At 39.4% G+C, this 115343-nt stretch carries 94 protein-coding genes, 1 tRNA gene, 3 rRNA genes and 17 pseudogenes (2 of these 115 running past the window's edge); 52 read left to right on the top strand and 63 right to left on the bottom strand.

Annotation, left to right across the window (positions count from 1 at the left end):
• Positions 1-22 carry the 5' portion of a sterol desaturase family protein gene (locus WG932_RS27565; protein ID WP_483086035.1) on the bottom strand. The gene continues 563 nt to the left of window position 1, outside the view, so the window shows 22 of its 585 coding nt (coding positions 1-22); its start codon is at positions 20-22; its stop codon lies off the left edge, out of view.
• 437 nt (positions 23-459) lie between these two features.
• Positions 460-3011, bottom strand: a pseudogene (locus WG932_RS27560) (phosphoenolpyruvate carboxylase).
• A gap of 243 nt (positions 3012-3254) precedes the next feature.
• On the opposite strand from WG932_RS27560, the gene WG932_RS27555 reads away from it, so the two are divergent.
• From WG932_RS27555 to WG932_RS27510, 10 genes and pseudogenes are all read left to right on the top strand, one after another.
• On the top strand, positions 3255-5561 hold the full coding sequence (locus WG932_RS27555; RefSeq protein WP_483086034.1) for a putative monovalent cation/H+ antiporter subunit A: 2307 nt from the start codon (positions 3255-3257) through the stop codon (positions 5559-5561).
• Positions 5562-5563: 2 nt separating this feature from the next.
• Positions 5564-5974, top strand: coding sequence for a Na+/H+ antiporter subunit B (locus tag WG932_RS27550; RefSeq protein ID WP_014020897.1), 411 nt, complete (start codon positions 5564-5566; stop codon positions 5972-5974).
• 1 nt (position 5975) lies between these two features.
• A pseudogene (locus WG932_RS27545) lies at positions 5976-6328 on the top strand (Na+/H+ antiporter subunit C).
• Positions 6325-7833 (top strand): proton-conducting transporter transmembrane domain-containing protein, encoded by a 1509-nt coding sequence (locus tag WG932_RS27540; protein ID WP_014020895.1) that lies wholly within the window; start codon positions 6325-6327, stop codon positions 7831-7833. Before WG932_RS27545 ends, WG932_RS27540 begins: the two are co-directional and overlap by 4 nt.
• 12 nt (positions 7834-7845) lie before the next feature.
• Positions 7846-8325: a Na+/H+ antiporter subunit E gene (locus WG932_RS27535; RefSeq protein ID WP_014020894.1), complete on the top strand. Its 480-nt coding sequence runs from the start codon at positions 7846-7848 to the stop codon at positions 8323-8325.
• Positions 8322-8594, top strand: coding sequence for a cation:proton antiporter (locus WG932_RS27530; RefSeq protein WP_483086033.1), 273 nt, complete (start codon positions 8322-8324; stop codon positions 8592-8594). The genes WG932_RS27535 and WG932_RS27530 overlap by 4 nt, the downstream gene beginning before the upstream one ends.
• On the top strand, positions 8591-8986 hold the full coding sequence (gene mnhG / locus WG932_RS27525; RefSeq protein WP_014020892.1) for a monovalent cation/H(+) antiporter subunit G: 396 nt from the start codon (positions 8591-8593) through the stop codon (positions 8984-8986). The genes WG932_RS27530 and mnhG overlap by 4 nt, the downstream gene beginning before the upstream one ends.
• Positions 8964-10127 carry a lactonase family protein gene (locus WG932_RS27520; RefSeq protein ID WP_483086032.1) on the top strand — a complete coding sequence of 388 codons (1164 nt, stop codon included), beginning with the start codon at positions 8964-8966 and terminating at the stop codon, positions 10125-10127. The genes mnhG and WG932_RS27520 overlap by 23 nt, the downstream gene beginning before the upstream one ends.
• A gap of 103 nt (positions 10128-10230) precedes the next feature.
• The gene (asnA, locus tag WG932_RS27515) at positions 10231-11109 is read left to right on the top strand and encodes an aspartate--ammonia ligase (protein ID WP_483086031.1); all 879 of its coding nucleotides are present in this window, start codon (positions 10231-10233) and stop codon (positions 11107-11109) included.
• A 317-nt stretch (positions 11110-11426) separates the two neighbouring features.
• On the top strand, positions 11427-11624 hold the full coding sequence (locus WG932_RS27510) for a cold-shock protein (protein ID WP_014020889.1): 198 nt from the start codon (positions 11427-11429) through the stop codon (positions 11622-11624).
• A 549-nt stretch (positions 11625-12173) separates the two neighbouring features.
• On the opposite strand, the gene WG932_RS27505 is transcribed toward WG932_RS27510, so the two are convergent.
• The 3 genes and pseudogenes from WG932_RS27505 to WG932_RS27495 all read right to left on the bottom strand — a co-directional run bounded on the left by WG932_RS27505 (position 12174) and on the right by WG932_RS27495 (position 13792).
• Positions 12174-13046, bottom strand: a complete 873-nt coding sequence (locus tag WG932_RS27505) for a DUF4097 family beta strand repeat-containing protein (protein WP_483086030.1) — start codon at positions 13044-13046, stop codon at positions 12174-12176.
• 70 nt (positions 13047-13116) lie between these two features.
• Positions 13117-13514, bottom strand: a pseudogene (locus tag WG932_RS27500) (TM2 domain-containing protein).
• Positions 13499-13792: a DUF2752 domain-containing protein gene (locus tag WG932_RS27495; protein WP_483086029.1), complete on the bottom strand. Its 294-nt coding sequence runs from the start codon at positions 13790-13792 to the stop codon at positions 13499-13501. Before WG932_RS27495 ends, WG932_RS27500 begins: the two are co-directional and overlap by 16 nt.
• A 514-nt stretch (positions 13793-14306) precedes the next feature.
• Between WG932_RS27495 and WG932_RS27490 the strand changes: the two genes are divergently transcribed.
• On the top strand, positions 14307-15008 hold the full coding sequence (locus WG932_RS27490; RefSeq protein WP_483086028.1) for a TolB-like translocation protein: 702 nt from the start codon (positions 14307-14309) through the stop codon (positions 15006-15008).
• Between the two features lie 1182 nt (positions 15009-16190).
• Here WG932_RS27490 and rrf read toward each other — a convergent pair.
• The 11 genes and pseudogenes from rrf to WG932_RS27435 all read right to left on the bottom strand — a co-directional run bounded on the left by rrf (position 16191) and on the right by WG932_RS27435 (position 29756).
• A 5S ribosomal RNA gene (gene rrf, locus WG932_RS27485) occupies positions 16191-16298 on the bottom strand.
• Positions 16299-16403: 105 nt separating this feature from the next.
• Positions 16404-19283: ribosomal RNA gene (locus tag WG932_RS27480) — 23S ribosomal RNA — on the bottom strand.
• 189 nt (positions 19284-19472) lie between these two features.
• Positions 19473-20997 (bottom strand): 16S ribosomal RNA (locus WG932_RS27475).
• The 16S, 23S and 5S rRNA genes sit together here, the layout of an rRNA operon.
• Before the next feature lie 399 nt (positions 20998-21396).
• On the bottom strand, positions 21397-22422 hold the full coding sequence (locus WG932_RS27470) for a PorP/SprF family type IX secretion system membrane protein (RefSeq protein ID WP_014020884.1): 1026 nt from the start codon (positions 22420-22422) through the stop codon (positions 21397-21399).
• Positions 22422-22901, bottom strand: a complete 480-nt coding sequence (locus tag WG932_RS27465) for a PKD domain-containing protein (protein WP_483086027.1) — start codon at positions 22899-22901, stop codon at positions 22422-22424. Before WG932_RS27465 ends, WG932_RS27470 begins: the two co-directional genes overlap by 1 nt.
• Positions 22892-23317 carry a hypothetical protein gene (locus tag WG932_RS27460; RefSeq protein WP_483086026.1) on the bottom strand — a complete coding sequence of 142 codons (426 nt, stop codon included), beginning with the start codon at positions 23315-23317 and terminating at the stop codon, positions 22892-22894. Before WG932_RS27460 ends, WG932_RS27465 begins: the two co-directional genes overlap by 10 nt.
• A 65-nt stretch (positions 23318-23382) precedes the next feature.
• The gene (locus tag WG932_RS27455; RefSeq protein ID WP_483086025.1) at positions 23383-24741 is read right to left on the bottom strand and encodes a hypothetical protein; all 1359 of its coding nucleotides are present in this window, start codon (positions 24739-24741) and stop codon (positions 23383-23385) included.
• Positions 24742-25251: 510 nt separating this feature from the next.
• A pseudogene (locus WG932_RS27450) lies at positions 25252-26522 on the bottom strand (adenylosuccinate synthase).
• Positions 26523-26637: 115 nt separating this feature from the next.
• Positions 26638-26982: an STAS domain-containing protein gene (locus WG932_RS27445; protein ID WP_014020881.1), complete on the bottom strand. Its 345-nt coding sequence runs from the start codon at positions 26980-26982 to the stop codon at positions 26638-26640.
• Between the two features lie 10 nt (positions 26983-26992).
• The gene (locus WG932_RS27440; RefSeq protein ID WP_014020880.1) at positions 26993-27481 is read right to left on the bottom strand and encodes a Fur family transcriptional regulator; all 489 of its coding nucleotides are present in this window, start codon (positions 27479-27481) and stop codon (positions 26993-26995) included.
• A 57-nt stretch (positions 27482-27538) separates the two neighbouring features.
• A pseudogene (locus WG932_RS27435) lies at positions 27539-29756 on the bottom strand (RelA/SpoT family protein).
• A 230-nt stretch (positions 29757-29986) separates the two neighbouring features.
• Here WG932_RS27435 and WG932_RS27430 point away from each other — a divergent pair.
• The 4 genes and pseudogenes from WG932_RS27430 (at position 29987) to clpX (ending at position 33473) form a co-directional block, all read left to right on the top strand.
• Positions 29987-30068, top strand: a tRNA-Leu gene (locus tag WG932_RS27430).
• A 91-nt stretch (positions 30069-30159) separates the two neighbouring features.
• Positions 30160-31488, top strand: a complete 1329-nt coding sequence (tig, locus tag WG932_RS27425; protein ID WP_014020878.1) for a trigger factor — start codon at positions 30160-30162, stop codon at positions 31486-31488.
• Between the two features lie 83 nt (positions 31489-31571).
• Positions 31572-32243, top strand: a complete 672-nt coding sequence (locus WG932_RS27420) for a ClpP family protease (RefSeq protein WP_014020877.1) — start codon at positions 31572-31574, stop codon at positions 32241-32243.
• A 7-nt stretch (positions 32244-32250) separates the two neighbouring features.
• A pseudogene (gene clpX, locus WG932_RS27415) lies at positions 32251-33473 on the top strand (ATP-dependent Clp protease ATP-binding subunit ClpX).
• Here clpX and lpxB read toward each other — a convergent pair.
• Together lpxB and WG932_RS27405 are read right to left on the bottom strand one after the other, a co-directional pair.
• A pseudogene (lpxB, locus tag WG932_RS27410) lies at positions 33470-34509 on the bottom strand (lipid-A-disaccharide synthase). The pseudogenes clpX and lpxB sit on opposite strands and share 4 nt — an antisense overlap.
• A gap of 95 nt (positions 34510-34604) precedes the next feature.
• Positions 34605-35024: a 6-pyruvoyl trahydropterin synthase family protein gene (locus WG932_RS27405; RefSeq protein ID WP_483086024.1), complete on the bottom strand. Its 420-nt coding sequence runs from the start codon at positions 35022-35024 to the stop codon at positions 34605-34607.
• A 719-nt stretch (positions 35025-35743) separates the two neighbouring features.
• Here WG932_RS27405 and WG932_RS27400 point away from each other — a divergent pair.
• The 4 genes from WG932_RS27400 to WG932_RS27385 all read left to right on the top strand — a co-directional run bounded on the left by WG932_RS27400 (position 35744) and on the right by WG932_RS27385 (position 38147).
• Entirely contained in the window at positions 35744-36526 is a 783-nt protein-coding gene (locus tag WG932_RS27400) for an outer membrane beta-barrel protein (RefSeq protein WP_483086023.1), read from the top strand.
• A gap of 210 nt (positions 36527-36736) precedes the next feature.
• Positions 36737-37036 carry a hypothetical protein gene (locus WG932_RS27395; RefSeq protein WP_483086022.1) on the top strand — a complete coding sequence of 100 codons (300 nt, stop codon included), beginning with the start codon at positions 36737-36739 and terminating at the stop codon, positions 37034-37036.
• The gene (locus tag WG932_RS27390) at positions 37033-37494 is read left to right on the top strand and encodes a hypothetical protein (RefSeq protein ID WP_483086021.1); all 462 of its coding nucleotides are present in this window, start codon (positions 37033-37035) and stop codon (positions 37492-37494) included. Before WG932_RS27395 ends, WG932_RS27390 begins: the two co-directional genes overlap by 4 nt.
• Entirely contained in the window at positions 37461-38147 is a 687-nt protein-coding gene (locus WG932_RS27385; protein ID WP_483086020.1) for a hypothetical protein, read from the top strand. Before WG932_RS27390 ends, WG932_RS27385 begins: the two co-directional genes overlap by 34 nt.
• 151 nt (positions 38148-38298) lie before the next feature.
• Here WG932_RS27385 and WG932_RS27380 read toward each other — a convergent pair whose 3' ends face one another.
• The 13 genes from WG932_RS27380 to WG932_RS27320 all read right to left on the bottom strand — a co-directional run bounded on the left by WG932_RS27380 (position 38299) and on the right by WG932_RS27320 (position 53041).
• On the bottom strand, positions 38299-41043 hold the full coding sequence (locus WG932_RS27380) for a S8 family serine peptidase (protein WP_483086019.1): 2745 nt from the start codon (positions 41041-41043) through the stop codon (positions 38299-38301).
• A complete protein-coding gene (locus WG932_RS27375; protein WP_483086018.1) occupies positions 41040-41414 on the bottom strand; it encodes a S8 family serine peptidase in 375 nt (124 codons plus the stop codon). The genes WG932_RS27380 and WG932_RS27375 overlap by 4 nt, the downstream gene beginning before the upstream one ends.
• A complete protein-coding gene (locus WG932_RS27370) occupies positions 41411-41743 on the bottom strand; it encodes a hypothetical protein (RefSeq protein ID WP_483086017.1) in 333 nt (110 codons plus the stop codon). Before WG932_RS27370 ends, WG932_RS27375 begins: the two co-directional genes overlap by 4 nt.
• Before the next feature lie 241 nt (positions 41744-41984).
• The gene (locus tag WG932_RS27365; RefSeq protein WP_014020869.1) at positions 41985-42809 is read right to left on the bottom strand and encodes a DUF4843 domain-containing protein; all 825 of its coding nucleotides are present in this window, start codon (positions 42807-42809) and stop codon (positions 41985-41987) included.
• On the bottom strand, positions 42809-44239 hold the full coding sequence (locus WG932_RS27360) for a RagB/SusD family nutrient uptake outer membrane protein (protein WP_483086016.1): 1431 nt from the start codon (positions 44237-44239) through the stop codon (positions 42809-42811). Before WG932_RS27360 ends, WG932_RS27365 begins: the two co-directional genes overlap by 1 nt.
• 19 nt (positions 44240-44258) lie before the next feature.
• A complete protein-coding gene (locus WG932_RS27355; protein ID WP_483088729.1) occupies positions 44259-46202 on the bottom strand; it encodes a SusC/RagA family TonB-linked outer membrane protein in 1944 nt (647 codons plus the stop codon).
• Positions 46166-47233, bottom strand: coding sequence for a TonB-dependent receptor plug domain-containing protein (locus tag WG932_RS27350; protein WP_483086015.1), 1068 nt, complete (start codon positions 47231-47233; stop codon positions 46166-46168). Before WG932_RS27350 ends, WG932_RS27355 begins: the two co-directional genes overlap by 37 nt.
• 155 nt (positions 47234-47388) lie before the next feature.
• Positions 47389-48966 carry an OmpA family protein gene (locus WG932_RS27345; protein WP_483086014.1) on the bottom strand — a complete coding sequence of 526 codons (1578 nt, stop codon included), beginning with the start codon at positions 48964-48966 and terminating at the stop codon, positions 47389-47391.
• Entirely contained in the window at positions 48891-49253 is a 363-nt protein-coding gene (locus tag WG932_RS27340) for a tetratricopeptide repeat protein (protein ID WP_483086013.1), read from the bottom strand. Before WG932_RS27340 ends, WG932_RS27345 begins: the two co-directional genes overlap by 76 nt.
• A gap of 60 nt (positions 49254-49313) precedes the next feature.
• A complete protein-coding gene (locus tag WG932_RS27335) occupies positions 49314-49943 on the bottom strand; it encodes a 7-carboxy-7-deazaguanine synthase QueE (protein ID WP_149394477.1) in 630 nt (209 codons plus the stop codon).
• Positions 49944-49997: 54 nt separating this feature from the next.
• Positions 49998-50897 carry a bifunctional 5,10-methylenetetrahydrofolate dehydrogenase/5,10-methenyltetrahydrofolate cyclohydrolase gene (locus WG932_RS27330; protein WP_014020864.1) on the bottom strand — a complete coding sequence of 300 codons (900 nt, stop codon included), beginning with the start codon at positions 50895-50897 and terminating at the stop codon, positions 49998-50000.
• 85 nt (positions 50898-50982) lie between these two features.
• Positions 50983-52776 (bottom strand): translation elongation factor 4, encoded by a 1794-nt coding sequence (gene lepA / locus WG932_RS27325; protein ID WP_014020863.1) that lies wholly within the window; start codon positions 52774-52776, stop codon positions 50983-50985.
• 55 nt (positions 52777-52831) lie between these two features.
• A complete protein-coding gene (locus WG932_RS27320) occupies positions 52832-53041 on the bottom strand; it encodes a hypothetical protein (protein WP_483086012.1) in 210 nt (69 codons plus the stop codon).
• Positions 53042-53523: 482 nt separating this feature from the next.
• On the opposite strand from WG932_RS27320, the gene WG932_RS27315 reads away from it, so the two are divergent.
• Positions 53524-54063, top strand: a complete 540-nt coding sequence (locus WG932_RS27315) for a DUF4924 family protein (RefSeq protein WP_014020861.1) — start codon at positions 53524-53526, stop codon at positions 54061-54063.
• Between the two features lie 9 nt (positions 54064-54072).
• On the opposite strand, the gene WG932_RS27310 is transcribed toward WG932_RS27315, so the two are convergent.
• Together WG932_RS27310 and WG932_RS27305 are read right to left on the bottom strand one after the other, a co-directional pair.
• Entirely contained in the window at positions 54073-55602 is a 1530-nt protein-coding gene (locus WG932_RS27310) for an AAA domain-containing protein (protein WP_483086011.1), read from the bottom strand.
• Positions 55602-55997: a hypothetical protein gene (locus WG932_RS27305; RefSeq protein WP_483086010.1), complete on the bottom strand. Its 396-nt coding sequence runs from the start codon at positions 55995-55997 to the stop codon at positions 55602-55604. The genes WG932_RS27310 and WG932_RS27305 overlap by 1 nt, the downstream gene beginning before the upstream one ends.
• 76 nt (positions 55998-56073) lie before the next feature.
• Here WG932_RS27305 and WG932_RS27300 point away from each other — a divergent pair, with 76 nt between their 5' ends.
• Together WG932_RS27300 and WG932_RS27295 are read left to right on the top strand one after the other, a co-directional pair.
• Positions 56074-56622, top strand: a complete 549-nt coding sequence (locus WG932_RS27300; RefSeq protein WP_483086009.1) for an acyl carrier protein phosphodiesterase — start codon at positions 56074-56076, stop codon at positions 56620-56622.
• Between the two features lie 74 nt (positions 56623-56696).
• Entirely contained in the window at positions 56697-57113 is a 417-nt protein-coding gene (locus WG932_RS27295; protein ID WP_014020858.1) for a hypothetical protein, read from the top strand.
• A 167-nt stretch (positions 57114-57280) separates the two neighbouring features.
• Here WG932_RS27295 and WG932_RS27290 read toward each other — a convergent pair.
• From WG932_RS27290 to WG932_RS27275, 4 genes and pseudogenes are all read right to left on the bottom strand, one after another.
• A pseudogene (locus WG932_RS27290) lies at positions 57281-58331 on the bottom strand (M42 family metallopeptidase).
• A gap of 12 nt (positions 58332-58343) precedes the next feature.
• A pseudogene (locus WG932_RS27285) lies at positions 58344-60228 on the bottom strand (amidophosphoribosyltransferase).
• Positions 60229-60372: 144 nt separating this feature from the next.
• Positions 60373-61187, bottom strand: a pseudogene (murI, locus tag WG932_RS27280) (glutamate racemase).
• A gap of 94 nt (positions 61188-61281) precedes the next feature.
• A complete protein-coding gene (locus WG932_RS27275) occupies positions 61282-61488 on the bottom strand; it encodes a hypothetical protein (RefSeq protein ID WP_339678990.1) in 207 nt (68 codons plus the stop codon).
• On the opposite strand from WG932_RS27275, the gene WG932_RS27270 reads away from it, so the two are divergent.
• Positions 61487-61861 carry a hypothetical protein gene (locus tag WG932_RS27270; RefSeq protein ID WP_339678988.1) on the top strand — a complete coding sequence of 125 codons (375 nt, stop codon included), beginning with the start codon at positions 61487-61489 and terminating at the stop codon, positions 61859-61861. The two genes, WG932_RS27275 and WG932_RS27270, sit on opposite strands and share 2 nt — an antisense overlap.
• A gap of 98 nt (positions 61862-61959) precedes the next feature.
• Positions 61960-63327: a sigma-54-dependent transcriptional regulator gene (locus WG932_RS27265; RefSeq protein ID WP_339678986.1), complete on the top strand. Its 1368-nt coding sequence runs from the start codon at positions 61960-61962 to the stop codon at positions 63325-63327.
• On the opposite strand, the gene WG932_RS27260 is transcribed toward WG932_RS27265, so the two are convergent.
• From WG932_RS27260 to WG932_RS27220, 9 genes and pseudogenes are all read right to left on the bottom strand, one after another.
• The gene (locus tag WG932_RS27260; RefSeq protein ID WP_483088728.1) at positions 63324-64565 is read right to left on the bottom strand and encodes an ATP-binding protein; all 1242 of its coding nucleotides are present in this window, start codon (positions 64563-64565) and stop codon (positions 63324-63326) included. The two genes, WG932_RS27265 and WG932_RS27260, sit on opposite strands and share 4 nt — an antisense overlap.
• Positions 64558-65922: a sensor histidine kinase gene (locus WG932_RS27255; protein WP_483086008.1), complete on the bottom strand. Its 1365-nt coding sequence runs from the start codon at positions 65920-65922 to the stop codon at positions 64558-64560. The genes WG932_RS27260 and WG932_RS27255 overlap by 8 nt, the downstream gene beginning before the upstream one ends.
• A 293-nt stretch (positions 65923-66215) precedes the next feature.
• The gene (locus WG932_RS27250) at positions 66216-66596 is read right to left on the bottom strand and encodes a hypothetical protein (RefSeq protein ID WP_483086007.1); all 381 of its coding nucleotides are present in this window, start codon (positions 66594-66596) and stop codon (positions 66216-66218) included.
• A 29-nt stretch (positions 66597-66625) separates the two neighbouring features.
• A complete protein-coding gene (locus WG932_RS27245) occupies positions 66626-66850 on the bottom strand; it encodes a hypothetical protein (protein ID WP_483086006.1) in 225 nt (74 codons plus the stop codon).
• 35 nt (positions 66851-66885) lie between these two features.
• On the bottom strand, positions 66886-68253 hold the full coding sequence (locus WG932_RS27240) for a cystathionine beta-synthase (RefSeq protein ID WP_149394485.1): 1368 nt from the start codon (positions 68251-68253) through the stop codon (positions 66886-66888).
• A gap of 57 nt (positions 68254-68310) precedes the next feature.
• Positions 68311-69232 (bottom strand): annotated as a pseudogene (locus WG932_RS27235) (aspartate carbamoyltransferase catalytic subunit).
• 2 nt (positions 69233-69234) lie between these two features.
• Positions 69235-69786, bottom strand: coding sequence for a bifunctional pyr operon transcriptional regulator/uracil phosphoribosyltransferase PyrR (gene pyrR / locus WG932_RS27230; protein ID WP_041934684.1), 552 nt, complete (start codon positions 69784-69786; stop codon positions 69235-69237).
• Between the two features lie 50 nt (positions 69787-69836).
• On the bottom strand, positions 69837-70457 hold the full coding sequence (locus WG932_RS27225; RefSeq protein WP_483086005.1) for a hypothetical protein: 621 nt from the start codon (positions 70455-70457) through the stop codon (positions 69837-69839).
• Entirely contained in the window at positions 70451-71425 is a 975-nt protein-coding gene (locus WG932_RS27220; protein ID WP_483086004.1) for a hypothetical protein, read from the bottom strand. The genes WG932_RS27225 and WG932_RS27220 overlap by 7 nt, the downstream gene beginning before the upstream one ends.
• A gap of 318 nt (positions 71426-71743) precedes the next feature.
• On the opposite strand from WG932_RS27220, the gene WG932_RS27215 reads away from it, so the two are divergent.
• The 5 genes from WG932_RS27215 (at position 71744) to WG932_RS27195 (ending at position 75346) form a co-directional block, all read left to right on the top strand.
• The gene (locus tag WG932_RS27215; protein WP_483086003.1) at positions 71744-72052 is read left to right on the top strand and encodes a hypothetical protein; all 309 of its coding nucleotides are present in this window, start codon (positions 71744-71746) and stop codon (positions 72050-72052) included.
• Positions 72053-72096: 44 nt separating this feature from the next.
• Complete coding sequence (locus WG932_RS27210; protein ID WP_483086002.1) at positions 72097-73467, top strand: PHP domain-containing protein; 1371 nt, start codon at positions 72097-72099, stop codon at positions 73465-73467.
• On the top strand, positions 73442-73651 hold the full coding sequence (locus WG932_RS27205; RefSeq protein ID WP_483086001.1) for a hypothetical protein: 210 nt from the start codon (positions 73442-73444) through the stop codon (positions 73649-73651). Before WG932_RS27210 ends, WG932_RS27205 begins: the two co-directional genes overlap by 26 nt.
• Positions 73652-74389 carry a YiiX/YebB-like N1pC/P60 family cysteine hydrolase gene (locus WG932_RS27200; protein ID WP_483086000.1) on the top strand — a complete coding sequence of 246 codons (738 nt, stop codon included), beginning with the start codon at positions 73652-73654 and terminating at the stop codon, positions 74387-74389.
• Positions 74390-74467: 78 nt separating this feature from the next.
• Positions 74468-75346 (top strand): TIM barrel protein, encoded by an 879-nt coding sequence (locus WG932_RS27195; RefSeq protein ID WP_483085999.1) that lies wholly within the window; start codon positions 74468-74470, stop codon positions 75344-75346.
• A 71-nt stretch (positions 75347-75417) separates the two neighbouring features.
• On the opposite strand, the gene WG932_RS27190 is transcribed toward WG932_RS27195, so the two are convergent.
• The 4 genes from WG932_RS27190 to WG932_RS27175 all read right to left on the bottom strand — a co-directional run bounded on the left by WG932_RS27190 (position 75418) and on the right by WG932_RS27175 (position 77654).
• Positions 75418-76017, bottom strand: a complete 600-nt coding sequence (locus WG932_RS27190; protein WP_041934682.1) for a DUF4202 domain-containing protein — start codon at positions 76015-76017, stop codon at positions 75418-75420.
• Between the two features lie 288 nt (positions 76018-76305).
• A complete protein-coding gene (locus WG932_RS27185; RefSeq protein ID WP_339678971.1) occupies positions 76306-76470 on the bottom strand; it encodes a hypothetical protein in 165 nt (54 codons plus the stop codon).
• Positions 76471-76538: 68 nt separating this feature from the next.
• Positions 76539-77141 (bottom strand): S8 family serine peptidase, encoded by a 603-nt coding sequence (locus WG932_RS27180; protein WP_483085998.1) that lies wholly within the window; start codon positions 77139-77141, stop codon positions 76539-76541.
• A gap of 69 nt (positions 77142-77210) precedes the next feature.
• Positions 77211-77654: a hypothetical protein gene (locus tag WG932_RS27175; protein WP_149394491.1), complete on the bottom strand. Its 444-nt coding sequence runs from the start codon at positions 77652-77654 to the stop codon at positions 77211-77213.
• A 500-nt stretch (positions 77655-78154) separates the two neighbouring features.
• On the opposite strand from WG932_RS27175, the pseudogene carB reads away from it, so the two are divergent.
• Positions 78155-80973: pseudogene (carB, locus tag WG932_RS27170) on the top strand (carbamoyl-phosphate synthase large subunit).
• Between the two features lie 540 nt (positions 80974-81513).
• On the opposite strand, the gene WG932_RS27165 reads toward carB, so the two are convergent.
• Together WG932_RS27165 and WG932_RS27160 are read right to left on the bottom strand one after the other, a co-directional pair.
• A complete protein-coding gene (locus tag WG932_RS27165) occupies positions 81514-81738 on the bottom strand; it encodes a hypothetical protein (protein ID WP_483085997.1) in 225 nt (74 codons plus the stop codon).
• A 47-nt stretch (positions 81739-81785) separates the two neighbouring features.
• Positions 81786-82307, bottom strand: coding sequence for a hypothetical protein (locus tag WG932_RS27160; RefSeq protein WP_483085996.1), 522 nt, complete (start codon positions 82305-82307; stop codon positions 81786-81788).
• A 437-nt stretch (positions 82308-82744) separates the two neighbouring features.
• Here WG932_RS27160 and WG932_RS27155 point away from each other — a divergent pair, with 437 nt between their 5' ends.
• Complete coding sequence (locus tag WG932_RS27155) at positions 82745-83329, top strand: porin family protein (protein ID WP_014020835.1); 585 nt, start codon at positions 82745-82747, stop codon at positions 83327-83329.
• A gap of 73 nt (positions 83330-83402) precedes the next feature.
• On the opposite strand, the pseudogene WG932_RS27150 reads toward WG932_RS27155, so the two are convergent.
• Positions 83403-85035 (bottom strand): annotated as a pseudogene (locus WG932_RS27150) (carbon starvation CstA family protein).
• A 473-nt stretch (positions 85036-85508) separates the two neighbouring features.
• Between WG932_RS27150 and WG932_RS27145 the strand changes: the two are divergent.
• The 8 genes and pseudogenes from WG932_RS27145 to murQ all read left to right on the top strand — a co-directional run bounded on the left by WG932_RS27145 (position 85509) and on the right by murQ (position 91948).
• Positions 85509-86243: a mechanosensitive ion channel family protein gene (locus WG932_RS27145; RefSeq protein WP_483085995.1), complete on the top strand. Its 735-nt coding sequence runs from the start codon at positions 85509-85511 to the stop codon at positions 86241-86243.
• A gap of 103 nt (positions 86244-86346) precedes the next feature.
• Positions 86347-87188, top strand: a pseudogene (gene accD / locus WG932_RS27140) (acetyl-CoA carboxylase, carboxyltransferase subunit beta).
• Positions 87189-87312: 124 nt separating this feature from the next.
• A pseudogene (gene nqrF, locus WG932_RS27135) lies at positions 87313-88615 on the top strand (NADH:ubiquinone reductase (Na(+)-transporting) subunit F).
• A gap of 248 nt (positions 88616-88863) precedes the next feature.
• On the top strand, positions 88864-90021 hold the full coding sequence (locus tag WG932_RS27130) for a formimidoylglutamase (RefSeq protein WP_014020830.1): 1158 nt from the start codon (positions 88864-88866) through the stop codon (positions 90019-90021).
• Positions 90022-90072: 51 nt separating this feature from the next.
• Positions 90073-90300 (top strand): cytochrome b5 domain-containing protein, encoded by a 228-nt coding sequence (locus WG932_RS27125; protein ID WP_014020829.1) that lies wholly within the window; start codon positions 90073-90075, stop codon positions 90298-90300.
• Positions 90301-90714, top strand: coding sequence for a hypothetical protein (locus WG932_RS27120; protein WP_483085994.1), 414 nt, complete (start codon positions 90301-90303; stop codon positions 90712-90714).
• A gap of 62 nt (positions 90715-90776) precedes the next feature.
• Positions 90777-91142: a hypothetical protein gene (locus tag WG932_RS27115; protein ID WP_483085993.1), complete on the top strand. Its 366-nt coding sequence runs from the start codon at positions 90777-90779 to the stop codon at positions 91140-91142.
• Positions 91139-91948 carry an N-acetylmuramic acid 6-phosphate etherase gene (gene murQ, locus WG932_RS27110; RefSeq protein WP_014020827.1) on the top strand — a complete coding sequence of 270 codons (810 nt, stop codon included), beginning with the start codon at positions 91139-91141 and terminating at the stop codon, positions 91946-91948. Before WG932_RS27115 ends, murQ begins: the two co-directional genes overlap by 4 nt.
• A 10-nt stretch (positions 91949-91958) precedes the next feature.
• Here murQ and WG932_RS27105 read toward each other — a convergent pair whose 3' ends face one another.
• The 3 genes from WG932_RS27105 to WG932_RS27095 are packed head-to-tail and all read right to left on the bottom strand — an operon-like array spanning position 91959 to position 94004.
• On the bottom strand, positions 91959-92486 hold the full coding sequence (locus WG932_RS27105) for a hypothetical protein (RefSeq protein WP_483085992.1): 528 nt from the start codon (positions 92484-92486) through the stop codon (positions 91959-91961).
• 37 nt (positions 92487-92523) lie between these two features.
• Positions 92524-93033 carry a sugar phosphate nucleotidyltransferase gene (locus WG932_RS27100; protein WP_483085991.1) on the bottom strand — a complete coding sequence of 170 codons (510 nt, stop codon included), beginning with the start codon at positions 93031-93033 and terminating at the stop codon, positions 92524-92526.
• A gap of 2 nt (positions 93034-93035) precedes the next feature.
• A complete protein-coding gene (locus tag WG932_RS27095; RefSeq protein ID WP_483085990.1) occupies positions 93036-94004 on the bottom strand; it encodes a KpsF/GutQ family sugar-phosphate isomerase in 969 nt (322 codons plus the stop codon).
• Positions 94005-94102: 98 nt separating this feature from the next.
• Here WG932_RS27095 and recQ point away from each other — a divergent pair, with 98 nt between their 5' ends.
• From recQ to WG932_RS27075, 4 genes are read left to right on the top strand one after another with little or no spacing between them, the layout of a single operon-like run.
• Entirely contained in the window at positions 94103-96280 is a 2178-nt protein-coding gene (recQ, locus tag WG932_RS27090; protein WP_014020824.1) for a DNA helicase RecQ, read from the top strand.
• 16 nt (positions 96281-96296) lie between these two features.
• Positions 96297-97592, top strand: a complete 1296-nt coding sequence (purD, locus tag WG932_RS27085) for a phosphoribosylamine--glycine ligase (RefSeq protein ID WP_149394496.1) — start codon at positions 96297-96299, stop codon at positions 97590-97592.
• Between the two features lie 45 nt (positions 97593-97637).
• Positions 97638-99017 carry a PSP1 domain-containing protein gene (locus WG932_RS27080; protein ID WP_483085989.1) on the top strand — a complete coding sequence of 460 codons (1380 nt, stop codon included), beginning with the start codon at positions 97638-97640 and terminating at the stop codon, positions 99015-99017.
• Positions 99007-99480 carry a gliding motility lipoprotein GldH gene (locus WG932_RS27075; protein WP_483085988.1) on the top strand — a complete coding sequence of 158 codons (474 nt, stop codon included), beginning with the start codon at positions 99007-99009 and terminating at the stop codon, positions 99478-99480. The genes WG932_RS27080 and WG932_RS27075 overlap by 11 nt, the downstream gene beginning before the upstream one ends.
• 95 nt (positions 99481-99575) lie before the next feature.
• On the opposite strand, the gene WG932_RS27070 is transcribed toward WG932_RS27075, so the two are convergent.
• The 6 genes and pseudogenes from WG932_RS27070 to WG932_RS27045 all read right to left on the bottom strand — a co-directional run bounded on the left by WG932_RS27070 (position 99576) and on the right by WG932_RS27045 (position 105407).
• Positions 99576-101099: a DEAD/DEAH box helicase gene (locus WG932_RS27070; RefSeq protein ID WP_483085987.1), complete on the bottom strand. Its 1524-nt coding sequence runs from the start codon at positions 101097-101099 to the stop codon at positions 99576-99578.
• Positions 101100-101101: 2 nt separating this feature from the next.
• On the bottom strand, positions 101102-102502 hold the full coding sequence (locus tag WG932_RS27065) for a hypothetical protein (RefSeq protein ID WP_483085986.1): 1401 nt from the start codon (positions 102500-102502) through the stop codon (positions 101102-101104).
• Between the two features lie 11 nt (positions 102503-102513).
• Positions 102514-102834 (bottom strand): AAA family ATPase, encoded by a 321-nt coding sequence (locus WG932_RS27060; RefSeq protein ID WP_483085985.1) that lies wholly within the window; start codon positions 102832-102834, stop codon positions 102514-102516.
• Positions 102835-102887: 53 nt separating this feature from the next.
• The gene (locus WG932_RS27055; protein WP_483085984.1) at positions 102888-103574 is read right to left on the bottom strand and encodes a DUF4011 domain-containing protein; all 687 of its coding nucleotides are present in this window, start codon (positions 103572-103574) and stop codon (positions 102888-102890) included.
• Positions 103574-104385, bottom strand: a pseudogene (locus WG932_RS27050) (SDR family oxidoreductase). The gene WG932_RS27055 and the pseudogene WG932_RS27050 overlap by 1 nt, the downstream one beginning before the upstream one ends.
• Before the next feature lie 524 nt (positions 104386-104909).
• Positions 104910-105407 carry a TlpA family protein disulfide reductase gene (locus WG932_RS27045; RefSeq protein WP_483085983.1) on the bottom strand — a complete coding sequence of 166 codons (498 nt, stop codon included), beginning with the start codon at positions 105405-105407 and terminating at the stop codon, positions 104910-104912.
• 295 nt (positions 105408-105702) lie between these two features.
• Here WG932_RS27045 and rlmD point away from each other — a divergent pair, with 295 nt between their 5' ends.
• Together rlmD and WG932_RS27035 are read left to right on the top strand one after the other, a co-directional pair.
• Positions 105703-107115 carry a 23S rRNA (uracil(1939)-C(5))-methyltransferase RlmD gene (gene rlmD / locus WG932_RS27040; protein WP_483085982.1) on the top strand — a complete coding sequence of 471 codons (1413 nt, stop codon included), beginning with the start codon at positions 105703-105705 and terminating at the stop codon, positions 107113-107115.
• Positions 107112-107489, top strand: coding sequence for a hypothetical protein (locus tag WG932_RS27035; protein WP_483085981.1), 378 nt, complete (start codon positions 107112-107114; stop codon positions 107487-107489). The genes rlmD and WG932_RS27035 overlap by 4 nt, the downstream gene beginning before the upstream one ends.
• Before the next feature lie 32 nt (positions 107490-107521).
• Here the strand turns inward: WG932_RS27035 and thiL are convergent, their stop codons facing one another.
• On the bottom strand, positions 107522-108553 hold the full coding sequence (gene thiL, locus WG932_RS27030; protein WP_014020813.1) for a thiamine-phosphate kinase: 1032 nt from the start codon (positions 108551-108553) through the stop codon (positions 107522-107524).
• A gap of 303 nt (positions 108554-108856) precedes the next feature.
• Here thiL and WG932_RS27025 point away from each other — a divergent pair, with 303 nt between their 5' ends.
• The 7 genes and pseudogenes from WG932_RS27025 to gcvT form a co-directional block, all read left to right on the top strand.
• On the top strand, positions 108857-109183 hold the full coding sequence (locus WG932_RS27025) for a HesB/IscA family protein (protein WP_014020811.1): 327 nt from the start codon (positions 108857-108859) through the stop codon (positions 109181-109183).
• Between the two features lie 453 nt (positions 109184-109636).
• A complete protein-coding gene (locus WG932_RS27020) occupies positions 109637-109945 on the top strand; it encodes a peptidase associated/transthyretin-like domain-containing protein (RefSeq protein WP_483085980.1) in 309 nt (102 codons plus the stop codon).
• A complete protein-coding gene (locus tag WG932_RS27015) occupies positions 109908-110426 on the top strand; it encodes a TonB-dependent receptor plug domain-containing protein (protein ID WP_483085979.1) in 519 nt (172 codons plus the stop codon). The genes WG932_RS27020 and WG932_RS27015 overlap by 38 nt, the downstream gene beginning before the upstream one ends.
• A 50-nt stretch (positions 110427-110476) precedes the next feature.
• Positions 110477-111556 (top strand): hypothetical protein, encoded by a 1080-nt coding sequence (locus WG932_RS27010; protein WP_483085978.1) that lies wholly within the window; start codon positions 110477-110479, stop codon positions 111554-111556.
• Positions 111505-112704 (top strand): TonB-dependent receptor domain-containing protein, encoded by a 1200-nt coding sequence (locus WG932_RS27005; RefSeq protein WP_483085977.1) that lies wholly within the window; start codon positions 111505-111507, stop codon positions 112702-112704. The genes WG932_RS27010 and WG932_RS27005 overlap by 52 nt, the downstream gene beginning before the upstream one ends.
• 11 nt (positions 112705-112715) lie before the next feature.
• Positions 112716-114089 (top strand): RagB/SusD family nutrient uptake outer membrane protein, encoded by a 1374-nt coding sequence (locus WG932_RS27000; protein ID WP_483085976.1) that lies wholly within the window; start codon positions 112716-112718, stop codon positions 114087-114089.
• 301 nt (positions 114090-114390) lie between these two features.
• A pseudogene (gene gcvT / locus WG932_RS26995) lies at positions 114391-115343 on the top strand (glycine cleavage system aminomethyltransferase GcvT); it runs 137 nt beyond the window's last position.

Below are 115343 nucleotides of genomic sequence, written 5' to 3'. Positions count from 1 at the left end.
TAGAGAAAACTTGAAATGTCACAAAAAATACATTTAGGCCAACAAGAATAACTTGAAATAGTAAATTATGAAATAGGTGATGGATCCGTTTTTTAAAATTAACAGGGGATTGGGATACTTGCTCCAATGAAAAGAAAATTGCAATTAACCCAATCACAATAAAATTTGGGTCAATACCCAGTATCATATCTAAAAACTCCATATCATAAATAAATAAAACGAACGATAACGCCAACTTTATCAACTGCAACCACCGAAAAGTAATGCCTTCCCTTAACCCCTCCAACCTAAAAATAACAATTAAAACACAAATAACATCGTATCAGTTTGAAAAACAGGGTTTTATATTGAACTTTATCAATTCAGCCAAATAAATAATTTTAAACCAAATATTTACACATAAAAAAAGGCCACTGAAACAGTGGCCTTCTATATTTATCAGAAAATCTCTAATGGATGTTATGCAGCATTCCTTGCGGCATTGATAATACCAAACATGGTCCTAAGGATCAGCTTTTGTAAAGCGGTATCTTCTTTCCCTTTGTCCAAAATGGTCTGAATGGCATACTGTTGAATGGTGATCAACGGTAATACTATTCTTTCCCTGATGGCTATGGACTGATTACTTAGCGGACTATCCTCCAGTAAATCAGTCATTCCTGCCACTGCAAGCACCTTTTCATAAGACCTTTGGTACTCGCTGTACATCAAGTCCCAGAAACCTCCAAACTGAGGATCGTCCTTGAGGTATGCGGTAGCCGGATAAAATGATTTGGCCAAGGACTGCATGGAGTTCCCCAATAAAGATCGGAAAAACAAGGAGTCTTTGTACAGTTGCTGTACCTCTCCCAGTCTACCTTGCTTCTCAAGCTCCTCTATGGCTTTACCTACCCCAAAGAAACCCGGAATATTTTGTTTCATTTGCGCCCAGGCACCTACAAATGGTATGGCCCTAAGGTCTTCAAACTTCATGCTTCCTCCCTTGCTCCTTTTCACCGGTCTGGAACCAATATTGGTCATACCGAAGAATTTCAAAGGAGTTACTTTTTCCAGATAAGGAACAAACTGCTTGTGATTTTTCAGCTCTTTATAAGCATTATAGCTGATTTCCGCCATCTCATCGATAAGCGATTTTTGTTTTTCAGTCAGGCTATTTTCACTGGAAGGATACAAGTGACTTTCCATACCGGCACTAAGCAGTTGCTCCAAATTGTAAGAACAGCTTACCGGTTTACCATAGTTGGCACTAATGGTCTGTCCTTGAATGGTGATTTGAATCTCACGGTTTTCCACATTGGGACCGAGAGAAGCGTAGAAGTTATGGGTATTTCCACCACCTCGGGCAGGAGGTCCTCCTCTGCCGTCAAAGAAGATGACATCAATCCCCTCTTCTCTAGCCACTTTTGTAAGTTCCTCTTTGGCCCGCAAAATGGACCAGTTGGCTCGGATATATCCACCATCTTTGGTACCATCTGAAAAGCCCAACATAATGGACTGTTTGTTGCCTCGCTTACGAAGGTGCTCCCTGTATACTTTATTGTTATAAAGCTTGGTCATCACCCCATGGGCATTTGCCAAATCGTCGATGGTTTCAAATAGAGGAACAATATCAAGCGATAGATCACCACCATCCGCCAACAACAATTTATTAAGTTGAAAAACTTCCAGCACATGCAGCACTGATTGGTTGTTGGAAATGATGTATCTGTGACAGCCCATTGGGCCGTTATTTTTCTGGATATAATTGATAGACTTGACGCTTTCCAACATTTCTCTGTGGAAAGGATCCTCAAGAGCACTGATCTCAGGTAATTTGTCTATAGAAAGGATTTTCTCAATTTTTGCTTCCTCGTCACCTTGGTGGTAAGTTTCCAAAGCAGCTTCTCCTTCACTTTTCTCCAATATCTCATCCCAAAGGGCATCGTGTTTCCTGCTGTCTTGCCTAACATCCATGCTGGCAAAATGAAATCCAAACACCCTTACTTTAAGGATAAATTCATCCAATAACTCAAGTGATAGGCCGCCATGTTCTTCTATAATGCCTTTCCTGGCATCATATAAAACAGCAAGAAGGTCATCTTTGGATTTAAAAACATCTCCATCTCCACCAAAAAGGGTATTGTAGATTCCTTTTTCTGCTTTGATCAAGTGGCTCTCCACATTGTGGAAGGTCAAGCGACGTCTAACTTTACGGATATCTCTATAATAACATTTCAGGATGCTGTTCTGAAGTTTGTCGGCAACTTTTTTAGTGATCTCGTGCGTTACAAAAGGATTTCCGTCCCTGTCACCTCCCGGCCAAAAGCCTACTTTCAGCAAATTGGGATTTTCCCAATCATGAAGAGGGATATTTAGCTGGTTGAGAACACGAATCATTATGTCCGAAATACTTGGATAGAACACGTATTCCAAAAACCAAGTAAGGCTTACTGCTTCTTCATAAGGAGAAGGTTTCTCTTTATTGATAAATGCTGTTTTACCTAATTGGCGAAGCAGAAGATCTACATCTCCCAAATCATTTTTCCTTATGGCCTGTTCCAAGTCTGTGATAATGGCCAGAACATTACCGGGATAAAACTGTGTAGGGTGTGCAGTTAAAGTTAGTCGAACGGAAAAGTTTTTAAGCTTTTGTATCAGTTCATCTTTTTTATGGTCGTTTTCTGCTCTCGCAATCAAGGCGGTCATGGTACCTTTGCCTTTGATATCGTTGAATTTTTCAAAGGAAGCATCTTCTATCGAATCAAATAGAACTACTTGTCGTTCGATATATTGTACCATTTTAAAGAGAAGGTCGTGCCTTTCTTCTTCAGATTTATCAGCCATCAATTCTTCAAAGAATTGGCGGATAATTTCCTTTGGCGTTTTTTTTTTTTAAACCCGTTTTGACAAGCTTCAGACAAAATAGGTAGCAAGGTACCTGTCCTGTAAATTTGATCAAAAGGCAGGTCTAAAAACAGACTGTTATAAATCGTAAAACGCTTTGCGACTTCAGTCTCGTAGATGTTTGCCATGGTTGAAAAGGTTAGATTTAATCTTTGCAATATCTCAAAAATGCACATTTTTTTGCTTCAATGCATCAATTTTTTGTTATAATTTCTTATCGATATTACTACTATATTATATTTTGCTTACTATCAGTACATTATTAATTCCATCAACTAACCGTTAATGGAAACGATTCGTTAAGACCTGTCTAATCCTATAATTTTTTGTATTTTAGGCTTTCGTTACACAAACTCATTAAATAATCGCTGATGTTGATTGCCGTAATTTCGGGATTTATTTTTGCTTTAGTAATTCCCATGATCATGGGGAAACTGAAGGGAAAATCCACTATTTGGGTTGCTTTACTGCCGTTTTCTATTTTTGGGTTTTTTCTTTCGAAACTCCCAATTTTGCTGGCAGGAGACACCATTAAAGCCAGTTATCAATGGGTACCATCCATAGGAATTAACTTGGATTTCCACCTTGATGGCCTTTCCTTCCTTTTCGTATTACTGATAAGCGGGATAGGCACCCTGGTTTTTGTTTATACTTCTTCCTACCTAAAAGGACACCAATACCTTGATAGGTTTTATGCCTATCTTTCCATGTTTATGGCTTCCATGCTTGGATTGGTACTTTCCGACAATATTTATGCCCTTTTTATTTTCTGGGAACTAACCAGTATAAGTTCTTTCTTTTTGATTGGGTTTAATAACGATAACCCTGATTCAAGAAAATCAGCCATCACAGCTTTGGCCATCACTGGATTCGGCGGATTGTTTTTAATGGCTGCCATGGTAGGATTAGGACAAATCACCGGTACTTCTCAAATATCTGCTTTAATACCTCTTACCGATTCCATCCAATCTCATGAGCTATATGGATGGGTTTTGGTATTTTTATTTATTGCAGCATTTACCAAATCCGCTCAATTTCCGTTCCACTTTTGGTTGCCCGGAGCAATGAAAGCACCAACACCTGTTTCAACCTACTTGCATTCAGCGACTATGGTAAAAGCAGGAATTTATTTACTCGCTCGTTTTACCCCGGTTTTAGGAAATCATGAATGGTGGAACAGTACCTTGATCATCGTAGGGGCAATTACCATGACCTATGCTGCTATCCATGCTTTGTTTAGGCTAGACCTCAAAGGGATCTTGGCCTACTCCACCATTTCAGCCCTGGGCATACTGGTTTTCCTTATCGGATTGGGCACCAAAGATGCTTTACTGGCTGCTGCGGTATTTATACTGGTACACGCCTTGTATAAAGCCACACTATTCCTGGTAACCGGTATCATCGACCACGAGACAGGCACGCGAGACATCCGACAGCTAGGTGGCTTAAATAAGGTAATGCTTCCTGTGGGAATAGCAGCCATTCTTGCGGCCATCTCCAATGCCGGTATTCCACCTTCCTTCGGTTTTGTGGGAAAAGATCTGATTTATGAGGCCACTTTGGGCATGGGTGACATTGCCTGGCTCCTAACCGGCCTGGCTATTATAACCAATGCAGCTTTGCTATTTGCCGGCTTTTTGGCAGGAATAAAACCATTTGTAGGTAAACTGCCCGAAAAATACCAAAAACTACACCTACCCAGTCCTGCAATGTATGTCCCTCCCATGTTGCTTGGTTTTTTGGGAATTTTATTTGGCCTGGCCCCCGGATTAATCGAAGGAGGCATAATCAAACCTGTAGTACAATCCATCACAGGAAATAGCCCGGATTTTCATTTGAAACTTTGGCATGGCTTCAACCTTATTTTACTTCTAAGTGCCATCACCATTGGATCAGGCATCGCCTTGTATTTCCTATTGAAACCCTCTGAAGGGCTGCTTGCCAAGGTGGCAAAATTTGAAAATATCTCTCCGCATACAATTATCAATAAAATTGCAGATGGTTTTGTAGGCTTAAGCAGGGTATGGACAAAGTTTTTTCAAAATGGGTACCTGAGGTTTTATCTCATCACCATCCTTTCCTTTCTTTGCATTTTATTGGCTTACCGTTTTTTCACGGGTGTAGAGTTGTACCTGGACACCTCCAAACTTTCTGATGTAACCTTCTATGAAGCGGTGGTAGTAGTGATCATGGCCACTGCCATTTTCTTTACCGTATTTTCAAATTCAAGACTTACGGCTGTGGCCTCCTTAGGGGTGGTGGGCTACTCCTTTTGCATGATCTTTTTGTTTTATTCTGCACCCGATTTGGCCATGACCCAGTTTTCTATAGATACCCTTACGGTTATCCTATTCGTCTTGGTCTTGTATAATCTCCCCAGATACTTGGTGTTACCGGATAATAATGACAAAATCCGCGACGGATTACTCGCCTTGGTATTTGGAGGACTTATTAGCGTATTGACCTTGGAAGTAATGAACGAGTCTGTAACCAAGGAAATCAGTGAATACTATGCAAAGAATGCTTACATCTTAGGCAAAGGAAAAAATGTGGTGAATGTAATCCTGGTCGATTTCAGGGGTTTTGATACCATTGTAGAAATCACTGTATTGGCCATAGCGGCCATCGGTGTATTTGGCCTTTTGAAACTTCATCTTAAAAGTACTGAAAAAGAATAATTATGAAAACCATCATATTTAAGACAGCATCGGCCTACCTGCTCCCCTTGCTATTGCTCTTTTCAATTTTCATTCTATTGCGCGGTCATTACTTACCGGGTGGAGGTTTTGTCGGTGGCCTAATGGCTTCTATCGCATTTGTAATTCATTCTTTTGCCAATGGAATCGATAAAACGAAAAACATCATGACCTTTCATCCGGGATTTTTAATGCCTGTAGGTCTACTACTGGCCTTGGTTTCCGGTGCCTTGCCTTTGTTTTTCGGGGACACTTTCATGACAGGATTGTGGATGGAAAATGCGGTGCCTGTCATCGGTAAAGTAGGTTCTGCTTTATTCTTCGACACAGGCGTTTACTTGGTAGTTATTGGTGTTACCCTCACCATTATTTTCACCATATCAGAAGGATTATAATATGGAAATTTTATTGGTAATAATCATAGGGCTCTTGTATGCCGCCGGTATCTATATGATGCTGAGAAGAAGTTTGGTTAAACTGATTATTGGTTTAATCTTACTTGGCAATGGAGCCAATCTATTAATATTTTTATTGGGCAAAATTGTCAAAGGACAGCCCCTATTATTGCATCTTCAGAAAAGATGCTGGGAGAATTGTATGCAGACCCTGTACCCCAAGCATTAATCCTTACAGCCATAGTTATTAGTTTTGGATTACAGGCCTTTGCCATAATATTGGTCAAAAGGGCTTACAAGGTGGTTAAAACAGACGATCTGGACGAAATGAACGCAACCGACGAAGACTTATGAACAACCCATACATTGTTTTACCGGTAATTTTCCAGCTTTTTATAGCCGTATTATTGATGTTCTCCTGGAACAGCAAGAATATTCAAAAGCTTATCTCTGTAACCGGATCTCTAATCGCTCTTGTTATCAGCATATTGCTTTTGGTAAAAGTAAATACCGAAGGCATTCAAATCATGCAGGCCGGAGGTTGGGCTGCCCCTTTTGGAATCACCTTTGTCGCCGACACCTTCAGTTCTCTACTGGTATTGCTTACCGCAATTGCAGGCTTGGCTGTCAGTGTTTATTCCGTTGGTAGCATTAGAAATGCACGTGTCAAATTCGGGTATTTTCCCATTTTCCATTTGCTTATCATGGGACTCAGTGGGGCATTCCTTACAGGAGATATCTTCAATCTGTATGTATGGTTTGAAATCATCATCATTTCCTCCTTTGTATTGCTTACCATTGGCGGAGAAAAAGCTCAAATTGAAGGTGCCATCAAATATGTCACCATGAATTTATTGGCCTCGGTTATCTTCCTAACCGCCATTGCCATACTTTACGGGCTTACCGGCAGTTTGAATATGGCAGATCTCTCCTTGCGGGTTGCAGAAATAGAAAATAGAGGTTTGGTCAACGTAACTGCCATACTCTTTCTTGTCGGGTTTGGAATTAAATCAGCCATTTTCCCACTTTATTTTTGGCTACCTGCCTCCTACCACACGCCTCCCCCGGCCATTTCTGCCATTTTCGGAGGACTGCTTACAAAAGTTGGCGTTTATGCTATGCTCAGGGTATTTACGTTGATATTTATACCGGATGCTTTTCTCTCCACTGTAATCATGGCGCTTGCGATTTTAACTATCTTATCGGGGGGCATAGGGGCTTTGATTCAAAATAATATGAGGAAAGTAATTAGTTACCTAATTATTTGCCACATTGGATTTATGCTTGCGGGCTTAGGGGTTTACAGTAGTTTAGCCATTGCCGGAGCCATATTTTATTTGGTGCATGACATTGTCGTAAAAACTAATCTTTTCATGGTCAGCGGATTAATATTCAAGTTCAAAGGAACTTACTCTATGCGCTTGCTAGGCAGTTTTTATAAGGAACACCCAAAGCTAAGCCTTCTGATGGCCATTCCTCTCTTTTCCTTGGTAGGCATCCCACCTTTGTCAGGCTTTTGGGGCAAGTTGTTGTTACTTCAAGGAGCCTTGGAACAATCAAATATATTGATACTGATTTTCGTAATTCTGGGAAGTTTCCTTACCTTATTGATTATCGCTCGCTTGTGGTCAGAAGTCTTTTGGAAAGACGGCCCCGAGCTACCGGAAAAAAAGCATATAAAATACTTTAATGCACTAAAACCTCTGAAAAGGAGAGCGATGATTGGTTCCATACTCTTCCTGTCATTCATTTCACTAGGTATTGGTTTTGGGGCAGAGTGGGTCATGCGATTGTCAATAAAAATCGCAGACAACCTTATGGACCCCTCACTATATATTCAAGCAGTTTTGGGCAATTAATTCGATAGAAAAATGATAAAAACCAGATTTCTTAGTAACCTACTGCTTTCCTTTATTTGGCTGGCAGTGACAGGTGATTTCTCCTTTATAAATTTCGTATTTGGTTTTACCTTGAGTTTTTTGTTGATGTGGCTTATTTCACAACGCGGAGAGGACAACAGGTATCTCTATCGAGGACCGAAGGTGGTGGCCTTCATATTCTTTTTCTTATACGAACTGGTAAAAGCAAACCTCCAAGTGGCTTATGATGTCATCACTCCCAGTTATTTTATGAAACCGGGCATCATCAAAATCCCTCTTGATGCAAAGACAGATATGGAGATCACATTATTGGCTAACCTTATTACCCTGACTCCCGGAACCTTAAGTCTGGATGTGTCAGACGACAGGAAAGTACTTTATGTACATGCCATGTATGTCAAAAACAAAGACCGCTTTATAGCGGATATTAAAAATGGATTCGAACGTAAACTATTGGAGATTTTGAGATGAGTGTATACGACTTCCTATATTATATAATTCTTCCTGTGTTGGCCATTTCTACCTTGTTAATCTTTATCAGGTTTCTCATTGGCCCCTCCCTCTCTGACAGGGTGGTAGCGCTTGATCTATTGCTTACTACCGGAATAGGCATCATTACCATTTACAGTATTTATACCAATCAACCCGCCTTCCTTGATATCGCCATGATCATGGCCTTAATTGCGTTCTTGGGTACAGTAGCATTTTCTTATTATTTAGATAAAAAGAGAAAAAAATGAGTGATATATTAATCATAATTCTTAGCTCCCTTGGGGGCTTATTCATTCTGCTAGCTGCAGTTGGAGTAATTCGAATGCCGGATCTTTACCTCCGAATTTCTGTCACTACCAAAGCAGCCACACTAGGCATAGGACTATTGCTGATTTCTGCTGCAGTTTATTTCAATGAAATAGGGATTACGTCCAGAGTTCTGGCCATAATTATATTCATATTGCTTACTGCTCCTGTGGGGGCACACATGATAGGGAGGGCCTCCTATTTCTCAGGAGTAAAACTTTGGTCCAAATCCAAAGAGGACGATTTAAAAGGAAAATACCATCCCAAAACTCATGAATTGGCCAGTGGCATGAACAAAACCGATGAAAAAAATGAAAGTAAAAAATCTAATTAACGCCTGTTTACTAATGATCTTTATGGCTTGCGGTACAGCATCAAATGACAATAAGACAGAAAATAAAACGAATGAGGAAGCCTCCTCTTCAGCTCATTTGTTTCTCTTGGGGACCTATACCAACTCTCCGGACCAAGGCATTCACCTAATGGCTTTTCACCCTAATGAAGGCAAGATTCAAACCATTAGTACCGCGGCAGCCGTAGAAAACCCTTCCTTTGTTATTGCTAACAAAGCGCAAGACTTGGTCTATGCAGTGGAAGAAAATGGAGGTAAAGAAGGAGGGAAAATTACTTCTTTCAGTCTTATAAATGGAAAATTACAAAAGCTTAATTCAGTGAAAGCCTCTGCTAAATCCCCTTGCTACATCACTATAGATCCAAGTGAATCTTTTGCTGTAACGGCCAATTATAGTTCCGGGGATTTTTCTGTAATTCCGATCGCAGAAAACGGAGAAGTAAAACCTGTTACCCAAGTCATTGCGCATACAGGAAGTAGTGTGGTCACCAATAGACAGAAAGAACCTCATGTTCACGCGGCTATTTTTCATCCAATTGATGGCAATTTATTCATTGCTGACTTAGGGACTGACGAAGTGGTAGTATATGAATTTGACAACAGCCTTGAAAAACCTGTGAATCCTGAACCAATTTATAGGTTAAAAGTAGCCCCCGGTGCGGGACCTAGACATATGGTCTTTAATAGCAAAGGAGATAAACTTTACCTAATTCATGAAATTTCCGCAGAAATAGGCGTTTATTCATATGATCAAGGCGAATTAAAGCACCAAGCCACCCACTCTTTAATTGCAGAAGGGTTTGAAGGTAAAGTTGGAGCTGCTGAAGTAAGACTTAGTCCTGATGGGAAATTCCTTTATGCTTCAAACCGTGGTGAAGCCAATGAAATTATTGCTTTTAAAATCAAAGAGAATGGGGACTTAACCCATGTGCAAACCGTATCTTCCATGGGTAAAGCCCCAAGAAATTTCAACATCACCAATGATGGGAAATATCTTTTGGCGGGAAACCAAGACTCGAATACTATCCTATCTTTTGAAAGAAACTTAGATTCCGGAGAGTTGAAACCAATGGACACCAAATTTGAGATTCATAAACCAGTTTACATTAATTTCTTGCCTTAATACAGGCAAACAAACAGGATATTTTCCTGAATCAATTCTTTTCCTTAATATTGGGCCGATTTTGAGAAGAACGATAAATCGTGAACATAGTAAATAAAATAACATGGCAGCAACGAGCGAGCTGAAATACAAATCCTTGTTAAATAGGAGAGAGACAGAAAAAGCCATAGACCTCATCAAAACAAAATTCCCAAAGATGATGTCCGAAAAGTTAAACCTTTTCAAGGTGTCATGTCCATTAATCATTATGGATGGAACAGGTATTAACGATGACCTAAGTGGTACAGAACGACCTGTGAAATTTCCAATAAAAAATCAAGGGGATGCTCCCGGAGTTGTGGTGCAATCATTGGCAAAATGGAAACGGTGGCAGTTGGCTGAACTCGAAACCGAAGATGGTGAAGGTATAATAACAGACATGAGGGCCTTGAGACCGGATGAAGACTATTCTCCACAGCATTCATTGTATGTAGACCAATGGGATTGGGAACAAAAAATTAATCTTTCCAAAAGAAATCTAACCTATCTGAAAGAAGTAGTTGAAGGTATTTATGAGATTTATCGAGAAATGGAAAAAAGTGTCGCTTCTATTTTTCCTCAGATCAGCCCTTTATTGCCGGAAAAAATTAAATTTATTCAGGCAGAGGATCTGCTACAAGCATATCCCAATTTAACTCCCAAAGAAAGGGAATATGAAGCTACAAAAGCACATGGTGCTGTATTCTTGATAGGTATTGGGGACAAATTAAGCAATGGCGAAAAGCATGATGACCGAGCACCGGACTATGATGACTGGAGTAGCTATAATTCCGAAGGCCATAAAGGATTGAATGGAGACATATTGGTTTGGAATCCGGTACTAGAAAATTCTTTTGAACTTTCTTCCATGGGTATAAGAGTAGATGCAGAGACACTGGCCCATCAGTTAAAAAATTCCGGTGAAGAAAAAGAGCAGGTTTATTTTTCCACCAAAAACTATTAAATGGAGAATTACCACAAAGTATAGGTGGTGGAATCGGTCAGTCCAGAACCTGCATGTTCTTGCTAAGAAAAAAGCACATTGGAGAGGTGCAATCGGGAATTTGGCCCGAAAAAGAATTTCAAAAATGTAAGGAAGAAGGCATTGATTTAATGAGATAATAATCCAATTAAAGGGTTGAATCTTACTGTTTTTGCCCATTTCTTGGCCAATGCATTTTATGTAATCTTTTAATTCCTGAAAATATTTTTATACAAGAGTTTTTTTTGCCAAAAGATTCATTACCTTTACCTCAATAAATACAATCAATTAATTATATTATGAACACAGGAAAAGTAAAATTTTTTAATGAATCTAAAGGATTCGGTTTTATTATTGATGATGAATCATCAAAAGAGTATTTTGTGCATGTCTCTGGACTAATTGACGAAATCAGAGAAGACGATGATGTATCCTTTGATCTTAAAGAAGGAAGAAAAGGTCTGAATGCAGTGAATGTGAAGGTAGTAAACGCATAACATAACATTGACATCAGTAGTGAAAAGCAATCATCTAAGGTTGCTTTTTTTGTGCCTATATTTCCCAGGGTATTGGTTTAGGATACTTCACGTAGCTCTAACCGATTTCAAATACGTGAGCATTGCATTTCATTAGTGTCCGTCAATTTTAATATCAGCAAAAAATCATGTTGATATTAGTGATTTTTCTCTCGGGAGCAACTCATTTTTCTCATAACCAACTTGAGAAAAATACAATAAACCATTTTTAGCATACTGAGAAGAAGCCTAATTTAATAGGCGTAATATTTATTGTTTTTTAAAACCTTCAATTCCACACCACCTTTACAAACCACCTAGATTATTAAACTCCTTAAAATAAAAAACACCGAGCTTCCACCCGGAGTTTCTTAAGTCAAAGCTTTGCTATATATCGCTTGAATACATAAATTTTTAACCCGAATTATAACTAGGAGGATTTCCCATGATTACGGGAAGCCTTGTAATCGCAAGTCTCCTGCCTGCATATAGATTTCATCACGTAATAGAAATCTATTGTAAATTTCGGGTTTAATCCACAATTACCATTTTTCCCGATTGTATTTTCCCTTTTATGGTCACCTCAGCGGCATTGTCAATTAATAAATCATCACTACTTGATTGATCTCCGATACTTAGCCTCCCACTACCTACCTTGAAATCATAATTATAATCCTTTAGGGAAGATCTGGTATTTACTTTCATATAACCGGATGAAGCAGACAGATTAGTTTCCGGCCCTAGCCCACAATCATTGGCCACTAACATACCGGATGTCAAGCTGATTTCACCTAATTCTGTGATCTCATTTAAATCTGCTTTTCCTGAACTCATGCTTCCGGAAACAAGCCCATCTATATCGGTCAAAACAACCATACCACTTGAGCCTCTAAACTTAACATTACCTTTCATCCCTTCCAATGTTCCCATTCCAGAAGATAATTCTAAATTCAAATCACCTTGGATATTCTCAAGCTCCAGTTTTCCGGAAGAAATTCTCACACTTAAATTCGGAGAGCGAAGATTTTCTGCTTCAATTTTCCCTGAGCTACCCTTGAGCACAATATCTTCATTGTCAACATTAAACACTTCCATGGTCCCAGATGAATTATTTATATTTAACGCCATATCGGAAGGCCCCGTGATACTGATAAAACCCTTTACTTTAAAAGAGGAGAAAAAAGAACCAAAATCATCCCTTGGCCCAAAATCAACAAACAATTCCTCGCCAATTTTCTTCACCGTCACTCCCTCCATTTGCGAATCACTTGCTTCTACAAATGCATTTAGAACCACTTCTTCAGCTTCGTCTCTACCGGTATAACTGATTTCAAGCGCACCCCCATTTACATTGACTTTAGTGATACCATCATAAGTTGATTCTATATCACTTATGGTTTCCATGGAAATTGGGTTACAAGAAATTTGTATACCCGAGAACCCCACAAGAACAAACAAAAACAATAAAGGAAATCTATGCATCGTTATTATTTTTAAAGGCATCATTATTGGTTTTGAAATCATCGCTTACAGCCAATAAAGAAAGTGTTTCATGGGCAATCTTGATGTTATACTCATAAGTCAAGCTTTTGTAGTTGACCAAGTCAACAATGGTTCCTATAAAACATAAGCCCACAGTAAGTAAATAAAGAATCCCTAGGCCAATTTGCCCTAAAATAAAACGATGCAATCCTGCAAAGCCAAAAAGCCTATCAAAGTCAAGATTAATATCATTTGGCTATCCTTCCTTCTGGCACGATATACCTGAGCAAATAAGCTTGCTTGCTCTTCATTCATATCTTTCAAAATTCCTTGGATATAACCCAATTCCATTCCTTCTAATTCCGGAAGGTGTCTCAATACATTTGCCATAATTTTTTATTTAATATTATTAATTCAATTATTCTAAATAGGATTACCATGAAAGCAAAGCCTCCCAGTGGATGATAAGCCCAAGAAATGGTGAAATCTCCATGCATAAAATAATGAATGGACCGACCAATACCACAGCCCGGGCACCAAGTGAACCCTAATGAATCAAGAGGACAAAAACAAAAAGAATGCGGAGCTTCTGCACCGCCAATATACAAACCTAATAGAGCAATTGTCCATAAAATCAATTCCAGAATCCCTGAGTTGATTACTTTCATGTCTTTCAATATACGAATAGAGTGCCAGTTATAAAATAGGCTAATGAAGGAAGTACGGACCCATTTGGCTAAAAGATGTGTTCGATTGAAGTACAAATATTGTTCATATTCGGACAGAAAACATAATAGTAATAGCCAAAACTTAAAGAAGACTTAAGCATTGAAGAAGTTAAGAATTAAAATAATATTAATGTTGAAAACAAATAGCTTTTTGTACATTAGATAATCATAATTGAGATACTAAAATTTTAAAATTTCAAAGATCGAGATAAATGATAAACAAAAGTAAAATTAGCAGCGCCAACTATTTCAGGTGCCTGAAATTTTTCAAGGCACTTTTATTTATTGTTTTTTTATTGAACAGTAGGTTGCTTAAAGCCCAAGAAGATACCGATCTTTTTCTTGTTGAATCCAAAAAGAATTTGTTTGGTTTTACAATATTCCCAGAGACTGCAAAAAAATATCCAAAGGAGAAGGATATGATAACCAACCTTCTTTTATCAATAAAAGTCAATTGGTATTTACTTCTAAAGACCCGACGGGTAATTTTGATGTAATCCTATATAATCTAGATACGGATAAATACACCAATATGACAAGGACTCCGGAACTTGATGAGTTCTCACCTAAGTTAACAAGTTGCGGTCAATATATTTCCACAGTAAGGGTTGAAAAAGACAGCAGTCAGCGCATATGGTTATACCCTATAAATTTCGGGGAACCGGAGCTTTTATACGATGACATCGAACCTGTGGGATATTATGGTTGGCATGGAGAAACAGCTGCCTTATTCTTGGTAGGTTCTCCCAACCGATTGGTCTATCCTTACAGTAGAGAAGAAATATTTGAGATCGCTGAAAACCCGGGTCGTTGCATAAGCCAAAGACCAGGTACAAATGAAATTGTATATGTAGACAAAAACTCAAACATCATTTCTAATGGAAGAGAAGCTTATGAATTGAAAGCTTTTGATGTAAAAAGCAGGCAAACAAAAACGATAGGTATAACTTTAGCAGGGGAAGAGGACTTTGTATGGATTGATAAGAACAATCTTTTAATGGCCCGGGATAAAACCATCTATCTCAAAAATATTAGCAAAGGAACAGGATGGGAAGAAATAGCAACATTAAATACCCTAGAATATCGTAACATCAGCAGAATTGCATTAAGTCCGGACAATAAAAACTTGGTCATAACGATGGAGCCGTCAAAATGATTGGGAGTTTTAATATCGGATGAAGCCTATTAAACCCTGTTTCAATAGGCCTTTTAAATAAAATGCAAAACTGAAAATGATGTAGCCTATCCCAAAAGAATTACAAGCATCTACTGATACTTGAACAAATAAGCACTAGATGTAGATTGTATCTACACCTTTTTATTTAATAGGAGTATTTTTTATGGAATATACCCTTGATTCGAATAAGGATGAATGTTGCCTATATAGAGGGGCCTATAGGGATAAATGGTTTGCTAAGTGATCGCATAAAGTTTATTTCAAAAGCTTGAACCTTACGTTAGCGTAGCGTTCTTAAAAAAGTTAGGGGACATTAAGCAAGTATATTTAAAAAAAGTGCATAAAAAAAGACCCTTAGATAGCTCTAAGGGTCTAAAAGAAGGCGGCGATCCCGATGAGTCGGGACAGGCACTACTCTCCCACACGCCGTGGCCCACCAGTACCATCGGCGCTGCAGGGCTTATCCGCCGCGGCGGATCGGGATGGGAAGAGGCTAATTGAATAATGATTTATTTTAACGGAAAGGATCAAAACCAATCTCATTCCATGAATGCTATCTGTGCGAATCTTAGCAATCTGTGGTGAATACTTCTATCTTTTCGGTGTAATTGGGCATAAAAAAAGACCCTTAGATTGCTCTAAGTGTCTAAAAGAAGGCGGCGATCCCGATGAGTCGGGACAGGCACTACTCTCCCAGGTGTAACCCCAGTACCATCGGCGCTGCAGGGCTTATCCGCCGCGGCGGATCGGGATGGGAAGAGGCTAATTGGATAATGATTTATTTTAACGGAAAGGATCAAAACCAATCTCATTCCATGAATGCTATCTGTGCGAATCTGAGTAATCTGTGGTGAATACTTCTATCTTTTCGGTGTAATTGATAAAAAAAGACCCTTAGATTGCTCTAAGGGTTCAAAAGAAGGCGGCGACCTACTCTCCCAGGTGTAACCCCAGTACCATCGGCGCTGCAGGGCTTATCCGCCGCGCGGATCGGGATGGGAAGAGGCTAATTGAATAATGATTTATTTTAACGGAAAGGATCAAAACCAATCTCATTCCATGAATGCTATTCAGTGAATCTGAGTAATCTGTAGAATACTTCTATCTTTTGGGTGTAATTGGGCATAAAAAAAGACCCTTAGATTGCTCTAAGGGCTCAAAAGAAGGCGGCGACCTACTTCCCAGGTGTAACCCCAGTACCATCGGCGCTGCAGGCTTAACTTCGTTCGGGATGGGAAGAGGTGGGTCCCCTTGCGCCGGGCCGCCTAAATCTTTGTGTTCGCTTTTAACTGCTTACACTTAATTTCTTTACTTTTTATAAATGTTGTTAAGTTATTTTTGACATTGTCTTGTGGAAAATGCAACGTAGCAAAGACGTTCAAGCGCGATTAGTACTGCTCGGCTATGTCATTTCTGACTTTACACCTACAGCCTATCAACGTCATCGTCTCTGACGGCCCTGTTTAGAAGTCTCATCTTGGGGCGAGTTTCGCACTTAGATGCTTGAAGCGCTTATCTTCCCGATCTAGTTACCCGGCGGTGCAGTTGGCACTACAACCGGTACACCAGCGGTCGGTCCATCCCGGTCCTCTCGCAATGCTCAAGGACAGCCCCCCGCAGACTTCTCACGCCCGCAACAGATAGGGACTGAACTGTCTCACGACGCTCTGAACCCAGCTCGCGTGCCACTTTAATGGGCGAACAGCTCCAACTCGGGACCTTCTCCAGCCCCAGGATGTGACGAGAGCCGACATCGAGGTGCCAAACTCCTCCGTCGATATGAGCTCTTGGGGGAGATCAGCCTGTTATCCCCAGAGTACCTTTTTATCCTTTGAGCGACGGCCCTTCCATTCGGTACCGCCGGATCACTATACCCGTGTTTCACCCTGCTCGGCATGTACGCCTTGCAGTCAAGCTCCCTTATGCTATTGCACTCCACGCACGTTACCAAGCGTGCTGAGGGAACCTTTGGAAGCCTCCGTTACTTCTTGGAGGCGACCACCCCAGTCAAACTACCCACCAAACAATGTCTCCCACTTGAGGTGATTAGACAGGCACACAGAGGGCCGTATTTCAACGGTGGCTCCTCAACGCCTAGCGACGCCAATTCACAGCCTCCGGCCTATCCTACACACCGTGTACCTGATGCCAATGTTGTTGCAGTAAAGGTTCATGGGGTCTTTCCGTACCTGTTGCGGGTACGCGGCATCTTCACCGCGACTACAATTTCACCGAGCTCATGGCTGAGACAGCTCAGATCGTTACACCATTCGTGCAGGTCGGAACTTACCCGACAAGGAATTTCGCTACCTTAGGACTGTTATAGTTACGGCTGCCGTTTACTGGGGCTTCAGTTCAACGCTTCTCTTACGATAACGTCCCCCTTAACCTTCCGGCACCGGGCAGGTGTCAGGCCTTATACTTCATCTTACGATTTCGCAAAGCCATGTGTTTTTGATAAACAGTCGCCTGGGCCTTTTTCACTGCGGCCTGCCTAACCGAAGTCAGGCGAGGCGCCCCTTCTCCCGAAGTTACAGGGCCATTTTGCCGAGTTCCTTAGCCATGATTCACTCGAGCACCCCTTGGGATACTCTCCCAACCACCTGTGTCGGTTTGCGGTACGGGCGAACATACGCTTAGCGCCAGAGGTTTTTCTTGGCTCTTAGGACCACTATCCAATTGTCCGAAGACGCTTGGTACTATCAGGTTCGGCTAAGACTTTGCGCATTTTACTACAGTCCAAATACCTACACCCTTTAACCCGGTATTCCGTCACCGGGCGGGTCTTTCAACACTCCGTCACCCCGTCACCTGTATGTTCGGTATGGGAATATTAACTCCATTTGCCATCGGAATCCCCCTTCGGGTTATCCCTAGGTCTACGTCCCCTGACTGACCCTGATCCGATTAGCGTTGATCAGGAATCCTTGGTCTTTCGGTGTGGATGTTGTTCCCATCCATTATCGTTACTTATGCCTACATTTGCTTTTCCAGAAACTCCACCGGACATTACCATCCGGATTCACTGTCGCTGGAATGCTCCCCTACCATCCCGATAAATCGTGATCCTTCGCTTCGGTACCGTGACCGATGCCCGATTATTATCGACGCCCTGCTGCTCGACCAGTGAGCTGTTACGCACTCTTTAAAGGAATAGCTGCTTCCAAGCTAACCTCCTGGCTGTCTCTGCAGCTGGACCGCCTTTGTTCAACTTAGCGCGGATTTTGGGACCTTAGCGGTAGGTCTGGGTTCTTCCCCCTTTCTCGACTTGACCTTAGCACCCAAGCCCTCACTGCCGGTTCTATATGATGGCATTCGGAGTTCGTCAGGATTTGGTAGGATGTAATTCCCCCTAGTCCTATCGGTAGCTCTACCTCCATCATACAATTCCCGACGCTGTTCCTAAAAACATTTCGGGGAGTACGAGCTATTTCTCAGTTTGATTGGCCTTTCACCCCTACTCCACAGCTCATCCGGAAGCTTTTCAACGCTTATCGGTTCGGTCCTCCACTCTGTTTTACCAGAGCTTCAACCCGCCATGGGTAGATCACTAAGTTTTCCGCGTCTACCTCACCGACTATAACGCCCTGTTCGGACTTCGCTTTCGCTGCGGCTCCTCCTGTTTACAGGATTAACCTTGCCGGTGAGGAGTAACTCGTAGCTCATTATGCAAAAGGCACGCCGTCATCCTGACAAAGTCAGGACCTGACCGCTTGTAGGCGCACGGTTTCAGGTTCTTTTCACCCCGTTATTCACGGTACTTTTCACCTTTCCCTCACGGTACTCGTTCACTATCGGTCTAGAGTATTTAGCCTTACCGGATGGTGCCGGCACCAACCGGGATTTCTCCTGTCCCGGCCTACTCAGGATACCCGCCTTCTAAACTAAAATTCCTCTACAGGACTCTCCACCTCTGCGGTTTGACTTCCCAGCCAATTCGAGTCTCCTAATTTAAAATTATGCAGGTCCTACAACCCCATATATGCCGTAACATAAATGGTTTGGGCTATTCCGCGTCCGCTCGCCGCTACTGACGGAATCACTATTGTTTTTCTTCCTGCGGGTACTTAGATGTTTCAGTTCCCCGCGTTTGCCTTCCTTTTCGGAATATCCCGATAAATCGGGATGGGTTGCCCCATTCGGACATCTGTGGATCAATTCGACTGTGCCGATCCCCAGCCAGCTGCAGCTTGGCACGTCCTTCTTCGCCTCCTAGAGCCTAGGCATCCCCCGTACGCCCTTGTTCACTTGAACTCATCTGATGCCCTTTTGCTAGCATCAAATGTTCTTTATTCTAAATATATCAATCACTCTCGCAATCAATACACTTTACATTGCATTTTCCACTCAACATGTCAAAGAACTTTTCGTCATTACTTACTAATGACAAAGGTGAAGGTGTTAGACTTAAAAAAAACAGTAATTCTATAGTGTCTTTCCAGAAAAGGAGGTGTTCCAGCCGCACCTTCCGGTACGGCTACCTTGTTACGACTTAGCCCCAGTTACCGGTTCTACCCTAAACGGCTCCTTGCGGTTACCGTCTTCAGGTCTACCCGACTTCCATGGCTTGACGGGCAGTGTGTACAAGGTCCGGGAACGTATTCACCGCGCCATGCTGATGCGCGATTACTAGCGATTCCAGCTTCACGGGGTCGGGTTGTGACCCCGATCCGAACTGAGACGCACTTTTAGAGGTTGGCTTCACGTTGCCGTGTCGCTACCCGCTGTATGCGCCATTGTAGCACGTGTGTCGCCCCGGGCGTAAGGGCCATGATGACTTGACGTCGTCCCCTCCTTCCTCTCCGCTTGCGCGGGCAGTCTTGTCAGAGTCCCCAACATTACTTGATGGCAACTGACAACAGGGGTTGCGCTCGTTGCGGGACTTAACCCACGCCTCACGGCACGAGCTGACGACAGCCATGCAGCACCTTGTTTCAGGTCATTGCTGACTGACACATCTCTGTATCATTCCTTCACATTCTAGCCCGGGTAAGGTTCCCTGCGTATCATCGAATTAAACCACATGCTCCACCGCTTGTGCGGACCCCTCGTCAATTCCTTTGAGTTTCACCGTTGCCGGCGTACTCCCCAGGTGGGATCACTTAACGCTTTCGCTTGGCCTCAAATTACTGCCGTAATGTAAAGCGAGTGATCATCGTTTACGGCGTGGACTACCAGGGTATCTAATCCTGTTCGCTACCCACGCTTTCGTGTGCCTCAGCGTCAGTTTATGGCCAGTACAATGCCTTCGCTATCGGTGTTCCTTATGGTATCTATGCATTTCACCGCTACACCATAAATTCCATGTACCCCTCCATAACTCAAGCTAACCAGTATCAACGGCAGTCTCTCGGTTGAGCCGAGAACTTTCACCGCTGACTTAATCAGCCGCCTACGCACCCTTTAAACCCAATAAATCCGGACAACGCTTGCACCCTCCGTATTACCGCGGCTGCTGGCACGGAGTTAGCCGGTGCTTATTCTTCTGGTACCGGCAATTTCCCTCGCAAGGGCTTTTTCTTCCCAGATAAAAGAAGCCATAAACGCAGAACGCCGTCTTCCTGCACGCGGCATGGCTGGTTCAGGCTCTCGCCCATTGACCAATATTCCCTACTGCTGCCTCCCGTAGGAGTCCGGCCCGTATCTCAGTGCCAGTGTGGGGACCTTCCTCTCAGAACCCCTAAGGATCGTCGCCTTGGTGAGCCGTTACCTCGCCAACTAGCTAATCCGCGTATGCCCATTCGTTACCACCTGAAGGCTTTAATATAATCACCATGCAACGATTATATACTATGGAATATTAATCCGAGTTTCCCCGGGCTATCTCCCTGTAACAGGTAGGTTGCATACGCGTTACGCACCCGTGCGCCACTCTCATTCATCCCGAAAGATGAAATCCCGTACGACTTGCATGTATTAGGCTCAAGCGCTAGCGTTCATCCTGAGCCAGGATCAAACTCTCCATTGTAAAGTCGGTTGTGACTATCTAATCCCGAAAGATTGATATGTCTATTATTCCGTGACTCTATGAATTATTTAGTCTGTTTCTTTTATTATGTCTAACATCACTTCAAAGAACTTATTTCAAGCGAAAATCTCTTGCGATTCCTCTGTTTTGACCCCGTTTTTGTCAGATCGTTTTCTGACTGTTTCGTTAAGGGAGTGCAAAGATAAAATGAAATTTTTAACTCTGCAAAATGTTTTTGAAAATAATTTTTGAGAACCTTTATTCTCGCTTTTTCTTACTTTCGTTCCCCGCTTTTTACGACAAAGGTGCACTTTCTTTAACTTACAATGGGGAATATTCAAGAAAACTGACAATAAATCATAAGTAACCTGATTATCAGCGGAAAAAATATTTGAACTTTTAATATTTAAATCCGGGGATAACCCTATCCCGCTTTTTACCCAATTTATAATTCCTAAAAGTGTACCTCATGGACAACTCATGGGCCCCTCCACTGTTTCTCCAAGCCAACTTTGATACAGTAAAATCAAAACTATAACCTATCTGCAAGTCGTTGGGTAATGAGAAACCTAAAAGCGCGATGATCGCCTCATTATTTGGCAAACTCCGTTTGGTAGGAAGTCCCCGGTACCAAACGCCCATAATCAAGGGAGCGTAAAACAACTCCGCCCCCACATCCAGCTGATCAAATAAACCCTGTCTTTTATAATTAAAAGCCAGAGAAAGTGTTCTTTCTTGTAAAGTATTGTTGATAACATCTCCTATATTATTACTAAATAAATCAAACGTCACACCCCCATGTATCCCATAGCGTATCGGTAGCCGTTGATTTTCCAACTGAAGATAGGAAATATAAGGGCGGGTTAAATGATGGGCCGACAACCCTAGCCAAAACTTTTTGTCGTAATAATACAGACCTGTATTGATGTCTTCATGGCTCCGTTGACTTACATCCTCCACCCAGCTTACCCCATCGCCAACCACTATCCCCCTGTCAATATCAATTTGCGTACCTAGAATTATACTTTCTACATTTACATTACGGTGAACAAAACTTGCCTGAAGCCCGGAATGCAGGTAACTGTATTCTCCCAATTTGACCCTGTAAGCATATGTTATACCAATCTCCATATTTTGAACTTGAGAAAAAGAGTCTCGTACACCATTTGCTATAACCCCTATCCCGCTATTCTTGTGATCTATGAAATGATCAAAGTAAGCCGAAAACGCATTGAAACTTCTATCCAGCCCGGGCCATTGGTTTCTGTAATTTACACCTACCCTCGTCCATTCGGTACTCCCTGTAAATGCAGGGTTCAAATGGATAGGCGCTGCATAAAATTGTGAAAACTGCATGTCTTGCCCAAAAGCCTGCACCACTAGCAATCCCAATAAAAAAACAAAGCCAATGATTTTCTTTTCCATTATCTTATCAGAAGAAATTTCCCGGATCTGCTTACAAGCTCCCCTTTGTTGGTTTTAAAGTCACCGCGATAAACGTAAGTCCCCGGTGGCAGTGGCGTCCCATTAATCGCCCCATCCCAACCCGGACTGTTCAGGTCAGTGATTTCTATAAGGAATTCGCCCCAAGTGTTGAATATCTTCAATTCCATACTTTCTATTCCCTTCATTTTAGGCATAAAAAATTTATCCTCCGATCTTGAAGGAGTGAAGCCCGTGGGAAACATTACCCTGTAGGTTCGCCGAATAATTATTGGAAACTCAAAACTAGCGGCACAATCAGGCCCGTTCTCAACCCGAAGAGAGACAAGAAACTCCCCTTTATCTCCATATACATGTACCGGTGACCGTTGCTCACTGGTGTTTCCATCCCCAAAATCCCAAAACCACCGTTGAGGATTACCTGCAGACAAATCCATAAACCTAATAGGATCTATTGCCAATATTCCATCTGCTGATTCTTCTTTTTACCGGTACTATTCAATACATAATCAAAAGAAGCTTCCAAAGCCTCTTCCGGTAATATCACCCTTATGGAAGTGGGTGATGACCAACATTCTAAAGATTTAGGCTTCACACTTAAATCATACACACCCTCCTCTGTTAAGGTAAGCATGTCCTCATTTATAAATTTCTCTCCGGAATCATTCTTAAGTTGGTAATCAAACTGTAGGGTATCATAATCGGCTATAAATCCTCTAATATCAGGGAACAAATTGGGCTGACAACCATAGATGGGACTAAGAACTTCAAGATCAGGATAGGCAGGATAGTTGATTGTAATGTTTTCAGTAATCAGTGGACAGCCGTCCGATGAAATGGCTCGGGCATGAAAAACTCCCGATTCTTGGACTAACAAGCTTGATGATGATTCCGCTTCTATTTTTAGTCCATCTTTAAACCATTCGTAGTGTTCGTTTTCACCTAAGGAAAAATGCTTAATTCAATCTCTTCCTCAGGGCAAGCGTCCTTACTTAATAGCGGAAGTTGGTTGACCATTATACTTATCGGTTCAGGCTTGTCCATTACATCCAGTAAAAGAGTACTTCCATTAGACGTTTTCCCATAATTATCTGTGACGGTATAAAATACCTGTATTCTATTTCCAGTAAAATCAGGGTCGGGAACAAAAGAAAATTGTGTACCCGACCCTGAATATTTAAAAGTTCCTTCTTGCGTGATCAAAACGGCATCATCGGTATGGCACCTACCGGAAAGGCAAGGGTCTGTCTCTATTTCCATAATTTCATCCATGGACTCAAAAAACTGCAGACAGCTAACTCGGGAATCTATATTGGGTAAGGTATAATTCACTTCAGGTATTTCAAGAAAATTTTCCTGTCCCATACACACCCCAACATTTTCTATATTACTTGTTGTCGGTTTTTTTAAATTATCTTGGTCGGCCACTTCTACCAGCAAATTCCTAATTTCATGAATATTTGTTTCTCCACCGGTGGAACCTGCAAAACCTATTTTCAAAGTTTTAGGTGAAGGATAGGGATAATCTACATTATCTATCAGCGTTATTTGGCGTGGGTTACCATTTTCAGTAGTAAAAATCATTTCTACATCCAAAAAATACCCTATACCTCCATTCTTGGGCCTTAGCTTAAAAATCACCTTTCGGTATCCTGTTTCTTCGGGTTCTTCCACCCGCCGCGTGCCAGGGCCTCCTGAACTGATTGAAAACTGCTGATCCTCCGGCAAACCGTAAGCCCCTCCCTCATTTACCTTCACACCTGTAATAAAATGATATCCATTGTAACCATTTCCCGGACCCCTAACCACTATAGCATTTGGATGCAGCTGATTTATCCCTGAGGAAAAACCTCCGGTTTTATTTTCAGAATTATTACCAAAGTTCCCAAAACTATCAAATCCAACCCCTAAATAAGCCTGTGTCAAACCGGGACTATCGGCATTCATGGCATAGCCTAGGGATCCACCAAATGCTCCGGGGGAAAAAGAGGGATTTTCCCCATCAAATAGGAAAACGGTCATACCATCTGCTCCTGTTCCTCCATAGCTAAAATATTCAAAGGAAGCTTTAACCCCAAAGCTAGAGGAAAATGGAATATCAATATACACATACCCCTTCTGATCCATCACTGCATTAGTTAGCCTTAATACTCCATCTTGTATGATTGCATTACCTCCCAGAATAGTCTCATCTCGTTCAGTCCCCTCCTGAAAAGATTCGCAATAAGGAAAGCCTTGTTGCGCTCTTACGCTAAAGGAAAGCATCATTACAATTAAAGAAAGACCTATAGATACCTTCATATGTTTAGCAACCGTATTGCTTCTATAAAATAAAAAAGAATACTCTCAAAGTATGCAGGAGTTAAAACATACCACATGCAACTCTCCAAACCTCCGGATTCTTGAAAACCAAATGAAAGGGTTGATTAGAAATACACTTCCGGTATATTAATGACCTCAGTTTTATCTGCCAATCCAATAACTTCTAAAAGAACAACCTGGACTAGAAGGTTTTCTCTGCTTAAGTTTGAGTATGTTTTGTATTGACCTCTTATTAAAGTGGGATTACCATAACACCCTAATAATATATTGAATACACTTATATTAATTTTTGAATTTGGGAAATCGTTATTACCTACAACAGTAATTCACTATTTATGCCTTCTTTCACATTTAATATATTCAACTCAAGATTTCTTTATACAACAAGACATCATTCGGAACTTAAGATAGACAATTAAAAAATAAATAAAAAAGGCTTCTTCCTGATAGTTAGGAAGAAGCCTTAATATTATAAGTGTATGAATTCTATTATTTAAGTATCGTTTGTTTTCTATCGGGACCTACAGACACCATTTTGATTGGAACTTCAAGTTCTTTTTCAAGAAAAAAACATAGGCTTTCAATTCATCGGGGAATTTCTCATAATCATCAATTCCATCTAAGCTACAATTCCAGCCCTTTAACGTTTCATAAACCGGTTCAATGCCTTCGGTCGTACCATTGAGGTACTGTTGATCGGTTTGGTTTCCATCTCCAAGTTTGTACTCCGTACAGATTTTGATTTCTTCAAAGCCATTGAGCACATCAGCTTTCATCATAAACAATTGGGTAACCCCATTGATCATGATGGAATATTTCAGTGCAGGAAGATCTATCCAACCACATCTTCTGGCACGGCCAGTTGTAGAACCAAATTCATTACCATCCTTACGCATTTGCTCTCCATCTGCATCGAATAATTCTGTAGGGAAAGGACCACTGCCAACACGGGTACAATAAGCTTTGAAAATCCCGAAGACTTCCCCTATAGTGGAAGGAGCAACTCCCAAACCTGTACATGCCCCTGCAGCCATGGTACTACTGCTTGTTACAAAAGGGTAACTTCCAAAATCTACGTCTAAAAGTGAACCTTGAGCTCCTTCAGCCAAAACTTTTTTGCCTGATTTGATGGCTGCATTTACTTCAAATTCCGTTTCAACAAGCCTTAGGGATTTAAAAAACGTAACTGCTTCAAAGAAATCCGCCTCTAGGGCGGCAAGATCTTGCAAACCAAAGTCATAATAATTTAAGATTGACTTGTGTCGCTCCACTAAATCATGGTATTTATCTTTGAAATCAGGAGATAGCATGTCTCCAACTCTCAAGGCTACCCTTCCGATTTTATCTTGGTAAGTCGGCCCAATTCCTTTTAAGGTAGAACCAATTTTTTTATCTCCTTTGGATTTTTCATAAGCAGCATCCAATAATTTATGCGTAGGAAGGATAATGGTGGCCTTTTTTGAAATGGCCATATTTTTATTAAAATCAATATTGAATTTTTCCAAATTCTTGATTTCTTTCCTTAAAACTACAGGATCCAGCACTACTCCATTGCCTATAATATTCTGGATATTTCCCCTGAAGATCCCACTGGGAATTTGATGCAAAACATGCTTTATCCCGTCAAACTCTAAGGTATGGCCGGCATTGGGTCCTCCTTGAAATCTGGCTACCATTTCATAGCTCGGTGCTAGATAATCTACTACTTTACCCTTGCCTTCGTCACCCCACTGGAGACCTAAAAGAACGTCCATTTTCATTTTATTTTTAAATAAGTATTACTGCCTTCTATCAAAACAAGCCGTGAAGATTGTCATGTTTGTAAAAATTTACAACTTCCAAGCTATATTTTATTCAATAAAAATGGCTTTTGAATTATTTTACTTGCGCTAACGCCTCCTCAAGCGTGTCAGACACATTAAATATATTATTGAGTTTGGTAATTATTAGTAGCTTTTTAACATGCTCGGAAGGTGAGGCCAAAAATACTTCCCCATCTGCATTTCTCATTTTGGTCAATACTGTAATTAACACTCCAATTCCACTAGAGCTAATATACCTGACTTCACTAAGGTCAATGATGCAGTTTTTCACTCCGTCTTGCAAGCCATCCGACACCAAGCCAACCATTCGGGGACCTGAATCATCTCCGATCAAATCACCTTTTATTTTTAATACCAAAGAATTATTTTCTATCTGGGATTGAAATTCTGCTTTCATGAATTATTATTTATTTTTTTGCTTTGCCTTCCGTAGCTCCTACTCTATGCTCACAATTCTCATCGGTACAATTTCCGTAAAGCAATAAAGAGTGATGAATTATATTAAAATTCAACACCTCCCCTACTGTATTCTGGATGTTTTGAATCCGAGGATCACAAAATTCCTTCACTTGATGGCATTCTGTACAGATCAGGTGATCATGTTGCTTGTATCCATAGGATTTCTCGTACTGAGCCAAATTCTTACCAAACTGATGCTTGGTAACAAGATCACATTCTACCAACAAGTCTAAGGTATTATAAACCGTAGCACGACTTACTCGGTAGTTTTTATTTTTCATACTTATATACAAGCCTTCCACATCAAAGTGCCCTCCTCGGCTATATATCTCTTCTAAGATCGCATACCTTTCCGGTGTTTTTCTCAGCTTTTTGTTTTCCAAATAGGCGGTGAATATTTTCTTTACCTTTTCGTAAAGATTTTCTACTGAAGCCATACTTTTATTTTTTTACAAATATACTGTTCTTATTTAAAAACGGATGGTTTAACTCTTCTAATCAAACCTTGAAACCTTAAGAACTCCCGATACCTTGGATAAATTATCAATTAGCTTCTCTAGATGGTTGGTACTGTCAACGTATAACTTAATGCTACCTTCAAAGATTCCTCGATCAGAATCAACGGTTATGGAGCGCATATTAACTTTTAATTCATTGGAAATCACTTTGGTGAGATCACTGATGAGTCCTACCCTATCGGTACCTATTATTTTTAGCCCCGCCAAAAAGGCAATTTGCTGCTGACTGGTCCATCTTGCTTTGATCACCCTATTGCCGTGATTGGACATTAATTCCAATGCATTGGGGCAGGCTGTCCTATGAATTTTTATTCCTTCATTCACAGTAACAAAACCAAAAACGGCATCTCCGGGAATAGGGTTACAGCATTTCGCTAAAACATAATCCACCACATCCATGTCTTCTCCAATCAGTAGCTGATCATGTTCCGGTCCTTTTAAGTTTTTGATTTCTTTAGTAAAGGATTTCTCATCAGTAAAATTCAACTGAGGCCCCTTCTTGGATTTTTTTGCTGTTTAAAATCTTTGAAACTTTTGATTGCCGTTGCATCAATGATTCCTTTACCAACTTTGTAATAAAATTCAGTAGTTGTCTTGGTTTCAAAAAATGCCCGCAACTGTTCCACCGTCTCGGAGGTGAAGTCGAGCTTCATTTGCTTTAGCTTTCGCTGGACGATTTCTTTTCCATCCAGCATATAACCTTTTTTCTCTTCCTTTAGTGCGTCTTTAATTTTGGCCTTGGCTCTCGATGTTACGACAGACTTTAACCAATCTTCACTTGGCTTTTGTTTATTGGAGGTAAGTATCTCAACTTGGTCACCATTTTTCAATTTATGTCCCAAGGAAACCAACTTCTGATTGACCTTGGCCCCAATACACTTGGCTCCAACTTCAGTGTGTATTTCGAAAGCAAAATCCAAAGCTGTGGCATCAAAAGGCAGCACTTTAAGGTCTCCCTTTGGGGTAAACACGAATACTTCATCATGAAAAAGATTTCCCCTAAAATCATCCATAAACTCTATGGCCGAACCGTCATTGTTTTCCAGTAAGGTTCTTACCTGGGTAATCCATTCATCCAAACTGCCGGCGGCTTTCTCAGGGGCATTTTCTTTTTCTTTGTACTTCCAGTGAGCAGCATAACCTCTTTCGGCAATGTCATCCATGCGTTGGGTACGTATTTGGACTTCTACCCACTGCCCTGTTTGGCTCATGGCTGTAGTATGTAATGACTCATAACCATTGGCTCTAGGCGTACTAATCCAATCCCGAAGCCTATTGGGGTTTGGCCGATAAAAGTCAGTAACAATAGAATAAACCTGCCAACAAGCGGCTTTTTCATTTTCGTAGGAGGTGTCTATAATGATCCTGATGGCGAACAAATCAAACACCTCTTCAAAAGGGATGTTCTGCTTTTTCATTTTATTGTAAATGGAATAAACAGATTTAGGCCTCCCCTTTATCACAAATTTAAAGCCTTGTTCTTTAAGTTCTTTTTCAATCGGAGCTATAAATGTTTTGATGAATTTATTTCTGGAAACCCTGGTATCATTTATTTTTTGGTGATAAAATCGTAATCCTCTTTGTCCATAAACTTGAGGTACAAATCCTCAAGCTCCGATTTAATGGAATAAAGCCCAAGGCGATGTGCCAAAGGCGCGTAAAGGTACTTTGTCTCCGAGCCAATTTTAAGTTGTTTGTGCCTTGGCATGGAATCTAGGGTTCTCATATTGTTAAGCCTATCTGCTAACTTAATGAGGATTACCCGCACATCATCAGATAGGGTAAGCAGCATTTTTCTGAAGTTCTCTGCTTGCTGAGAGGAACCATAATCAAAAACTCCTGCTATTTTGGTAAGCCCATCTATAATTTGAGCAACCTTAACACCAAATTCTCTTTCGATGTCTTCCAATTCCATGTCGGTATCCTCTACCACATCATGGAGTAGGGCGGCAATGATACTGGTCGTCCCCAGGCCGATCTCTTCCACACAAATAAGAGCAACCTCTAAAGGGTGATAAATATAGGGTTCTCCCGATTTACGGCGCATTTCTTTATGAGCTTCGCTGGCTACATTGAAAGCTTTCTTGATTAATTTGGCATCACCGGGCTTAAGCAATGGTTTTGCCAATCTCAAAAGTTTCCGGTAACGTTTGAGAATCTGTTTGCGCTCTTCTTCTATATCAACTTTGATCATACGATACAAGTTATAAAATTATTCTAGACTAAGGAATCAAAATCTTAAGTAAAATTTTAATTTTTTTTACCCAAAGTATTGAATCTTTAAAATTGATTATTACCTTTGCATCCACATTAAAAAACAAGCCAACAAAAACTCTTGTTGGCGAGATAGGCTGGGACTATGGGATTTATTTCCCCGGTTATTACAAAAGGTAATAAAAGTAGACAAGCTGAAATTATTTATTTGCGGATGTGGCGAAATTGGTAGACGCACTAGACTTAGGATCTAGCGCCGCGAGGCATGGGGGTTCGAGTCCCTCCATCCGCACACCCTTTAAATCCCTCGATCTTGATAGCTACCTTTAAGGTAAGTCAGGATGGAGGGTTTTTGTTATTGGTAAACATTAAATTCAGATCCCTTGGAAATTACAATAGACAAGCATGCTGCCAATGAAGCCTCAGTGAAAATCAAACTTGGGGAAGCAGATTATCAACAAACAGTTGATGCCAAAATAAAAGATTACGCAAAAAAGGCGAACATCAAAGGGTTCAGGCCCGGAAAGGCACCATTTACAATGGTAAAAAACCTTTATGGCACATCTGTTTTGGTGGAAGAGATTAATTCCATTTTGTCAAAATCCTTAAATGATTTTTTAAAAGAGCAGGATTTTGAAGTCCTTGGAGACCCTTTACCTTCTGAAGAAGATGGTAAAAATATCGACTGGAAGAAGCAGAAAGATTTTGAGTTTGAATATAAAATTGGTTTCGTAGAAAATATTGAATTAAACCTTGACCAAGATCTGGATGCTAAGGTTTATGAGATCACACTTTCAGACAAGGAAGTCAATGAAGCCATTGATAACATCAAGAAGCAATATGGTAAGATGACCAATCCGGAGGTAAGTGAAGAAAATGATTTTCTTTACGGAGACCTTAAAGCGGATGATGGCTCTTACGAAGAAACCCTTTCACTACCTTTGAGTAGTTTGGACGGCAGGTCTGTGAAAAAGTTTTTAGGAGTTAAAAAAGAAGAAAGTATTTCCTTTGATCCTTCAAAAGCAATCAAAGGGGATATTGCTGAGGCGTTAAACATTAGTAAGGAAGCTGCTGAAAACCTTAAAGGTGATTTCACTTTCACTGTTCAAAACATTAATAGAACTGAGGAAGCAACCTTAGATCAGGAATTGTTTGATAAAGTTTTCGGTCCTGACCAAGTTTCTTCAGAGGAAGAATTTTTAGAAAAGGTTAAAACAATTCTTACTGAAAATTACCAAAAAGAAATTAAGGTATTCAATGAGGAGCAGATCAAAGACGCTTTGATTTCCAATCACAAGCTTGATCTTCCTGAGGCATTCTTAAAAGAGTGGTTAATTAAAGCCAATGATGGCAAGGTCACTGAAGAGGATGTTGCCAAGGAATTCCCAGCATATACCAAACAATTGACATGGTCTTTGATTTCGAATAAGATCTCAAAAGACAATGACATCAAAGCGGAGCATGAAGATGTCATTGAAAAAACCAAGGAAATGATAAGGGAGCAGTTGGCCTCATCCGGTATGGGTGCCCAACTAGAAGACAATATGGACATGTTCTTACAAAACTACCTTCAAGGCAATGAAGGTAAGAATTACATGCAAATGATGACTTCGGTACAAAATGAAAAAGTCCTCGATTTTGTGAAGGACAAAGTCAAATTGAAAGAAGAGAAAATCGGTGTAGAAAAGTTTAAAGAACTTCTCGAAAACTAATTCCTAAAATTTTTTGTTCATAAAAAGTCCTTATCTAAGGGCTTTTTTTATTTTTGTAATATTAATCTTAGAGAAAAGTAAAAATGAATAGAGAGGAATTCAGAAAATTCGCAGTCAAAGGCCAAGGAATCAGTGGCAATACTTTTGACCAATATATCCACTCTGTGGAAAACATGACCCGGGCAGTCATTGAAGAAAGGCCTACCAATTTCAGAGAAATAGATGTATTTTCCAGACTAATAATGGATAGGATTATTTTTCTTGGAACAGGAGTAGATGACAATATTGCGAATATTATTACTGCGCAATTGTTATTTTTGGAGTCTGTTGATGCAAAGAAAGACATCTTGCTGTATGTCAATAGCCCTGGGGGATCAGTATATGCAGGTTTAGGGATTTATGACACCATGCAATACATTAGTCCGGAAGTGGGAACCATATGTACCGGATTAGCAGCCTCCATGGGAGCAGTATTACTGGCAGGCGGTGCGGCAGGCAAACGTGCAGCACTACCCCATGCAAGAGTAATGATCCACCAGCCTTCAGGAGGGATGCAAGGTCAATCCAAAGATATGGAGATCTCTGTTAGGCAAATTTTAGAATTGAGACAAGAGCTTTACGAGATTCTTGCCCAGCATAGTGGAAAAAGCATCGAACAAATTGAAATTGACTCAGACAGAGATTACTGGATGAGAGCATCAGCTGCCAAAGAATACGGCTTAATTGATGAAGTTTTGACGAAAAAAGTAAAATAAAAACTGAATGGCGCAAGTAACATGTTCATTTTGTGGGAGGAATAAGAAAGATGTGGACCTAATGGTTTCAGGCATTTCTGCGCATATCTGTAATTTCTGTATAGAACAAGCCTTCCAGATATTAGGTGAAGAGGACAAGACGAAAAAGGATGCTAAACAACCTAAGTTCAAATTAAAGAAACCAAAAGAACTTACTGCCTATTTGGATCAATACGTTATTGGACAACAAGAGGCTAAAAAAGTCTTGACTGTGGCGGTTTACAATCATTACAAAAGATTGGGGCAAAAGCAGGAATCGGATGATGTCAAGATTGAAAAATCCAATATTATAATGGTGGGCGATACGGGGACTGGTAAAACTTACTTGGCCAAGACACTCGCCAAAACACTCGAAGTTCCTTTTTGCATCGCTGATGCTACTGTTTTGACGGAGGCAGGCTATGTAGGTGAAGATGTAGAAAGCATTCTTACTCGTTTGCTCCAAGCGGCAGATTACAATGTGGAAGCTGCTGAGCGTGGAATTGTTTATATAGATGAGCTTGATAAAATTGCCAGGAAATCAGACAATCCATCCATCACCAGAGATGTAAGTGGAGAAGGTGTGCAACAGGCAATGCTTAAATTACTGGAAGGTACTACGGTAAATGTTCCACCTCAAGGGGGAGAAAGCATCCTGACCAAAAAATGATCTCAGTAAACACAGAAAACATTTTGTTTATTTGTGGTGGGGCTTTTGACGGCATCGGTAGACATATTGCCGGACGCTTGAACACCCAGCCTCTGGGCTTCAGTAAAAAGACAAATGCTGATGAGATCGACCGGACCAATCTATTGCAATATGTAACTGCCCAAGATTTGAAAGCCTTTGGTCTAATTCCTGAATTGATAGGAAGGCTTCCTGTGTTAACGCACTTGGATCCATTGGACAAAGATTCCTTGAAATTAATTCTTACAGAACCAAAAAATGCCTTAACCAAACAATATGTTAAGCTTTTGGCAATGGAGAATGTTTCCTTAATATTTGAAGAGTCAGGGATTGACTTTATCGTGGAAAAGGCGGTGGAGTTTAATCTCGGGGCTAGAGGACTGAGGTCAATTTGTGAGGCAATTATCACCGATGCCATGTATGAACTCCCATCTGAGGAAGGTGAGCATAGCTTGGTGATTGACGAAGAATACGCCCGTACACAATTTGAGAAATCTAAGTTTAAAAAGCTCCAGGTAGCTTAAACTGATATACTTTCATAAATAAGCCTTGCAGTTTCCTGTGAGGCTTTTTTATTGCCCAATAGTTTTTTCAATTCTAAATAGCCTTCCAACACCTTTTCACGTTTAGCCCCATCTTCTAAGATACTTCGAAGTTCTGCATTTACAGATTCCGGTTCATAGGCACCTTGAATCAATTCTTTTACAACCTCTCTGTCCACAATCAAGTTTACCAAAGAAGCAAAAGCAACTTTAATTAATTGCATTCCTATGGCATAGGAAATACGACTTGTCTTGTATACCACTACCTGAGGCACATTAAAAAGTGCCGTTTCGAGGGTGGCCGTTCCGGAAGTAACTATTGCTGCCCTGGCATTCAGCAAGATATCATAGGTTTTATCATAAACCACCTGAATTCCTGCATCAATAGCCAATTCATAGCTTTCTGAGGGCAAGTTTCGAACACCGGCAATTACCCAATCTACATTTTGAAAATTGTTTTTTAAGGCAATCATGGTGGTCAACATCTTGTCTACCTCTTGCTTTCTACTTCCGGGAAGAAGGGCAATCAAAGGCTTAGTTCCCAAATTATACCGACTTAAAAAATCCTCATCAGGCTTGAACTTATTGATCTCATCTAAAAGTGGATTGCCTACATAATCCACCTCCCAATCAAATTTTCTAAAAACTCAGGCTCAAATGGTAAAATGGTATACAACTTGTCTACATTTTTCTTTATGCCATAAGCTCTCTTTTGATTCCAAGCCCAAACCTTTGGTGAAATATAATAATGAACTTTTATATTCTTTTTAGTAGCGAAGGTGGCCATTTTCATATTAAAACCGGCAAAATCCACCAAAATCAATGCATCCGGCTGGTAGGCCAATAAATCTTTTTTAACTGCAGATAAATACTTAAAAACCCTTCTAAAATGAATCAATACCTCCACAAAGCCCATTAAAGCCATCTCCTTATAATGGGCAAAAAGGGTACAACCTGCGTCCTCCATGTATTCGCCTCCCATTCCCCTAAACTGGGCTTCAGGATCTTTTTCTTTCAAAGCAAGTAGAAGATTAGCCCCATGCAGGTCTCCTGATCTCTCTCCGGCAATTATGTAATACTTCAAAGGCAGTTCATTTAATAGGGGTTAGGCAACTACTCCCCATAATATTCTACAAAATTCCTCGGCGTTTCATACAAGGTGAGCTTATAAAGCCCTCCATCCTTAACCATTTTATTCACTTGCGGCTGAAGAATTTTCCAAAATTCCATGACCAAATTCTCACAGCTTGCCATTTTCCCTTCCATAAAAGGGACATCTACATTAAGGTTTTTATGATCTACTTTATCTATTACTTCCTTTCGGATCAGGTTGCTCAGCTGCTTTAGGTCTACCACAAAACCAGTATCCTCATCAGGTCTCCCTTTGATCGTGACAATCAGTTCAAAATTATGTCCATGCCAATTTGCATTGGAACAAGGACCAAATACCGATTTATTCTTTTCTTCAGACCATTTCGGATTCCATAATTTATGGGCCGCATTAAAATGCTCTTTCCGACATACGTGTACCATTTTTTCTTTTCAATTGAGCCCACAAAGTTACATAAAAAAGATACAAATATCACTGCTTTGTTATTTGGATACCCATTTCTTCTGTTCATTAACCCCAGCCTTCTCAACAAAACTCTTTTCTCTAGGAGAAAAATACCGGCGAATAAGGCATTACTTTACCTTATACTCATATGGCTTTGTTGATCAGTTTCTACAGAAAAGGGTAGAAAGTGGAACGATTTAAAATCCATCATCAAAGCATACTACTACCTTTTATATAAAGTCATGATGGAAGGAAGATTATGAATTGATGGTACACTTTCACGCCTTATCCATCCATGTTCACGAAAAAAATTTTCTGAAGCGCTAAAAATAAACGGTATTAGATTTTAAAATAATAAATCTTGAAATTCAACCTACCTCCTACTCAGACAACCAATGTTCCAATTTAACCCTGTTACCCTATGCACAAACCCTTAGTAAAAACACCAAACATTATTAAAACCGACTTAAAGTTTTACGCTAAAATTCATTGATAATTAGAGCGAAAATATGGAATAAGCAATATACGATGGGCCCTTTTCACTTTGTTTGAGGACACCATACTGTTCTCAGAAACCTGAAAAGCAATTGGCTTTTCCCAAAACCAATTGTCGTCAAGCCTCCAATTAAATCCCCCTACAAAAAATAGAGCTTGGTAAAGGATAAAACAATCATCAATCATTCCAAACAAAATCACTATGTGTAAAAAAAGAACTATAGCGATCAGCACAATTATCTATCTATTTCTGAACTTCAATAGTTCAGCCCAAGATACATTGACAAGGGTTTTACAGAAACCTTTGTCGATTGGCTTTCAGTTAGGCTATTCGGCCAACTCACCCTCAGGAGGGGCGAAAAACGGGTTAGAAAATATGATTTCCACCTTTGAAGGTACAGGAAGTGACAACTTTAGGGTGAAAGGTAAGCTACCTTATCAATACAACCCGATCCTTGGGATATTTGCAAATTTTACTTTCAATAAGAAAATATCTTTTGGCACAGGGATAAACTTCACTATGCGAGGTTACACCATAGAGATAAACGGAGCAGATAAGGACCCAGAATACCAATTTGATCAATTCGCATCCTACACGGAGAAGTACAAACTGACTACCCTAGAAGCCCCCTTTTCTTTACAGTATAAGGTCAGTAGATTATTCTCTTTAGGAGCAGGTTTTCAGTTGGGCAGTGGTATGGGAACAACCTCTAAAACAACTACGACTATCAATCAACGGGTTGAAATCAATGGAGAGTCAAATGAAAATTATCCTGTAAAAACAACCATCGCTGAAAACGATTCAGCAACAGCGCCAATTTCTCCCTACTTCGGCTATTTCGCCTCTGCAGGCATTGGGTTAAGCAAAGATATCGAATTGAGGTTTTCTCTATTAAAAAGCGGGGCCTATGCTGAAACAACCTATGGAAAATTATCAGACACCTCTGCGCTAGTTTCCTTAAGATTTGGCCTACTTAATCTGTAATTACTTTAACCCGAATTATGCAATAGAGCATCTACTCCGTGCTGAAATCGCTTCAAAATCAGCCACTTCGTTGCCATTTTCATTTTCACCATAGCGGTGCTATGCCAAAAGCTACAAACAGCCTGATTTTCTTTCGATTGCAACTTTTCTCGTAAACACGGGAAATCCTATAATATAATTCGGATTTAACAACCCTAATATTTTCTAAAAATGAAAGCTAAAATAAAAGTTATACTCACAGCATTTATAGGACTTTTAATCCTTGCTTGTTCACCTGAAGAGGATGTAGAACTAGATTCCAGGCTACCGGTGAAACAGCCCATAGACCCGAGTACGCAACCCAACGAATTAAACAAAGAACTTATAATTTACGGTGAGCTTGAGGAAGGGAATATGCCTTCCGCAAAAAATCCGGATCAAATAAAAATAACTGTTTCTATCTCTTCTGCACTGATCACCAACGACAACTTCCTTTTTTACCCTTTGCTTTTGACTCAAATGATCAATTGAAAGGAATTTATATTGAAGTAGCCGGTGCCCAAGAACATTGGAATGCTCCTGTGGAGCTTGTAGACCCTGCCGACAATAGTTTTGCGGTAGCCATAGGTATTCCCAGTTTTATTCAAAAAGGTGATTTTGTAGTCTCTTACAGTATCTATGACCAAAACAATAACGTCAGTGAGAAACAATCCATTAATGTTTCTATAGTAGATTCCGAAAATAGATGTGGAAATGGCCAATCATTTCCCAGGGTAAATGGCCAAGATGGAATCACAGTAAAAACCTATGACATGGGGGATTTTCCCGGAGTCGTAAACATTTCCTATTTCATGTATACCCAAAAGGATAGAATGGATATCAGGTATAATGGAGAATGGGTGGCCAGTACAAGCCCTGTTCTATTGGAGGGTGGGCAGGCACCACCATTTAAATTATGCAGGGAGGCCTCCCTGCTGATGGATTTGTAAGTTCAGGTGGTTCCTTTTCTATTCCTTATGACCCTCAAATAAGTAGAGAGATAAGCATTTATGTTTCGGGATGTTTAGAGGGTGGAACTTTATGGTTTTTTGATGTAAACTGCCCTGAGGGAGGAAATCCTAATCCCCCGGCTAATACAGTATGTGATAACGGTCAATTGCAAGATGTATATGACCCTTCACACGAGAACTATCACATTTACCCGAAAGAAGGGGATGAACTGTCCACAGTAATCTGTGACCCTAATACAAATCCTGATTGTACTGTTTCAAGTGTTTTTAATGCCATGCTTCAACAGTCCAATTTTATTGCCCCTACCCCTGACAATTCACCTGTAGAAGATTGTAAATTAACTTGGGTGGAGATCCTTACTCCTACCAACCCGGTCATCTCCAAAATTAATTACTTTGAAAATTCTGTTACCAACTACACCATGGCCAATCAAGTAGATAATTATGGGTTTGAAAGGTCTCATCTCCTTCACCCCGGCAAAGTGACTAGAACGGTGGAATTGGTAGATGGAAAAGTGGTGGTTTCAACCAAAGGTGAAGGTACAGGATGGGCAGCTTCAATTAATACTTTCTTTTCCAAAACCGTTTGGAAAAATGTAGATGAGGATTTAAAAGAATACTTTAATCAGTGATTGCAGCACCCAATTGATTTTCTGTGGCATTTTCCGGATTTAATTAAACAAAGCCCCCTAAATATTTTTGGCATGAATTAGACAAAGGAATTTAGGGGGCTTTGATTAAGTTCAGGAATATTTGGCGGAATTAATTGGAAGATCAAACAACCTATTCTCGTAATACCTTAAAAGAAAGCAATTCCCTACCTGCCTGAATTTGTAACAAATACATCCCGGAAGGGAGATTAAAATCCATCAGATATTCAATGGCCTGTTCCTGTTTGACAAAGGTTTCCTCCAATTTTCTTTTCCCTGTAACATCAAATAAGCTTATTTTTAATTCCCCTATGAAGTCGTTATTGATAAAAAGGGAGAGCCTATCAGATACGGGGTTAGGACCTATACTATATCCGGCTTTAGTATTAGGGTTTAGGTCACCGGCCCCTGAAATGACAACCACGTCGGAAATCCTGTTGCATTGATTGTCTATTACAGCTACTTGATAGGTTCCTTCATCAATGGCTATATAAGACCTGGAAGTGGCTCCTGTAATTGGCACACCATTCCTATACCATTGATAAGATGATGCAGGGAGTTGAGAACTTAATTGAGAACCATTCACAACTATAATTGGCCTGTCCAAGGTATTGGAAGATACTGATATGCTTCTTTGAAATGCCTTTACTCCGGAAGGACCAACCGCCTCAAGGGTTACTTGATAAGTTCTGGAGAAGTTAAATACAAAGGTAGGGTTTTCAAGGTTTGAGGTTCCAAGACCTGCAAAACTCCAATTCAATGTGCTAATATTCCCCTCACTTAAGTTAATAAATTCGGTAATCCCTCCGGCACAATTGAAGCGAACATCAAAGTTTACGAAAATAACATCTTCACAGGAAATATTACTCCAATTGTCGGCATTAACCACTGAAGACTGTGGATCCAGGTTAATGACTGCCTCTCCTAATAAATCAACATTCTCTACGTTTAAACCTTCAAAACAATATTTGGTATACACATCATGAATAAGGGATGCCTTTCCTGTGGCGTTAATTAGTGCATTTCCTCCGGGGTTAGGCGCATGACTAATCTTTTCTACAATTGACAAGGTGGATCCATCTTGTAAAGTTAATAAGGCATCGGGTTCCAAAACGAGACTATTAACAACAGTTGTTAGTGATTCTATTTCAGTATGTCCTGAAAGAACCAAGTTTTCAAAATCACCCGACGCAAGGATAACCAAATTCGTCCCATTATTGGTTAAGTTGATGTCTTGTAATTTTTGCAGATCCTCATAAATTCCATTTGTACCAGAGAAAAGGAAATCTAGGGGTTGGGTGACCATTGCATTTTCCTCTACCATCAACTGATTACTAAATACAATTGTATTCAAACTTCCACTTATATCAGCTCCTTCAAGCAAACTTAAATTCTCTACAAAGATACTGTCGACAAGAAATTCAACTTCAGCAGAATTAATACTTAACGTGCCCAACTCAGGTAAGGCCAATACCTGCCATCTTCCCGAATTGAACTGTAAGTCTACTTCCGTAAAAGTAACTTGGCCGAAATCTACAATACTTTCTTTTTCATCAACTCCGTCCAAAAGTATATTTCCATTATTGATTTCCATATTTTGGTTTCCCGAACGGAATCCATTTACAACAATTAAATTTTGTTGGTTTAGATCCAAAATAAAGCGCTCATCGCCAAAAACGTTAAAACTAAATACCTTAACCTCTGCACTCAACTGTATCCTTTCACCAATATTGGGTTGGTCAATCACAACTCGAGTACCTTCATCGGGGATTCTACCTGCACTTGGACCATTCGAGGTTAGGGACCAATTTTCGGGATCTTCCCAATCATCATTCCCTCCAATCCAGTACAAGGTACTGGATTGTCCATCTGTGACACCTGCAGAAAAAATCATACTAAAGTCTTGTTGCCCATTGACAAGGCTACCTTTGTGATTAACCTGTAAAGTATATTTCTGAGGACTTGGATTATCAATTACTATCTGTTCTACATTGTCTCTATAATTGTCTCCATTTCTTGTGGCCACCGCACCGGAACCTTGTGCGGGATTCAATGACCAAGGGTAATAAACCGTTCCACTTTCATCCACAATTCTCATGTCCAGGTCATTTACCAGCATTAGATTTCCGGGATTTAGCTGCACTGGCGCAAGGGAGCCTGCTGGATCTGTCCATGCAATGGTTACCTTAATCGGGTCCACACCATTTGAAATAAATTCAATTTGATAGTCCCCATTGTCTTCCAATTGCAATTCTCTGATCACTTTAGAGCTACCATCTTCATTGATAATAATATCGGCAGCGGCCTTAGCATCTAATAACCCCCAACCAAACATATAGTCGGGCCCGGGATCAATTCCTGCTTCTTTGGTGGTGTGAATGGCAAGGGCTTTTAAGGTGGCTGAACGCATGTATCTACCGGAATTTCTCTGGTGGTACAATTCCTGCAATAGCATTAAGGTTCCGGTAACATTTGGGGAGGCCATTGAAGTCCCACTTAAAGTGGCATAGCTGTCCCCATTTCCGTCGTTAGAAATAGCAGAACTAAAAACATTTACTCCCATGCCCACAAAGTCAGGTTTAATACGGCCATCATCAACAGGCCCCCAACTAGAGAAACTGCTCATAAAAACATCAGAAGGGGTGTTATAGTCCTGAAGTAAACTGACTGCACCCACGGTAATATTGTTTTTGGCCACTCCCTCCGGTCCTATCGTATCCTCTGGCCCATCAGAAGGTTTGGAACCGTCTCCTACATCTGAACGATCATTTCCAGCAGCCCAAACAATCGTATAGTAGGGCTTGGCAAAAGTCAACTCATCTATCTGCCTTGATTTTGAAGAATAGTATCCGAAACGATAATCTTCTTGGCTACTCACCCCTCATTTCCGGCCCAACTCCAATTCTGATTACTATCTCTATACCAACCTATAAGGTTTCCATAAGAGTGGTTAGAAACCAAGTGTCCACCGGGATTAAGCTCAGGGTCATAGCTGTTTTGGGTCATTTTAGATATATCAGCATCCCAGTTGAATGCCCAACCTGTGGCCTCCGTTGCCATACCTTTAGCATTTGCATTGTTTCCTGCAGCCAAAATGGTTCCTGTGACGTGGGTTGCATGATTACTTATTTCCTCAGTGGAACCATCCAACTGGCTTACCCTATTCCCAAACTCATTGTGATTGGATTTAGGTCGAGTTTGATCATAAATACCTACAATCATGTCACGACCGGTGAGCCCCAAATTCAAGCTTCCCCCTCTTGTAAAGCATCAGTTTCTGTGGCTTTGGCAGCCTTAAGATTGAAGGTAGTGAAGTACACCGGATGGGAGGATTCATCTAAATATTGGAATGTGGCAGATTGATTATTGGCCAAATTGATCCGTAGTGGGATACCCATGGTCGTTGAAATGCGCCTCTTTTCTTCGTTGGTAAGGCTATGCTTGCCCACACTTTCTTGTAATTTTTGAAAAACATCGGATCGAACCTTTTGCATTCCCTCATTAGAGAATGCCGGGTTTTGTCCATAGGACTCCCATGTTAATAAAAGAAAAATGACTAAAACGATACTTTTTCTCATCCGATTTGCTTTGTTTGATCGGTCACAAGATTTTACAAAACCTTAATCCCTTTACTGTTTTAAGCAGTATTTCATCAATTATTTCCCACCCTTCCATTTTGGACAATACCGGGTTAAACACACCTTCATTCTTATAGCCAAGCCTATGGCTAGACGCTTTGTTCTATCCCAAAGATCAATTCTTCTCTTATCCTTTGCCTGTTTTCCTCACAAAGAATTTTCTATGCAATTGTCATCACAATCAATTTCCCGAAGGGGTTAGGGTGGTAATGCCACTCAACTCGGCCACCTCATTTTCCCAACTAATCCTAATGGTTCCATCGGCATTTACTGTACCGGAGCCTGTGAATACTGCTCTATCAAATACATTATCCGCTTGCTCTGTCATGGTAATTTCTCCACACAATTCAGAAAATACTGCAGGATTATCATTCTCTCCGTATAGTTCTGAATAAACACCACCCGTGATGTCTGATATCCTATAGGTAAATGGCTCTAATTCTGTAATGGTTACTTGATAGTTTACTGTTCCAAAAGAACCTACGGTAACCGAAGTATAAACCCCGGCAAGTTCAGAAGGACATGAAAGTCTAATTGCTATCGTCAGTTGGTGGTAATTGGTACTTATTTTAGTTTCTCCGGCATCAATGATGGTCAACACAAGATCCGGCAGTTCATCACTTGCCAAATTTCCGGTAAGAATTTCTATCGGAACATCCACAAAACTACTATTGGCAGGTATGGTAACTTTATTTGTCTCCATATTGTAATGTACACCTTCTATTGCGGTAGATATGGGGTCCACGCCTAGTTCCACTTCGATTGGAGTATTGACTTGAGCACCCACCAAGTTAATGCGTACATGCTCTTGGTCCACCTGATTGTCACTGGATTTGGTAACGATTTTCTGAATGGTATTATTGGGCAAAGACGCTTCGTCAAATTCAACTTCCATTCCCTCCCACAGGATACCAAACCCTGAGTCTTCCATGCAAGAAATATTTCCTGCCATCAAACCAAGGAACAACACCCATGCTAAAACCTTATACTGTCTATCTTTTTTCATTAGTAGCCGGGGTTTTGTTCTAGTTTTTCATTCAATGTGATTTCATCCAAAGGAATATTCGACAAAATACGGTAATCGGTGTAGGGCACATCCAGAAATCCATCATGTTTGGGGATATCCTTCCCATTTCTTTTCAGGTCAAACCAGCGATGTCCTTCAAGAGCAAATTCCAACCTTCTTTCCAATAAAATACGGTTGAGCAATGCCTCTCCGGATAAAAGGTTGTCAATCGCACCTAGCCCTCGCCTGGAACGCAGGGCATTTATATCTGCACGAGCACCGGAAGGATTGGTTTCATACCTTGCCTCTGCCCTGATTAAATAGAGTTCTGAGGCCCTTAAAATAGGTAGGTTTTCCAAAAAATCTCCCTTATAACCAGTCCATTTCCTACTGGCATATACATCTCCTTCTACGCCCTCCCTTGTGGTAGCTGACCAGCAGTTTTTTCGAACATCTCCCTCTTCATAGGCAGCCATCAAATCATCAGATGCCCCAATAATAAACTGTGCAGCAGGTTCATTGTCAGCGACTAGGGAGTTTAAGGAATTATTGACCCCGTCTCCATCCGACCAGTCTACAAGTCTTAACTCTAGTTCAAACAAAGATTCAGGATGCGGAGCTCTGGAAAAACCTTGGACGTATTGGTCTGCTTCCAGCAAACCTTCACCATTGGTAAGTAAACCCATAATTTCCATCGCATAAGATGCAGCCTCCTCTGCTTCTGCCATTTTGCCCCAGTATAAGTAAAGTCGTGCAAGGAGGGTTAAAGCTGCTCCTGTATTGGCATAATATACCCCATCAGAACCGATAGGGGCGTATCCCACCAAGGGAATAGCTGCCAAAAGGTCGCTTTCTATTTGTTCGTATACTTCTTCTACTGTAGACCTTGAAAGGTACTCATTGGCGGCTGAGGCTACTAAAGTTGGGGTTAATCTCATGATAGGACCCAAATTGAATCCATTTATCTCTTTACCCGGCTCGTACCCATAAACCCTGCACAGGTCAAAGTAAAAAAGTGCCCGCATAAAATAGGCCTCTGCCTTAATAAATGACTTTACATCTTCATCTCCTGAAACCTCTTCATCATCAATCCCTTCGATAATTAGGTTGGCATCATTTATTCCTCCATAGACAGCCAGTCCCCAAATATTGATATGGTCTCTATCACTATTGGCCTCCTCTCCTTGGTACCTTCCAGTATTGGCGATTGTTTTTAAATTGTCCGCCAATATTTCAGGTGCGATCATCATGGTTTGGCCATAATATCCGAAACTTGTAGCTCTATTGTACATGGAATTGGCAACAGACTGGTAACCGGATACGTCATTCAATGCAACTTCCGGCGTAAGACTTTGCCTAGGGTTGGTAGTCAAATCAGTACAGGCAACCAAAAGAAATGCTACACCCGAATAAACTATTTTATTTATCATCCTATCTATCATCTCAATTTCAAAAGGTTAAGTTGATACCTGCCGTCATTTGTTTAGAGCTAGGATAAGTTCCATAGGTGGTCCCCAGTGAATTTACCTCCGGATCTAGGCCATTGTATTTTGTAAGTGTCCACAAATTTATTCCTTGAACAAAAACATTTAGTTCTTCAATTTTAACTTTGTTCAATAAAGTTTTTGGTAAGTTATAATTCAAAGTCACTTGCTTCAGTCGGATATAGCTACCGTCAGAAATAAGTCTGGTAGAGGTCTGTTGATAGCCTGAATGACCGGGTATACGCCCTCCTTCATAAGGGATAGGTACATTGGTTATCTGTCCCGGCTCCCGCCAAAAATACAACTGATCCCTCGTTTGATTATCCTGTCCTATAGATCCAGCTTGTGCCAGGTTGTATAAATCTTGATTGAAAGCCAAATTTCCATATTGATATTGGAAAAATACTTCCAGACTCACCGGTCCATATTTCAAAGTATTTGATAACCCTCCATAAGTCCATGGCATTGTACTCCCTAGGTACTTCATGTCATCATCTGTAACCAAGTAAGTATATTCACCATTTTCATCATAGTACATGGGAGAACCATTTGCAGGGTTTACTCCGGCATACTCATATCCATATAAAAATGAAATGGGTTTTCCTACTATCAGATCATTCCCTATCCTATCAAGACCTTCATATAATTCTAACAATTCATTGGAGAATATGGACGTATTGAAACCGGTGGACCAGCTAAATTTCCCAATGATCAAATTGGTGGTCTGAATATCAAAATCTATCCCTTGATTACGTAGTTTTCCTGCATTTCTTGTGATGCTACCAAAGCCTGAATCCAAAGGCAATCGCGTATCAAAAAGCAACTTCCGAGAATCTTTTCTCCAAGCATCCAAGGTTACAATTATCCTTCCATTAAATAAGGTAGCATCAACTCCAATATTGGTAGATACTGATTCTTCCCATGTTAACAAGTCATTTCCCAACTGGACAAAACTTAAAGCCCCTCCACCAAGGTATTGTCCTGCGGTACTAAGCAAAGTTCTGGATTCAAAATTGCCAATGCTTGAATTGCCTGTCACCCCAAAAGAAGTCCTTAATCTTAGGTTATCCACCCAATCAGTATTCCTCATAAAAGGCTCAGAAGAAATCCTCCAACCTGCAGATACCGCTCCAAAAGTCCCCCACCTTGCATTGCTTCCAAACCTAGAAGAACCATCTCGCCTTATGGTAAGGTCGAAATTGTACTTGTCGTCATAATCGTATTTTGCTTGACCGAAAAATCCTGACCTTATGTATTCTGTGTAGAATCCACTTACATCGTAAGGCACAGCTGCATTTTGCAAATACCTCAAAACAGGATTGGGAAATCCACGGCCTATTGCAGAATTGGTTTCTTGGGTTTCTTTTTTATACTCATATCCTAGGATTCCACTGATGGTATGTACATCAAAAATCTTTTTATTGACATTAAAGTTGGCATTGGCATTTGAGTTAACAATTCTACGGTCTGCAAAATAAGAGGACCCTCCATAACTGGCAAATACCGGTATAGTAGAAGGCCTGTTGTTTTCATCCCTATTGTCTGAAAAGTCCAAACCGGCAAACCCTGTAAATCCTAACCATGGTAATATTTTATAGTTCATATTTAAGTTAGACACTGACTGGTAACTTGTGGCTCGCTTAAGTTCCTCATTGACCCCTTGCACAATATTGTATCCAAAAAGATGTTCGGAAGGATATTCTGCATAGGTCCCATCCTCATTATAAATAGGCACATTAGGTCTTGCAGCATACCCTGCCACAAACGGGCTGTTGACATAATTCCCTCTATCAATCGATCCATTGGTCACCTGTTTGGCAAGAGAAAAATTAGCACCAATGGTAAACCTTTCATTGACCTTGTGTGACAAGTTCATCCTACCGGTAGTTCTGGTATAATCCGATTGAATGATTTGCCCTTGGTGATAAGTATGTGAACCTGAAAGAAAAACTTGGTACGTTCATCTCCCCCACTCAAAGAAATATCGTATACACTCATCCTGCCATCCCTATACAAAGCATCTATCCAATCAGAGTTTTGTAAATCTGCATCACTTGGGCTGCCAAAAATACTCTCTACTGTTCTATAGTTTAGTCCTGCATTTATATAGGCCTGACGCTTAATGGATGCTAGCTCGGAGGCATTCATCACATCATAAAATCCAATGGGTTGGACAATTCCTTCTTGGGCTGAAAACCGAACCCTGGTTTTACCTAATTTACCTTTTTTTGTAGTGATTAAAACTACCCCATTGGCTGCCTGGGCACCATAAATGGCTGCAGCTGCAGCATCTTTAAAAACCTCAATGGATTCAATATCGCTCGGATTGATGGAAGACAATGCATTTTGACTTCCCTCTCCCGAAAGCCCTCCGGATGCGATTTGAACTCCATCAACAATATATAGTGGCTCTGTCCCGGCATTAATCGAGCCTACTCCCCTCACTTGAACTGTTAGCGTACCTCCCGGCTGCCCGGAATTGGAAGTAACTTGCACACCGGCTACCCTACCCTGCATGGCTCTATCGAAAGATTGCATGGGAAGGTTCTGAAAAATTTCTCCCTTAACAGAAGCTATGGCTCCTGTCACTTCTCTCCTGGTTTGGTCTCCATAGGAAGTAACCACCACCTCCGCTAGAGAAGTAACTTCCGGCCTTAGGCTGACATCAATTGTACTTCTATTACCAACAGGCTCTTCTTGGAACTCCATACCCACAAATCGAAACACTAGCACATTTTCATTGCCATCAATTGAAATTTGGTAGTTCCCATCAATGTCAGTAACCGTTCCATTCCCCGCATCTTTTACCTGAACGGTAACTCCGGGAATAGGCAATCCATCTTCGATAGATACCACCGTTCCACGAATAGTTCTGGTTTGTGCATGCACCAAAAAATTAACGGAAAGAAGGGTAATAACTATTAGTATCGCTTTCCTCATATTGTAAAGTTGAAATAAACAATCAATCAATTTTATACAAATTCCTTGAATTTTCCAATCAGATTCCTTAGGTAAAATCGAGGTTAGACTTATGATCGTCAAATATTAACAATGTAATCAAGATACAGTTTAAAAAAATTCCCGCTTAATTTCTTTTACAAGATAAAAACTTCTATCCTTCGATTAAGTGCCCTATTTTCTTCTGTGTCATTTGGCTGAATGGGCGCTGCGGATCCCCTTCCTTCAATTTTCAGCCTTGCCTCTGAGATCCCCTCTTGTAGCAAATATTCTTTCACACTTCTTGCCCTGCGTAAGCTTAATTCTGAATTGTATTCCAAATCCCCAATATTATCAGTGTGCCCTACAATTAAAAGGTTGACTCCGGGATGGGCAAGTAAAAACTTTTTCAGTTTTTTTAGAGAGCTAATTGATGCTTTCTTTAAAATTGACTTGTCAAAATCGAAGAAAACATTCTCAAAGATGAAGTGTTTCCCGGAAGCTATGGGTTCCAATAAAATCTGAAAGCCCACTTTATTCCTTAAGCTATCTCTGTCAACATTATAAATTTTAGGCATGTACCCCTCCTTTTCTACGTAGAGTCCTGTTTTTTCTTTCTCCGGATAAATCATGGTAAATGCCCCATCTTTACCATCTGATTTAAAACTGTATAGGGTACTGTCCCTTTCGAGATCCACTAGTGAAAGAATTGCCTCTACTGCCTCACCGGTTTCCTCATTGATCACTTTCCCTCGGGTGACCACCAGTTCATGACCTAAATCTATTTCCTTTGGGAATTCAAATCGATAAAGGAAAGAGCTGTCCACCTTCCCTTGGTAATAGCTGTTTTCTGTGTAATAGGCAAAATCTTTCTGGGCTGTAATAAATAATGCCAGCTGGTCTTTTTGGTCATTGATTGGAAAGCCCATATTAGAAGGCTTTCCAAAACCTGTTCGCCCAATGGAACTTCTAAAAATATCTTTAGCCCCAAATCCCGGATGTCCATCAGAAGCAAAAAATAAAACGGTATTGTTAAAAAATATAAAAGGAGAAACCTCATCCTTTTGGGTATTAACATTGGGGCCCAAGTTTTTTGCTTTAGACCAAGTGCCATCCTCAAGTCGCTCAGAAACCCAAATATCAATCCCTCCTTCCCCTTCAGGCCTATTGGATGAAAAAAACAACAAACTCCCATCTGCTGACAAGGAAGGCTGTGATTCCCAAAATCTGGTGTTTACATTCCTCCCCATATTTACAGGACTTTGCCATTGCCCATCTACCCTTGCGGTGATGTACAAATCACAACTCCCATGGGACGCCGGCGTATTGCAGGAAGTAAATATCAAGAGGTTTCCATCCGCGGAAATTGTACAGGTACCCTCATTGTATCTGGTGTTGATTAATTCGGAAATTGACTCCGGACTAGACCAAGTGTCGCCATTATGGTCTGAAAAATAGATGTCTTCATCTTGTTTGGCCGACATGCCATCCCTTTTGGTAAAGAACAAACGCTTACCATCTGCCGTGAGTACCGGAAAATATTGAAGTTTGAATTGATTTAATGGACCGGAAAGTCGCTTTTTACTAATGCTAATCGGGTTTTTTATACCTTCCGCAATGATTTTAAACTGTTGTAACTTCTCTAAATAGTCTGCTGACTCTAAAAAGTCTTCAGCCAAAAATTGGTGCGTGGCATCAAAAGTATCCAAGGCCAATTGAAATCTACCTTGAGCCAAATAAATCTGGGTTTCAATCCAGGCCAATTTGCCTTTAAAAAATCATTTGCTTTAATCGGAAGCCTTGATTGCCCTTTTCTTGTAACACTAAGCGCTTCCTCAGGCATCCCACTGCTTAACAAAACCTGCGCATGTTTAAGGTAGGCTTCATAGAAATCAGTACTCCTTTCGTAGGCTGCTTTGTACTTTTCCCCAGCTTCAGGAAGCTGTTTTCTGTGCAGAAAAGCATTTCCTTCTTCAAAGTACTTAATGGCTTTTTTGTCAATTATAGAAAATTCCTGCCCCATTGCTTGAAAACATAAACTTACAAACGATATGAGAATAAGGAATTTTCTTAGCATCTTATCTTAGGGTATTTCCATGTATTTATGGGTCTGAAGAGAAACCCTCCATGCTGGATTTTCCTTCACAAAATCAATGATCAAATTTGTCATTTTACCTGCCTTTGACCATTCCGGTTGCAAGAGTAAATGACATTTCTCATTGACCAATTTGGCATGTTTTAGCGCAAATTCAAAATCACTTTTATTGTAAACTACTACTTTTAACTCGTCTGCATGCGCATAAACTTCGGGCAATGGCTGCTTAAATTTCTTAGGTGAAAGGCAAGTCCAATCAATCGTGCCACTAAAAGGATGGGCCCCTGATGTTTCCATGTTTATTTGAAAACCCTCTTCTTTTAATAGATGGGTCAATGGAGCTAAATCATGCATTAGAGGTTCTCCTCCAGTGATAACTACCAGTCGGGCGGGATAAGAAGCTGCTTCTGCCACAATTTCTTCAATGGCCACTTTTGGCCATCTTTCTTTATCCCATGAATCTTTCACATCACACCATACACATCCGACATCACATCCACCCAAGCGTATAAAATAGGCAGGTTGTCCGGAGAACATCCCCTCACCTTGTATGGTATAGAAAGCTTCCATCAATGGTAAATATTGCCCATTGGAAAGCGTCTTTTTATTGTCTTTCATAATTTTTGGTCTAGCGGGTAATTGAACCGCTTTGTTTATATTAATTAAAATCCCCTACTGGTAAACTTCCCCTTTGGCTGCCAGTAAGGTATTGTACAATAAGGAAGCAATGGTCATCGGACCTACTCCTCCCGGTACAGGAGTGATGGCTGAAGCTTTGGCTGCTGCCTCTTCAAAGTTGACATCACCAACCAATCGAAAACCAGTCTTTTTACTAGCATCAGGGATTCGGTGTATGCCTACATCAATCACTACGGCACCTTCTTTGACCATGTCACCGGTAACAAAACCTTCTCTCCCAATCGCTACAATCAGTATATCTGCACTACGTGCAATATCTTTCAAGTTCTGTGTCCTACTGTGAGTAATGGTAACAGTACAGTTACCCGGATAGGCATTTCTGGCCATTAAAATACTCATTGGAGAACCTACAATATGGCTTCTACCAATCACTACACAATGTTTTCCGGAAGTCTCAATTTCATATCTTTTCAATAACTCCACAATTCCGTAAGGAGTAGCTGCAATATAAGCCGGCCATCCCAAGGTCATTCTACCAACATTTGCAGGAGTAAAGCCATCCACATCTTTTTCAGGTTTTATCTTAGCCGTAACCTTTTCTACTGAAATGTGATCCGGCAAAGGCAGTTGCACAATTAAGCCATCAATGTCCGGATTGTCATTAATTTTCTCTACCTCATTCAGCAGCTCTTCCTCTGAAACAGTTTCTTCCAAACGTACTAAGGTAGAACCAAAACCAACTTTTTCACAAGCCTTCACTTTTGCCCCTACATAAGTTTGGCTGGCCCCATCGTTTCCTACTAAAATCGCAGCCAGGTGAGGTGTTTTTTTATTATTTTTCTTAAGTAAAACTACTTCCGCAGCTATTTCATCTTTAATCGTCGCAGCAGTTTTTTTACCATCAATCCTTACTAATCCTTCTTTTTCTTGCATAGGTATCTTTTCTTACAAAATCTCCTAAAATATTTGATAACTGTTGGTTACCCTATTATAACTTGTTTTAATGACACTTTCGGGCTTAATCCAGTTTAAGCACCGCCATAAACGCCTCCTGAGGAACTTCCACATTCCCTACCTGACGCATTCTTTTCTTACCTTTCTTTTGTTTATCGAGAAGCTTTCTCTTCCTAGAAATATCTCCTCCATAACATTTAGCCAGTACATTCTTTCGCAAGGCTTTTACCGTTTCTCTGGCAATTACCTTTGTTCCTATTGCCGCTTGTATTGCAATTTCAAACATTTGTCTTGGCACCAATTCCTTTAACTTTTCACAAAGTCGCTTGCCCCATTCATAGGCTTTGTCTCTATGGACAATTGCCGAAAGGGCATCAACAGGCTCACCGTTTAGCATAACATCCAGCCTGACCATATTGGATTGCTTAAACCCTATCAATTCATAATCCAAAGAGGCATAACCTCTGGAAATGGTTTTAAGCTTATCAAAAAAGTCAAAAACGATTTCTACCAAAGGCATATCAAAGGTCAATTCCACTCGATCTGAGGTCAAATAAACTTGATTTTTTATTTGCCCTCTTTTCTCCATACACAATTGAATCACCGGTCCTACATAATCAGAAGCAGTAATGATGGAAGCTTTAACGAAAGGCTCCTCTATATGCTTGAAAAGGTTTGGTTCCGGCATATCCGAAGGCGCATTGACTACCGCATATGTTTCATCATTCATTAATGCCCTAAACTGCACGGATGGTACCGTGGTAATAACCGTCATGTCAAACTCCCTCTCCAATCTCTCCTGTATGATTTCCATGTGAAGCATTCCAAGGAATCCACACCTAAAACCAAATCCTAAAGCAGCCGATGTTTCCGGCTCCCAAACTAAAGAAGCATCGTTGAGCTGTAATTTCTCCATAGAAGCTCTTAGCTCTTCAAAATCCGTTGTTTCTACCGGATAAATACCGGCAAAAACCATTGGCTTAACATTCTCAAATCCTTGGACAGTATTACTACAAGGTCTTTTAACATGGGTGATGGTATCTCCTACTTTCACCTCCTTTGCCACCTTAATTCCTGAAATCAAATAGCCTACATTCCCGGCTTGTAATTCATTTTGTGGTTTTTGTTGGATACCCAATATACCGATCTCATCCGCCTCATATTCTCTACCGGTATTGACAAACTTAATTTTGTCACCTTTATTAATAGTCCCATTAAAAATTCTAAAGAGCACCTCTACACCTCGAAAAGGATTGTAAACAGAATCAAATATCATGGCCTGTAAAGGAGCTTCAACTTCCCCTTTAGGCGCAGGAACTCTTTCTACAACAGCATTTAATATATCCTCAATGCCTATCCCTTCTTTGCCGGATGCCAAAACAATATCCTCCCTGTCACAGCCGATCATTTCCATTACTTCCTCAGCCACTACCTCAGGTTGAGCACCCGGAAGATCGATTTTATTTAAAACCGGAATAATTTCCAAATCATGACCAATGGCCAAATAAAGATTAGATATAGTTTGCGCTTCTATACCTTGAGAGGCATCAACGATCAATAGAGCACCTTCACAAGCCGCTATAGACCTTGACACTTCATAGGAAAAATCCACATGACCGGGTGTATCGATAAGGTTCAAGGTATACTCTTCACCTTTATAAGGGAAATTCATTTGGATGGCATGCGATTTAATCGTAATCCCCCGCTCCCTTTCTAAATCCATATTATCCAATAGCTGGTCTTGCATTTCCCGCTCTGTCACTGTATTAGTGAATTGTAAAAGTCGGTCTGCTAGTGTACTTTTGCCATGATCAATATGGGCAATTATACAGAAATTTCTTATTTTATCCATGTTCATACTAAGTGCAAAAGTAGTAAATAGTTAGTGTTTTAATATGTTTTGTCCATATAAATTAGAAGTTTAACACCTGAGGCTTGAAAGAGAATACTTTCAAGCGAATGGGATAATGCTTAAATTCGAAAATAACTGAATATAATGCTTCAAATGAAACTTTATTTTCTTCTGTATATCCTTTGGCCACTACTGCTTTCAACAAATGAACCTCCGGAGAAATACCGGGCAATAAAAGGTGGAGTGGTTTCCATAAACCCCAATCGTCCACTCAATTGGAATGACTTCAAAAAGTAAATTTAATAGGAAATAGGTCCACAATCAATGCCATCACACAAAGCACTTGTGAGATTGATATATTAAACATCAAAAAAAGAGGGGATCACGTTAGTCTGGATATTGAGGTTAAAATAAATCTTCATAAGGAATTGAGCCAAGTTAAAAATGAATTTTTCACAACTCGGGACGCACAAACAAAACAACGAGTACTTCATCATGAAAATGGGCATTACCTTATCGCACAGATTATCGGCCATCGAATTCTTAATTCTGTAAACAATTATAAGTTTGACGAAAAAACCACCGAACTCAGTTAAATAGGATTATTAAAGAGAATTTTAAAGATTGGAAAAGAATGGATGAACAATATGACGCTCAGGCTACCAAGCCATACAATCCTGAAATGCAGGCTCGGTGGGATCGTTTTATTGCATCTGAGCTTCAGTCCTTACAACAAGAATAGTTGACAAACACATGAAATCAATCGCTGACAAAAAGAAAAAAGAGAATATTATCGAATACATATTGTATTTGTACCGAATGGAAGACTTACTTAGGGCTTACCAATTTGAAATGAATGAGGTCAATGAGTATGTATTGGGACATAAAAATGTTCAAGAAGAGGATAAGGAGGAAACAAGAGTATGGCTTTCAAGTATGATACAGGCAATGAAGCACGAAGGGATCCAGAAAAAAGGGCATCTACAAAGAACCCAAAAATTGGTTGATCGCCTAGCTAAAATTCATTGGCAACTTTTGAAAGAAGAAGCCGAATACATGGCTGTTTATCGCAAAACCCAACCCCACTTGCTACAATTAATCACTGATAGCCAACAAGAGATCCCAGAGCATGAAATCCAGATTTTTATCAATACGCTTTATGGAATCCTTTTAAGTAAATTAAATGGACACAAAATACCTGAAGAAATTATGAATGCGGCGTCAAGTTTCGGAGACACCCTAGCCATGTTGAACCATGCCTATATGAGTGGTTATGAACCAAAACTAGGATAATAGAGATTATTACTCCATAAATTCATACACGCTATGGTATGCGCCTTTCGCATGTACAAAATCTAAAAAAGATTGGTAAAAACCATTGTTCCCTATGGTTGCACTGTCACCTAAAACAATTAATTTCCTTTTTGCTCGTGTCAGTGCAACATTCATTCTCCTTGTATCAGCTAGAAAACCTATTTCACCTTGCTCATTTGAACGGGTAAGGCTTATGAGAATAATGTCTCGCTCTTGTCCTTGAAAACCATCCACCGTACTAATGGTTAAATTTTGATCCAATTGTTTGAGGAATATCCACTCTGAATCCATGGCTACCATTTCCTTTAACAACCTCACCTGTGCACTATAGGGAGCAATCAACCCTACTTGCCATGCTTGGTTTTCACTATTATTCTTCCCTATTCTTTTCAATAAGTCCTTTAATAAAGTAAGCAACATAAAGGCTTCTTCTTTATTACTGATGCTAAGGGTTTCCCTGTCTTTAAATTCCAAAAAACCACTACCTGCGGTATCGATAAAGGCCAAAGTGGCTTCACCTTCCGCTAAATAATGTTTTTGCGTATTGGCTGCTGCTATTAGCTTATTGTTATAAAAAGCGATATTAGAGAACCCCATAATTGCCTCTGCCATCCTATATTGAACAGATAAAATCTGAGCTGCTTCAGGTTGATTGGTAATGGCTTTTTCAAAGAGAGTGTTTTGAAGCCCTTTGGCTGCTTCTCTGGATTTGATTGTAGGAGGTAGTTGACAATGGTCTCCGGCAAATACCACCTTTTGTGCTTTCATTATCGGAATCCAAGTTGCCGGCTCCAATCCTTGGGCTGCTTCATCAAGAAATACTACTTGAAAAGTCTTTCCTTTGAGTAAATTAGAAGCTGCACCCACCAAGGTGCAGGCGATCACTTGGCAGGAATCAAGAATGGAGTGGGTCATGTAATCATACAACTGCCTTGCTTCTGCTTGACATTTTCCTGCCTCATTATAATGCATTTTCCGCTTTTCCCTTTCAGCATGTCCAAAATTGCGTTTAAATTTATTGGCTTTCCTTCGGTATTCTTCTGCTTCCTTACGTAATTTTTTATATGCTTTATAGGAGGGGTGCGCCAGAATTTTCGCATCTAAGGTTCGCTGAATAATTTTCTCATCAATTCTTGCCGGATGACCTATACGCAGCACATCCAGGTTCTCATCCCCCATTCTTTCCACCAATAAATCAACCGCTGCATTACTAGGGGCACATACCAACACCTGGTCATAAATTTGGGTGGCGGAAACTATGGCTTGTATAAGGGTTGTGGTTTTACCCGTACCTGGAGGCCCATGTACTATGGCCAAGTCCTTGGCTTGCTCAATCAATTCCAACGCCTTATTTTGCCCTGCATTCAATAGCCCAGCACTGCCCGTTTCCCGAGCCAAAAAATAAGGTTTTTTATGTCCCAAAATCACCTCCTTCAAATGGGCCAACCTATTGTTTTCAGATGCAGTAACTGACTCCATGGCACTTGTCATCACCTTATAGGTGGTGTCATCAAACATCAGATTAACCCCGATCCCCCTTCACCAACCCAATCCGGAAGGCGCTCTGTATTTAAACTTAAGGTCATCACATTGCCTTTTACATTGTTTACTACACCATTTAGAAAGGTGGTTTGAATGTCATTTTCCTCCGCATTGGAAAACAAACTAATGGATTTACCTGAATGAAACCCATGGTTTGATAAGGCTTCTTTGACTGAAACTTCAATCACCAACTGATCTGAAAAAGTCCATTTAATCTTATTCAGCTGCACCGGATACCAACAAACCCCTGCCTGTACCTTGTCCTTAATCGATTTTCTAAAAGTCAAACTTCGGAATTGAGCGAGGTCTTCACCCCATTCCATTCGTAAAAGTTTTGTGGTATATAATAATTCTTCCGCTATATTTGTCATTTGTTATTTAATGTTTGAAGATTCAAGGTTAAGTAAATCATTCCTAAATTTAGACAATCATTCCTTTTTTAATCGCATGAATTTCTTAGCACATGCTTACTTATCCTTTGACCAGCCCAAAGTTTTAATCGGTAATTTTATTGGGGATTTTGTTAGAGGAAAAATTGATGAACAATTTGAAAGAGAAATTGTCACAGGAATTATGCTACATAGAGAAATCGACAGTTTCACAGACAAACATAAGCTCGTTAAGGAAGCCCAAGAAATTTTAAAGCCTGAATTTTCAAGATATTCTTCTGTAATAACAGACATGTACTTCGATTACTTCTTAGCGTTACGTTGGAGCAAATACAGTGCAGTACCTTTAGAAGATTTCTCTCGGTCAGTTTACGATTTACTGGAAGCAAACAGTTCAATTCTTCCCCAAAAGTTCCTGTTGCCCTTTAAGTACATGAAGAAAGAAAACTGGTTAACAGCCTATGGCACAAAGACCGGTATACAGCGGTCTTTTACGGGGCTTTCATACCGGACATCTTTTGATTCCAAAATGGAATTAGCGCCCCAATTTCTTGAAGAAAACCATGCTGTTTTCGAATCCTATTTCGAATATTTTTTTCGGAATTAATTGATTTCTCAAAAAACAAATTGAAACAATTACAAAATAGAGATGGTAAGTTGTAAACCAAAAAAAGCACCTACATGTCCTTGGGGATTGTGGTCCTTCTATTATTTATTGGCTTAAGTTATTTATTGTATGACTTTAACCAGTCCCGTGAATTCCCTTTCCTATTTTACTTGATTGGATGTACCCTCATCACCATAGTGTTATTGCTTATCTTGGTAAAAATGATGGCCGGGTACAAGTTTTTAGCTGCAGGAAAAGACAAGATTGAAATCTGGCTCCCGCTCAAAGGGCAGCGAAAAAAATACAATATGGCAGATCTTCTGGCCTGGCAAGAAGAGGAAGTAGTTGCCAATAAAAAAGTCTTTAAACAGCTAATTCTGGTTTTTATGGACAAATACTCCTTTTCGATCAGTAACCACGAACACTTGGGCTACGATGATTTAAAAAGATACTTGGCAAAAAAGGCCGCTAAAAAGAAAGTAAAATCCTAAATTCAATTCATAACAATTGTCAAAAACCACCACGTTTTTTTTTTAATTCTAAAATAAAATTGTCCCGTATCTCTAAAACACGGGACAATTCTAAATATCAGCTCTTCCTACTAAAAGTATTACAAAATTAACTCAATAGCCCGATGCGGAGTTGAATGAGTAGGAATTTAATGGGCCCAATCAAAACTATCTATTTCTTCCAGAGTCGCCTTAAGAAGTTGAATACTTGATTGAACATCTTCTTTGTTGGCCATTTCTATAACTTGGTGCAAATGCCTTGTAGGGATAGAGATGGCACCTGCAATGGCTCCTTTTCTCCCCATTCGCTGCACTCCGGCAGTATCCGTTCCTCCTGCTGTTAAAATTTCTGTTTGAAAAGGAATGTTATTTTTGGTAGCTGTCTTTTTCATGAAAGCAACCATTCTATAATCACATATGGCTGAGGCATCCATAATTTTAATGGCAGTACCTTTACCCAGTTCGGTGATTTTCTCATGAGCTGCTGCCCCGGAAGATCAAAAGCAATTGTGGTATCCAGGGCGATTCCGAAATCAGGATCAATATGATGTGCCGAAACCTGCGCACCACGTATACCAACTTCTTCCTGCACCGTAAAAGTGGCATACACATCATAAGCGGGAGCTTCCAAAACCCTTAAGGCTTCCAACAAAATAAAAACTGCGATTCTGTTATCGATAGATTTACAGTTGACGCAGTTCCCCATCTCCACCAACTCACGTTCTCGGGTAATGGGATCACCTACTTCAATCCACTTCTCAACCTCTTCCTTATCCATTCCCAGATCAATGAAATAATCTGAAATTTTAGGCAGTTTGTTTTTTTCCTCCTGAGTCATCACATGAATTGGCTTCGTACCCATCACGCCCATGATATCCTTCTCTTTCCCATGAACGATAACCCGCTGGGCTGTGAGAGTTTTCGGATCAAAACCGCCAAGCGTATGAAACCTTAAAAATCCATTGTCATCTATATGGGTGACAATAAAGCCTATCTCATCCATGTGAGCAGCCACCATTACCTTCTTCCCTTCAGGGTTTCTCTGCCCCTTCTTTATTGCGATGACATTTCCTAAATTATCTACAGCTATTTCATCTACTAAACCTTTGGCTTTTTCTAGGATAAAATCTCTGATTTTTTCTCAAATCCGGGAGCTCCCGGCAGTTCACAAATTTCTTTTAATAAAGCAACATCAATCATTTATACCTTGGTTTAATATGCCCGTTCTTCTTTTCCTTCCATATAATTTACGAAGGCCTTTTTTACCACACGAATCCCCCCTTAGTTGGGAAATTTCCTGTAAAATACCAGTCTCCACTGTGAGCAGGGCAGGATGAATGGAGATTATCTACCGTTTGATAAATCACATGAACGCCAGCCTTGATATTTTCTGAAGTAATAATTGAAGCTATTTTATCAGAGATTTCTTGATCTGTAAATGGTGCATAAATCTCCTTTACATAATTTTCTTCCGACTCAGGATAAGCTTTACATTTGTCATAAACCCTTTCCAAAAGATTGTCCATACCACCATTGTCTTCAATCAATTGAACGGCTGCCCTAAAGGCAATAAAGTCCTTCATTCTAGACATGTCAATGCCATAGCAATCAGGAAATCTTATCTGAGGGGCAGAAGACACTATGATGATGCGCTTTGGTTCAAGCTTATCCAGAGTAGTGAGTACACTTTTTTCTATGGTGGTTCCTCTTACTATACTGTCATCAATTAAAACAATGGTATCTATTCCTGATCGGATTACCTCATAGGTGGTGTCATATACATTTGACACCATTACATCTCTATCGGAGTCATTGGTGATAAATGTTCGTAATTTGACATCTTTGCTGACAAGTTTTTCAACCCTAGGTCTAAAGTTTAATAACTCACCCAAATCATCTAGGTGCGGTTTACCTTCTATAAGAATTTCTTTTCTTTTGGCACTAAGATAATCTTCAAGACCTTCTATCATTCCATAATAGGCAGTTTCTGCAGTATTAGGAATATAAGAAAAAACAGTATTCTTGAGATCAAAATCAATGGCTTTCAAAATTTGAGGGACCAAAGCCCTTCCTAGATTTTTTCGCTCTTTGTAGATATCAGGGTCTGTTCCTCTTGAGAAATAAATTCTCTCGAAACTACAAGACTTTTTTCTTTTGGCGGAATGATTTCAAACTCACCATAAGATCCATCCTTATTAAAAATGAGTGCGTTGCCGGGTTGAATTTCCTTAATTTGTTTATAATCAATGTCAAAAGCCGTTTTGATAGGTGGTTTTTCGGAGGCTACTACTACAATTTCATCATCTGCATAGTAATAAGCCGGCCGAATACCAATAGGATCTCTTACTACAAATCCTGCACCATTTCCAATCAGACCTGCCATGGCATAGCCTCCGTCAAAGTCTCGGCAACTTCTCCTCAATATTCTTGCAACATCGAGTTCCTGTTCGATCACCTCTGTAACCTCTACATTAGAAAATTTGTCTTTATATTTATCAAAAATCCTCTGATTTTCTTCGTCAAGGAAATGACCAATTTTCTCCATTACCGTTACGGTATCTGTTTTTTCCTTGGGATGCTGCCCTAGATTTACCAGTATATCAAAAAGTTCCTCCACATTGGTCATGTTAAAATTTCCGGCCATGACCAAATTTCTACTTCTCCAATTGTTTTGCTTCAAAAATGGATGGCAAGTTTCAATGCTATTTTGCCCGTGGGTACCATACCTAAGGTGTCCCAACCAAACTTCTCCTGAAAAAGCTGCATTATTTTTCACCCATTCAGCATCCATCAAATCTGCCGGAGTTCCTAATTTTTTGGCCTTCTTGTACTTCTTATTGATTTTCTGAAAAATCTTGGTAACTGCCTCAGATTCTACTGACCTGTATCGGCTGATGTATCTTGTACCGGGTGGGGTATTAATTTTAATATTTGCCAATCCTGCGCCATCCTGACCACGGTTGATTTGTTTCTGCATCAATACATACAACCTATTGGCAGCATAAAACGGGGTATTGTATTTATCAATATAATATTGCAATGGCTTTCTAAGCCGAATCATTGCAATCCCACACTCGTGTTTGATCTGGTCACTCATAACGTTCTAAAGGAGTAAAATATGAACCAAAGTTACGTCTTTTTTTAAGAATTAGTTCCCCAAACTACTCAAACTTAGACCGAGTATAAATTAGATTAAAAATTTTACCCCAACCTTCAAAACAAAACAAATTTCAAAAAACACCTATTCCCATAAAGGAAATTTTTGAAGCTTTATCTGTTTACCAAAGAAAAGCTTGGTAGTTTCTTCAAAAGAAACTGTATAATCAGAGACTAAAAACTTGTCTTTTTGCCCGGAATCCTGCTGGGCTAAAAGCTTGTTCTTCCGGAGTAAATTTTCTACCGACTTTGCCACGGTTTCTGAAGCGTCTATTATTTGAACCTTTCCATTATAAAATTCAATTATTTGATGCTTGATCAACGGATAATGGGTGCAACCCAAAACCAATGTTTGAATTCCCTTTAATTCAGACCGATTTAAATAAGAAGCAATAATATCTTTACTTATATTTTGTAAATGAAAGCCCTCTTCAATCATTGGAGCAAGCAAAGGGGTGGCCAATGATTTTATTTTTATTCCTTTTCCAAGGCTATTTACTTTTTGTAAATAAACGCCGGAGCTTACTGTTTGCTTGGTGCCAATCAAACCTACATTTTCATCTTTATGATTCTTACCAAGAAATTGAACGACTGGATCAATAACATTCACAACCAATGCCTTAGATGCCACATAGGCTTTTACTAAGTCAAAGGCAGCTGCAGAGGCTGAATTGCAAGCAATAAGAATCATTTTGCAGTTTTCCTTAAGTAATGCATCCGCAATTTTCACAGAGTAAGCTTGTATTGCTGCTGTACTTTTATCTCCATAAGGCAAATGAGCTGTATCACCAAAATACACGATCTGCTCATTGGGAAGCATTTTTTTACTTCCTTGGCTACAGTCAACCCTCCTATTCCACTGTCAAAAATCCCTATGGGCGATTGTGCAACGATGGCCATAATTACTTAGAAATTTAATTGCTATTTTTTGTTAGAAAAATAAATTCCCCGGATTCACGCATCCGGGGAAATGCAAGCGAAGGGTTAAATTAATTTAAAACATTTTGTCCACCATAAAGATCAAAACCTTCATGGCAAGCCTAACAAAGTTAGTAAAGTTTTTTATTTCCCACAAGGGTTGTTCGCGGTCAGCAGTATGGGTACATTCTACCCAATATTTCCCTTTAAAACCTACACTATTCGACTGATTTAAGGTTGGCACAGTATATGCTACTTTTATAAACATTAATCTTTCGATCATGAGACGTGAAATAATTGTTGGGCTGGGAGTTGGTACATTGTTCATTTCATTCGTATTCACCTTACTATATAATTTGCAATGGACTAGCCATGAAATATTTAGGGACAATAAAGGCAACCATCCAATTGAATCTTCCGTATATAACACAACAAGTAGTTGGTACACAGACTCTACACGTATTGCAGCTACCGATTTACCCCTGAATATCCAAAGGGTTATTCAGACTGACAGTTTAATTAATGATCTAGAAATTCGAACAGTAACAAAATTCTCACATAATAATGATGATTTCTATGATGTATGTTTTAAAGATGCCGATTATTTTAATATAATGGTGCTCTATGACAAGAATGGAATCATTGTTTCACAATAAAAATATAAAAACAGCTAAGCCAACGTTTACCTGAAAGCACTGATTGTGAAATCGGTGCTTTTCCTTTATATTTAAAATCTAATGGGTATTAATTTTATATGTCAAAAATTCTTTTAATTGAGGATGACCTAACCTACTCTAAAATAATTAGCAAATTTTTAGAGAAAAATGGATATGAGGTAATGAATAGCACAAAAGTGTCGGAAGGCCTGAGCTATTTTGAAAAGCATCAAGTTGATTTAATCATCACTGATTACCGCTTGCCGGATGGTACAGGCATGGAAATACTTGACCAAGTTCTCAATGATCAACCGACATTTCCGGTAATTTTAATTACAAATTATTCTGACATTAGAACGGCCGTCAAATCCATGAAAATGGGAGCTTTTGAGTACATCACTAAGCCTATTCAGCCGGACGAATTACTTCTCACTGTACAGCAGGCTTTAAAAAACGAAAGCAAGCACAGGAAACCTTCTCCACAAGCAAATAAAAAAGAACAGACTGCTAATAAACTTTCTGAACTTGATTACCAAATTGGAAAGAGCAAAGAGGCCTTGCAAATTGAAGAACACATTGGCTTGGTAGCTCCTACTGACTTGAGCATAATAGTATTGGGAGAAAGTGGTACAGGAAAAGAATATATCTCAAAGCGAGTCCACCAACAATCCAAACGAGCCAAGGGCCCTTTTGTAGCTGTGGACTGTGGAGCCTTGTCCAAGGAACTTGCCGGAAGTGAACTTTTTGGCCATGTTAAGGGAGCTTTCACCGGAGCCATAGATCACAAAACCGGGCATTTTGAAAATGCTAATGGAGGAACAATCTTTCTGGATGAAATCGGGAATTTAGGTTATGAGATTCAAATCAAGCTACTTAGAGCCATTCAAGAACGCAAAATCAGAAAGATAGGTGGCAATAAAGACATCTCTGTGGATGTTAGAATAATTGCAGCGACCAATGAAGATTTACAAGACCTTTCCAGACAAGGACTGTTTAGGGAAGATCTTTTTCACAGGTTAAACGAATTCAGCTTAAGAGCCCAACCGCTGAGAGAAAGGCGAGAAGACTTGATGTTTTTTTCCAATCTTTTTTTGATAAAAAGCAATGCCACACTTGAAAAAAATGTAACGGGATTTAGTCCTGAAGTAGTGAAGATTTTCAAGGAGTACCACTGGCCCGGCAACCTTCGTGAACTTAAAAACATTATCAGAAGAGCCGTATTATTAACAGGAGAAGGTCAAATTCAACCCAAAGTAATCCCTTCAGAACTCCTTGATCACGAACCTTTTCAGCCCATAGACATAAGCTCTGCCAAGGATCTAAAAAGCTCATTTGAAGATCAGGAAAAATCACTTATCATAAAAACTTTGGAGGAAATGCGATTTAACAAATCTAAAACGGCAAAAGTATTGAACATGGATAGGAAAACACTGTACAATAAACTAGAAAAATACGGCTTGGATTAATCAACCATTTCGTAGCCGAATTTAACCGCTAAATCTTCTAGTAGGGTATTGATTTTTTCAGTCAAGGCCCACACCTTTTCTTGAATATCTTGGGTTTTATTCCTTTTTAGATCTACCTCAATCTCTTTAGCAAGATCTTTAAATTTAAATTGGATTTGCCCCAATCGACTGGAAAGTTGGTGTGCAATGGACCGGATCGTCTCATAGTCCTCTTCATCACAAGCTTTGTTCATCATGATTAAATCCAAGCCTGTTTGGGTATAAAAACCCTCAACTACCTCCTTAAACAATGCCTCATCACCCATACAAAATTTCCTGATATCAACTAGGTTATAATCAGAGGTAGTGAAGTCATCTTCAGTTTCACCAGAAGGGCTTGGGCTTAATCTTTCCGAGGATGGAAGCAGTACATCCTCTTTTTGTGGTTTTACAAAATCAACAATGATTTTAACAAGTTCAGCTTCGTTAAAGGGCTTCAACAAAACACCATTAAACCCTTCATTGATCATGCTTTCTCTATCTTTTGTGAAAACATTAGCTGTCATGGCCACAATGGGTACCTGTCTGTATTTTTCTCTAGATCTCAAAGCTTTAAATACCTGATAACCGTCTATTTCCGGCATTTGAATGTCTAGCAACACCAGATCAAAATCCTCCTCCACAAAATTATTCATAAATTCAATCCCTCCGGTATAGGCAACGACCTCCGCCCCAAGGCCATTGAATAACAGGTTGGTAAACTTTAACCCCATTTCGTCATCATCCACCAAAAGCACCTTCAAATTCCCCACCACAGTGGAGTCCACTTCAGGAACAATATTTTCCTCTTTTTTATCAAGAAGAGTGGCTGGAATTGAAACCGTAATCTTGGTACCTACTCCGGTCTTGCTTGCTACAGCTATTTTACCTTTTTGAAGGTCTACAAGTTTTTTTACGATGGCCAGTCCCAAACCGGTGCCCCCATACTTTCTGGAAATGGTAGCATCTCCCTGGCTGAACTCCTTAAACAAATTTGCTTGCAGACTTTCCTCCATTCCCATTCCTGTATCTGATACTTCTAGCACCAAATTATCAGTAGTATCCATGAAAACCCTTACAGAAACCTCTCCTTTTTCCGTGAATTTCACTGCATTAGAAAGCAAGTTATTCATGATCTGATTGATTCTTAAATCATCTCCAAGAAGGTATTTATTTTTGGGGAGAAGAACCGAGAACTCTAAGGAGAGTCCGTTATCTATAGCCTTTTGCTTGAAAAAGAATGTATATCTTTAAAAATGAATCCGGATCAATGATCGCTTTTTCTATCTTAATTTTACCTGCTTCCAATTTCGAAAAGTCAAGAATATCGTTTACTATCCCTAACAGCGTTCCTGAAGCAAACTGTATCATTCTTACATATTCAGTCTGTGCTTCACCCAAATTTGTTTTAAGCAAAGCTTCATTATAACCTTGAATTACATGAAGGGGGTTCCGTATTTCATGGCTCATACTGGCTAAGAAATCTTGCTTGGTTTTGGCTAAGTTATCTGATCTTCTTTTTGCCTCAGCCAATTTTTCTTGGTAAGCTTCCGCCTTTTTAATTTCTCGGATAATACTATAAATAAAGCCTGAAGACCCCACCACACCAACAGCTATCAATACCCCAAGTAATATTGAAAGTTTATAAGTTAACTCATACGCTGAATCATTTTCTGCTTTAGATCTTAAAAGCGATTCATTTTGTAGAGAGGTAACCACACTTTGAATATTCATGATCAGCTCCCTATTCTTTTCATTGAGTTCTTGTTCCAACTCACTTAATCTGGACCGAAGGTATTGCTCTTCATTATTGATATCCAATACCATTTGCCTAACAGTATAAATGATGGAATCTGAATTTACGGGCATGTCATCGTCTACAGGGTTTAAGCGATTTAGATTCAGCCTCAATGTCCCCTTGATCTTATCCATGTCCTCTTTTCCATCTCCGGCCAAAGTCCCGGAAGAAGTCACCTCTTTGTTTAACGATTTGGGCGGTTTATCTGTACTTTGGTTTTGTTCTTTAAGGGCAGAAGGGTCTATTCCAATCCTTATTTTTCCTAAGTTCTGTAATCGGCTTAGTTCTTCTTTTCTTTTAATTTTTCTTTCTATATTGTACAAGGCCTCATTGCTGAAATTCCTGTTGTAAAGACTCCTCTTTACATCTTCCAGACCTTTATAAACCACCATCAACTCATTTACACTATAGCTGATCCCTTTCAGCTTTTTTAATTCTGTAGAATCCGTAACTATGGCTTCAAGTTTTTTTATTTCATTTTGTATCTGATTGTAATAATCCAGATTATGGCTGGTATCCTCCTCCACAAATACACTTCTTGACTTGTCCAGTTGGTAGATGTCAGCCAATAGTTGGTTAAGGTTTCTCAATTTTTCGTTAGGCTCAGACAGGGATTCCACGGAGGCCAATAGTTTGGTCACACTAAAATAGGTAATTGCCCCTACTCCTACTATTAAACAAATCCCCAGGAAAAACCGAGGATTACCATTATTCTTGCATTGAATCTCATAATCAAGGTTGGTTTTTAAACCCGAAATATGCAATAGGCCTTCTATCACATGCTGTAACCTCTTTAAAATCAACCTTCTTGATTGCCGTTTTGAATTTCACTTTAGCGATGCTGTGCTAAAACCTGCAAACAGCCTGATTTTCTTTCGATTACACCACTTCCTGAGAAAGCTCAGGAATTCCTATTTCTTAATCCGGGTTAAAAGAATTCATAGCAACAAATCAGTTCTATTGAATAATTTAAACTTAAGTACAAAGTACGCCTTTAAACCTTTGAAAATGAAGGGCTTTTTAAAAAAAGATGACGATCGGCCTTAAAAACAACCTCTCGATAGATAAAACCCTATTCTTCCTCAATGGGAAGACCAAGATTTAAGCTCTCAAAAACATGATAAATGGCATAGTAGGTTAAAGGTATGGTTACTACCAAACCAATTCCAAATAGCAAGCCTCCCAATAAATTCATCAGTGCCAAGACCAAACCAAAAAGGAAAAACTTAGTCCATTTTTTGTGAATGATCTTTCTACTGTATTCAAGAGAATTCCAAAAATCCAACCCAGAAAAGATGGTGATTAATACGCCAAACATATATCCAACCATAAGATAAATGCCTGGAAGTACCAAGGCAAAAATACCTAAAACGGTGATTACTTGACCAACTATCCAAACCAAAACCACAGGCAAGTAATAATTAAACCCTTTAAAGAAATCAGGGTAAATCACTTGCTCTCCATGGCTAATTTTATTGGCTACTAAATAAAACCCTGCAAAAAGAGGCCCGGCAAGAAAAAAGAATACACGAAAAGAAAATTCTCCGCGTAATACATAAACAAAAACTGAAGAGAAATGATCAAAAGGGTAAAGGAGATAGAATAAATAGCCACTTTTTTATACGTTTCCCAGCCACTTTCTAAGGCTTCCCTGATATCAAAATCAAAATCTCTTTCTAAGATCAGGTCCAAATGCTTTTTGTCCATAATAAGTCTGCTATTCTATTACTTTTCTTGGAATTCTATTTTGTGATTGCTGCCAAAATATCGTGTTTGGTAACGATATGTACCCGATGATTATCGTCTCTTACTAAAACTGCTTTTTCCCTCTCTACCATAGAGGACAAAACGTCTAAGGTGCTGTCTAATGCAACAAATTGCATGGAATCTTCCATTACTTCGGAAACGTTGGCATCTTTAAGTTCAGGATTCTCAATGATCTTAAGCAATAGCTTATTGTCTGTAAGGCTTCCTATCACATGCTCCCCTTCCATCACTGGAATTTGAGAAACACTTTTCTCGTTCATGATAGCAATGGCTTCTTTGATCTTGGTTGTTTTTTCCACCACCACCAGCTGATAGCCATCCTTCCTAGATGAAACGATGTCTCTGGCTGTGCCGTAGGCTTTGTCTTCCAGAAACCCATGGTTTCGCATCCAATCATCATTGTAAACTTTACCTAGATAACGAGTTCCATGATCTGGAAGTAAGATCACCATTCGATCCCCCTTTTTGAGATTTTCTTTGGCATATTCCAAAGCACCATGCACTGCCGATCCACAAGACCAACCCACAAAAAGCCCCTCTTCTTTGGCCAATCTCCGAGTCATAACTGCCGCATCCTTATCTGTAACTTTAATAAAGTGGTCAATCACTGAAAAATTAACGTTTTTTGGCAAAATATCCTCTCCTATACCTTCTGTTAGGTAAGGATAGATCTCATTGTCATCAAACTCTCCTGTTTCCTTGTATTTTTTAAAAACTGACCCATAAGTATCAATCCCCACAGAAATTAGGCTCTCTGATTGTTCTTTTAAAAACTTGGCCGTCCCTGACATGGATCCACCGGTACCTACACCTGCGGCAAAATGAGTGATTTCACCTTCTGTATCGCGCCAAATCTCAGGTCCTGTAGTCTCATAATGCGCTTTCCAATTAGAAGGGTTATCGTATTGGTTGGGATAAAAGGAATTGGGGATGTCTTTATTTAGTTTTTGAGCTACTGCGTAATATGACCTTGGGTCGTCAGGGGCAACATTGGTAGGACAGACGATAACCTCTGCCCCTACAGCCTTTAAAATATCGATTTTTTCTTTGGACTGCTTGTCAGCCATCGTGAAAATGCATTTATACCCTTTTGATATGGCTGCAAGAGCCAGTCCCATTCCGGTATTGCCACTGGTACCTTCAATGATGGTACCTCCCGGCTTTAAAATGCCGGCCTTTTCTGCATCTTCCACCATTTTAACAGCCATTCTATCTTTCATGGAATTGCCGGGATTAAAGTATTCTACTTTAACCAGAATTTCTCCTTCTATCCCCTTATTTAAATTGTTTAATCTAATTAATGGGGTATTTCCGATCGTTTCAACAATTGAATTGTATATCATGGACTTATTTTTAAAACTTTTAAAATGATAGATAAAAGGAGGCTGCCAATTGAGCCATCATTTCACACCTGCAAGCAAATACAGTACCGCCATTCTAATGGCCACGCCATTTTCTACTTGTTGTAGGATAATGGCATGTTCTGAATCTGCAACATCAGAATTCAATTCTACGCCTCTATTGATAGGGCCAGGGTGCATGATTACAATTTCTTTATCTAGCCTGTTTAACAATTCCCTATTGATCCCATAAAAAAGGGAGTATTCTCTAAGGGAAGGGAAATATTTAATTTGCTGCCTTTCCAATTGAATTCTGAGCACATTGGCTACATCACACCATTGCAAAGCCTTGAACACATCATGTTCCACCTTCACACCTAAATCTGCAATGTATTTGGGCAATAAGGTCACCGGTCCGCAAACCATTACTTCTGCCCCAAGCTTTTGAAGGCAGAAAATATTGGATAAAGCTACCCTTGAATGCAAAATATCTCCAATAATGGCTACTTTTTTACCAGCTACATCCCCGAGTTTTTCCCTGATAGAAAAAGAGTCTAACAAAGCTTGGGTGGGGTGCTCATGGGTTCCATCCCCGGCATTGACGATATTGGCGCCAATGTGCTTGGATAAAAAATGAGGCGCTCCGGGACTGGAATGCCTCATAACGACCATGTCTACTTTCATGGCCAAAATATTATTGACCGTATCTATCAGCGTTTCTCCTTTTTTACAGAACTACTTGCTGATGCAAAGTTGACTACATCGGCTGAAAGTCTTTTCTCCGCCAACTCAAAGGAAAGCTTTGTCCTTGTAGAATTTTCAAAAAAACGTTGGCAATGGTTATATCTCTTAGAGATGGGACTTTTTTTATTGGCCTGTTCAATATGTCTTTGAAATTATCCGCTGTTTCAAAAATCAATTGAATATCTGCAGGGCTCAGGTCTTTTATGCCCAATAAATGTCTGGTACTAAGCTGCTCCATTGCTATTCGTTACTTTCTTTTTCAGTGATCCAAATGGCATCCTTTTCAAAACCCTTGTTTTGCCACTCAACGCTTACATACTGGCTTTCCAAGGTATTGACCTGTCGCCCGCAGTAATCCGGCTGAATAGGGAAATCTCTGGTGAATTTACGGTCAATAAGCACCATCAATTCCACCTTTTGAGGTCTGCCAAAAGCTATCATTGCATCCATTGCTGCCCTAACAGACCGGCCCTTGTAGAGTACATCGTCCACTAAAACAACTTTTTTATTTTCGATTAAAAAATCAATTTTAGTTTCATTTGCCCTTAAGGGAAGGTCTCTCCTTCTAAAATCATCTCGATGAAAGGTGGCATCCAAATACCCATATTTTAAAGAAATATTTTGGATTTCCTGCATGCGCTGGATGATTTTATCCAGCACCAATGCTCCTCGTGGTTGAAGACCTAAAAGAACCGTATTATCAAAATCATCATGGTTTTCTATCAATTGATGACAAAACCTACTGATGGTAAGTGATATTTGGGTTTGGTCAAGAACAAGTCTTTTTTGCATGATTAAAATTTGAGGCAAATATATAAATTATTTATTGGGGCTTAATGGCTCTATATAAAATCATCCACTTTTATTTTAGTAAAAAAATTGACTTCCCTGCTTTTTTCTCTGCCATCTTCTCTCTGGAACCTTATCCTTTGCTTGCCACTTAAAAGATAATAATTGTCATACCACCAAATTAGCTGCAAACTTTTCTCTCTTGTCTCCGCTATTCTTTCATTTTCATTGACTAGTTCAATTTCAAAGGGTTCATTTTCCATTATGACTTCTCCCTCCTTTATCTGGCTAAGCATCAATTTTTCTTCCTCAAGGTACATGTAAAATAAATTGTCCCCATCAAATACCAATTCTCCATATTTCATCGGGTCAGCTTTACTTGCGTTATCCAAGTTTACGGCATTTTCCCAAAGGATTTCCCCATCTGCATTAAGTAAAATAAATTGCGCAGACAAAAACTTATATTGATCAATTGTCTGAGATCCTCTAAACCTGGGGTCTAGCCATAAAGGATTGTAAAAACCTCCATATCCTCCCATCATGGGGTTCAATCGGTAAAAATTACTAACGTACACCCCATCCCTTGGGGCATACCTTGATGAAGATGAAATAAAATGATCATTGTAAACCAAGTACAACCCATTAGAGGATTGAATTTCTCTTGTAACTAACACATTTCTGATAGGATTATTTTTGCCCTTTTCAGCTCTTCTTTCAATGCGTTTCCATCTCTTTTCACGGGCTTTTTCCGGGAGGTAATTGTAAAAATTTTCAAAATCAGTAATATCATAAAAGCTATTGGTATACTCACCAAATTCATTGATTTTCGTAAAATACAAACCTTGATAGGCCTCTTTTTCTTTAAGCCATAGGGCCCAATCAAGGCCTGCTTATAATTGTTTGAGGAAGTCAATAGTCCTTCAACAATCTCCATAGATGGATCGCCCAAGTCATCAATTTTCACTTCCCTAAGCTTGTTGCCATCTGTGTCGTAGGTCAATATGGAAACTATTTTATTTTTGAAGGCATCCCTTCTTGTCATCACCACATCAAATACATTCAACTCTGGATCCTTCCTCATTTGTAAAATTCTCGCATCCTTTTCAAAAAGACCAGGCACCGTTACCACTTCCTCAGTATCAATATCGAATATCTGGATCACAGGGCGGTAATCGTACTTTCCCATAAAAACAGCCTTTTTGTTAAAAACCAAAAAATCCTGAAGTTCCATTTCTAAAATACTGGTAAGCTCAAGCTCCTTAAGCTTTCGGCTATCGATATCTATTTCAAAAATAGCTTTTTCATCATCGTATTGAGATCCTTTATTGAACAATACATACAATAAGTCCCTATCAAGGTCAAAGCCCACCAATTCATAGAAATCATCCAACTCTCTTTCAAGTGGCTTTTCTGCACTCAACTGAAAGTCTGCGGTAAAATATTGAAACCAATCTTTTCTTCCGTAAGCATTTTCAGCTTTCATTCGAAATCCCACAACTCCTCTTTCGGTAGGCAATACATAAAAGTCGTCGTCTGCCCAGTGAGATTCTACCTCAAACCTTTGCGTAAATTGAACTTGCCCAATTGTTATTCCCAGTAAAAGCAAGTAGACTACAGTGGTTAATAGGGTTCGTTTTAACATTCCTCTAGGGTTTTATTTGCTGATTACTTACCAAACTTTGCCCTCCTGTTAATTGTTCCAATATTTGACATCAATTCCATTCTTCTGGCACCGGTTAAGTGAAATTTTGCAGCTTTCCAACTTATAATGGCAAACCTAAATTAGCCAATGTGCAAATCATTTTTTAACAAGTAGTCAACAAAAGGGCATGTTGGCAGTAACGGTTGATCAACTATCTCCATTGATCCTTTGATTTACTCCATAAGATAAGACTTATGATTTTATTTTGAAACAATTATTTAGGACATTTGTCGGGTACTCAACAGATCTCAAAACACCTTGGATAATAAACAAATTGTCAAGACCCTTAAATTAACCTTGCAATTGATGGAATTGCATGGAGAAAATGCATTTAAAATCAGGGGATATCAATCTGCCATTAACAGTATTGAAAGAGAAGGCAAGCCACTGGCTAACCTAAACCTGGACGAACTTCAGAAATTCCCCGCTATAGGTAAAGGAATCGCAGAGGCCATTCTCTCTATTCAAGAGGCCGGTAGCCATGAGCTTTTGGATAAACTTCTGGAACAAACGCCTAAAGGAATCCTGGAAATTCTGGAAATTAAAGGGCTCGGTCCTAAAAAATAAAAACACTGTGGAAAGAACTTAACATCACCTCCACCCATGAATTAATGGAAGCCTGCCAATCGGGACAGGTAGCCAAAATCAAAGGCTTTGGACAAAAAACCCAGGACAGCATTATTCAAGCCCTTGAATACAAAGCTTCCAACCAAGGAAAATGGTTGTATGCAGATATCGAACAAACAGCCAAAGCCCTTTTTAATAGACTTACTGAAAGTCTTGCTAAAGACAAAGTTGCCATGGTGGGGAGTTTTGAAATGGAAGCAGAAATAATAGAAGGCCTGACATTTCTAATTGGATCGGATGATCCAAAAGAAAGCCTTGCTAGAATAAATAAAGTCAATGGGATAAAGCAAAACAAGTCCAAAATGAGTCCCTACCGCTGGGAAGGACAACTGGAGGAACCGGAAATTCATCTGCTTATCACCATTGTGCCAACTAAGGATTTTATTAAACAAAAACTTTTAAAATCTGCTTCCAAAGCCCACTTATTAAATCCTACGGAAAATGGGCTGCCACTTGGAGAATTGTTTTACAAGGGGAAATTTGAAACCGAGGAGCTGGCTTATGAAGCTGCAGGCCTTCCTTATATCCCTGCACCATTGAGGGAAGGTACCGGGGAACTTGACTGGGTAAAAACAAATTCTTTGGATGAACTACTGACCCTCGAAGACCTAAAAGGCCCATTACACAACCACTCCACTTACAGTGATGGGAAAAATACACTGTTGGAAATGTCAGCATTTTGCCAATCAGAGGGCTACGAATATTTCGGCATTGCTGATCATAGTCGCTCAGCTTTTTATGCCAATGGACTGGATGAAGACCGCATTTACAAGCAACACCAAGAAATTGATAGTATCAATGAATCATTGAAACCTTTTCGCGTTTTTAAGGGAATAGAAAGCGACATCCTCACAGACGGGAGCCTGGATTATTCAGATGAGGTATTGGCCACGTTTGATTATGTGGTGGCTTCTGTTCATTCCGGCTTGAGTATGGATATCAACAAGGCTACTGCACGCTTACTCAAAGCCATTGAAAACCCCTTTACCACGATTTTAGGTCACCCCACAGGTAGGCTTCTATTACGAAGAGAGGGTTACCCCATCGATCATCGTGCGGTTATTGATGCCTGTGCAGTGCATGATGTGGTCATAGAAATTAATGCCAACCCATGGAGATTAGACCTTGATTGGCGATGGGTCAGGTATGCCATGGACAAAGGAGTGCTTCTCTCTATCAACCCGGATGCGCATGAAAAAGCCGGTGTAGCCCATATGAAATTTGGCGTTATTGTCGGTAGAAAAGGAGGATTGACCAAAGCGATGACCTTAAACACGAAGAGCAGAGAAGAATTGGCCAACTATTTTGAGGACAGGAAAAGAAAAAACAATGAACTTAAATCAAAAAGGAGCTGAAGACTTGTTAAAACTGTCCTTCCAGTCCGGAATGGCGGGCATACTTTTTGGATTGACACCCTTGGTGGTTAAGGCATTGTTACAGCCTACCATTGCTTACGCGGGCTGGTTTGCCGGCCTGGCCATAGGCCTGCAGTTGCTGGGCTTAAGCCTTGCTGTGCTGGTCCTTCGCAGAAAAAAATAAGTGCTCCACAAAAGAAAAAGCCAAAAAGATGACCTTAATTTTGGCCGTATCCTTGCTCTTTTTCATGCTGGTATGAAAATCAAAAAACTAAGAACAGGACTACTAATCCTCTTTCACTTCTGTTTTTTAAGCGCATTTGGTCAAGAACCATGGGAAGATTGGAAAGAAGGGGATATTTTATTTCAAAATGGAGATTGTGGTGATTTTTGTGAAGCTATCAAAAAAGTGACCTCCGGGTATGAAGGGCACTCCTTTTCTCACAATGGGATTTTGATCGGCACTAAAGGTGAGTGGAAGGTCCTGGAAGCCAACAGCCAGGGGGTTATAGTCACCCCTTTAAAAGAATTTTTATACCGTCACACCAATGCCAAGGAAGTCCCAAAGGTACATATTGGTCGGTTGAAGCCCGAATACCAGCAGCTAATCCCGGAAGCCATTCGATATGGAAAAACCCTGATCGGAAAGCCTTATGACAATGCCTTTGATCTGGCAAATGATGCCTATTATTGTTCAGAGTTGATCCATTTTTCTTTTAAGGAGGCAAATGGAGGCGAACCGATTTTTGCAACCCCACCCATGACCTTTAAGGATCCTGACACAGGTCAAGTATTCCCTGTGTGGGAAAAGTATTTTGAAGCATTGAATTTATCAATACCTGAAGGTGAGCCGGGGCTAAATCCCGGTGGCATGAGCCTTTCTCCTGCTTTAGAAATGATCCATGATTTTAAAAAGCCATAAGTTAAAGAAAAAATTATTGATACAATGAGGGCAAAATAGTACCTTGTCTAAATAATCACACATTCAAATAAGCCCCAAATGAACAGAAGATCTTCCGTAAAGAAAATAATGACTGTAGCAGGAACAGGTATATTAACTCCTCAACTAGGCTTTTTAAAAAATCTATTGCCGGACTCAAAGAAAGCAGCAGCTCCATCACCTTTTTACCTATTCACAAAAGCCCTTCAATGGCTTCCTTTGGAGCAGGTGCCTGAAACGGTCAAATCTTTAGGCTTTGACGGAGTTGATTTACCTGTAAGGAAAAATGGTTTTTTTAATACGGGTGAAATAAAGCAAAAGCTGCCCATAATTGTCAGAAAGAGTGAAACTTTGGGCTTAAAGCGGCCGGTACTAACCACTGAAATGAACCTCAATCAAATGGCTGATATGGATGAATTCCTTAGGACCATTTCCGGCGAAGGAATCACCGATTACCGCATGGGCTATCTTCCATTTACCACCAAAAATATCATCAAGGAATTAAAATCCCTCAATGCTTCCATGAAGCAATTGGCTGAGTTGCACGAGAAACATGGGGTAACGGGCCATTATCAGAACCATGCCGGAAGGCGTATTGGAGGTTCTGTTTGGGAAATTTACCATTTATTGAAAGATATCAACCCTGATCATATAGGGGTGCAGTTTGATTTGCGTCATGCCTCTGTAGAAGGCTATCAATCATATGAAAATGTTTTCCACATGATCAGTGATCAAATAAGAAGTTTTGATCTAAAGGATTATGTCTGGGGGAATGTTGATGACAAAGGTGACAGGCCTATCAATGTTCCCTATGGAGAAGGAAATGTGAAATTCGAACTTTTACAAGAGCACCCAGGATTCATGGGCAGTCTTCCTAAAATCCTACATTGTGAATACGACTTAGGGGAGCTGAGCATGGCCACAAGCACCCAACCATGAGTAAAGAAGCCATACTTTCTGCTATCGCTAAAGATGTAAAAGTTTATAAAACAGCAAAATACAAATAAAGCCTAAGCCAAAGCCTTGTTAATCAAAGCCAATGCTCGCTCTGAGTGGTTTAAAGACAAGGCTTTTTCATGGCCTTTTGGAGACATCTTTTTCCAGGTTTTCTGTAGGATGTCAATGAGTTTTTCTTCCTCATTTTCGTGCTTCGCAATGAAGTCATCAAAATAGTATTTTAAAAACACCAGACATACCACATCCTCCAGCGCCTGCGTCTCAGGGTCTGATTTCAATCTGCGTTTATTAATTAAATCATCAATTTTTTGTAATGCGGAAGCGTCATAACCGCTGCTTTCCAAGATTTCCTTGGCAAGATTGGCATGAAACCCCTTGAGGTTGGTTCTCCATAGCAAATAGCCTTTTCGGTCCATAGGATAGGAATCCCTTGGAATTTCCCAACGCCGAATATGCTGACTTCTCGCAGCTAGCTTTAATACTTCATTTGCTTCCGGGTAAGTTTCTTCCATCATGTCGGCCATCCGCTTCCCATACAACAGTTCTTTGGGTACTTTCTCTCCTTTTACTTCTTCAAGGTTTGGATCTTCTGCGTTGGCGGCATCAATTTTTGCTACTGCTGCACCATAGTCTCCGGTTTTAACATTTCTCATAACGCTTTCTTTTACCAATAAGCTGTTTACTTTATAAAATTTAAACCCGGTCTATACCACAGGAATCGTAATAAGCAGGGAAACCCTCAAGAAAATCTCCAAATAGCGATTTATTTTGAATCGGTTTTGCCATGTATTCAAATAGTCTATTGTATTGTTCGGATTTATCCCAAAAATAGTTGAAATATCATCCTCATCAAATAGGAAGCAACGGTAAAAGACACCCGATTTCAGGTATTATCGCTTTCATAAGGGGGACATAATGGTTAATTGAATAATTGTTAATTGTTAATTATTAGGAGGGAGATTGGCATGCTTCACCCTGTACTGAGCTTTTATACCTTTCAAATTCGCCTGATAGGGTATGGTTTGAAGGGACTTGTTTGCTTTGCGTTTTACCCCGAACTGGGTGTTGTTTACAACTACATCCCAGGTGTCTGATTGTTTACGCAAACGAGGCATTTGTAATGCCGGGAACAAAAGGAGTTTCGGTAAGTGCTATGCTTACCCCGCATGGTTTTCTACAGGATTAAAAACCTGACCAGTATTGCGAAGATAAAACTGGTTATTAAAGTAAGGTTCATTAGGTACACCCTGAAAAGGCTCTGCAAATAGGAGGAAATTCGGATGTGCAAATTCCACCAATCCGCTTTCTGGTACTGGTTAGCAATTTTGAGAGCATCAGCTCCTCTGGGTACTCTCAAATGCTGGAACACGCTATTGGTTTCCAATATTGTCACCTCTAAAAGTTTGTGTAAATCTCTGATCTCTTCCTCCTTGATTTGTGAAAATCCTATTACCAATTCATCCGTAACAGGCATTTCCAAACCTTCTTTAAGTTTAAACAAAGGTTGGATGGAATACAAGTTTTCAAAACCCTTAAGATAGTCGATTATGTCAACTGACGCACCTTTATTGGTTAAATCCACAATAGCAGTCTTTTCATCCTTCCAAAAAAGGGAAATTTCAGGAGACATTCCTTTAAGTTTTAATGATTCCGGCTCTTTTGCCGGTATTGTATCATACCTGAGTACATAGTGGTTTTCAACGGTGTAAAGCGGGATTTTTTCTTCAAAGGCATAGTAATATTTTTGTTCTTTATTAAGTAGGGAAAATGATCCCAAGAACAAAAAACAAAAACAGGACGGGTATGACAAAACGCTTCATTTTCATTTTAGATTATTGTTTTATGATTATATTTTTTCTGCCTTCAAGACTATATATTCTGGATCCAGATAGCGCAATATATGCCCTGGAAAATAACCAATACAATGGTATCGTGAACCGATGTTTTCCTCCGATATCTGATAGGAAAATTTCATTTTGAACATTTCACGACTCTCTTCTGGCAAAGAACTGTGCCATTCCAGTGGAACATCAAACATGTCGGTTGGTACCCCAAACAGCATCAGGGTATCGGGGTTGGCACCTATGGTAGCCACCAGGTATCCTTTGCCCTCTCCTTTACTTGTCATTACTGTAGCATCGCCAACGCAAGGATGGTAGCCAATGATGTACCCTTCGGCCTGAAAAACAGGTGGTTCATCGTTATCTCGGCATCCGCCGAGAACCGGTAAAAGAAAAACCATGCCTACCAAAACCATCCATCTATTTTTAAAAACTACTACTTTCTTCATTATAATCAAGTTTTAATTGCTACCTCATCCAAGCAAAAAAGAAAGGATTAAAAACACATTTAAACATTTAGTTTTTATTTTTAATTCCCTAATCCTTTCGTCTTATTCCTTTAAGACGTAAGCAACGGTGTAAACGCTACAAAAAGCTATGAGAAAGCACCTTAATGGTTCGCCTAAACACTTGGTTAAATGATTAATGGTTAATTGTTAATTGAATAATTGTTAATTGGTAAATGGGGTAATGGTTAATTCAATAATTGTTAATGGTTAATGTGGTAATTGTTAATTAACATTTGATAATTAATAATTAATAATAAACGCTTGATTTGGCGGAAGTATTGAAAAGCCACATTAAGGCGATTGCTTCTATTGGGTACAAGCAAAAAATATTAGTTGTGAATTGAACTGCGTAAAAACAAGAATTCATGTGGATGTTCAATAAATTTGATTAATTTTGCCCCAATTTAGCCAATAGTAAACTATTTCAAAAATCATCAAGCATGCCAAAAGACAGTAGCATCAAACATGTACTTATAATCGGAAGCGGCCCTATTGTAATCGGGCAGGCTTGTGAATTTGATTATGCAGGATCTCAAGCTTCCCGATCATTGAGGGAGGAAGGAATTAAAGTTACCCTTATCAATTCCAATCCTGCAACCATTATGACCGATCCGGTGACTGCAGACAATGTATACCTTTTGCCACTTGAGAAAAAATCAATTGTAAAGATTTTAACAGAGCATCCGGACATTGACTGTGTACTTCCCACCATGGGAGGGCAAACCGCACTTAACTTGGCCATTGATTGCGACAAAGCGGGGATATGGGAAAAGTTCAACACCCGCATGATAGGTGTGGACATTGATGCCATAGAAACAGCTGAAAACCGAGAAAAATTTAAGGTTTTACTGGAAGAGTTGGGAGTTGGTGTGTGCGTCGGACGTACGGCTACTTCTTTTTTACAGGGCAAAGAAATCGCACAAGAAATTGGGTTTCCACTGGTAATTAGACCATCCTACACCCTTGGTGGGTCAGGCGGTGGATTTGTAGATAGCCCTGAAAATTTTGAAAAAGCATTAAGTGCAGGACTTCAAGCCTCACCTACACATGAAGTGTTGATTGAACAAAGTATTCTTGGATGGAAAGAGTACGAATTAGAAGTTCTCAGAGATAATCTTGGTAATATGGTGGTCATTTGTTCCATAGAGAACTTTGACCCAATGGGCGTCCACACCGGTGACTCCATCACTGTGGCACCTGCCATGACTTTGCCTGATCCTGTTTTTCAAAAAATGAGAAACATGGCCATCCGCATGATGAATGGCATCGGTAATTTTGCCGGGGGATGTAACGTACAGTTCTCTGTAAGCCCTGACAACCAAACCATCATAGGTATAGAAATCAATCCAAGGGTATCAAGATCATCTGCCCTGGCCTCCAAAGCTACAGGTTATCCTATTGCCAAAGTAGCAGCAAAGCTAGCTGTAGGCTACAATCTAGATGAATTAAAGAATTCCATTACAGGCAGTACGTCGGCCTTCTTTGAGCCTGCCATTGATTATGTTATTGTCAAAATACCTAGATGGAATTTTGACAAATTCAAAGGCTCTGACAGAAAACTAGGACTTTCCATGAAAGCTGTTGGGGAAGTTATGGGTATAGGCAGAAACTTCCAAGAGGCTTTGCAAAAAGCCTGTCAATCTTTAGAGATCAAGCGAAATGGCCTTGGTGCTGATGGCAAAGAGCTTAGAAATCAAGAAGAAATTCTGTACAGCTTGGCCAACCCAAGTTGGAACAGACTTTTCCATATTTATGATGCATTCAAATTAGGCATTTCATTCAGAACCATTCAAGATCTGACAAAAATTGACAAATGGTTTTTGAAGCAGATCGAGGAATTGGTACACCTGGACAACACCCTTGCCAAAGAAACGCTGGAGAGCATCAGTAAAGAACTCATGCAAACGGCCAAACATAAAGGCTATGCCGACCGACAAATTGCCCACTTATTGGGATGCTTGGAAAGCGAAGTTTTCAATAAGAGAAGAGATGAAATGGGAATCAAACGAGTGTTTAAACTCGTAGACACCTGTGCAGCAGAATTTGAAGCACAAACCCCTTATTTTTACTCCTCCTTTGGAGATGAAAACGAATCCATTGTTTCTGAAAGAAAAAAATAGTGGTCCTTGGATCCGGGCCCAACAGGGTTGGTCAGGGAATTGAGTTTGATTACTCTTGTGTCCATGGGGTCTTGGCTGCTAAGGAATGTGGCTATGAAACCATCATGATCAATTGTAACCCTGAAACAGTTTCTACAGATTTTGACATTGCGGATAAATTGTATTTTGAACCTGTATTCTGGGAACATATCTATGAAATCATCCTGCATGAAAAACCTGCGGGAGTGATCGTTCAACTTGGAGGACAAACTGCACTTAAACTCGCAGAGAAAATGGACAAATACAATATTCCAATTCTCGGCACTAGTTACAGAGCACTAGACCTCGCAGAAGACAGAGGCAGGTTCTCCCAGCTTTTGAAAGAAAACAACGTCCCTTATCCTGAATTTGGAACTGTACATAGTACAGACGAAGCCCTTGAACTTTGCAAAACCATCGGCTTTCCGTTATTGGTAAGACCATCTTATGTCTTGGGTGGACAGGGAATGAAAATTGTTATCAATGAAAAGGAACTCGAAGAGCATGTAGTAACCGTTCTTCGCGACATTCCAAACAATGAAATATTGCTTGACCACTTCCTCGAAGGTGCCATTGAAGCAGAAGCAGATGCCATTTGTGATGGAGAAAATGTTTATATCATTGGTATCATGCAACATATAGAACCTGCGGGTATTCACTCAGGAGATTCTTATGCAGTATTGCCACCCTATAATCTTGGAGACCTGGTGATTCGACAAATCGAAACAATCACTGAGAAGATAGCAGTGGCCCTAGAAACAAAGGGATTGATAAACATTCAGTTTGCCATTAAAGATGACAAGGTGTATGTGATTGAAGCCAACCCTAGAGCATCCCGTACGGTACCTTTTATATGTAAAGCCTACCAAGAGCCTTACGTAAATTATGCGACCAAAGTGATGTTAGGTGAGAAGAAAGTCACTGACTTTAATTTCGCTCCAGTGAAAAAAGGTTATGCAATCAAAGAGCCTGTTTTCTCTTTCCACAAATTCCCGAATGTAAATAAGGAATTGGGGCCTGAAATGAAATCTACAGGTGAGGCCATCTATTTTATAGATGATTTGATGGACGATTATTTTCTAAAAATATTTGCAGAAAGAAACCTTTATTTGAGTAGATAAAAGACCTAAATCAAAAACTTACCCGGCTTGAATTTCAAGTCGGGTATCTTTATTCCATCTCCTTTACAACAGTTTAGATTGGTTTTTGTATTTTTTTCCATTAATATTGAATGCTAAGTGGTGATTTTCCGTTAATGGATTAAGCACTTTGTTGTGTTTGAACAGAATTAGTGAGCTTTCAAAATTGTTAATCATGATTTTAAAAATAATAATTTTCTTTATCGCCTTAGGATGGGGTTTTCTCAAGCTTATTTAAATTTTTCCTGAACAGTAAACTGAAAAAATTTGCAGATCAGGTAAAGGAGGCTCAAAGAGAAGAGACAAGAAAAAGAAACAAACCCAAAGATGGCAATGTGAATGTAGATTTTATACCAAAGAATGGTAAAAACGGTTCTTCCAGCACTATTTCCGGAGGAGACTATATTGACTATGAGGAAGTAAAAGATTAAACCCTACCTAAAACGCTGTCTTATTATTCACTTGTAATTAAGCTACATCTTTAAAAAGCAAAGCAAACCTAATTTTATAAGCAGCTAATCACTAAGCCTTTACAAAGCGTTTATTTACCACCATTTGCCCTGAGATCTTGCTCACAATTGCTGTCAAGTGAAGGAACGGCATCTTGCATATAATTAAAAAGCTATTCGTCTCAATAGCCCAATACATGAGACAGTCTTCATTGTCGCAGTGATGATCGTACCCTTCATCCTCATGTGGTTCCACCATTTCACTGCCAACATTTACCAAGCCCAACAAATGTCCCATCTCATGTAAAACAACGGTAGTTTCCAGATTGCTTTTACTGGGCCTTCTTATCCCCCTGAATTTTTTTCAATTTGACTTCCAAATAGCACCAGACTTGTATTTCTATAGGCAGCACCTATGGTAAATGAATCCTCCTCATTTTTCTCAAAATCACCATCCACCACCAAAAGAAATACTGATATCGTATTCCCCTCGTTGTAACTTTCACGGTAATCATTTTCGATTGTCGCAATTTCCTCTGTAGTATAAGTCTCCTTATTCATAGCAGGAATTTCTTTTAACAACAAGTGAATACCTTCAGGCTTGAATGTATATTTCTCTAAAAATTCAACAAGCGATTCAAGCATTTTATCCGAAGGCTCATACCCTTCCATATAAACCAATTCCAGTTCCAAAGCCGGAAACTGATCTGCTGCCAACAAAAAGTTGGCAGACTTCCCTACATCCCACCTTGCGGCAGATACCCCCATGTACAGTTCTTCATTGACACCATCCGTATCCTCTATACATGAATAAAAACTGAAAGTCAAGCAAAGGAAACAAATGGAATTAAAAGTAAAATTTCTCATAGACGAATTCAAAAACCACACAATTTACTACTAATCAGCTATTTGAAAAATAGACCGAATAAAATAACGTATAAAATGCAGTTGTTATTATCCTTAAATAAGGATTAATTTTTAGCAAGCACAATTCTTAAAATTTGTTAAAATTAATTTACCCAACCTATACTAATTCGGCACAGAATTGGTTATTAATTTATTGAACCCAAAATTAAGCAATGGACAAATTATTTGAGTTCAGAATCACCAATTGATAGACCTTTTGTTTGGGCTTGTATTACTAAACAAGGTTTTATCATTTTGGGGTTTATAGCCTATCCTAGCAGCTCATTTTTTAACGGATTACTGCCTAAAATAGACCTATGGCCACTCAATATAATAATGTCCTCATTGCATGGTTCGGGTCAAATGAAAGCACTATTATTTAATTTAAAGCCAAACTAATGAAAAAAGTATTAATTATTCTATTCTTTACAGGATTAGGCATTACACAGCTTAATGCTCAGATTTTGTCTGTAGGTCCTAAGATTGGCCTTTCACAAGGTGATGTTCAAGTTTCCGACGGGTTTAAAGGAGAAGATTCTCAGATGGGCTACCATGTGGGAGTTTTTGCTAGAATAAATCTTCCTGTCATTTATTTGCAACCGGAAGTTCTCTATACCAATACCGGAGGCTCCTTTCAAAACAATACCTTTAAATACGATTCCGACTTTGACAGGCTGGATGTGCCTTTAATGGTTGGGGTGAAATTAGGCAATACCTTCCGAATTCAGGCAGGGCCTGTAGCCAGTTATATGCTTGATGGAAAAGTAAAAGCCAGTGATGGTTCTTCTACCCAAAGCATTATTCCCCCAACAGAGGATTTTACATTTGGATACCAAGCAGGCATAGGCTTGGATATTGGGAACCTATTATTGGATTTGAAATATGAAGGTGCCCTGACCAATTCTGTAAATAATTTTGGAGAAATCCCTACTGACCAAAGGCAAAATCAAATCATGCTTTCTCTCGGAATAAATTTATTCTAAAAAATTTTCAGCCAACTATTGCGATAAGCAACTCCGGTAGGATTGACTCAATGGCCTACCGAAGTTGCTTTTTTTAATTTACCAATTCTTTGGAATTAACCTCTTTAACCAGACTTTTTCGGGCAAGAAAGATCAAGGCAAAGGAAAGAACGAATAAAATGGCTGCAATGATTGATAACACATAAGCATCTTTCTGAAAGTTTTGCCAAGCAAATAAACCCAAGGAAGTCAAGGTGACGGTAAACATAAAGAACATGGGAATGGTCACAAAGGTGGGGTTGATATCCTTTTTGATCAACCAAACAGAAATCGTCAATAATGCGAGGGCTGCCAAAAGTTGATTGGCCGAACCAAAAATTGGCCATAAAGTGGTGAATCCACCACTCCCCAGCAATAGTACAGACAATATGACAACCACGCCAGTTGAGAGGTATCTATTTTGTGATAACTTTTTACCAATCGGCTGTTCCACATCTTCAAAGTATTCTTGAAGGGTAAACCTTGCCAGCCTTGTACAGGTATCTAAAGTGGTAAGTGCAAAAGCTGAAACTGTCAGTGCCACAAAGCCTATAGCAAAGGACTCCGAAATACCCAAAGAGGAAATGATCGCACCAAGCCCATCTGCGAACAGGGGGACCGGACCCTCTTCACCTAATCTTGACATATAATCTGAGCGGTTTAATACAATTACTGCACCTACGGAAATGATAGCCAAAAAGGACTCTATTAACATTCCCCCATACCCAACGACCTTGGCATCGCTCTCTTTATCTAATTGCTTGGAAGTTGTCCCTGAAGCAACCAATGAATGGAAACCGCTAATCGCACCACAAGCTATGGTGACAAACAGCACCGGAAATAAGTAACCTAGATTTTCACTATTTATATGTACTTCCGTATCCATTACTATGGTAGGATTGGCAATCACCACACCAACAATCGCAGCAAGAATCAACCCATACAACAAAAAGCTATTCAGGTAATCCCTTGGTTGCAACAACATGGATACAGGAGTAACTGATGCAATAAAGGCATAAATTAACAATATATAAATCCAGACTTGGTAATTAAGTTCAAAGGGTACCTGCATACCTAAGTAAACAAAATAATACATTACTATTACTCCTACGATAGAAGCCACTAGGAAAGCAGATTTTTTATTTTCGGTCATCTTGGTAACAAAGCCAAAAACCACAGCAAGCAAAATAAATAAAATAGAAGCCGAAGCAACTCCCGGGTTATTGATAAATGTTTTGGCAATGATATCCGCGAAAACAGCAATGATTAAAATCAAAGTTGAAAAACTAAACAAGATAAAAAGTCTTTTTCCTTTTTTCCAATATTATTTTGAATGATCACCCCAATTGATTTTCCATCATTCCTAAGGGATGCCACCATACTGCCAAGGTCATGAACGGCACCAAAAATATCCCACCGATCAGAATCCATATTACGGCGGGCACCCAGCCAAATGCTACGGCAATGATAGGACCCACAATTGGCCCGGCACCGGCAATAGATGCAAAATGATGGCCTAGAACTACAATAGGTTTGCTAGGGACGTAATCTACACCATCTTTCAATCGATGAGAAGGAGCAAGATTATTATTATTTATTTTAAACTTTTTAAAGACAAATTTTCCATAGGTGAAATACGCTATTATTAAAATAATTGCGGAAAAAAGAAAAAGGTACGTCAGTTGCATGATTTGGATTTATTATTCAAGCCTCAAAGTTAATTAGAAAATTGATTTCATCGGAAATAAACCCTAATTTAAAAATTATTTAGTACCAATGGCAGATAGAAAAGACACATTGTTATTCCCATTATTACGATTTTCCAAATTAATCCTCTCTTAAAATGTTTAACAAGCCGACCCTCCTTTTTCTAGGTGCTTGCTTAGGATTATTGATTTTTAGCCATTTCTTCATGGAATTGGTTTTTCCGAAATTATTAAGACTTTTTCACAAGCCTAGCACTCGGAAAGGGAAGCAATCCATGAATAAGTTTTCACAAGCACTGAAATGGGGGTGTTTTTAGCCATTTATCCGCTCATTGGATTTTTCTACCTCCCCCGCCTTCCTTAAATATTACACAAGAAAGGGTGTTTATCGTATTGTCCATTATCCTATTTACTTGGATCATAATAGAATTATCCAATGTTTTGCGGTATATTTTTTGGAAAAATACACTTTCGACAAGGAGGACAATCTTCGTGAAAGAAGGCTTGTAACCCAGGTTGCATTCATCAGAAAGATCTTTATTATCGCAGTGGTGGTGATAGCCTTTGCTTCAATATTAATGAATTTTGATTCTGCCAGAAGGATTGGCACAGGATTACTTACTTCAGCAGGAATAATGGGTATCATCATAGGTTTTGCGGCACAAAAATCAATTGCCAACTTATTGGCAGGATTTCAGATTGCATTTACCCAGCCAATAAGGATTGATGATGTAGTGGTCGTGGAAGGAGAGTGGGGTAAAATAGAAGAAATAAACCTCACTTATGTGGTCGTCCAAATATGGGATCAGAGACGATTGGTATTACCCATCAACTATTTTATAGAGAAACCATTCCAAAATTGGACCAGAACCACCGCAGCGATATGGGGTACGGTGTTTTTATACGTTGACCCAACGGTGAATGTAGGTGAATTAAAGGTGCAATTAAAAGAGATTTTAGATGCCACCCCTTTATGGGACAAGAAGGTTCAAGTATTACAAGTCACTGACTGGACAGAAAAAACCATCGAATTAAGGTGTCTTATGAGTGCAAAAGACAGCCCCACGGCCTTTGATCTCAGGTGTTTAGTTAGGGAAAAGCTTCTCGAATTTCTACAAAAAAATCATCCTGAAACACTGCCCAAAACGAGGGTTTTGTTGGAAAAAGAAACTACTGAAATTAAGAATTGAAATGGTTAAACTTTTCGAGAAAGTAGATTTTGGTTTTATTTAACAGATATTACCTATAAATTTGGACTCCCAATGTGGTTTGGGATAATTTAAACAAAACTTTATGGCTTGGTTTAAAAGAAAAGATGCCGGCATTAAAACCTCAACAGAGGAGAAAAAGACACCCCGGACGGATTATGGTATAAAACCCCTAAGGGAAATATCATTCACACCCGAGAGTTAAAAAACAATTCCTATGTTTGCCCGGATGACGATTATCATGTAAAAATCGGTTCCAAGGAATACTTCGAGATCCTTTTTGATGATAACAAATTCACAGAATTGGACAAGGAGATGATATCAGGTGACCCTTTAAATTTCGTAGATAGCAAACCCTATCCTACCCGAATTAAAGACACTATTGCAAAAACCAATTTAAAGGATGCGGCCAGAACAGGCGTTGGGAAATTGAATGGTTTGGATATTGTCATTACTTGTATGGACTTCAAATTTATTGGTGGGTCTATGGGTTCTGTGGTAGGAGAAAAAATTGCCCGAGCAATTGATTACTCCTTGAAGCACAAGGTACCTTTTTTGATGATTTCAAAATCAGGAGGGGCCAGAATGATGGAAGCCGGTTTTAGTCTGATGCAAATGGCTAAAACTTCTGCAAAGCTTGCACTTTTGGATGAAGCAGGAATACCTTATATCTCTCTAATGACAGACCCCACCACTGGAGGAGTAACGGCTTCATTTGCTATGTTGGGGGACTTCAATATTGCCGAACCGGGAGCACTCATCGGATTTGCTGGTCCTAGAGTAATCCGAGAAACCATTGGCAAAGATTTACCTAAAGGATTTCAAAGTTCAGAATTTGTTTTGGAACACGGGTTCTTAGACTTTATCATCGACAGAAGACAGTTGAAAAACAGAATTTACACCTTGCTAAACCTTCTTCGACAGTAGAAGGTTATTATATTAAATCTTGGGATTAATTTATCCCAAGATTGTGATGGTTTTGGGGAAATATAAATATATTTGTACGATTCAAAACCAGTTAAACATACTGATAAAGATAAAAATTTATTAAATGAGTTCAGTAATCATTACTTCGATAGTAGCATTTACCATTATTATTCTGCTACTGGTGTTTGTTCTTCTTTTGCCCAGTCAAAATTGGTGTCGTCAGGAGATGTAAAAATTATAATTAACGGGGATGAAAAAATCCTTTAATTGCATCTGCCGGATCCACCCTGCTAAACACTTTAAGTGGCAAAAAAATCTTTCTTCCTTCAGCATGTGGAGGTGGGGGTACTTGTGCCATGTGCAAGTGTACCATTGAAGAAGGTGGAGGTGAAGTACTTCCTACAGAAGAAGGGCACCTTAGCAGAGCAGAAAAACAAAACCAGGTTAGACTTTCTTGCCAGGTAAAGGTAAAAAATGACATGAAGATCCGGATTCCGGAAGAAATCTTCGGTATTAAGAAATGGGAATGTGAAGTAATTTCTAATTACAACGTTTCTACTTTTATTAAAGAATTTAAAGTAAAACTTCCTGAAGGTGAAACCTTGGACTTTGAACCGGGAGGTTATATTCAAATAGATGTTCCTGCCATTACGGTATCTTTTAAGGGTATGGATATTACTCCGCACCCTGAGCTAGAACACCCGAATGATGTTTATCAAAGTGATTGGGATAAGTTTGGTTTATGGGATCTTACCATGAAAAATGACGAGCCTCTTTTTAGAGCTTACTCCATGGCCAACCACCCTGCAGAAGGAAACATCGTGATGCTAACCATTCGTATTGCTACTCCACCTTGGGATAGAGCCAATAACAGATGGATGGATGTTAACCCAGGTGTATGTTCATCTTATGTTTTCTCAAGAGTGCCGGGTGATAAAGTAACCATTTCAGGACCTTATGGTGAATTCCATATCAACCCTACCCAAAGAGAAATGATTTACATTGGTGGTGGTGCCGGTATGGCTCCATTAAGATCTCACCTTTTCCATCTTTTCCACACGGAGAAAACAAATAGAAAAGTATCTTATTGGTATGGAGGTAGATCTAAAAAGGAATTGTTCTACACCCCACACTTTAGAGGTATTGAAAAAGATTTCCCAAATTTCAGTTTCAACATCGGCTTATCCGAACCTCTACCTGAGGACAATTGGAAAGTGAAAAAGTCAATGGATGACAAGGAGGGTGATGGCTATGTAGGCTTTATCCACCAAGTTCTTTATGACAACTACCTTAAAGATATTGACGAACCGGATGAGATAGAATATTACTTATGTGGCCCTCCTTTGATGAATGCAGCAGTACTTAAGATGCTGGATGATTTGGGTGTTCCAAAAGAGAATATCAGATTCGATGATTTCGGAGGATAAAAATTAACTAAAGGGTCCCGTTAAAGTTTAACGGGACTTTTTTATGCCTCGTTTTTCTATAATTTTATACTGTATTACAAAATAAGCCTTTCAGTACAGTTTCAGTTGGCAAAGGCAATTGATTAACAGGAATATTTGAACAGACACCAGGCTTTTGAAGTGTTAATTCCAAGCCGCGACTGGAGGTTTACAGTTACAGGCCACCTTTTGACATTTCTGATATTATACTCAATCCCTAAAAGAAAACGATGGATTTACAGGCATTTTTCGAACCTATCCCTTCCGAAATTCTACAAGAAGAATATGGGCACAATGCATTTTTTCACCACATTCATTGTCATGATGAAACATTTCCTGACCTTGAAGGCATTCAAATCGCTATCATAGGCATTGAAGAATACAGGGGCACCGGGGATGATGCTTTGAATAATTCATTGGCTAGCAGCTCTGCCATTCGCAAAAAATTATATTCCCTCAAAAAGGGGCAAGGAAATTACAGTCTCGCAGATTTAGGGAATATCAAACTCGGTGAAAATTTACAAGAAACCCGCTCTCTGATAAGTTCCATTGGTGAATTAATGATAAAAACGCAGGTTTTGCCAATCTTTATCGGGGGAAGTCATGACTTAGATGTAGGACAGTTCAAGGCCTACCAACACATGAAAAAACTTGTCAGCTTACTTACAGTTGATGCTAAAATGGACATGGAAGATGCTGGCAATCCTCAGGACATGCACTCTCAAGAGGTGGTTTTACATGAGCCCAATTATATGTTTAACTATTGCCATCTTGCCTACCAAAGTTTTTTGACTGATCCAGAATTGGTGACTACCTTAGAGAAGCTTTACTTTGACCATATCCGATTGGGTCAGTTAAGGGATAATTTTAAAGAAACAGAACCCCTGATTCGAAATGCAGATTTATTAAGCTTTGACATTTGCTCCATCAACTCCTCGGATGCCCCCGGAGCCATTGGAGCACAGCCTTTTGGCTTAAGTGCAGAAGAAGCCTGCCAAATATGCTGGTTTGCGGGAACCAATGAAAAGTTAAGTTCCATTGGAATCTATGGATACCATGTGGATTTGGACGACCCAAGACAGAAAACCGCCGCAATCATAGCCACCATGATTTGGTATTTTATCGAAGGGTTTCACCAGAGAAAAGACAGCCTATCATTTAAAAGTAGTGACTATATCAAATACACGGTTTCCTTAGATTCCAAGCCATCCATCTTGCATTTTTATAAAAGCAAACTAAGTGGAAAATGGTGGTTGGAAATCCCAAGGAACAAAGGAGAAAAATTCAATCGAGATACCATTATTCCTTGTAGCTATCAGGATTATCAAACTGCCCAAAAAGGTGAAATACCTGAGCGCTGGGTCAATGCCCAATTAAAACTTTATTAATATTACATGCATATACCCTAGGTAGTCCTATATTTGCAAGAGAATAAGCATATGATTTCTATTTCTAAAAATCAACTGGCCTTAAGAAACGGACAGGACAAACCTGACATATGGATTGCTTACAAAGGCAAAATATATGATGTAGGGAATTCCAGACTGTGGAAAAATGGCAAACATTATGAACATTGGGCAGGGCAAGACCTAACAGAGGAACTGGAAGATGCCCCACATAATGAAAATGTATTTGATAAATTTGAACCAATTGGCTATTTAATATAAATGATTCTGATCGCAGACAGTGGCTCTAGCAAAACGGACTGGAGAGTAATCACACATGATAATAAAGTTCATCAAACAAGAACGGTAGGGTTCAACCCCTATTACCAGACCAAAGAGGATATGGAACTAGGGCTTCAAACCCCTGACCTCCTATCGTGGAAAGACATTATTCGCGAGGTTTATTTTTATGGATCCGGTTGCACATCTGAGACCAATAAAGAAACTGTAAAAAATGCCATCAACAGCATTTACAAAGATGCCAAGGTATATGTGGACCATGACCTTATGGCCTCCGCTAGGGCTACCTGTGGTCATGAAGCAGGAATTGCCTGCATATTAGGAACTGGTTCAAATAGTGGTGACTATGATGGAGACAAAATAACTGACAGCAGGCCCTCCCCGGTTACCTATTAGGAGATGAAGGTGGAGGAACTTATATTGGAAAGCACTTCCTACAAGATTTTATTTACGATGACATGCCGACTGTTATCAGGGAAGCTTTTATTGACAAATACCACCTTTCCATTATTGATATTCAAGACAATGTTTATAAAAGGCCATTTCCCAATCGCTTTATGGCAAGCTTTTGTGAATTTATAGCCCAACATAAGGCTGACCCATATTGTTATGGACTGTTCTACAATGGTTTCAAAGATTTCTTCTCAAGGCATGTCATGAGGTACAAAGATTATCAAAGCAAACCTGTTAATTTTGTCGGATCTATTGCCTATTATAACAATGATGTCCTAAGACAAATTGGACACGACCTTAACATACAAATTAATACTATCCTCGAAACTCCAATAGCCGGATTAACACTCTACCATCAGAAAAAAATATGAGAACCACAGAAAGCGCCTCTTATTACAATCACCTTGAAAAAATGTCGGTCAACGAACTATTGACCAATATGAACAAAGAAGATCAGACGGTACCACATGCAGTCAATAAGGCTATTCCTCAAATTCAAAAATTGGTGGAAGCCATAGTTCCGAGGATGGAAAAAGGTGGTCGTTTATTTTATATTGGAGCAGGCACAAGTGGCCGACTAGGAATCCTTGATGCTTCAGAGTGCCCGCCAACTTATGGTGTACCTCATGATTTGGTAATTGGCATTATAGCCGGAGGTGATACAGCTATAAGAAAAGCTGTGGAAAATGCTGAAGATGATCCTGAGCAAGCTTGGGCAGACATTCAGGCATTTGATTTCAACGCTCAAGATACCGTTATCGGTATAGCCGCATCCGGCACAACTCCTTATGTAATAGGTGGAGTAAAAAATGCAATGAAGGAAGGTTTACTAACAGGCTGCATAACATGCAATGAAGGCAGCCCATTGGCCAAAGAAGTGGCCATGCCGATAGAGATCGTGGTAGGTCCTGAGTTTGTCACTGGAAGTACTAGAATGAAATCCGGGACTGCTCAAAAACTTGCCCTTAACATGATATCTACCAGTGTGATGATTAAACTTGGAAAGGTAAAAGGCAATAAAATGGTGGACATGCAGCTGTCCAACAAAAAATTGGTTCAAAGAGGGGCATTGATGATCATGGAAGCCACAGGACTTGAAGAAGAAGAAGCTTTAGCAATGCTTAAAGAACATGGTTCAGTAAGAAATGCAGTTGAAGCCTTTGAAAAAAGAGTTTAATCAATTAAGGTCAGGTGTAACTTTCATCAATCTTTCTGGCATCGGAAATATATTCCTTGTATTTGCTATTTGCATCTAGCTTACATATCAATAATACATCTTCACTGTCACTAATAAGGTAATCTTTAAGCCCTTGAACCACAACCAGTTTTCTGGGAGGCACACTGATGAAGCAATTACTGGTTTCGTATAGCATTGCTTGGCCTTTAACTGAATTGTTCTCTTGGTCTTTTTCACTGACTTCATATAAATTCTGCCAGGATCCAAGGTCCGTCCAGCCAAACTCTCCCAGCACTACAAACACTTCATTCGATTTTTCAAAAATCCCATTATCAATGGAAATATTTCTAATAAAACTATAAGCTTTTATTAGAAATTCAGCCTCTTTGTCTGTACAAAAATAAACTTCGCCTTCTTCAAATACTTCAGCCATATCAGGTAGGTATTTACCGAAGGCCTGAATGATGCTTTCGTTTTTCCAAACAAAAGTCCCGGTATTCCATACAAAATCTCCGCTTTCGATAAAGGTAATGGCCAAATCTAAATCGGGTTTTTCAGAAAATGTTTTGACTTTTTTACTGGTTGTCCGGTTTCAGGAAAAACTGGATGTAACCAAAATCTGTATCCGGCCTATTGGGCTTTATTCCAATCGTTATCAGCTTTCCCAAGGATGAGGCACCTTCCATGGCCTTATCTATGGCTTCAAAAAACAGCTTTTCATTAAAGATCAATTGATCGGAAGGGCTAATTAAAACTTTAGCATTTGGATTAAGCTTTTGAATTTTATAGCTCGCTAAGGCTATAGATGCAGCTGTATTTCGTTGCATAGGCTCTACCAGGATTTGCCCTTCGGGAATATCCGGTAATTGATCTTTTACCAAAGTGAAGTATTCTTTATTGGTAACAATAATGAATTGATAGTTTTCAAAATGGTTGACATATCGGTCGTAAGTCATTTGCAACAAGGTGCGACCCGTTCCCAATAGATCTAAAAATTGTTTGGGCCTTTGGCGCCTACTAGAAGGCCAAAAATTAATACCCAAACCACCAGCCAAAATCACAATGTACCTGTCCTCTTTCTTCATTTCTATACGATACCTTCCTTCATCAAATCATGAATATGAACAAACCCAACCAAAGATGAGTTGTCCTTCACCACTAGCTGTGTTATGTTAAAAGTTCTCATTACCTCTACTGCTTTTACTGCAAAATCATCCAATAATATGGTCTTTGGATTTTTGGTCATTATATCTCCGGCCTTGATTTCAGACACTTCAAAATTATTTTGAAGCATTCTCCTCAAATCTCCATCAGTAATGATACCCCTTAGGTTTTGGGCTGCATCCACTACGGCTGTTGCCCCCAATCTCTTGCTACTTATTTCCAAGACAACCTCCTTAAGGGATGCGCTCTCCTCTACCATTGGCAACAAGCTAGCATCTATTACATCTTTTACCTTTAGGTAAAGTTGCTTACCTAATGTGCCACCCGGGTGAAACCGAGCAAAGGATTCCGCTGTGAAACCTCGAGCAGTTAGTAAGCAAATTGCCAAAGCATCGCCCATCGCCATTTGAACGGTAGTGCTTGTAGTTGGCGCCAAATTATTGGGACATGCTTCCTCCTCTATCCCAGTAAACAATACATAATCAGAATGCTTGGCCAAATAGCTGTCTTTATTGCCCACTAGTCCGATTAACTTGCTTCCCAGTGTTTTAAGCATGGGAACCAATAGTTTGATTTCAGGGGTATTTCCACTTTTGGAAATACAAATTACAAAATCTTCTTTTTTAATCATACCCAAATCCCCATGAATTGCATCTGCTGCATGCATAAATAAAGAAGGAGTACCTGTAGAATTCAGCGTTGCCACAATTTTATTTGAAACGATAGCACTTTTACCTATTCCTGTAATAACTACCCTACCTTTGCTCTTTAAAACATCCTTAACACAAGTCTCAAATTCATCACCAATCTCAGGTATTAAATTTAATAGTGCATTGGCTTCGTTTTGAAACACATTTATTGCCGTGGTTCTAATATTTTTTAGTAAATTCAATTTTACAGCTGTTAATTGTTAGATTTGTATAAAGGTAATAAAGTTTTGCCTTAAACATTAATAATTGACAGGGAGTAACTCATTAAACTATTAATGTAGTGGATAGCGCAGTTAAAGATAATTTAAAAAAAATATTTGGTTTCAATCAGTTTAGAGGGAACCAACAGTTGATAGTGGACAATATTCTCAAAGGCAACAATACCTTTGTAATAATGCCAACCGGTGCAGGAAAGTCACTTTGTTATCAATTGCCTGCTGTTTCAAATAAGGGAACAGCCATAGTCATTTCTCCATTGATAGCCTTAATGAAAAATCAGGTGGATCAATTGAATAGTTTTGGCATCAATGCTCATTTTCTGAATTCAACCCTTAGCAAGACCGAATCAAATCGGGTTAAAGGTGAAGTAAGTGCAGGACTAACCAAACTACTGTATGTAGCCCCTGAATCCCTGACCAAAGAAGAAAATGTCAAATTCTTAAAAAGTGCAGACATCAGCTTTGTGGCCATTGATGAAGCCCATTGTATCTCGGAATGGGGACATGATTTTAGGCCGGAATACAGGAAGATAAAGTCAATCATTGCTCAAATTGGAGACAACCTTCCGGTGATTGCTTTAACAGCCACTGCCACCCCCAAAGTCCAGCAAGACATTCAGCGAAATCTGCAGATGGAAGAGGCGGATCTTTTTAAATCCTCTTTTAACAGAACCAACCTTTATTATGAGGTAAGGCCTAAGGTTAAAAGTGAGACGAAAAAAGAAATCATTAAATACATAAAGTCTCAAAAGGGGAAATCAGGGATTATCTATTGCTTGAGCAGAAAAAAGGTTACTGAAATAGCCGAACTGTTAAAAGTAAATGGAATCAATGCCGCACCCTATCATGCCGGACTAGATGGTCATGTAAGGGTGAAAAATCAAGATGACTTCCTAAATGAGGAAGTAGATGTGATTGTAGCCACAATTGCATTTGGAATGGGAATTGACAAACCTGATGTCAGGTACGTGATTCATTATGATGTTCCAAAATCATTGGAAGGCTATTATCAAGAAACCGGGCGTTCCGGTAGAGATGGGCTTGAAGGCCATTGTTTGATGTTTTACAGGTATGAAGACATCATTAAACTAGAAAAGTTCAACAAGGACAAACCCGTAAACGAAAGAGAAAATGCAAGGGTTTTGCTACAAGAAATGGCAGCCTACGCTGAGAGCTCTGTATGTAGAAGAAGGTTTTTGTTGCATTATTTTGGAGAAACCCTTTCCAAGGATTGCGGTTTTTGTGACAATTGTAAGAAAACAAAGGAAACCTTTGAAGGAAAAGAAGACATTATTAAAGTCATCAATGCCGTTAAAGACACCAACCAACGGTTTAGTATGGACCATATCGTTAGCCTTTTAAAAGGAGAGAAAAACGATTATATTTTAAGCTATGGCCATGACAAATTACCTTCCTTTGGCATTGGCAAAGACAAGGATGAAACCCACTGGAAGACAGTATTGAGGCAGTCTATGATTTTTGGTTTGTTAGAAAAAGACATAGAGAACTATGGCATTATCTTACTTTCCGAAAAAAGCGAGGATTTTCTAAAAAATCCATACTCTGTAGTGATTAGTAAAAACCACAATTTTGATGAAATGGCTGAAAATGTCTCCTCAGAAGAAATGAGTAATGTAGGCAAGGCTTATGATGAAAAGCTTTATGAGTTATTAAAACTAGAACGGAAAAAGGTAGCAAAAGCTAAAAATTTACCTCCATATGTGATTTTTCAAGACCCTTCTCTGGAGGAAATGGCAACAGTTTACCCCACAACCAGGGAGGAATTGGCTCAAATAAATGGAGTTGGCACAGGGAAAGTTACTAAATTTGGAAGGTCCTTTATCCGACTTATTGAAAAATATGTAGAAGAAAATGAAATCATTACCGCTTCCGATGTGGTCGTTAAAACATCCGGGACAAGGTCCAAGGTGAAAATCACCATTATCCAACAGATAGACAGGAAAATTGATCTTGATGAAATCGCCATGAACCTGAACATCAGCATGGGTGAATTATTACATGAGATTGAGCAAATCATCTACAGCGGAACTAAATTAAATATCAATTATTATATAGAAAACATCATGGATGATGAAAGAGAAGACATCCTTCATGATTATTTTATGACGGCGGAATCGGACCATATTAAGGATGCCATGGCAGAGCTCGAAGAAGATGACTTTGCTGAAGAAGAAGTACGGGTATACCGAATTAAATTTATTTCAGATCACGCCAATTAAAAAAAGAAAATACCAAATGAACATATTGCTTATAGGGAGCGGTGGCAGAGAGAATGCCTTTGCATGGAAAATTAAACAAAGTGAAAAATGCGAAAATTTATGGATAGCACCAGGTAATGCCGGTTCTTCGGCCTTCGGACATAATGTATCCATAGGAGTAAATGATTTTGAGGCCATTAAAGACTTTTGTATTGAAAAGAAGGTTGACCTACTGGTGGTGGGACCAGAGGAGCCTTTGGTTAAAGGCTTAAGGGATTATATGGCTGAAGTTCCTGAAGTTAAGGATATTCCTATTGTAGGTCCGGGAAAATCAGGAGCAAGACTTGAAGGAAGCAAAGATTTCTCTAAAAATTTCATGTTATCCCATGACATTCCTACAGCTTCTTACGCTACTTTCACCCCTTCCACCTTACAGGATGGCATTGAATATCTGAAAAAACAAACCCTTCCCATCGTACTTAAAGCAGATGGACTTGCTGCCGGAAAAGGTGTATTGATTTGCAGCAGTTATGAAGAGGCGGAGGAAAGCTTAAGGGACATGTTAATTGGCCAAAAATTTGGAGAAGCCTCCACTAGGGTCGTTATAGAAACTTTCCTTACCGGAATAGAACTCTCTGTCTTTGTTGCCACAGATGGTGAAAGCTACAAAATACTTCCTGAGGCCAAAGACTATAAAAGGATTGGAGAAGGCGACACAGGCCCCAACACCGGAGGCATGGGAGCCATCAGTCCTGTACCATTTGCGGACAGTGAATTCATGACCAAGGTGGAAGAAAGAATTGTCAAGCCAACCATTTCAGGCCTTAAGAAAGATGGAATAGATTTCAGAGGATTCCTATTCATTGGTTTAATGAATATGGAAGGAGAACCATATGTCATTGAATACAATGTTAGAATGGGAGATCCTGAAACCCAAGCAGTGCTTCCAAGAATAGAAAGCGATTTTCTGGAATTATTAAATGCTACTGCCAACAAAACCCTAAAAGATTATAACCTTAGTATTGCGCCAACTACGGCAGCAACTGTCGTGATGGTGGCAGGAGGATATCCGGAAGCCTACGAAAAAGGTAAGGTAATCTCAGGGCTTGAAAAGAAAAACATTAAAAACGCCATTACCTTTCACGCAGGAACCAAAACCAATACCAGTGAGCAGATTACCACGAATGGTGGTCGAGTTTTAGGTATTACCGGTTTGGGAGACACCGTGGAAAAGGCGATTGAGAATGCTTACAATAGAGTAAGCGAAATCACATGGGAAAAAGCTAATTACCGAAAAGACATAGGACAAGACATCCTCAAATTAGGTAATTAATCCCCATATTCACGAGGAGGAAACTCCCTAAAATATATATATAATATGTCAGGATGCGCAAACTGCAGTACCGACGCTACTGCTGTTGGTGGCTGCCAAAACAATGGCAGTTGTGGCACCAGCGATTGTAATAAAATGAATGCTTTCGATTGGTTATCCCATATGGGAATACCGGAAGTAGACAAATTTGATATTGTAGAAGTAAAATTTAAAGGAGGCAGAAAAGATTATTATAGGAATTCAGGACACCTTCAACTCACCACAGGTGACCCTGTGGTGGTGGATGTACCAAACGGCCACCATATTGGCTATGTTTCCTTGCAAGGAGAGCTGGTTAGGCTCCAAATGCAAAAAAGAAAAATCAAAAACGATGACAATATCTTAAGCATCTACCGGATAGCTACCCCAAAGGATCTTGAGAAATGGCAAGAGGCAAAAAACAGAGAAGTACCTACCATATACAGAGGAAAGCAGATAATCGATGAAATAAAGCTTTCCATGAAGCTGTCTGATGTTGAGTACCAAGCAGACAATTCCAAAGCCACCTTTTACTACTCCGCAGATGACCGGGTTGATTTCCGTGAACTGATAAAGCTTCTGGCATCAGAGTTTAAAATCAGGGTGGAAATGAGGCAAATTAGCCTTAGGCAGGAGGCCGGAAGGCTAGGTGGTGTAGGCGTATGCGGAAGAGAACTTTGTTGCTCAACCTGGATTCATGATTTCAAGAGTGTCACAACTTCTGCTGCCAGGTACCAAAATCTTTCCTTGAACCCCAGTAAACTATCGGGCCAGTGTGGGCGGTTAAAATGTTGCCTAAACTTTGAGCTGGAAAGTTATATGAGTGCCTTGGAAGACATTCCCAATATAGAAAAACCCTTACTAACACAAGCCGGAAAAGCCAAACTTCAAAAGACAGACATCTTTCGCAGATTGATGTGGTTTAGTTACAATGATGACAACAATTGGCATTCAATTGATTGTGACAGGGTGAAAGTCATAATTGAGCAAAATGCAAAAGGAATTACGCCCTTTAGTCTTCAACAAGACCAGGCCTTTGATGGGGAAATTGACACCAATAAAACCAATCAAGACCTTGAATTATTGGATAAAAAATTTGCTAATTCAAGACCCAAAAAGAAAAGGAAAAATAGATCCAGAAAATCAAATCCTCAAAATAAAGGACAGGAAACCCCTCAGAAAAGACAAAATAAACCTGAAGATAAACCTCAAAATCACAAAAACAAAAGACCACCTAAACGGTCAAACAATCCTCAAAATGCGCAAGGGAAAAACGGAGCTCCTCCAAAAGAAACCGATCCAAAAGCGCCAAAAAATCAAGGGAATAGTAGAAATAAAAGACGGAAACCCAATCGAAACAAAGGCCCTAGAGGTGGAGAAAACAGAAATAAGCCTGATGAAAAATAATAATATATTTGCCATTGCTTTGCTAGCTTTCATTTTATGGGCAAGTGTAGCTTGCAACAATGGCCGTATATATGAATCTTATCAAGATCTTGAAGAATATGAATGGGTGGTGACGGACACCATTTCTTTCCAAATGGACTCACAAGAGACAAACCTTGGGACTCGCTCTATTTTGAGCGTGCGGTATGACGATAAATATGAATACAACAATCTCTATGTTCGCTATTTCCTAAAGGATAGTTCGCGTAAAATCCTTTCAGACACTCTTCTCAACATACAATTGTTTGATCCCAAAACCGGAAAACCCCTTGGTCAGGGCTATGGAAATAGAAGGATAATGTATGACACCCTTCCCGGTAATATGGTTCCGGCAAAATCAACTTATCATTTTGTACAATACATGCGGAAGGACACCCTCTCCGGAATCGAATCTGTCGGTTTGAAAATTAACGCAAACAATTGATCCAAGGCATAACACATAGGTAATGATTGTGAGCAAATCATAGTTTTAAGCCCGTACACAAAAATTCGGGGGTTCCTATAAATTTCTAAAAGCTCCTACCCTTCACCAGACTGGCTTTTTACCTGGGCCAGTTTGGTTTGTAACAAGTCTTCTTTATCTAGCCAATATTGGCGACTAAATAAAAAAACGATGTTCCAGTTTCTAGAAGACAACAGTCGAGGGTGATATACGAAGGCCTCTTTGGCCGTTTGTGAGGAGAAAAACCGCTGATCATCAGTTAGAATAGCCGCCACAGCTTTACCATTTTCATTGACCTCCAAATCCATCACTGCAGAATAGGGGTTTTCAACAATCTCATGACTCCCATAATTACCTATCAACCGGTCTCTGAAAGACCAATTTCTGTCATACCCTAGCGCATCAGGTCTCAATGCCATGGTTGCAGTCCCTTGCTGCACCTTATCTACAAACACTAAGTACTCCTTTAATAACCTGATACCGGCATTTTTCAAATGCCGGTCTTTAAAATCAGACATCTTCAAACTAGAAATAAGAACATTTCGCTTTTTAGCTCTTGTAATGGCTACATTTAACCTATTTTCACCGCCCTTTCTTGAAAGGAGACCAAAATTAGCCGTGAATTTTCCTTCCGGATTTCTAGCATATCCTACAGAGAAAATCACCTGATCAAACTCATCCCCTTGAACATTTTCAATGTTTTTTACCCGAATCTTTTCATCTTGAGACAATATTTCATCTTCTTCTATCAAACTGGAAATTAGCATCATTTGATGATAATTGAAGGTAATGATACCAATGCTATCTGAAGGGTAGATTGCCCGAGCACTTTGTAACTGAGCCATTACCTCTTCAGCCTCCTGAATATTGGTTTGGTCTTTCCATTCTCCTTCCACTTTGATCAATTTCAATCCATGATCACCACTATTCAAAACCTTTCTGTCAGGCAACATGTTTAACTTCCCATTATAGAAATTTCTATTGGAAAAATCTATTAAGGGTAAAGTGGCACTTCTATAATGGGTCTGTAGATGATAGGTGGGGAAATACTGAGCTGCCATCTCCAACAAGGCATCAATTTCCACTTCCATTGTTTCCTCTTCCTCAGCCTGTAGCCTGGTTTGATACAGGTCATAGGGTTGAAGCTGCTGCCGATCTCCTGCAATAACCACTTGCTTCCCTCTCAACATCAAAGGCAAGCCCCTTTCAAAATAACACTGGCTGGCTTCATCAAAAATTACCAAATCAAAGAATTGTGTCAAAGGAAATAACGCAGATGCTGTCTCTGGAGATGCTAGCCAACAAGGAATCAGTCTAAATATTTCATCTTTATAGTGAGCAATTAATTTCTTCACAGACCAAATTTGTCGCTTTTTCCCTACCTGATGCCCCAGTTCTCTGTAGGAAATAAGGTTGTTTAGCCGATTGTATTCCAAATTGGAACAAACCCCTTCCCTTAACCTCATCTCAATAATAAAACGTGCGATTTTTAATTTCTCTTCAACAGAATTCTCAAAATCAGTAATGTTTGACTTGACTTGGGGACCATAGATTTCTTTTAAGACCGGGTATTTGGCCTCTAAGTGGCTGATCCAACTCACTTTCAAACTGGATAAAAAACTTCTTTCAGAGAATCATAATTTCGATCGGGAAATTCATCAATTAATTTCTCTATTACTTTTTTCTCTTCCTCCGACATGATGTGCCTTAGCTTGTCGAAACGGCTCAACTCATCTACATCTTTGTCAAGATTTGACTGGATTTCCCTTAGCCCTTTTTCATCCTCTGCACTCAAGAGGTGTTTGATTTGAATTTCGGTGAGGTATTCACGCCATGTAGAAAAATGATTCTCCACCCAATCATTAATTACACTTACCCCCTCCAGCAAATGCTGAAAATGATTGAAAGTAAATTGGGGTTTATAAAAATAAGAAGCCAGTACCCCAAGTTCGTTCATGATAAACCTGGCAGCCAACGCTTTAACGTGCAAAGTCGACACCTCTTCAAAAGCCTCAATGGTAAAAGGTTTTTCGGGAAGTTTTATCCAAGATTTCTGTTTCAATAAAGCGTATTGATGATTAAGATTCATCCTGTTTTCAAGCCTTTGTACCAAGATGGAAAGGTCATCTTTGCTATTTTGCAAACCATTTTTCTCAAGTAATGATTTGATAACAGAATATTTCTTTTGATTAAAATTCATGGATATTTTACCATACCATGAATCCAACTGCTTCAAAGCATCTAAAGCCAGGGCTAAGGTAGCTTCCACGTCTTGATCACTTATCCCCCATTCCACCCCTTCATTCATCAGTAATTTTCTGATCATGTCTACCTTATTCTCTAACCACAAGCGATCAAGCGTTCCTGCCTCATGCGCCATAAGAGCCTTGAACTTCTCATACACCTGTGGATCGCTAATGGCCAAGCTCAAAGCATCCACCCTTTCCTTTTGCTGGAAAGACTGGTAAATTAGCCCATATTCAAAGGTATCCGCCAGCATGGAATTCAAGTCGTTTTTGGCAGTAATTTTCACCAAGAACAGCTCTTCAAAGGTAGCTTTCACACCTCTTATAGCTTCATGCCCCTTGTCTGAAAAATTAACCCTATGCAACCAAAATGAAGAGGCTACTTGAAATTTTCTATAGTAATATTGGTATTGCTCAAAATCATTTAAAAACTCATCTAAATCATCTAACCGGAAATTTCTGTAGAATTGGGTCATATCAATTCCCTCACTTCCATAATCTGAAGTTAGGTATAGCTCTTTGACTGGGGCACCACAATCGTTCGTATCATACAAAGCCTCCTTGTAGGCATCAAAAAAATCTGAATACCTTTCTATATTGGTGCACATCTGGCTGAAGTTCCTTTCTAATTGTATGGCATCAATAGAATTATTTAAGGACTGATAGTTTTCAAGTGAACTTATTTGATGGTTTATTTTTTTATAAAGCTCTTTTCGGTCCCCTCGATAGTCGTGAACCAAAGCAGTAAAATTTGCCATACCCTGTGAAGCTATTCGCTGATATACCACATCAAGAGCCGCTCGTTTCTGGGAAACCACCAAAACTTTTTGCCCCTGGAGGCAAAATCAGCCATCATATTACAAATGAGCTGAGACTTCCCTGTACCCGGTGGCCCTTGGACCACACAAGAGTTTCCCGACTTGATAAAATTGATGACAGCTTCTTGGCTTGCATCAATTGGGAATGTATTGTACAAGTTGTTTTCTGTGGTAGGGTGTGGGTTTTCGGAATTATTAGCGAAAAAATCAGAAAAAAGGGCCTCAAGGTTTTCCTGATCAGCTTGGTCAATCAATTGTTCATAATCATCCATCAGAAAAGAACTCTTTTGAGAAAACTGACCCAAAATGGCGTATGGCTTTAATTTCAGCAATCCAACTTCAAGGGATTCTTCAAAAACTCCCTGTTATTATCCGGGAAAAATTCCAATTGATCCTGATAAATTTCTCGGCTAAAATTTAATTCTACCTGGTTTTTGAGTAGCTGATAAAGATCTGCTCTAAATCCCATGGCATCCTTATGAAAATCTTCAAGGGAGGTCTCCAACCACTCTGCATCAAAAGGCTTACCAACTGCCTGGCTATAGGCCAGTAAAAAGGAAGGGTTTAAAAATGGCAACTCCCCTACACTTTTTCTTAGATACCAGGTTTTGTCATCTAAAACAAGCTCCACCGGAAAGAAAACCAATGGACAACGCGTCAGTTGGCCATTTAGTAGCTTGCCTTCAACAAACGGCCAACCCACAAATAAACTTTTTTCGCCGGTTTCTTCAATGGTAAAATTAACTTGCTGCTTCAGCCGTTTTAAGCGTACAGAAAGCTGGTTGACATTTTTATCCCTACTGTCAAGTACCTGAATCAAAGGGATATTTCTTTTCCTCCCTAGTAATTCAGATATGTAGAAAAAAGATGCATGGTTATTTAAAAAATGAAAATCCTTCAAATCAATCATTTGGCTGGAAATGATTTTGGGAAGGAATATGGAACGGTTATTAGAAGAGAGATCTACTAACCTATTCAAATAAACCCGAAGTACATCTTTTAGTTTTGACATTATTTAAAGGGTGAGTCTTTTTCCTTGGCCATATGGTTGTAAACTATTTTATCCATTATTCCGGGAATCCATTTGTTCAAAAAACTGCCAATTTCCCTTGGCGAGTTAGCACAAGGTCTCTTTTCTTTTTCCGCAGAGCATTCAGCATGGATTCAGCCACTTCTTCTGCCGACATCATCTTATCTTCCGCTCTAGGCGATTCACTTTGACTACTCCCATCTCCCAATAGGGCATTGTTTCTAATATTAGAGGCGGTAAACCCCGGGCAAACTACCAAAACATGTACGCCTAACTTCATCACTTCCGTCCTCAAAGACTCAAAGAAGCCATTCATCGCATATTTACTGGCTGTATAAGCAGTTCTCGCAGGGGTTCCTCTAAAACCATTGATTGAAGAAACGCCAATAATGGCTCCCTTATTTTTAAGAATTTCATCCATGCAGTATTTGGTAGCATACACCGTACCCCAAAAATTAATATCCATTACCTGATGAAAGACTTCCAAGTCTAAGTCCTTGAACAAGGCCCGCATACTTATGCCCGCATTGTTAATCAATATATCTATTTTCCCATAATGTTGAACAACATCTAGAGCCATTTTTTCATTATCCACGGCCTTAGCTGCATCACAAACGCCACCTCCACACTCAACTCCTTCCTTTTGAAGCAGGAGCAATGTTTCATCTAATTTAACTCGGCTTCTACCTGTAATCCAAATTTTAGCCCCGGCTTTACCAAAAATAAGGGCACAAGCTTGCCCAATTCCTGAGGTGGCCCCAGTAACAACAACCACTTTATTCTTTATTTCCATATTTTTTTAACCAAGATACAATTCCGTCCTAAACAAAAAATAAGAGATTCCATTTTTTGCCCAAAATAGTCATTTTAGGTTTGAGCCAAAAAAGGACCCCCTTATATGTAATATTACATTGTTTTCACAGATTATTAAAAAAATTGACCCGTCAATTTTTAAGAAATTGGTAAAGGAAAAGAAAATCGATAAGGGCTGAAAGTGCTGTTGCTATGACTATTGGTATGGCACCAATTTTTAATGCGGATGCTAGTTGTTATCAAAGAATGAAATGTTGTGAAGGTGTGATGACAGTTTACAATTGTGATCCTGATTACTACACCAGTGAAAGTTGCAGTGCAGCTTATGAACAATGTTATCTTTGTGATTGTTAATTTAATTAAATGGCGTTCTAGTTAATTAGGACGCCATTTCTTCATAAAGATAATATTTTCGTCTCATCTAATGGTAGGTTTACCACCTAATGGTTTTATCAGGACAGTCTTTTTTTTAAGTTTTAACTATCACGTTTAAAATTTATTTGTTTAATCCTCTGATAAAAAATCATTTAAATATTTCTCAAAATCCTCAGGAAACATGGGGTTGTTTTTCTTTTTTGGCCTATCAATTATTTTGTCGTCTTTAATTGCGAAAATAAAATAATAATAGGGACGAGTTCCAAGGCCTTTAATTTCATTTGATTCTAGAAATTTGCTTTCAGGATCGTAAAATACTGGCCAATATAACTCTCTTTGTTTTAACCTTTCCTTTATTTTAGTAGAGTCTTTTTTATCAATGTAAAATAGAAAAGCTATTTCCGGAAATTTTTCAATTGCCTCAGCCCATTTAATAAAGGTTGCAGAGGAACCATTTGAGTAAACAACGATTTTATATTTATAATCATACCACTTTTCATCAAATTCTATTGAATCATTTAGTGAAAAGGTTTTCAAACCTTTGGGGTAAGTGATTTTATCCGAATTATTTGAACACGAAGTGCTTAAGATCACTATTGCTATTATTGTCCATATAATATTTTTCATGAAATTTTTATTTCGGGTATCGTTTTTTTAAGCCTTTTTATTTTTAAGTAGACCTACTTTAATAATATTGATTAACCAACAGCAAAAAAATTAATGGATTGAATTCTGTTAAAATATAGTTTGAAAATTGCACCTAATTATTTCCTAACAGCGTTAACTACTAAGCTATAAGTTATAAAATTAATCTGATAAATCAAAAATTACTTAGGACAGCATTGACCAAGATATATAAAAGTTTGAAACCAAGAAGAACAATGTTCAGCCCTTTGACCGAAAATGATTAATTTTGCGAGCTATGTCAAGAAAAATGAAGAATAAGGTCCTCGAGCAGTTAAAAATCGAAAGAATAGCTGCCGAGGGAAAATGTGTAGGACACCATGAAGGCAAGGTGGTCTTTGTAGCTAATGTTGCCCCGGGTGATGTGGTAGATGTCAGGGTTACGAAAGGACGCAGTAGCTTTCTGGAAGCTGAGGCAATAAAAATTCATGAATACTCTTCTGATAGGGTCAGTCCATTTTGTAGCCATTTTGGTGTTTGTGGGGGCTGTAAGTGGCAACACATCTCCTATGAACTACAGATGACATATAAAAGACAACAGGTCATCGACCAGTTTGAAAGGATTGCCAAAGTACCCTTACCACAAGTAATGCCAATAATTGGCTCTGAAAAAACCCAATATTATAGAAATAAGCTAGATTTCACTTTTTCTAACAATCGATGGCTTACCCGTGAAGAAATTGACTCGGGAGAAAGTTTCGAAAGAAATGCCTTGGGTTTTCACGTTCCTAAAAGGTTTGACAAGATAATTGATATTGATCACTGTTACCTGCAAGGCAATATTTCCAACGATGTTAGAAATGAATTGGGTGCATTTGCCTTAAAAGAAGGCTTAGGTTATTATGACATTATCAATCAAACAGGCCTACTGCGCAACTTAATTATCAGAACCACCCTGGACGGGCAGTCGATGGTTATTGTTCAATTTGGGGCAGATGACCAAGAAGGTATTGATAAAACAATGGAGTTCTTACACCAACGTTTTCCTGAAATCACGGCCTTGATGTACATCATCAACCTTAAGAAAAATGAAACTTTTCAAGATTTGGAGGTCCATACTTATGCCGGTAAGGACTATATTGAAGAGACCATGGAAGGATTAAAGTTTAAAATTGGCCCTAAATCTTTTTACCAAACCAATTCATCTCAGGCATACGAGCTATATAAAGTCGCAAGAGAATTTGCCGATCTAAGTGGCAATGAAGTCGTATATGACTTGTATACAGGCACAGGAACCATTGCAAATTTCGTGGCAAAGGATGCAAAACAAGTTATTGGCATTGAATATGTGGAACCAGCCATTGTAGATGCAAAGGAAAATGCCATCCGTAATAACATAGACAACACCTTGTTTTACGCCGGAGACATGAAAGATGTATTGGACGACACATTTGTCTCCAACCATCAAAAAGCAGATGTCATCATTACTGACCCCCCGAGGGCCGGTATGCATGAAGATGTTGTAAACATGCTTTTAAAATTGGAAGCCGAAAAAATAGTATATGTAAGTTGTAATCCGGCTACTCAAGCAAGGGATGTTGCCTTACTGGCTGAAAAATACGATGTGATCAAAATTCAGCCGGTAGACATGTTTCCCCAAACCTACCACGTTGAAAATGTAGTTTTACTTAAAATAAAAGAGCAAGAATGATCAGCAATGAAAATGACCCGGAATTGAATGGAAAATACTTGGGCACTATCAGCAGTGATTTTGTAAAAATAAGTGAAACACTTAAAGAAGCTGCCTACCAAGTAAGAAAAAGGAAATTCTCAGAATATCCAATTTTCCCTATTAGCAAAGAGGAACAACCCATTGGGCAAATGTTTCTCAGTAACAAAGAAAAACCATTGGATTGGAATTATTACATCACCTATTTGGATGAATTCATTCAGCGAAAATTAATAAAGGAAGATGGAATAGAACAGTTTAAGGCGGCCTACAAAGACCCGGATGAATTCTGTTGTCTTTTTGTAGTGGATGCTGAATTTACTAAGTTTTTATACATTCCTTATCCCGAAGAATAAGGAATGTATAAAAAACCAACTCAAGGCAGGGATTAAAAATGTACCCAGCCTTGGGCTTTTAATTCAACCGCAGTACCACTTTTTGTAACAAGGTATTTGCCACTGTCTTTTTCAGTAACATGCCCAATAAAATGGATATCAGGATGCTTCTCCAGTTTTTTAAAATCATCTTGATTGATAGTAAAGAGCAACTCATAATCTTCACCACCATTTAACACACAGGTAATTGGGTCTAGGTTTAGCTCCACAGCTGTGTCAAATGTCTGCTTGTCTATGGGCAATTTATCCTCATAAATGGCTACACCAACATCAGATGCCTTACAAATATGAAACAATTCTGAAGCCAACCCATCAGAAACATCAATCATACTGGTAGGCACCAAGCCCATCTCTTTAAATTCATGAATGATATCCATTCTGGCATCCGGTTTCAATTGTCTTCCGGTGATATATGGATATTTTTCCAAATCCGGTTGCATATTAGGATTGGATAAAAACACTTGTTTTTCACGTTCCAGTATCTGAAGCCCAATAAATGCCGCACCCAAGTCACCAGTAGCACAAATGATATCATTGACTTTAGCTCCTGACCTGTAGCTGATGGCAGACTTCTTTACTTCTCCAATGGCAGTAATACTGATAACCAAACCGGCTCTGGACGAAGTGGTATCTCCACCTACAATATCTACATTGTAATGCGTCGCTGCTAATTTAATCCCCTCATACAATTCTTTTACAGCTTCTACCGAAAATCGGCTGGAAAGCCCAATGCCAACAGTCACTTGTGTAGGAATGGCGTTCATGGCAGCCACATCACTTACATTTACAGCCACAGCCTTAAATCCAAGATGTTTTAATGGAGTAAACGATAGGTCAAAATGAACTCCCTCTAAAAGTAAATCAGTCGTCACCACACGAAGATCATCCCCTTCACCAATTACAGCGGCATCATCTCCAATACCTTTAATAGAACTGGAATGATTGGTTTTGATATCTTCACTTATCATATCAATAAGCCCAAACTCTCCAAGATTTGAAATTTCAGTCCTTTTTTCCTTATCCATAGTATTTATTATCTGCTATTTTCCCATTCATATACGGGCAATCCATTTCAAATACAAAAGTACAACATATTTGTGAGTTGGCCATTTCGTTGATAGGCATTCTTGAAGGCTGAAAATTACACCCACTTACCTTAAACTCAATTATTTCATAACATAGAAATTCCCTTTGGAACAAGAAAAAGCGTCTATTTCCATTTGATTTGTTAACTTTGCTAAATAATTCGGTAGGAAAAATGGAATTTATTTCTAACATTACCGGTTAATTGTCGTTAAAATGAATAGGGTAATTAAATTTGAATAGATATGATCATCGTTTCAGAAAAGGCCAAGGATCGTATCCTTGAACTTAGACAAGAAGAAAACAGGAATGAAGAGGAAAACATAAGGGTCTCCGTTAAAGGAGGTGGTTGTTCAGGCTTAATGTATGACCTAGGATTTGACAACCAAACCACCGATTCCGACCAAATTTTTGAAGACAAAGGAGTTAAAATAATCGTGGATAGAAAAAGCTTGCTTTATTTGGCAGGCACAACTTTGGAATTCACAGATGGATTGAACGGCAAAGGGTTTCAATTTGTCAATCCAAATGCTTCAAGAACTTGTGGATGCGGAGAAAGTTTTTCCATTTAAAAAATAATAAAATTCACTTACCCAAAATAAGGAAAAACAAGCCTTATTTTGGGTATTTTTTTCCCTTATAGGCATTTTTTAAACGCCCCTTAAAACTAAAAACCACCTTATTCCCATCCCAACTATTGCCTTTTTGTTAAATAAAGAATAGGACAATAAAATAATCTCCCCTAGTGAGTAGGTCCTGAGAAAGAATACATAAAGCACTAAGGCATTATCATTTACACCTGCTTCATTTGACAAAAAATAACACTTTAAATTGCTTAATCCATATAAGAAATATTAATAGAAAATTAAATATAATTTTATCAAGATTGTACCAATAGTTATTTTTTTATTACATTAGTCTCAGCTTAACAATAAAGTTTAACCCACAGAAATAAACTAAAGTCCTATTACAAATTAGGATTTATTATCACCACTATTGCGATTTTAATTATCCACAGCTTATCTATGAAAAGCAATATACTTATTGTGTTGGCTTTGTTATGTGTATTCCCGACTATCGGTTTTGCCCAAACCATCACAATCTTCGGTAAAGTAACTTCAGAGGAAGATGGTAATGGAATTCCCGGAGTACTTATTAACGTCCAAGAAGCAGGCAACGCCACCACTACAAATAATATAGGTGAATACCGTATTGCCTTAAAAGGAGGGGGCCTTGATTACTTTTTCCTCAATGGGGTATGTCTCTCAGGAAATCTTAGTGACAAAAAGTACGGAATTGAACATCGGCTTAGTACCCAACCTCAATTCGCTTGACGAAGTAGTTGTAGTTGGGTATGGAAGCATAAACAAATCTTCCCTCACTGCAAATATTTCCAAAGTTGATGGACAGGATATTGCCAATATTCCGGTTCCAAATTTTCAAGAGACATTGCAAGGAAGACTTGCTGGGGTATTTGTAGCTGATGCCAGTGGAAAACTTGGGGATGGTGTAAAGGTTAGAATCAGAGGCACAAGTTCCATCTCAGCAGGCAATGACCCATTATATATTATTGACGGAATACCAGTAACCTCTTCGGGAAGCATTGATAACAGCAACCCTATGGCCATGCTTAATATGAGGGATATTGCTACTATAAATGTATTGAAAGACGCTGCGGCTGCATCAATATATGGAGCTAGAGGTTCGAATGGCGTAGTAGTCATTACTACCAATAAAGGCTTTTCAGGAAAAACTAAATTTAATGTAGGTATCCAAAGAGGTTATAGTAGTCCTACCCGTAAAAGAGTTTTTTAAATGCCAGTCAGTATGTAGAACTCTTCAGAGAAGCAGGATATAACAATGACTTGGCGGCAAGCATAGATCCGATAAATAACCCTGACGAATACCCAAATTCACAACTTGAATATGTTGAAAATTTCTTGGACCAATATGCAGGTCATACTGATTGGAGAACAGGAAGTGTTAATACCAACTGGCAAGACCAAGCCTTTAATACAGATGCCGGGGTAACAAATGTCAATTTCTCAGCTTCAGGAGGGGATGATAAAACTAAGTTTTATTTCTCAAGTGCCTACGACAAGCAAGAGGGAATCTTGATCAGGAATAGCTTAGAGAGAATATCAGGAAGGTTAAATCTAGAGCACCAGCTAAGTGAAAATTTCTCCCTAGGTGCAAATTTCAGTCTATCGAGCACCTCCACCAACACCTTGCCCGGCGACAATCTGTTCAATAGTCCCATGCAGCTGGTGGCTTTGGCACCCATATCCCCTTTGCGAGACTTGGATGGAAATTTATATGACCGCCCTACTACAATTTATTACAACAATTTAATCGATTCTGAAAATTCCAGTTGGACCACCAGCAGTTTAAGAAATCTCAATAATGTGTTTGGGGAAGTGAAAATCAATAAGGAACTGAGCTTTAGGTCTGAGTTTGGATTAGACAATATCACTCAAAATGATGACAGGTATTTTGGATCCCTCACCGCTACCGGACAAAGTTCAAATGGTTATGGTTCTTCCAGATGGTTAAGAGTCACTAATTATACTACCAATAACTTCTTCACTTACCGACCAGCTATTCAAGAAGATCATGATTTAAAAGCTACCTTTGGCATGTCCTACCAAAACACCGAAACCAGATTTACGAGTGTAGACGGTAGAGAATTCCCATTAGATGATCTACAGACAATTAAATCTGCCGCGGAGATTGTTGATGGTTCATCTACACTTACCAGCTCTTCATTCTTATCCTATTTTGCTCGAATAAACTATTCACTCCAAGAAAAATACCTACTAGCTTTTAGCTCTCGGTACGACGGCTCCTCAAGGTTTGGAAACAGTAAGAAATATGGTTTTTTCCGGCAGGATCCTTGGGGTGGATTATTAGTGAAGAATCCTTTCTTAAAGACCATGCTTACCTAAGCTTTTTTAAAATACGGACTTCATATGGACTAACAGGGAACGCATTAATCGGTGATTTCGACCATTTGGGATTGTATGAACCTCTTTCTTATAACCTAAGTCCCGGCTTGTCTCCCTCTCAAATTGCTAATCCAAATTTAACCTGGGAGACTACCAAGCAATTTGACATAGGACTAGAGTTTGGATTGTTTGAAGATCGAATTTCAGGAGAAATAGATTTTTACAATAAAACTACAAAAGACCTATTATTACTTGTTCCTGTTCCTGCAACCACCGGCTTTGTTTCCCAAAGGCAAAATATAGGTGAAATGCAAAATTACGGTTTTGAGATTTTGCTCAACTCAATTAATTATGCCAACAAAAATCTAATTTGGCGTACTTCCTTCAATTTTTCTAGAAACATCAACCGAGTTCGATCGCTTTCCAAAGACCAAACTTCTATACCTCCTCCCTACTCAAGTTACCTAAATGGCATCTTTATCGATCAACCTATGGCCGTTTTTTACGGTCCTAAATATGCCGGCGTTGATCCGGCTAATGGAGATGCCTTGTATTATGCGAATGAGGAGCTAACAGAAGCCACCAATGATTATAATTCTGCGGCTAAATTGTTTTTGGGAAGTCCCAACCCGGATTTTATCACTGGACTAACCAATGAACTCTCCTATAAAAACTTTGACCTACTTTTTTTATTGCAAGGAGTTTACGGCAATAAAATTTACCAAGCAGCTGGAGGTTATTATTCCAATAATGCCTATTGGTTTGACAACAATACAGTGGACCAAATGGAGAGGTGGCAAAACCCGGGAGACATCACCGACGTTCCTCAAGCAAGACTCGGTCAATGTAATGGCTGTTCTGCCTCCAGTAGGTATATCTCTGATGGCAGTTACCTTCGCCTTAAAACTATCTCCTTGGCCTATAGTTTTCCTGAAAAATGGAACGATAAACTGAAAATTCAGGATGCCAAAATATATATTATTGCGCAAAATCTATTGACATTCACCAAATACAATGGCTGGGATCCTGAAGTAGGTACAGAGGCATTATCTAATAATTTTGCCAATGCTAATTTATTTCAAGGAGTTGATCTATATACAGCCCCACAGGCTAAAACCTTTTCCATAGGATTAGATTTAGGGTTTTAAACAATTTAACTATGCCTTCAAAATTCTATCATCTACTATTTATTCTTTTATTTAGCTTCTTTATCTTATCCTGCGATGCTAATTTGGACATTAAGCCATCCCAGGAAATAGATGAAGGTACCGCCCTCGACAATGATGCCAATATTAAGAGGGTGTTAGTTGGTGCATATGCTAACCTACGTAAGTCAGATCTTTGGGGAGGACGTCTGCTTCTCTACAGTGAAATGCTAGGGGCAAACAATGAGGTCAGGTGGACCGGCTCATTTACACAACCCCGAGAAATGTTGAACAAAAGTTTATTGACCAACAATACTTTTGTTACCGACACTTGGACTGTAGCAAATGCCACCATCAACATTACTAACAATATCCTTGAGGCTATCCCTAAGGTTAATGAGATTGACCAAGATAAAGTGAAAGGTGAAGCCCTTTTTATCCGAGCTGTTGTTTATTTTGAGCTGGTAAAGTTATTCAGTCAGCCCTATATCGCCGGCAATACCAGTGTAAATCCAGGTGTACCACTAATCTTGAGTCCCTCAAGAGGCGAGGAAAATAATGGTATTGTTGAAAGGTATCCAGTGGAAGATATTTATAAGCAAATAATTGATGACCTGACCGTTGCAGAACAAAGTTTACCTGACACAAATGGTGTATTTGCATCAAGTTATACAGCATCAGCCATGCTTTCAAGGGTCTTTTTACAAATGGGAGATTTTGCATCTGCAAGGGATGCTGCCAACAGAAGTATCAACTTAGCCCTTTCCTTTGACAAAAAGCTGATGAGCAATTATGCCGATGCATTCAACAATGAATCTGATTGTCAGGAGGATATATTCACCATTCAAGTAAACAGTCAGGATTCAGAGAATGCCATGCATCTATTTTATTCTACGCCCGAATTTGGTGGTAGAGATGGGGATGTCAGCATTTTAAATTCCCACCTGGATCTATACGAAGCCGGAGACGATCGCCTGCAACTTTTTCAAGAAAGAGCCGGAGCACTACGTACCGATAAATGGAGAGACCCTAATAGAAACGTTAAAATTATAAGATTAGCAGAACTCTACTTAACTCGTGCCGAAGCCAATTTCCGGGAAGGAACGAGTTTGGGTGCTACGCCACTCGAAGATCTAAATAGAATCAGGAGAAGAGTATCTTTGCCAGAGAAAAGCAGCATTACCATTGAAAATATTTTAAAGGAAAGAAAATTAGAGTTGGCACATGAAGGCCATATATTACATGACATAAAGAGGACTCAAGGGTTTGTAATAGACAATAATAACCCTGCGCTCACATACGCTTTTGATGACCCTAAACTGGTTTTCCCTATTCCGGAACGTGAAATATTAGCCAACAGCAAATTGATCCAAAACCCCGGATATTAAAAAGAAATAGCTATTGATAACAAGACATTTAGGTAACCCAAGTTTATAGCCCTTTGGCTATTATCTGTTTGCTATATCCATGGGATTTTTCCATTACCCATATTAGTACTGAAATTATGGTGCAAGGTTGACTGAAATAAAGAAAAATTAAAATTCACGTATTTTCAAAGCCTACCTTTGCTTTTATCACCAGTTAATTGATGTCAAAATGTATCCAAAAAGGCTGTCTTTTTCGAATACATTCTCAATATAATTAAGCACAATTCTTACCTTTAGGCTTTTAAAATTAAGTCAACAATCAATGGAGGAAGTAAGAAAAGTAACGCTAGACGAAATACATCATTCATTAGGTGCTAAAATGATCCCATTTGCAGGCTATAATATGCCGGTTAGGTATAGCTCGGATATGGAAGAACACAATACTGTTCGTGAAAATGTAGGCGTGTTTGATGTCTCCCATATGGGTGAATTTATAGTCGAAGGTCCTCATGCATTAGATTTGATCCAAAAGGTTTCCTCTAATGATGCCTCCAAACTTAAAATAGGTCAAGCCCAGTACACTTGTTTCCCAAATGATCAAGGGGAGTAGTTGATGACTTTTTAGTTTATAAACTCGAAGAAGAGCGTTATATGCTAGTAGTTAATGCTTCCAATATTTCCAAGGATTGGAATTGGATTCAAAAACACAATACAGCAAATGCAAAGCTGGAAAACATTTCTGACCAAACCTCTTTATTTGCTATTCAAGGTCCAAAAAGTATAGAAGCCATCCAATCTCTGACTACTGTTTCTTTAAAGGATATTCCATTTTACCTTTTTGAAATTGGCCCATTTGCAGGGGTTGAGAATGTAATAATTTCTGCTACCGGCTATACCGGAGAACTAGGCTTTGAGCTTTATATAAAAAATGAAGATGCCAAAAAAGTGTGGGAAGAGATTTTTAAAGCAGGTAAACCACTAGGGATTAAACCTATCGGATTAGGGGCTAGAGACACTTTACGCTTGGAAATGGGTTATTGTTTGTATGGGCATGAGCTGAATGACTCCACATCTCCGTTGGAAGCAGGTTTAGGTTGGATCACGAAATTCACCAAGGATTTTATCAACCATGAAAACTTAAGAAAACAAAAAGAAGAAGGGCTTAAGAAAAAGTTAATCGGCTTTAAACTTCTAGAAAGAGGCATTCCAAGAGCTGATTATCCAATATTAAATGCAGAAGGAAAAGAAATTGGCCTGGTTACTTCCGGAAGTCAA

Source organism: Cyclobacterium sp. SOCE241 (genome assembly GCF_056867545.1).
Note: the sequence above shows the minus strand (reverse complement) of the source record. Positions and strands in the feature narration are given on the sequence as shown.

What these genes read in the sequence shown, in the direction of transcription:
- WG932_RS27555 (WP_483086034.1), top strand. Translation starts at nt 3,255, where the DNA reads ATGTTGATTGCCGTAATTTCGGGATTTATTTTTGCTTTAGTAATTCCC.
- WG932_RS27550 (WP_014020897.1), top strand. Translation starts at nt 5,564, where the DNA reads ATGAAAACCATCATATTTAAGACAGCATCGGCCTACCTGCTCCCCTTG.
- WG932_RS27540 (WP_014020895.1), top strand. Translation starts at nt 6,325, where the DNA reads ATGAACAACCCATACATTGTTTTACCGGTAATTTTCCAGCTTTTTATA.
- WG932_RS27535 (WP_014020894.1), top strand. Translation starts at nt 7,846, where the DNA reads ATGATAAAAACCAGATTTCTTAGTAACCTACTGCTTTCCTTTATTTGG.
- WG932_RS27530 (WP_483086033.1), top strand. Translation starts at nt 8,322, where the DNA reads ATGAGTGTATACGACTTCCTATATTATATAATTCTTCCTGTGTTGGCC.
- mnhG (WP_014020892.1), top strand. Translation starts at nt 8,591, where the DNA reads ATGAGTGATATATTAATCATAATTCTTAGCTCCCTTGGGGGCTTATTC.
- WG932_RS27520 (WP_483086032.1), top strand. Translation starts at nt 8,964, where the DNA reads ATGAAAGTAAAAAATCTAATTAACGCCTGTTTACTAATGATCTTTATG.
- asnA (WP_483086031.1), top strand. Translation starts at nt 10,231, where the DNA reads ATGGCAGCAACGAGCGAGCTGAAATACAAATCCTTGTTAAATAGGAGA.
- WG932_RS27510 (WP_014020889.1), top strand. Translation starts at nt 11,427, where the DNA reads ATGAACACAGGAAAAGTAAAATTTTTTAATGAATCTAAAGGATTCGGT.
- WG932_RS27505 (WP_483086030.1), bottom strand. Translation starts at nt 13,046, where the DNA reads ATGGAAACCATAAGTGATATAGAATCAACTTATGATGGTATCACTAAA.
- WG932_RS27495 (WP_483086029.1), bottom strand. Translation starts at nt 13,792, where the DNA reads ATGAAAGTAATCAACTCAGGGATTCTGGAATTGATTTTATGGACAATT.
- WG932_RS27470 (WP_014020884.1), bottom strand. Translation starts at nt 22,422, where the DNA reads ATGGAAAAGAAAATCATTGGCTTTGTTTTTTTATTGGGATTGCTAGTG.
- WG932_RS27455 (WP_483086025.1), bottom strand. Translation starts at nt 24,741, where the DNA reads ATGAAGGTATCTATAGGTCTTTCTTTAATTGTAATGATGCTTTCCTTT.
- WG932_RS27445 (WP_014020881.1), bottom strand. Translation starts at nt 26,982, where the DNA reads ATGAAAGCAGAATTTCAATCCCAGATAGAAAATAATTCTTTGGTATTA.
- WG932_RS27440 (WP_014020880.1), bottom strand. Translation starts at nt 27,481, where the DNA reads ATGGCTTCAGTAGAAAATCTTTACGAAAAGGTAAAGAAAATATTCACC.
- WG932_RS27420 (WP_014020877.1), top strand. Translation starts at nt 31,572, where the DNA reads ATGAATAGAGAGGAATTCAGAAAATTCGCAGTCAAAGGCCAAGGAATC.
- WG932_RS27405 (WP_483086024.1), bottom strand. Translation starts at nt 35,024, where the DNA reads ATGGTACACGTATGTCGGAAAGAGCATTTTAATGCGGCCCATAAATTA.
- WG932_RS27400 (WP_483086023.1), top strand. Translation starts at nt 35,744, where the DNA reads ATGTGTAAAAAAAGAACTATAGCGATCAGCACAATTATCTATCTATTT.
- WG932_RS27395 (WP_483086022.1), top strand. Translation starts at nt 36,737, where the DNA reads ATGAAAGCTAAAATAAAAGTTATACTCACAGCATTTATAGGACTTTTA.
- WG932_RS27385 (WP_483086020.1), top strand. Translation starts at nt 37,461, where the DNA reads ATGCAGGGAGGCCTCCCTGCTGATGGATTTGTAAGTTCAGGTGGTTCC.
- WG932_RS27370 (WP_483086017.1), bottom strand. Translation starts at nt 41,743, where the DNA reads ATGAGAAAAAGTATCGTTTTAGTCATTTTTCTTTTATTAACATGGGAG.
- WG932_RS27365 (WP_014020869.1), bottom strand. Translation starts at nt 42,809, where the DNA reads ATGAAAAAAGATAGACAGTATAAGGTTTTAGCATGGGTGTTGTTCCTT.
- WG932_RS27360 (WP_483086016.1), bottom strand. Translation starts at nt 44,239, where the DNA reads ATGATAAATAAAATAGTTTATTCGGGTGTAGCATTTCTTTTGGTTGCC.
- WG932_RS27350 (WP_483086015.1), bottom strand. Translation starts at nt 47,233, where the DNA reads ATGAGGAAAGCGATACTAATAGTTATTACCCTTCTTTCCGTTAATTTT.
- WG932_RS27340 (WP_483086013.1), bottom strand. Translation starts at nt 49,253, where the DNA reads ATGGGGCAGGAATTTTCTATAATTGACAAAAAAGCCATTAAGTACTTT.
- WG932_RS27335 (WP_149394477.1), bottom strand. Translation starts at nt 49,943, where the DNA reads ATGAAAGACAATAAAAAGACGCTTTCCAATGGGCAATATTTACCATTG.
- WG932_RS27330 (WP_014020864.1), bottom strand. Translation starts at nt 50,897, where the DNA reads ATGCAAGAAAAAGAAGGATTAGTAAGGATTGATGGTAAAAAAACTGCT.
- lepA (WP_014020863.1), bottom strand. Translation starts at nt 52,776, where the DNA reads ATGAACATGGATAAAATAAGAAATTTCTGTATAATTGCCCATATTGAT.
- WG932_RS27315 (WP_014020861.1), top strand. Translation starts at nt 53,524, where the DNA reads ATGAAATCAATCGCTGACAAAAAGAAAAAAGAGAATATTATCGAATAC.
- WG932_RS27310 (WP_483086011.1), bottom strand. Translation starts at nt 55,602, where the DNA reads ATGTTTGATGACACCACCTATAAGGTGATGACAAGTGCCATGGAGTCA.
- WG932_RS27305 (WP_483086010.1), bottom strand. Translation starts at nt 55,997, where the DNA reads ATGACAAATATAGCGGAAGAATTATTATATACCACAAAACTTTTACGA.
- WG932_RS27300 (WP_483086009.1), top strand. Translation starts at nt 56,074, where the DNA reads ATGAATTTCTTAGCACATGCTTACTTATCCTTTGACCAGCCCAAAGTT.
- WG932_RS27295 (WP_014020858.1), top strand. Translation starts at nt 56,697, where the DNA reads ATGTCCTTGGGGATTGTGGTCCTTCTATTATTTATTGGCTTAAGTTAT.
- WG932_RS27270 (WP_339678988.1), top strand. Translation starts at nt 61,487, where the DNA reads ATGAGACGTGAAATAATTGTTGGGCTGGGAGTTGGTACATTGTTCATT.
- WG932_RS27275 (WP_339678990.1), bottom strand. Translation starts at nt 61,488, where the DNA reads ATGATCGAAAGATTAATGTTTATAAAAGTAGCATATACTGTGCCAACC.
- WG932_RS27265 (WP_339678986.1), top strand. Translation starts at nt 61,960, where the DNA reads ATGTCAAAAATTCTTTTAATTGAGGATGACCTAACCTACTCTAAAATA.
- WG932_RS27245 (WP_483086006.1), bottom strand. Translation starts at nt 66,850, where the DNA reads ATGGACAAAAAGCATTTGGACCTGATCTTAGAAAGAGATTTTGATTTT.
- WG932_RS27240 (WP_149394485.1), bottom strand. Translation starts at nt 68,253, where the DNA reads ATGATATACAATTCAATTGTTGAAACGATCGGAAATACCCCATTAATT.
- pyrR (WP_041934684.1), bottom strand. Translation starts at nt 69,786, where the DNA reads ATGCAAAAAAGACTTGTTCTTGACCAAACCCAAATATCACTTACCATC.
- WG932_RS27220 (WP_483086004.1), bottom strand. Translation starts at nt 71,425, where the DNA reads ATGTTAAAACGAACCCTATTAACCACTGTAGTCTACTTGCTTTTACTG.
- WG932_RS27210 (WP_483086002.1), top strand. Translation starts at nt 72,097, where the DNA reads ATGGAAGCCTGCCAATCGGGACAGGTAGCCAAAATCAAAGGCTTTGGA.
- WG932_RS27205 (WP_483086001.1), top strand. Translation starts at nt 73,442, where the DNA reads ATGAACTTAAATCAAAAAGGAGCTGAAGACTTGTTAAAACTGTCCTTC.
- WG932_RS27195 (WP_483085999.1), top strand. Translation starts at nt 74,468, where the DNA reads ATGAACAGAAGATCTTCCGTAAAGAAAATAATGACTGTAGCAGGAACA.
- WG932_RS27190 (WP_041934682.1), bottom strand. Translation starts at nt 76,017, where the DNA reads ATGAGAAATGTTAAAACCGGAGACTATGGTGCAGCAGTAGCAAAAATT.
- WG932_RS27175 (WP_149394491.1), bottom strand. Translation starts at nt 77,654, where the DNA reads ATGAAGAAAGTAGTAGTTTTTAAAAATAGATGGATGGTTTTGGTAGGC.
- WG932_RS27165 (WP_483085997.1), bottom strand. Translation starts at nt 81,738, where the DNA reads ATGGGACATTTGTTGGGCTTGGTAAATGTTGGCAGTGAAATGGTGGAA.
- WG932_RS27160 (WP_483085996.1), bottom strand. Translation starts at nt 82,307, where the DNA reads ATGAGAAATTTTACTTTTAATTCCATTTGTTTCCTTTGCTTGACTTTC.
- WG932_RS27155 (WP_014020835.1), top strand. Translation starts at nt 82,745, where the DNA reads ATGAAAAAAGTATTAATTATTCTATTCTTTACAGGATTAGGCATTACA.
- WG932_RS27130 (WP_014020830.1), top strand. Translation starts at nt 88,864, where the DNA reads ATGGATTTACAGGCATTTTTCGAACCTATCCCTTCCGAAATTCTACAA.
- WG932_RS27125 (WP_014020829.1), top strand. Translation starts at nt 90,073, where the DNA reads ATGATTTCTATTTCTAAAAATCAACTGGCCTTAAGAAACGGACAGGAC.
- WG932_RS27120 (WP_483085994.1), top strand. Translation starts at nt 90,301, where the DNA reads ATGATTCTGATCGCAGACAGTGGCTCTAGCAAAACGGACTGGAGAGTA.
- WG932_RS27115 (WP_483085993.1), top strand. Translation starts at nt 90,777, where the DNA reads ATGCCGACTGTTATCAGGGAAGCTTTTATTGACAAATACCACCTTTCC.
- murQ (WP_014020827.1), top strand. Translation starts at nt 91,139, where the DNA reads ATGAGAACCACAGAAAGCGCCTCTTATTACAATCACCTTGAAAAAATG.
- WG932_RS27100 (WP_483085991.1), bottom strand. Translation starts at nt 93,033, where the DNA reads ATGAAGAAAGAGGACAGGTACATTGTGATTTTGGCTGGTGGTTTGGGT.
- purD (WP_149394496.1), top strand. Translation starts at nt 96,297, where the DNA reads ATGAACATATTGCTTATAGGGAGCGGTGGCAGAGAGAATGCCTTTGCA.
- WG932_RS27080 (WP_483085989.1), top strand. Translation starts at nt 97,638, where the DNA reads ATGTCAGGATGCGCAAACTGCAGTACCGACGCTACTGCTGTTGGTGGC.
- WG932_RS27075 (WP_483085988.1), top strand. Translation starts at nt 99,007, where the DNA reads ATGAAAAATAATAATATATTTGCCATTGCTTTGCTAGCTTTCATTTTA.
- WG932_RS27065 (WP_483085986.1), bottom strand. Translation starts at nt 102,502, where the DNA reads ATGGCAAATTTTACTGCTTTGGTTCACGACTATCGAGGGGACCGAAAA.
- WG932_RS27060 (WP_483085985.1), bottom strand. Translation starts at nt 102,834, where the DNA reads ATGGATGATTATGAACAATTGATTGACCAAGCTGATCAGGAAAACCTT.
- WG932_RS27055 (WP_483085984.1), bottom strand. Translation starts at nt 103,574, where the DNA reads ATGTCAAAACTAAAAGATGTACTTCGGGTTTATTTGAATAGGTTAGTA.
- WG932_RS27045 (WP_483085983.1), bottom strand. Translation starts at nt 105,407, where the DNA reads ATGAAAAATATTATATGGACAATAATAGCAATAGTGATCTTAAGCACT.
- rlmD (WP_483085982.1), top strand. Translation starts at nt 105,703, where the DNA reads ATGTCAAGAAAAATGAAGAATAAGGTCCTCGAGCAGTTAAAAATCGAA.
- WG932_RS27035 (WP_483085981.1), top strand. Translation starts at nt 107,112, where the DNA reads ATGATCAGCAATGAAAATGACCCGGAATTGAATGGAAAATACTTGGGC.
- thiL (WP_014020813.1), bottom strand. Translation starts at nt 108,553, where the DNA reads ATGGATAAGGAAAAAAGGACTGAAATTTCAAATCTTGGAGAGTTTGGG.
- WG932_RS27025 (WP_014020811.1), top strand. Translation starts at nt 108,857, where the DNA reads ATGATCATCGTTTCAGAAAAGGCCAAGGATCGTATCCTTGAACTTAGA.
- WG932_RS27020 (WP_483085980.1), top strand. Translation starts at nt 109,637, where the DNA reads ATGAAAAGCAATATACTTATTGTGTTGGCTTTGTTATGTGTATTCCCG.
- WG932_RS27000 (WP_483085976.1), top strand. Translation starts at nt 112,716, where the DNA reads ATGCCTTCAAAATTCTATCATCTACTATTTATTCTTTTATTTAGCTTC.